At 67.0% G+C, this 101,816-nt stretch carries 90 protein-coding genes; 23 read left to right on the top strand and 67 right to left on the bottom strand.

Annotated features, from left to right (window positions below; genetic code table 11):
* Nucleotides 1–62: 62 nt before the first annotated feature.
* From ACU18_RS06465 to ACU18_RS06445, 5 genes are all read right to left on the bottom strand, one after another.
* Nucleotides 63–464, bottom strand: a complete 402-nt coding sequence (locus ACU18_RS06465) for a cytochrome c oxidase subunit 4 (RefSeq protein WP_050684712.1) — start codon at nucleotides 462–464, stop codon at nucleotides 63–65.
* Entirely contained in the window at nucleotides 461–2,188 is a 1,728-nt protein-coding gene (ctaD, locus tag ACU18_RS06460) for an aa3-type cytochrome oxidase subunit I (protein WP_050684711.1), read from the bottom strand. Before ctaD ends, ACU18_RS06465 begins: the two co-directional genes overlap by 4 nt.
* A 10-nt stretch (nucleotides 2,189–2,198) precedes the next feature.
* Nucleotides 2,199–3,071, bottom strand: coding sequence for an aa3-type cytochrome oxidase subunit II (gene ctaC / locus ACU18_RS06455; protein ID WP_050684710.1), 873 nt, complete (start codon nucleotides 3,069–3,071; stop codon nucleotides 2,199–2,201).
* Nucleotides 3,072–3,257: 186 nt separating this feature from the next.
* Complete coding sequence (locus ACU18_RS06450; protein ID WP_050684709.1) at nucleotides 3,258–3,647, bottom strand: HesB/IscA family protein; 390 nt, start codon at nucleotides 3,645–3,647, stop codon at nucleotides 3,258–3,260.
* A gap of 171 nt (nucleotides 3,648–3,818) precedes the next feature.
* Nucleotides 3,819–5,264 carry a dipeptidase gene (locus ACU18_RS06445; RefSeq protein ID WP_050684708.1) on the bottom strand — a complete coding sequence of 482 codons (1,446 nt, stop codon included), beginning with the start codon at nucleotides 5,262–5,264 and terminating at the stop codon, nucleotides 3,819–3,821.
* A gap of 88 nt (nucleotides 5,265–5,352) precedes the next feature.
* On the opposite strand from ACU18_RS06445, the gene ACU18_RS06440 reads away from it, so the two are divergent.
* Nucleotides 5,353–5,955, top strand: coding sequence for a DUF3043 domain-containing protein (locus tag ACU18_RS06440; protein ID WP_050684717.1), 603 nt, complete (start codon nucleotides 5,353–5,355; stop codon nucleotides 5,953–5,955).
* Between the two features lie 105 nt (nucleotides 5,956–6,060).
* On the opposite strand, the gene ACU18_RS06435 is transcribed toward ACU18_RS06440, so the two are convergent.
* Nucleotides 6,061–7,131 carry a quinone-dependent dihydroorotate dehydrogenase gene (locus tag ACU18_RS06435; protein ID WP_050684707.1) on the bottom strand — a complete coding sequence of 357 codons (1,071 nt, stop codon included), beginning with the start codon at nucleotides 7,129–7,131 and terminating at the stop codon, nucleotides 6,061–6,063.
* A 60-nt stretch (nucleotides 7,132–7,191) separates the two neighbouring features.
* On the opposite strand from ACU18_RS06435, the gene ACU18_RS06430 reads away from it, so the two are divergent.
* Nucleotides 7,192–8,160 (top strand): alpha/beta hydrolase, encoded by a 969-nt coding sequence (locus ACU18_RS06430; RefSeq protein ID WP_050684706.1) that lies wholly within the window; start codon nucleotides 7,192–7,194, stop codon nucleotides 8,158–8,160.
* A gap of 20 nt (nucleotides 8,161–8,180) precedes the next feature.
* Here the strand turns inward: ACU18_RS06430 and ACU18_RS06425 are convergent, their stop codons facing one another.
* From ACU18_RS06425 to leuA, 3 genes are all read right to left on the bottom strand, one after another.
* Nucleotides 8,181–9,011: an isoprenyl transferase gene (locus ACU18_RS06425; RefSeq protein ID WP_050684705.1), complete on the bottom strand. Its 831-nt coding sequence runs from the start codon at nucleotides 9,009–9,011 to the stop codon at nucleotides 8,181–8,183.
* A gap of 2 nt (nucleotides 9,012–9,013) precedes the next feature.
* Nucleotides 9,014–9,766: a DNA repair protein RecO gene (gene recO, locus ACU18_RS06420; RefSeq protein ID WP_050684704.1), complete on the bottom strand. Its 753-nt coding sequence runs from the start codon at nucleotides 9,764–9,766 to the stop codon at nucleotides 9,014–9,016.
* 109 nt (nucleotides 9,767–9,875) lie between these two features.
* Nucleotides 9,876–11,615, bottom strand: a complete 1,740-nt coding sequence (leuA, locus tag ACU18_RS06415; RefSeq protein WP_050684703.1) for a 2-isopropylmalate synthase — start codon at nucleotides 11,613–11,615, stop codon at nucleotides 9,876–9,878.
* Nucleotides 11,616–11,862: 247 nt separating this feature from the next.
* Between leuA and ACU18_RS06410 the strand changes: the two genes are divergently transcribed.
* Nucleotides 11,863–13,815: a M13 family metallopeptidase gene (locus ACU18_RS06410; RefSeq protein WP_050684702.1), complete on the top strand. Its 1,953-nt coding sequence runs from the start codon at nucleotides 11,863–11,865 to the stop codon at nucleotides 13,813–13,815.
* A 183-nt stretch (nucleotides 13,816–13,998) separates the two neighbouring features.
* Nucleotides 13,999–14,199, top strand: coding sequence for a hypothetical protein (locus ACU18_RS06405; RefSeq protein ID WP_050684701.1), 201 nt, complete (start codon nucleotides 13,999–14,001; stop codon nucleotides 14,197–14,199).
* A gap of 84 nt (nucleotides 14,200–14,283) precedes the next feature.
* Here the strand turns inward: ACU18_RS06405 and ACU18_RS06400 are convergent, their stop codons facing one another.
* From ACU18_RS06400 to ACU18_RS06380, 5 genes are all read right to left on the bottom strand, one after another.
* Nucleotides 14,284–15,864 (bottom strand): LCP family protein, encoded by a 1,581-nt coding sequence (locus ACU18_RS06400; RefSeq protein WP_050684700.1) that lies wholly within the window; start codon nucleotides 15,862–15,864, stop codon nucleotides 14,284–14,286.
* 97 nt (nucleotides 15,865–15,961) lie between these two features.
* Entirely contained in the window at nucleotides 15,962–16,921 is a 960-nt protein-coding gene (era, locus tag ACU18_RS06395; protein ID WP_050684699.1) for a GTPase Era, read from the bottom strand.
* Complete coding sequence (locus ACU18_RS06390; RefSeq protein WP_050684698.1) at nucleotides 16,905–18,236, bottom strand: hemolysin family protein; 1,332 nt, start codon at nucleotides 18,234–18,236, stop codon at nucleotides 16,905–16,907. Before ACU18_RS06390 ends, era begins: the two co-directional genes overlap by 17 nt.
* On the bottom strand, nucleotides 18,233–18,706 hold the full coding sequence (gene ybeY / locus ACU18_RS06385) for an rRNA maturation RNase YbeY (protein ID WP_050684697.1): 474 nt from the start codon (nucleotides 18,704–18,706) through the stop codon (nucleotides 18,233–18,235). The genes ACU18_RS06390 and ybeY overlap by 4 nt, the downstream gene beginning before the upstream one ends.
* The gene (locus tag ACU18_RS06380; protein WP_050684696.1) at nucleotides 18,703–19,791 is read right to left on the bottom strand and encodes a PhoH family protein; all 1,089 of its coding nucleotides are present in this window, start codon (nucleotides 19,789–19,791) and stop codon (nucleotides 18,703–18,705) included. The genes ybeY and ACU18_RS06380 overlap by 4 nt, the downstream gene beginning before the upstream one ends.
* Nucleotides 19,792–20,153: 362 nt before the next feature.
* On the opposite strand from ACU18_RS06380, the gene ACU18_RS06375 reads away from it, so the two are divergent.
* Complete coding sequence (locus tag ACU18_RS06375) at nucleotides 20,154–21,104, top strand: GerMN domain-containing protein (RefSeq protein WP_050684695.1); 951 nt, start codon at nucleotides 20,154–20,156, stop codon at nucleotides 21,102–21,104.
* Here ACU18_RS06375 and ACU18_RS06370 read toward each other — a convergent pair.
* The 3 genes from ACU18_RS06370 to hrcA all read right to left on the bottom strand — a co-directional run bounded on the left by ACU18_RS06370 (nucleotide 21,091) and on the right by hrcA (nucleotide 24,107).
* A complete protein-coding gene (locus ACU18_RS06370; RefSeq protein WP_050684694.1) occupies nucleotides 21,091–21,870 on the bottom strand; it encodes a 16S rRNA (uracil(1498)-N(3))-methyltransferase in 780 nt (259 codons plus the stop codon). The genes ACU18_RS06375 and ACU18_RS06370 overlap by 14 nt on opposite strands.
* Before the next feature lie 2 nt (nucleotides 21,871–21,872).
* A complete protein-coding gene (gene dnaJ, locus ACU18_RS06365) occupies nucleotides 21,873–23,000 on the bottom strand; it encodes a molecular chaperone DnaJ (RefSeq protein ID WP_050684693.1) in 1,128 nt (375 codons plus the stop codon).
* A gap of 93 nt (nucleotides 23,001–23,093) precedes the next feature.
* Nucleotides 23,094–24,107, bottom strand: coding sequence for a heat-inducible transcriptional repressor HrcA (hrcA, locus tag ACU18_RS06360; RefSeq protein WP_050684692.1), 1,014 nt, complete (start codon nucleotides 24,105–24,107; stop codon nucleotides 23,094–23,096).
* A 175-nt stretch (nucleotides 24,108–24,282) separates the two neighbouring features.
* Here hrcA and ACU18_RS06355 point away from each other — a divergent pair, with 175 nt between their 5' ends.
* From ACU18_RS06355 to ACU18_RS06345, 3 genes are all read left to right on the top strand, one after another.
* Nucleotides 24,283–25,131, top strand: coding sequence for a DUF3097 domain-containing protein (locus tag ACU18_RS06355; RefSeq protein WP_050684691.1), 849 nt, complete (start codon nucleotides 24,283–24,285; stop codon nucleotides 25,129–25,131).
* Nucleotides 25,132–25,247: 116 nt separating this feature from the next.
* Complete coding sequence (locus ACU18_RS06350; RefSeq protein WP_050684690.1) at nucleotides 25,248–25,667, top strand: DUF4870 domain-containing protein; 420 nt, start codon at nucleotides 25,248–25,250, stop codon at nucleotides 25,665–25,667.
* A gap of 22 nt (nucleotides 25,668–25,689) precedes the next feature.
* Nucleotides 25,690–26,202, top strand: a complete 513-nt coding sequence (locus ACU18_RS06345) for a 2'-5' RNA ligase family protein (protein WP_050684689.1) — start codon at nucleotides 25,690–25,692, stop codon at nucleotides 26,200–26,202.
* Nucleotides 26,203–26,230: 28 nt separating this feature from the next.
* Here ACU18_RS06345 and hemW read toward each other — a convergent pair whose 3' ends face one another.
* Nucleotides 26,231–27,460 (bottom strand): radical SAM family heme chaperone HemW, encoded by a 1,230-nt coding sequence (gene hemW, locus ACU18_RS06340; RefSeq protein ID WP_050684688.1) that lies wholly within the window; start codon nucleotides 27,458–27,460, stop codon nucleotides 26,231–26,233.
* 25 nt (nucleotides 27,461–27,485) lie between these two features.
* Nucleotides 27,486–29,342 (bottom strand): translation elongation factor 4, encoded by a 1,857-nt coding sequence (gene lepA / locus ACU18_RS06335; RefSeq protein WP_050684687.1) that lies wholly within the window; start codon nucleotides 29,340–29,342, stop codon nucleotides 27,486–27,488.
* A gap of 175 nt (nucleotides 29,343–29,517) precedes the next feature.
* Here lepA and ACU18_RS06330 point away from each other — a divergent pair, with 175 nt between their 5' ends.
* Complete coding sequence (locus ACU18_RS06330) at nucleotides 29,518–30,093, top strand: type II toxin-antitoxin system PemK/MazF family toxin (protein WP_050684686.1); 576 nt, start codon at nucleotides 29,518–29,520, stop codon at nucleotides 30,091–30,093.
* A 168-nt stretch (nucleotides 30,094–30,261) separates the two neighbouring features.
* On the top strand, nucleotides 30,262–30,522 hold the full coding sequence (gene rpsT, locus ACU18_RS06325; protein ID WP_050684685.1) for a 30S ribosomal protein S20: 261 nt from the start codon (nucleotides 30,262–30,264) through the stop codon (nucleotides 30,520–30,522).
* A gap of 92 nt (nucleotides 30,523–30,614) precedes the next feature.
* On the opposite strand, the gene holA is transcribed toward rpsT, so the two are convergent.
* The 8 genes from holA to ACU18_RS06285 form a co-directional block, all read right to left on the bottom strand.
* Nucleotides 30,615–31,631 (bottom strand): DNA polymerase III subunit delta, encoded by a 1,017-nt coding sequence (gene holA / locus ACU18_RS06320; RefSeq protein WP_050684684.1) that lies wholly within the window; start codon nucleotides 31,629–31,631, stop codon nucleotides 30,615–30,617.
* Nucleotides 31,565–33,430, bottom strand: a complete 1,866-nt coding sequence (locus ACU18_RS06315) for a ComEC/Rec2 family competence protein (RefSeq protein WP_231686016.1) — start codon at nucleotides 33,428–33,430, stop codon at nucleotides 31,565–31,567. Before ACU18_RS06315 ends, holA begins: the two co-directional genes overlap by 67 nt.
* Nucleotides 33,431–33,574: 144 nt before the next feature.
* Nucleotides 33,575–34,444, bottom strand: coding sequence for a ComEA family DNA-binding protein (locus tag ACU18_RS06310; protein ID WP_050684683.1), 870 nt, complete (start codon nucleotides 34,442–34,444; stop codon nucleotides 33,575–33,577).
* A gap of 209 nt (nucleotides 34,445–34,653) precedes the next feature.
* Nucleotides 34,654–35,676, bottom strand: coding sequence for a DegV family protein (locus ACU18_RS06305; protein WP_050684682.1), 1,023 nt, complete (start codon nucleotides 35,674–35,676; stop codon nucleotides 34,654–34,656).
* Nucleotides 35,677–35,729: 53 nt separating this feature from the next.
* On the bottom strand, nucleotides 35,730–38,255 hold the full coding sequence (leuS, locus tag ACU18_RS06300) for a leucine--tRNA ligase (RefSeq protein WP_050684681.1): 2,526 nt from the start codon (nucleotides 38,253–38,255) through the stop codon (nucleotides 35,730–35,732).
* A 332-nt stretch (nucleotides 38,256–38,587) separates the two neighbouring features.
* A complete protein-coding gene (gene glpK / locus ACU18_RS06295; protein WP_050684680.1) occupies nucleotides 38,588–40,102 on the bottom strand; it encodes a glycerol kinase GlpK in 1,515 nt (504 codons plus the stop codon).
* 77 nt (nucleotides 40,103–40,179) lie between these two features.
* A complete protein-coding gene (locus ACU18_RS06290; protein WP_050684679.1) occupies nucleotides 40,180–40,929 on the bottom strand; it encodes an MIP/aquaporin family protein in 750 nt (249 codons plus the stop codon).
* Between the two features lie 89 nt (nucleotides 40,930–41,018).
* Entirely contained in the window at nucleotides 41,019–42,833 is a 1,815-nt protein-coding gene (locus tag ACU18_RS06285; protein ID WP_050684678.1) for a glycerol-3-phosphate dehydrogenase/oxidase, read from the bottom strand.
* A gap of 122 nt (nucleotides 42,834–42,955) precedes the next feature.
* Here ACU18_RS06285 and ACU18_RS06280 point away from each other — a divergent pair, with 122 nt between their 5' ends.
* Genes ACU18_RS06280 through ACU18_RS06265 form a run of 4 tightly spaced genes read left to right on the top strand, consistent with a single transcriptional unit; the run spans nucleotide 42,956 to nucleotide 46,815 of the window.
* Nucleotides 42,956–43,930, top strand: a complete 975-nt coding sequence (locus tag ACU18_RS06280; RefSeq protein ID WP_050684677.1) for a sugar-binding transcriptional regulator — start codon at nucleotides 42,956–42,958, stop codon at nucleotides 43,928–43,930.
* Nucleotides 43,931–43,940: 10 nt separating this feature from the next.
* Nucleotides 43,941–44,810: an aldo/keto reductase gene (locus tag ACU18_RS06275; RefSeq protein WP_050684676.1), complete on the top strand. Its 870-nt coding sequence runs from the start codon at nucleotides 43,941–43,943 to the stop codon at nucleotides 44,808–44,810.
* Nucleotides 44,811–44,821: 11 nt separating this feature from the next.
* Nucleotides 44,822–45,742 carry an alpha/beta fold hydrolase gene (locus tag ACU18_RS06270; RefSeq protein WP_050684675.1) on the top strand — a complete coding sequence of 307 codons (921 nt, stop codon included), beginning with the start codon at nucleotides 44,822–44,824 and terminating at the stop codon, nucleotides 45,740–45,742.
* A complete protein-coding gene (locus tag ACU18_RS06265; protein ID WP_050684674.1) occupies nucleotides 45,739–46,815 on the top strand; it encodes a glycosyltransferase family 4 protein in 1,077 nt (358 codons plus the stop codon). The genes ACU18_RS06270 and ACU18_RS06265 overlap by 4 nt, the downstream gene beginning before the upstream one ends.
* On the opposite strand, the gene ACU18_RS06260 is transcribed toward ACU18_RS06265, so the two are convergent.
* The 13 genes from ACU18_RS06260 to pyrR all read right to left on the bottom strand — a co-directional run bounded on the left by ACU18_RS06260 (nucleotide 46,812) and on the right by pyrR (nucleotide 61,862).
* Nucleotides 46,812–48,923: a primosomal protein N' gene (locus ACU18_RS06260; RefSeq protein WP_050684673.1), complete on the bottom strand. Its 2,112-nt coding sequence runs from the start codon at nucleotides 48,921–48,923 to the stop codon at nucleotides 46,812–46,814. The genes ACU18_RS06265 and ACU18_RS06260 overlap by 4 nt on opposite strands.
* An 89-nt stretch (nucleotides 48,924–49,012) precedes the next feature.
* On the bottom strand, nucleotides 49,013–50,248 hold the full coding sequence (metK, locus tag ACU18_RS06255; RefSeq protein WP_050684672.1) for a methionine adenosyltransferase: 1,236 nt from the start codon (nucleotides 50,246–50,248) through the stop codon (nucleotides 49,013–49,015).
* A 77-nt stretch (nucleotides 50,249–50,325) separates the two neighbouring features.
* Nucleotides 50,326–51,564: a bifunctional phosphopantothenoylcysteine decarboxylase/phosphopantothenate--cysteine ligase CoaBC gene (coaBC, locus tag ACU18_RS06250; RefSeq protein WP_050684671.1), complete on the bottom strand. Its 1,239-nt coding sequence runs from the start codon at nucleotides 51,562–51,564 to the stop codon at nucleotides 50,326–50,328.
* A 39-nt stretch (nucleotides 51,565–51,603) separates the two neighbouring features.
* On the bottom strand, nucleotides 51,604–51,864 hold the full coding sequence (rpoZ, locus tag ACU18_RS06245) for a DNA-directed RNA polymerase subunit omega (RefSeq protein ID WP_003800778.1): 261 nt from the start codon (nucleotides 51,862–51,864) through the stop codon (nucleotides 51,604–51,606).
* Nucleotides 51,865–51,899: 35 nt separating this feature from the next.
* On the bottom strand, nucleotides 51,900–52,472 hold the full coding sequence (gene gmk / locus ACU18_RS06240) for a guanylate kinase (protein WP_050684670.1): 573 nt from the start codon (nucleotides 52,470–52,472) through the stop codon (nucleotides 51,900–51,902).
* A 44-nt stretch (nucleotides 52,473–52,516) separates the two neighbouring features.
* The gene (gene mihF, locus ACU18_RS06235) at nucleotides 52,517–52,834 is read right to left on the bottom strand and encodes an integration host factor, actinobacterial type (protein ID WP_050684669.1); all 318 of its coding nucleotides are present in this window, start codon (nucleotides 52,832–52,834) and stop codon (nucleotides 52,517–52,519) included.
* 112 nt (nucleotides 52,835–52,946) lie between these two features.
* On the bottom strand, nucleotides 52,947–53,801 hold the full coding sequence (gene pyrF / locus ACU18_RS06230; RefSeq protein ID WP_050684668.1) for an orotidine-5'-phosphate decarboxylase: 855 nt from the start codon (nucleotides 53,799–53,801) through the stop codon (nucleotides 52,947–52,949).
* Nucleotides 53,794–57,108 (bottom strand): carbamoyl-phosphate synthase large subunit, encoded by a 3,315-nt coding sequence (gene carB, locus ACU18_RS06225; RefSeq protein ID WP_050684667.1) that lies wholly within the window; start codon nucleotides 57,106–57,108, stop codon nucleotides 53,794–53,796. Before carB ends, pyrF begins: the two co-directional genes overlap by 8 nt.
* Entirely contained in the window at nucleotides 57,108–58,337 is a 1,230-nt protein-coding gene (gene carA / locus ACU18_RS06220) for a glutamine-hydrolyzing carbamoyl-phosphate synthase small subunit (RefSeq protein WP_157370950.1), read from the bottom strand. The genes carB and carA overlap by 1 nt, the downstream gene beginning before the upstream one ends.
* 54 nt (nucleotides 58,338–58,391) lie before the next feature.
* A complete protein-coding gene (locus ACU18_RS06215; RefSeq protein ID WP_050684665.1) occupies nucleotides 58,392–58,910 on the bottom strand; it encodes a PH-like domain-containing protein in 519 nt (172 codons plus the stop codon).
* Entirely contained in the window at nucleotides 58,910–60,247 is a 1,338-nt protein-coding gene (locus ACU18_RS06210) for a dihydroorotase (protein WP_050684664.1), read from the bottom strand. The genes ACU18_RS06215 and ACU18_RS06210 overlap by 1 nt, the downstream gene beginning before the upstream one ends.
* Nucleotides 60,247–61,278, bottom strand: a complete 1,032-nt coding sequence (locus tag ACU18_RS06205) for an aspartate carbamoyltransferase catalytic subunit (protein ID WP_050684663.1) — start codon at nucleotides 61,276–61,278, stop codon at nucleotides 60,247–60,249. Before ACU18_RS06205 ends, ACU18_RS06210 begins: the two co-directional genes overlap by 1 nt.
* Entirely contained in the window at nucleotides 61,275–61,862 is a 588-nt protein-coding gene (gene pyrR, locus ACU18_RS06200; RefSeq protein WP_050684662.1) for a bifunctional pyr operon transcriptional regulator/uracil phosphoribosyltransferase PyrR, read from the bottom strand. Before pyrR ends, ACU18_RS06205 begins: the two co-directional genes overlap by 4 nt.
* 176 nt (nucleotides 61,863–62,038) lie before the next feature.
* Between pyrR and ACU18_RS06195 the strand changes: the two genes are divergently transcribed.
* Complete coding sequence (locus ACU18_RS06195; protein WP_050684661.1) at nucleotides 62,039–63,304, top strand: PrsW family intramembrane metalloprotease; 1,266 nt, start codon at nucleotides 62,039–62,041, stop codon at nucleotides 63,302–63,304.
* A gap of 64 nt (nucleotides 63,305–63,368) precedes the next feature.
* Here the strand turns inward: ACU18_RS06195 and nusB are convergent, their stop codons facing one another.
* The 14 genes from nusB to ACU18_RS06125 all read right to left on the bottom strand — a co-directional run bounded on the left by nusB (nucleotide 63,369) and on the right by ACU18_RS06125 (nucleotide 76,681).
* The gene (gene nusB / locus ACU18_RS06190; RefSeq protein ID WP_050684660.1) at nucleotides 63,369–63,779 is read right to left on the bottom strand and encodes a transcription antitermination factor NusB; all 411 of its coding nucleotides are present in this window, start codon (nucleotides 63,777–63,779) and stop codon (nucleotides 63,369–63,371) included.
* The gene (gene efp, locus ACU18_RS06185; protein WP_050684659.1) at nucleotides 63,779–64,342 is read right to left on the bottom strand and encodes an elongation factor P; all 564 of its coding nucleotides are present in this window, start codon (nucleotides 64,340–64,342) and stop codon (nucleotides 63,779–63,781) included. The genes nusB and efp overlap by 1 nt, the downstream gene beginning before the upstream one ends.
* Nucleotides 64,343–64,493: 151 nt before the next feature.
* Nucleotides 64,494–65,012 (bottom strand): tetratricopeptide repeat protein, encoded by a 519-nt coding sequence (locus ACU18_RS06180; RefSeq protein ID WP_050684658.1) that lies wholly within the window; start codon nucleotides 65,010–65,012, stop codon nucleotides 64,494–64,496.
* Nucleotides 65,012–66,103: a 3-dehydroquinate synthase gene (gene aroB / locus ACU18_RS06175; protein WP_050684657.1), complete on the bottom strand. Its 1,092-nt coding sequence runs from the start codon at nucleotides 66,101–66,103 to the stop codon at nucleotides 65,012–65,014. Before aroB ends, ACU18_RS06180 begins: the two co-directional genes overlap by 1 nt.
* Nucleotides 66,100–66,669 (bottom strand): shikimate kinase, encoded by a 570-nt coding sequence (locus ACU18_RS06170; RefSeq protein ID WP_050684656.1) that lies wholly within the window; start codon nucleotides 66,667–66,669, stop codon nucleotides 66,100–66,102. Before ACU18_RS06170 ends, aroB begins: the two co-directional genes overlap by 4 nt.
* On the bottom strand, nucleotides 66,669–67,868 hold the full coding sequence (gene aroC / locus ACU18_RS06165) for a chorismate synthase (protein ID WP_050684715.1): 1,200 nt from the start codon (nucleotides 67,866–67,868) through the stop codon (nucleotides 66,669–66,671). Before aroC ends, ACU18_RS06170 begins: the two co-directional genes overlap by 1 nt.
* 23 nt (nucleotides 67,869–67,891) lie before the next feature.
* Nucleotides 67,892–68,752: a shikimate dehydrogenase gene (locus tag ACU18_RS06160; RefSeq protein WP_050684655.1), complete on the bottom strand. Its 861-nt coding sequence runs from the start codon at nucleotides 68,750–68,752 to the stop codon at nucleotides 67,892–67,894.
* Nucleotides 68,749–70,305, bottom strand: coding sequence for an endolytic transglycosylase MltG (mltG, locus tag ACU18_RS06155; protein ID WP_050684654.1), 1,557 nt, complete (start codon nucleotides 70,303–70,305; stop codon nucleotides 68,749–68,751). The genes ACU18_RS06160 and mltG overlap by 4 nt, the downstream gene beginning before the upstream one ends.
* Nucleotides 70,302–70,901 (bottom strand): Holliday junction resolvase RuvX, encoded by a 600-nt coding sequence (ruvX, locus tag ACU18_RS06150; RefSeq protein ID WP_050684653.1) that lies wholly within the window; start codon nucleotides 70,899–70,901, stop codon nucleotides 70,302–70,304. The genes mltG and ruvX overlap by 4 nt, the downstream gene beginning before the upstream one ends.
* A 7-nt stretch (nucleotides 70,902–70,908) precedes the next feature.
* Nucleotides 70,909–73,587, bottom strand: coding sequence for an alanine--tRNA ligase (gene alaS, locus ACU18_RS06145; RefSeq protein ID WP_050684652.1), 2,679 nt, complete (start codon nucleotides 73,585–73,587; stop codon nucleotides 70,909–70,911).
* Between the two features lie 123 nt (nucleotides 73,588–73,710).
* Complete coding sequence (locus ACU18_RS06140; protein WP_231686015.1) at nucleotides 73,711–73,941, bottom strand: DUF6167 family protein; 231 nt, start codon at nucleotides 73,939–73,941, stop codon at nucleotides 73,711–73,713.
* 19 nt (nucleotides 73,942–73,960) lie between these two features.
* Nucleotides 73,961–74,335 (bottom strand): DUF948 domain-containing protein, encoded by a 375-nt coding sequence (locus ACU18_RS06135; protein ID WP_050684651.1) that lies wholly within the window; start codon nucleotides 74,333–74,335, stop codon nucleotides 73,961–73,963.
* A gap of 147 nt (nucleotides 74,336–74,482) precedes the next feature.
* A complete protein-coding gene (gene rpsD, locus ACU18_RS06130) occupies nucleotides 74,483–75,109 on the bottom strand; it encodes a 30S ribosomal protein S4 (RefSeq protein ID WP_050684650.1) in 627 nt (208 codons plus the stop codon).
* Nucleotides 75,110–75,280: 171 nt separating this feature from the next.
* Nucleotides 75,281–76,681, bottom strand: coding sequence for a replication-associated recombination protein A (locus ACU18_RS06125; RefSeq protein WP_050684649.1), 1,401 nt, complete (start codon nucleotides 76,679–76,681; stop codon nucleotides 75,281–75,283).
* Between the two features lie 62 nt (nucleotides 76,682–76,743).
* Here ACU18_RS06125 and ACU18_RS06120 point away from each other — a divergent pair, with 62 nt between their 5' ends.
* Nucleotides 76,744–77,403 (top strand): acVLRF1 family peptidyl-tRNA hydrolase, encoded by a 660-nt coding sequence (locus tag ACU18_RS06120; protein ID WP_050684648.1) that lies wholly within the window; start codon nucleotides 76,744–76,746, stop codon nucleotides 77,401–77,403.
* A 19-nt stretch (nucleotides 77,404–77,422) separates the two neighbouring features.
* Here ACU18_RS06120 and ACU18_RS06115 read toward each other — a convergent pair whose 3' ends face one another.
* Both ACU18_RS06115 and aspS read right to left on the bottom strand, forming a co-directional pair.
* On the bottom strand, nucleotides 77,423–78,169 hold the full coding sequence (locus ACU18_RS06115; RefSeq protein ID WP_050684713.1) for a GNAT family N-acetyltransferase: 747 nt from the start codon (nucleotides 78,167–78,169) through the stop codon (nucleotides 77,423–77,425).
* 136 nt (nucleotides 78,170–78,305) lie between these two features.
* Nucleotides 78,306–80,102, bottom strand: a complete 1,797-nt coding sequence (aspS, locus tag ACU18_RS06110; RefSeq protein WP_050684647.1) for an aspartate--tRNA ligase — start codon at nucleotides 80,100–80,102, stop codon at nucleotides 78,306–78,308.
* 96 nt (nucleotides 80,103–80,198) lie between these two features.
* On the opposite strand from aspS, the gene ACU18_RS06105 reads away from it, so the two are divergent.
* On the top strand, nucleotides 80,199–81,440 hold the full coding sequence (locus ACU18_RS06105; protein WP_050684646.1) for an APC family permease: 1,242 nt from the start codon (nucleotides 80,199–80,201) through the stop codon (nucleotides 81,438–81,440).
* 28 nt (nucleotides 81,441–81,468) lie between these two features.
* On the opposite strand, the gene hisS is transcribed toward ACU18_RS06105, so the two are convergent.
* Nucleotides 81,469–82,812: a histidine--tRNA ligase gene (gene hisS / locus ACU18_RS06100; protein ID WP_050684645.1), complete on the bottom strand. Its 1,344-nt coding sequence runs from the start codon at nucleotides 82,810–82,812 to the stop codon at nucleotides 81,469–81,471.
* Between the two features lie 227 nt (nucleotides 82,813–83,039).
* On the opposite strand from hisS, the gene ACU18_RS06095 reads away from it, so the two are divergent.
* The 3 genes from ACU18_RS06095 (at nucleotide 83,040) to ACU18_RS19255 (ending at nucleotide 86,369) form a co-directional block, all read left to right on the top strand.
* The gene (locus tag ACU18_RS06095; RefSeq protein ID WP_050684644.1) at nucleotides 83,040–83,855 is read left to right on the top strand and encodes a peptidylprolyl isomerase; all 816 of its coding nucleotides are present in this window, start codon (nucleotides 83,040–83,042) and stop codon (nucleotides 83,853–83,855) included.
* A 65-nt stretch (nucleotides 83,856–83,920) separates the two neighbouring features.
* The gene (locus ACU18_RS06090) at nucleotides 83,921–85,540 is read left to right on the top strand and encodes a DUF349 domain-containing protein (protein ID WP_050684643.1); all 1,620 of its coding nucleotides are present in this window, start codon (nucleotides 83,921–83,923) and stop codon (nucleotides 85,538–85,540) included.
* Nucleotides 85,541–85,664: 124 nt separating this feature from the next.
* The gene (locus ACU18_RS19255) at nucleotides 85,665–86,369 is read left to right on the top strand and encodes a type IV toxin-antitoxin system AbiEi family antitoxin (protein WP_157407599.1); all 705 of its coding nucleotides are present in this window, start codon (nucleotides 85,665–85,667) and stop codon (nucleotides 86,367–86,369) included.
* Here ACU18_RS19255 and ACU18_RS06080 read toward each other — a convergent pair.
* From ACU18_RS06080 to pdxT, 9 genes are all read right to left on the bottom strand, one after another.
* Nucleotides 86,250–88,637 (bottom strand): RelA/SpoT family protein, encoded by a 2,388-nt coding sequence (locus ACU18_RS06080; RefSeq protein WP_050684641.1) that lies wholly within the window; start codon nucleotides 88,635–88,637, stop codon nucleotides 86,250–86,252. The genes ACU18_RS19255 and ACU18_RS06080 overlap by 120 nt on opposite strands.
* A 141-nt stretch (nucleotides 88,638–88,778) precedes the next feature.
* Complete coding sequence (secF, locus tag ACU18_RS06075; protein ID WP_050684640.1) at nucleotides 88,779–89,795, bottom strand: protein translocase subunit SecF; 1,017 nt, start codon at nucleotides 89,793–89,795, stop codon at nucleotides 88,779–88,781.
* Nucleotides 89,795–91,552: a protein translocase subunit SecD gene (gene secD, locus ACU18_RS06070; protein ID WP_050684639.1), complete on the bottom strand. Its 1,758-nt coding sequence runs from the start codon at nucleotides 91,550–91,552 to the stop codon at nucleotides 89,795–89,797. The genes secF and secD overlap by 1 nt, the downstream gene beginning before the upstream one ends.
* A gap of 94 nt (nucleotides 91,553–91,646) precedes the next feature.
* Nucleotides 91,647–92,042, bottom strand: a complete 396-nt coding sequence (gene yajC, locus ACU18_RS06065) for a preprotein translocase subunit YajC (protein ID WP_050684638.1) — start codon at nucleotides 92,040–92,042, stop codon at nucleotides 91,647–91,649.
* A 205-nt stretch (nucleotides 92,043–92,247) separates the two neighbouring features.
* Nucleotides 92,248–93,336 carry a Holliday junction branch migration DNA helicase RuvB gene (gene ruvB, locus ACU18_RS06060; protein ID WP_050684637.1) on the bottom strand — a complete coding sequence of 363 codons (1,089 nt, stop codon included), beginning with the start codon at nucleotides 93,334–93,336 and terminating at the stop codon, nucleotides 92,248–92,250.
* Nucleotides 93,329–93,973 (bottom strand): Holliday junction branch migration protein RuvA, encoded by a 645-nt coding sequence (gene ruvA / locus ACU18_RS06055; protein WP_050684636.1) that lies wholly within the window; start codon nucleotides 93,971–93,973, stop codon nucleotides 93,329–93,331. The genes ruvB and ruvA overlap by 8 nt, the downstream gene beginning before the upstream one ends.
* Nucleotides 93,974–94,062: 89 nt before the next feature.
* Nucleotides 94,063–94,641, bottom strand: coding sequence for a crossover junction endodeoxyribonuclease RuvC (gene ruvC / locus ACU18_RS06050; protein WP_050684635.1), 579 nt, complete (start codon nucleotides 94,639–94,641; stop codon nucleotides 94,063–94,065).
* A gap of 31 nt (nucleotides 94,642–94,672) precedes the next feature.
* Nucleotides 94,673–95,428, bottom strand: a complete 756-nt coding sequence (locus ACU18_RS06045; protein WP_050684634.1) for a YebC/PmpR family DNA-binding transcriptional regulator — start codon at nucleotides 95,426–95,428, stop codon at nucleotides 94,673–94,675.
* A 3-nt stretch (nucleotides 95,429–95,431) separates the two neighbouring features.
* Complete coding sequence (gene pdxT / locus ACU18_RS06040) at nucleotides 95,432–96,142, bottom strand: pyridoxal 5'-phosphate synthase glutaminase subunit PdxT (protein ID WP_050684633.1); 711 nt, start codon at nucleotides 96,140–96,142, stop codon at nucleotides 95,432–95,434.
* 89 nt (nucleotides 96,143–96,231) lie between these two features.
* On the opposite strand from pdxT, the gene ACU18_RS06035 reads away from it, so the two are divergent.
* Both ACU18_RS06035 and ACU18_RS06030 read left to right on the top strand, forming a co-directional pair.
* Nucleotides 96,232–97,524, top strand: a complete 1,293-nt coding sequence (locus ACU18_RS06035; protein ID WP_197273528.1) for a Mur ligase family protein — start codon at nucleotides 96,232–96,234, stop codon at nucleotides 97,522–97,524.
* Entirely contained in the window at nucleotides 97,521–98,258 is a 738-nt protein-coding gene (locus ACU18_RS06030) for a type 1 glutamine amidotransferase (protein WP_050684631.1), read from the top strand. Before ACU18_RS06035 ends, ACU18_RS06030 begins: the two co-directional genes overlap by 4 nt.
* Before the next feature lie 7 nt (nucleotides 98,259–98,265).
* Here ACU18_RS06030 and ACU18_RS06025 read toward each other — a convergent pair whose 3' ends face one another.
* Nucleotides 98,266–99,510 (bottom strand): CapA family protein, encoded by a 1,245-nt coding sequence (locus ACU18_RS06025; protein ID WP_050684630.1) that lies wholly within the window; start codon nucleotides 99,508–99,510, stop codon nucleotides 98,266–98,268.
* An 84-nt stretch (nucleotides 99,511–99,594) separates the two neighbouring features.
* On the opposite strand from ACU18_RS06025, the gene ACU18_RS06020 reads away from it, so the two are divergent.
* Nucleotides 99,595–101,607 carry a M3 family metallopeptidase gene (locus ACU18_RS06020; protein WP_050684629.1) on the top strand — a complete coding sequence of 671 codons (2,013 nt, stop codon included), beginning with the start codon at nucleotides 99,595–99,597 and terminating at the stop codon, nucleotides 101,605–101,607.
* Nucleotides 101,608–101,816 lie beyond the last annotated feature (209 nt).

Below are 101,816 nucleotides of genomic sequence, written 5' to 3'. Positions count from 1 at the left end.
AGATGTGTATAAGAGACAGCACCAAATTTGGTGGGGCCCGCCGTCGTACGTCTGATATGCAGTTAGTGCGCGTGGTCGCCGCGGCTGTATTCGTAAACCCAGCCAACGAGTGCAACTACAGCAAGGCCGGCGGCGATGAATACGATCCACCAGCCAAGTGCCAGGCCAAGGAACCCGGTGGCGCAGGCGATGCCGAGGACCAGTGGCCACCAGCTCCAGGGGCTGAAGTGGCCCTGCTCGCCGGCGCCTTCGTGGATCTCAGCGTCGCTTCGGTCCTCGGGGCGCATGCCTACCCGCTTGCCGGTGAAGCCGAGGTAGCCGCCGATCATGCCGGACAGCCCACCCACGAGAAGGATTCCCAGGGTGCCGACCCATTCGTGCCAGTTGGTCAGGAAGCCGTAAACAATCGATACGGGAATGAAGAAGAAAACACCCGCACCAAAGATCCAAGATTCGATTTTCACTGTGCGGTGTCCTTCTGGTCGGCGTTACCCAGCGTTTTTGCAGCAGGCGCGGGTGAGTCAACGGTGTGGACCTGACGGAGTTCCGGGTGGTGCAGGTCCAGTGCGGGGCGCTCGGAACGGATCCGGGGCAACGAGGTGAAGTTGTGGCGCGGCGGCGGGCAGGACGTGGCCCACTCCAGCGAAGCACCGAAGCCCCAGGGATCATCCACGGTGACCCGCTCAGCGCTGCGCCAGGTGATGTACACGTTCCAGAAGAACGGGATCAGTGACGCGCCCAGGACGAACGAGGCGATGGTGGAGAACTGGTTCATCCAGGTGAAGTTGTCCTCCACCAGGTAGTCCGCGTAGCGGCGGGGCATGCCCTCGACGCCCAGCCAGTGCTGGATCAGGAAGGTGCCGTGGAAGCCAAGGAACAGGAGCCAGAAGTGGATCTTGCCCAGGCGTTCGTTGAGCATCTTGCCGGTCCACTTGGGCCACCAGAAGTAGAAGCCGGCGAACATGGCGAACACGACGGTGCCGAAGACCACGTAGTGGAAGTGCGCCACCACGAAGTAGGAGTCCGAGACGTGGAAGTCCAGGGGCGGCGAAGCCAGGATGATGCCGGTCAGGCCACCGAAGAGGAACGTGATGAGGAAGCCGATGCTCCAGAGCATGGGCGTCTCGAACGTAATGGAACCGCGCCACATGGTGCCGATCCAGTTGAAGAACTTCACACCCGTGGGTACCGCGATCAGCATGGTCATAAAGGCGAAGAACGGCAGCAGGACCGAGCCCGTGACGTACATGTGGTGGGCCCACACGGTGACGGAGAGGGCAGCAATGGCGATGGTGGCGTACACCAGGCCCTTGTAGCCGAAGATCGGCTTGCGGCTGAAGACCGGGAAGATCTCGGAGACGATGCCGAAGAACGGCAGCGCGATGATGTACACCTCGGGGTGGCCGAAGAACCAGAACAGGTGCTGCCAGAGGACGGCACCGCCGTTTTCGGGGTCGAAGATGTGTGCACCGAACCGGCGGTCGGCACCGAGGGCGAACAGGGCGGCAGCCAGTGGCGGGAAGGCCATGAGCACCAGGATGGCGGTGACCAGGGTGTTCCAGGTGAAGATGGGCATCCGCCACATGGTCATGCCCGGGGCGCGCATGCAGATGATGGTGGTGATGAAGTTGACCGCACCGAGGATGGTGCCGAAGCCTGACAGCGCCAGGCCAAACACCCACAGGTCGCCACCGATTCCGGGGCTGAACGTGGTGTTGGACAGCGGCGCATAGGCGAACCAGCCGAACGAGGCAGCACCCTGCGGGGTGATGAAGCCTGACACGGCGATGGTGGAGCCGAACAGGAAGAACCAGAAGGCCAGTGCGTTCAGCCGCGGGAAGGCGACATCGGGGGCACCGATCTGCAGCGGCATGATGACGTTTGCGAAGCCGGCAAAGAGCGGTGTTGCAAACATCAGCAGCATCACGGTGCCGTGCATGGTGAACAGCTGGTTGTACTGCTCTTTGGTCTGCAGGATCTGCATGCCGGGCTCGAAGAGCTCGGCGCGGATCAGCAAGGCCATAACGCCGCCGAAGCAGAAGAACACGAAGGACGCGATCAGGTACATGTACCCGATGGTCTTGTGGTCGGTGGAAGTGATCCAGTTGACGACGATGCGCCCCTTGGACTTCGGAACCACGGGAGCCGACAAGGCTTCGGTGGGTGCGGATTGAGTGTACGTAGCCACGTCGCTCCCCTTACTTAATTTCGTTCAGGTTCGGGTTGCGGTCGTATTCCGCACCCAGGAGGCCTGTGTTGCCTGCCGCCCGGAGCCCGTCCATGTGGGTCTGGAATTCTGCTTCCGAGACCACCTTGACGCGGAACAGCATTTCGGAGTGGTACTCGCCGCAAAGTTCGGCGCACTTACCGTCATAGGTTCCCTCCTTGGTGGGGGTGAACCGGATGTAGTTGGTCTTGCCAGGGATCATGTCGCGCTTCTGCAGGAAGGCGGGAACCCAGAAGGAGTGGATGACGTCGCGGGCGTTGAGCTCGAGGTCCACGGACTTGTTGACGGGCAGGTACAGCGTGGGAAGCAGTTCCTTGTCAATGGTGTTGCCGGTGAGGTGCGCCTGGACGCCGGCCTCGTGCAGGTCTTCTTCGATGACGCTGCCAGACTTGTAGTTGAAGTCCCAGGCCCACTGCTTGCCGCGGACATCAACAACGACGTCGGCGGGCTGGGAGCGGTCATCGATGGCCGCCTGGTCCCGGTCGGTGAAGTAGAAGAACACCAGCACCATGAACAGCGGGATGGTCAGGTAAAAGACTTCCAGCGGGAGGTTGAAGCTGGTCTGCCGGGGGAACCCTACGGTGCCCTTGCGTCGGCGGTAGGCCACCAGGCACCAGACGATCAGGCCCCACGTGATGATGCCCACAACCAGGGCTGCAATCCATGAGTTGACCCAGAGGTCCATGATGCGATCGGTGTTGCTGGTGGTGCCACGTTCAGTGGGCAGCCACCCTCTCTCTACCTCTGGCGAACATCCGGTCAAAACCAACGCGCCGGCAATTGCCAAGCCAGTGATCGATGAGATCGTTTTGCGTCGGCTGCCGGTTCGGTTCTGCGAACTCACAGACGGCCCTTCCTACTTGATGCTGTTGTCCGGCCAGCCTTAGGCTCCCCGGGCACACTAAAAGTTTTACTACTCGGTGTAGAGCTTACCGCTCCGCCGGGCGTTTCGCCCACATGTCGGCGCCGCGTCCCCCTGCCGTTTTCCACGGCAGAGGGCACGGCGCCGGCATCAGGCGAAAGAACCGGCTTAGTGGAACGAATCGCCGCAGGCGCATGAGCCGCCTGCGTTCGGATTGTCAATGGTGAAGCCCTGTTTGGCGATGGTGTCCTCGAAGTCGATGCTGGCACCGGAGAGGTAAGGGACGCTCATCTTGTCCACTACCACCTCGACACCGTCGTAATCGCGGACTGCGTCCCCGTCAAGGAGCCGCTCATCGAAGTAGAGCTGGTAAATCAAGCCGGAACAGCCGCCGGGCTGCACGGCAACCCGGAGGCGCAGGTCGGTGCGGCCTTCCTGTTCGAGAAGGCTGCGTACCTTGCCCGCGGCGACGTCGGTCAGCTTGACCTCGTGGACGGCCAGTTCATCGCTGGCTGCGCTGGTGGTTTCGGTGCTGTTCTCATTGGTTGCGGTGCTCATTGGCCTACCTTCTTAGGACGGTCCTGGCAGCGCCGCCTCAGCGGCGCCTGCCCCTACGGATTCGGTATGGGCTATAGCTACATGCTACGTCGGACAGACGTATAGCTCTAACTCCTTGCGTAACCGTGGAAGGGCTCTGCTTGTTCCCTGGAAACGCGGCTGGATGCCCGGCTACTGCAGCCCGTCACGGTTCAGCCGCGCCAGCAGGAGGGACTCTGCCAGGATGGCGTTCCGGAAGTCGGCCAGGTGCAACGATTCGTTGGCGCTGTGCGCCCGCGAATCCGGGTCTTCCACACCCGTCACCAGGATCTGGACGTCCGGATAAAGTTCCGTGAGGTCGGCAATGAAGGGGATGGAGCCGCCAATTCCAGTTTCGACGGCGGGGACTCCCCAGGCTTCCCCCAGCGCCCACATGGCCAGGGACGCGGCGGCGGAGGATGTGTCGGTCTGGAAGGGGTTGCCGCTCTCCCCCGGGGTGAACACCACTTTCGCCCCGAACGGCGCGTTGGCCTCCACGTGGGCCTTGACAGCGGTCATCGCCGCGGCCGGGTCCTGGCCGGGAGCCAGCCGCAGGCTGAACTTTGCCCTGGCGCGCGGGATCAGGGTGTTGGAGGCGACGTCCACGGCCGGTGCGTCGAAACCGATGATCGACAGCGCGGGCTTGGTCCACAGGCGGGACGCGAGGCTGCCGGAACCGGCCAGCCGGACGCCGTCGAGCACCGAAGCGTCGGCACGGTAGTCGGCTTCCGCCATGTCCACCGTGGCGTTGTCCGTGGCGACCAGGCCCTTGATGGCCACGGAGCCGTCGTCGTTATGCAGGGTGGCGATCAGGCGGGACAGAAGGGTCGGCGCGTCCAGAACCGGTCCGCCGAACATGCCGGAGTGCACGGCGTGGTCCAGGACCTGGACCTCAACTACGCCATCCACGAGGCCACGGAGGCTGGTGGTCAGGGCCGGGATGCCCACTTTCCAGTTGCTGGAGTCCGCCACCACAATGACGTCGGCGCGGAGCAGTTCGCGGTGCGTCTCGAGGAACGCGCGGAACGTGGGCGAGCCGGCTTCCTCCTCCCCCTCAAAGAAGAAGGTCACGCCGAGGCCCAGTTCGTCGCCGAGGACTTCGGTGACCGCGGCGTAAGCGGCCACGTGCGCCATGATGCCGGCCTTGTCATCCGCGGCGCCCCTGCCGTAAAGGCGGCCGTCCTTTTCCACCGCAGTAAAGGGATCGGTTTCCCAGAGCGCTTCGTCGCCGGGGGGCTGCACGTCGTGGTGGGCGTAGAGCAGGATGGTCGGCTTGCCGGGCGCAGCCGGGCGGCGGCCGACGACGGCGGGACCTCCGGGGGTGCCGTCCGGTTTGTTGCAGGCGAGGATCTGGACATCGGACACTCCGGCGGTGTGCAGGAGAGCGGCAACAGCCCCGGCGCTGGTTTCCAGCGGCGCCCTGTCGAAACTGGGCCACGCGATGCCCGGAATGGCCACGAGCTCCTTGAGGTGGGTGAGGGTCCGCCCGAACGCATTGCCGATCGAGGTACGGAGGTCTTCCGTCCAGGGGGTGCCGGCAGGGCCCGAAGGTGTGGGGCCGGGGGCGTTGTGCGGGGTGGCAGCAGGTGAAGAAGTCATGGCCAAAACATTACCCCCGTCACATCGGCCGCCAGGGCAGGCCCGGCCGCCAGCAGCCCGGCGGGCTCCCGCAAGGTATTCTGTTGTGGTGTTCGGACGTAAAAAGGAAGCGCCCTCGGCGCAGGAGACAGTAGACCAGCAGGCCGCGGAAGCGGCGGCGCAGCGCAACGGCGCCATCGGCAAAGGGGCACCGACTCCCACCCGCAGGGCGCAGGAAGCTGCGCGCAAGCGCCCGCTGGTGCCTGAGGACCGCAAGGCGTCCAAAGCCGCCGAGCGCCAGGTCATTGCCGATCAGCGGCAGAAGATGCGGCACGCACTGGACACGGGTGACGAGAAGTTCCTGCCCCTGCGCGACAAGGGCCCGCAGAAGAGGTTTGCCCGCGATTACGTGGATGCCCGCTTCAGCCTTGGCGAGTTCCTGATGTTCGGCGCGCTGGTCTTTGTGCTCGTTTCCTTGCTGGTGCCGGCCAGCAGCGAGCTGATGATCTACGTCCTGGGCGCGTTCTGGGTGATGTTCCTGGCCGTGTTTGTGGACGTGTACCTGATTTCCCGCAAGCTGAAGAAGCTGCTGGCCCAGAAGTTCGGCGAGGTGGAACGCGGCACCGTCTGGTACGGGTCCATGCGGTCCCTGCAGTTCCGCAAGCTGCGCCTGCCCAAGCCGCAGGTCCGGCGCGGCCAGTTCCCTTCCTGACCCACCGAACCCAGCAGCGCAAACCCGAAAGGTGGGCCCCGGCGGAAAAATCCGCCGGGGCCCACCTTTTGTCTTTTTAAGCCGGACCCGGGCTGGGGCCGGGAATCAGCGGCGGCGGTTCCTGGCCAGGTGCCGGTTGACGCCGGCAGCCCAGAAGGGCCCCTCGTAGAGGAACGCGGTGTAGCCCTGGACCAGAGTTGCGCCGGCATCGAGCCTGTCCTGGACGTCCTGGCCTGTTTCGACGCCGCCGACGGCGACCAGGGTCAGTGCATCACCGGTGGCAGCCTTGAGCCGGCGAAGGACTTCCAGGGAGCGCTGCTTGAGCGGAGCGCCAGACAGTCCGCCCGCCCCGCGGGCCTCCACCTGGTCCGCCGGGGTGCTGAGCCCGGACCGGGCGATCGTGGTGTTGGTGGCGATGATGCCGTCGAGCTTCAGGTCCAGCGCCAGCCGGGCGACGTCATCGATGTCCTCGTTGCTCAGGTCCGGGGCGATCTTCACCAGCAGCGGAACGTGCCGCCCGGCTGCCCTGTCTGCTTCGTCGCCCACAGCCGTCAGCAGCGGGCGCAGGGTTTCCACGTCCTGGAGGAGCCTGAGGCCGGGAGTGTTGGGAGAACTGACGTTGACCACCAGGTAGTCGGCTACCGGCGCCAACGTCCGGGCGCTGACCAGGTAGTCGTCCACGGCCTCCGCGAGTTCCACGGTTTTGGTCTTGCCGATGTTGACGCCGATGACCGGGCGCACCGAAGGATGCCGGCGCTGCAAAGCAGCCCGTGCCGCCTTGAGCCGGGGAGCCACGGCGGCGGCGCCGTCGTTGTTGAAGCCCATCCGGTTGATCACCGCGCGGTCCTGAACCAGGCGGAAGAGCCTGGGCTTCTCGTTGCCGGGCTGCGCCTGGCCGGTGATGGTTCCCACCTCGACGTGGCCGAAACCGAGTTCAGCCAGGGCCTCGATGCCGTGGCCTTCCTTATCAAACCCGGCAGCCAGGCCGAACGGGGACGGGAACGTCAGGCCGAACGCGGTGGTCTGGAGTGAAGCCGCGGGGGCCGTGAACTTCTGCAGGACCTTCCCGGCACCGGTGGTGTGCGCGAGCCTGATGGCTTTGAAGCCGATCGTGTGGGCGCGCTCGGCGTCCATCCAGGAAAATGCCAGCTTGAAGAATGTGGGATAAACGCGCATGCCTCTAGTTTTCCGTCTCCGGCGGCCCAGACCAAACGGGTGACGCAATAGCATGGGCCCATGGCATGGCAACAGGACTTCCTGGGACCGGAATTCACCTCCCGGCCCTTTTCCGCCGCCGGACCGGACGGCGTGGCACGCACCGCCACGCTCATCAGGTACCGGCCGGCCACGCCCGCTCCGGGTCGGAACCCGAAGGCTGCGGTGCTGTTCCTGCACGGCTGGAGCGACTACTTCTTTAATACGGACCTGGCCCGCTTCTGGGAATCGGCCGGGTACGCGTTTTACGCACTGGACATGCACAACCACGGCCGGAGCCTGCAACCGGGAAGCCCCGGCGGCTACGTCGCCGACCTGGCCGACTACGACCCCGAAATAAGCCGGGCGTGGGACCTGATCCGGGCGGACGGGGCGGCCGGGCCGTTGACCCTGATGGGCCACTCCACCGGCGGCCTGGTGGCATCATTGTGGGCCAGCCGGAATCCCGAAGCACTTTCCGGTCTTGTCCTCAACAGCCCCTGGCTGGAAATGCACGGCAGCCACCTGGTCCGGCGCGCCGCATCGGGCCTGGTGGGGCCGCTGGCCCGGCGCCGGCCGGAAACAGTCCTGCGGCTGCCGGAGCGTGGGTTTTACTGGCGGACCATCAGCAGCTCGGCCGAAGGCGAATGGGACCTTGACGACGCTTACCGGCCGCCCATGGCCTTCCCTGTGAGGGCCGGCTGGTTGAGCGCCATCCTTGCCGGGCAAGCCCGTGTGGCAAAGGGCCTGCGGCTTGATGTTCCGGTGCTGGTGCTGTTATCGCAGGGCAGCGCCAACGGGATGGTCTGGTCGGAGGAAATGCGGCGCACTGACGCTGTCCTGGATGTGCATGCCATCGGCGCCCGCGCTTTCGGCTTGGGCACCACGGTGACGGTGGAGAAGATTGGGGGCGCACTGCATGATGTCTTCCTGTCACCCGAGAAGGTCCGCGCGGACGCCTATGCGAGGCTGGCCCGCTGGCTCCGCGCCTATGGGTCAGCCGGCATTTAAGCCGCTGCTGCTATCTGCTGCTATGGATGGCCGGCCGGCTTCGCGGCATCCACCGCGCCGCCGTAGCGGCGGTCGCGCCGGGCGTATTCCTCGACGGCGGTCCACAGGGTGCGGCGGTCCACGTCCGGCCAGAGGGTGTCCATAAAAACAAACTCGGCATACGCGGATTGCCACAGCAGGAAGTTGGAGAGCCGCTGCTCCCCCGAGCTGCGCAGGAATAGGTCCACGTCGGGGAGGTCCGGTTCGTCCAGGTACTTCTGGATGGTGCGCTCAGTGATGGCACCGGGTTTCAGCCGGCCGGCGGCAACCTCGGCGGCAATCGCGGACACGGCGTCCGTGATTTCGGCCCGGCCACCGTAATTAACACACATGTTCAACGTACAGGTGCTGTTGCCGGCGGTGAACTCCTCGGCATCCTCGAGTTCGCGGATCACGGAGCCCCACAGCCGGGGGCGGCGGCCGGACCAGCGCACCCTTACGCCCCACTCATCCAGCTGGTTCCGCTGCCTGCGTAGCACGTCCTTGTTAAATCCCATCAGGAAACGCACTTCCTCCGGGGAACGGCGCCAGTTCTCTGTGGAGAACGCGTAGACACTGACGTATTCGATGCCCAGTTCAATGGCACCGGCCATAACGTCCAGCAGGGCGGGTTCGCCCGCCTTGTGCCCTTCTATCCGGGGCAGCCCGCGCTGGTTTGCCCAGCGCCCGTTGCCGTCCATAACAATGGCCACATGGCGGGGCACAAATTCGGCGGGGATCGCCGGGGCCACCGCCCCTGAGGGGTGCGGGTACGGGGCGATGACCGGTTGGGTCCGCCGGCGGGTGGTGGGGTGCTTTTTGCCCAGGGCCACTGTCAGGTACGCTCCACATGCTTGAGGGATTTCAGGACTCGTTCAAGGTGCCACTGCAGGTAGGCGGCCACCAGGCCGGCGGCTTCGCGGCGGTGCACGGCGGCGGAACCGTCCGCGGTGGGCCAGTCACCGGTGAGCAGGGCGCCCAGCAGGATCACGGTCTCCGCAGCCGGCGCGGGGGAACCGGGCGGCCTGCAGTCGGCGCAGACCATGCCGCCAAGCGGTGCCGAGAATGCCGTGTGGGGTCCCGGCCTGCCGCAGCGTGCGCAGACGGTAAAGCTCGGCGCCCAGCCGCCGGTGGCCAGGGCCCGGAGCAGGTAGGAGTCCAGGATCAGGCCGGCGGCGTGGTCCTCCCGGCTCAGGGATGCCAGTGCGCCCACCAGGAGGTTGTACTGCGCAGTCCCGGCTTCGCCGTCCACATCAGTGAGTTTTTCGGCGGTCTCGGTCATGGCCGCCGCCACCGTATACCGGCCGTAGTCGGCGGCGATGTTCCCGCCGTAGGCCCCCTTGGCCACGGCCTGGGTGACGATGTCCAGGGTGCGGCCCGCGACCAGCTGAAGGTCTGCGACCATAAAGGGTTCCAGCCGCGCGCCGAAACGGCTGCTGGTGCGGCGGACGCCCTTGGCCACGGCACGGACCTGGCCGTGGTGTTTGGTCAGGAGAGTGATGATGCGGTCCGCTTCGCCCAGCTTGTGGGTACGGAGCACCACTGCTTCATCCCGGTACGCCCGGGAAGCGAAAGACTGTTGGGCCACACTCCATCTTCCCATCCCCCGCGTGCCCCGCGTGTACGGGGCGCGGGCACCCTGCGTTTAAGGGGGTGCGGCTGTGCCGCCGGACGGATCCGGCGGCACAGCTTCAGGATCAGGCCCGGGCGTCCCGCACGGCGCGGTTGACGGCGGAGATGACGGCCTTCAGCGAGGACATGCTGGTGTTGGCGTCGATGCCAACACCCCAGAGGACCCGCTCCCCCACGGCGGCTTCGACATACGCCGCGGCCATGGCGTTGCCGCCTTCGGAGAGCGCGTGCTCGCTGTAGTCCAGGACCCGGACGTCCACGCCGTCTTCCCGGAGGATGGACAGCAGCGCGGCGATGGGCCCGTTCCCGGTGCCCGTCCGGCTGACTTCCACGCCGTCAACGGTGAGTGAGGCGTGCAGGGTCATGCCGCCGTCGGCGTCCGTTTCCGTGCTGACCTTGCCCAACGAGTACTGGCCCCACTGGCCGTCGGACTGCCCGGACGGCAGGTACTCGTCCTGGAAGACCTTCCAGAGCTGGGCGCCACTGACCTCGCCGCCAACGGTGTCGGTCTGGCGCTGGATGACGCCGGAGAACTCGATCTGGGCGCGCCGGGGCAGATCCAGGCTGTGCTCGTTCTTCAGCAGGTACGCCACGCCGCCTTTACCGGACTGGGAGTTCACGCGGATGACTGCCTCGTAGCTGCGGCCCAGGTCCTTGGGATCAACGGGCAGGTACGGAACCTGCCAGGAGTAGTCCGCCACGGCCTTGCCGGCAGCAGCGGCGTCACGTTCCAGGGCTTCGAAGCCCTTCTTGATGGCGTCCTGGTGCGAGCCGGAGAACGCGGTGAAGACCAGGTCACCGCCGTACGGGGAACGCTCGGGGACGGGCAGTTGGTTGCAGTATTCCACGGTGCGGCGGACGTCGTCGATGTTGGAAAAGTCGATCATGGGATCGATGCCCTGCACAAACAGGTTCAGGCCCAGGGTGACCAGGTCCACGTTGCCGGTCCGCTCGCCATTGCCGAACAGGCAGCCCTCGATCCGGTCCGCGCCGGCCATGTAACCCAGCTCGGCGGCGGCCACGCCGGTTCCCCGGTCATTGTGCGGGTGCAGGGACAGGATGATGCCCTCCCGCGGATGCAGGTGGCGGCTCATCCACTCGATTGAATCCGCGTAAACGTTGGGCGTGGCCATTTCCACCGTGGCAGGCAGGTTAATGATGACCTGGCTGTCAGCGGAAGCCTCAAAGACGTCGGCGACGGCGTTGCACACCCGGACGGCGTACTCCAGCTCGGTGCCGGTGAAGGATTCCGGTGAGTATTCGTAAGTGATGTGCGTGTCCACGAGGGTTTCCTCGTACTTCTTGCACAGTCGCGCGCCCTGCAGCGCGATGTCCAGGATGCCGTCCTCGTCCTGGTTGAACACCACACGGCGCTGCAGCACGGAGGTGGAGTTGTAGAGGTGCACGATTGCCTGCTTGGCGCCGACCAGTGACTCGTAGGTCCGCTCGATCAGGTGTTCGCGGGCCTGCGTCAGGACCTGGATGGTCACATCCTCCGGGATGTGGTTGCCCTCGATCAGCTGGCGGACAAAGTCGAAGTCCGTCTGCGACGCGGACGGGAAACCGACTTCGATTTCCTTGTAGCCCATCCGGACCAGCAGATCGAACATCTTCATCTTGCGGGCAGGGCTCATGGGATCGATCAGGGCCTGGTTACCATCTCGCAGGTCCACGGCGCACCAGCGCGGTGCTGCCGTGATGACCTTGTCCGGCCAGGTGCGGTCGGGCAGTTCAACGGTAATGAGGTCCTGGAACGGGGCGTAGCGGTGGGCCGGCATTCCTGAGGTTTTTTGTGCGTTATGCATTACGATCGGGCCTTTTCTGTGGTCTTTTCAAAAGGACGGCCGGACAACACAGACTCCGCGGCGAGGATGGGCCTTGCGCTAGACAGCGTCTGAGGCCTCGCCGCGGCAGCTAAGAAGGAGGAGCTCTGCACGCACCATTTGAGCGTAACACGGGTGCGTAAGATGAAAGAGCACCACCGTCCGTAACGTCCAGCATGCAGACGCCCGCCGGTGTCCGGCTGCGGCGCTTTCGTCAAAAGGAGTTTCAGTGCCCACATCGGGGATCGACCTTTCCACCATTGATCACACAGTCCGGCCGCAGGATGACCTGTACCAGCATGTGAACGGCACCTGGCTCAAGGCAACGGAAATCCCGGACGACCGTCCGCTGGAAGGCACCTTCACCGCATTGCGGGACGGTTCAGAGCTCGCCGTCCGCGCCATCATTGAGGAAGCGCCAGGTAAGGGCGCCGCCGCCAGTGGCATCGAGCGGAAGATCGGGGACCTCTACACCAGCTTCATGGATGAGGCCGCGGCAGAAGCCAAGGGCATCGGACCCATCCGCCAGCGGCTCGCCGATGTGTATGCCACGGACTCCGCAGCCGACCTGATCGCCCTGGCGGGGCGCCTGTTCCGCGCGGACGTCGGAGGCCTGTTCTACATTTATCCGGCACCCGACGCCGGCAACCCGGACCGCGTCCTGCTTTACACCGGCCAGGGCGGGCTGGGCCTGCCGGACGAATCGTATTACCGCGAGGAAAAATTCGCGCCCATGGTGGCCGCCTACACGGACCATGTGCAGGCCATGCTGGCACTGGCCGGAGTGGCGGACGCAGCAACTGCCGCGGGACGCGTGGTGCAACTGGAAACCCTCCTCGCTTCGCACCACTGGGACAACGTCACGCTGCGGGACCCGCAGAAAACATACAACCTGAAGACCGCCGGTGAATCCGCTGCCCTCTTCCCACACCTGGCCACCTGGTTTGACGCTGCAGGCATCGACGCCGCCAAACGGGAAGAGATTGTGGTCAGCACCCCTGACTTTTTTGTGGGCGCAGCGGCGCTGCTGGAATCCGAGCCGCTGCAGGCGTGGCAGGACTGGCTCGCGATGCGTGTGGTCAGCGCCGCCGCACCGTATCTCTCCAGTACTTTTGTGGACACAAACTTCGCCTTCTACGGCACCACCATCAGTGGGACGCCGCGCAACAAGGACCGCTGGAAGCGCGGCGTGGGTGTTGTGGAAGGTGCGCTCGGCGAAGCCGTGGGCCAGATCTATGTGGCCCGGCATTTCCCGGAAAGCCATAAGGCCAGGATGCAGACCCTCGTGGCCAACCTGATCGAGGCGTACCGCCGCAGCATTCAGGATGTGGGATGGATGGGTGCCGAAACAAAGGAAGAGGCCCTGCGGAAGCTTGAAGGCTTCCGGGCCAAGATCGGCTTCCCTGACGAGTGGATCGACTACTCCGCTGTGGAGATTGATCCGGCGGACCTGCTGGGCAACGTGGAGCGTGCGCACAACGCCGACGTCGACAGGCACCTGGACGAGGTGGGCAAGCCCGTGGACCGCACCAAATGGCTGATGACACCGCAGACGGTGAATGCCTACTACCACCCGATGATGAACGAAATCGTCTTCCCGGCCGCCATCCTCCAGCCGCCGTTCTTTACCGCCGACGCCGATGATGCCGTGAACTACGGCGGCATCGGGGCCGTCATCGGCCATGAGATCGGCCACGGCTTTGATGATCAGGGTTCGCAGTTTGACGGCGGCGGCGCGTTGCGGAACTGGTGGACGGACGCGGACCGGAAGGCGTTCGAAGCCCTCACCGCCAAACTCGTGGCCCAGTATGACGAGCTGTCCCCGACGGCTGCGCCGGGTCACAACGTCAACGGCCGGCTCACCCTGGGCGAAAACATCGGCGACCTCGCCGGCCTTGCCATCGCCTACAAGGCCTACCACATCAGCCTGGACGGCCAGGAGCCCGAAGAGCTGGACGGGTTGACCGGGCAGCAGCGTTTCTTTGCGTCCTGGGCTGCCGGTTGGCGGCAGGTCATCCGGACCGAGGAGGCCGTCCGGCGCCTGGCCACGGACCCGCACTCCCCCAACGAGTTCCGGACCAACGCTATCGCCAGGAACCTCGACGCCTTCCATGACGCGTTCACCGTCACCGAAGCCGACGGCATGTGGATGCCGCCGGCCGAGCGCGTCAACATCTGGTAGCTCTCCACGGAAGGTCCCGTCCCCCTTGGGACGGGACCTTCCGCTCTTAAACCCGCTTGCATCTGCTTTGCCAGGCTCTGACGTATCGCGGCAGCATCCCAATGCCCATCGCCGTTCTTCCTTATCCTCACCGATCAAACAGACAAGGCTGCCGAGGCCCTCCATATCGCCATGGAACGGTGCATGCACATCGACTACTTTACGTCTCACGGACCGCTGGCATATCTGGACACCAAAGGTGAACTCCCCCGGGCCATGGGAGAGACAATGCTTCGCGTTGTTGTGGATGAACTTGAGGCACAAGGAGTCACCGCCCTTGTGACGACGCCGCCCCTGGGCGCCGACTTAACAGACGGCACCCCAGAGTGGGAGCCGGCAAGGTAGGGAGCATGCTTCGGAAGACGTAGAGCTGATTTACGGGTGAACGGCACCGTCGGAGGCGTTCGCCGCCGGAAGCCGGGACCGCTGTCAGCGGACGATCAGCTCCGGGTTTGCCTGCTGGCACACGGCGTCACCGGCGGTCTGGCTGACGATGTCGTCCGGGAGGGCGGTGCCGGCACCGTAGGTCACGCCGGAGGGGAAGTCGCTGCCGAGGGCCACCTGCACGCCGTAGACGTTGGCTGACGGGACGAGCTGTGTAGCGGGGATGCCCAGCAGGGCCGCCGTATCAGCGGCCACGTCGGCGAAGTCCGCCCCGTAGTAAACCACGGTCTGGCCGGTCACTGCTGCGTCAAAGAAGGTCGACTGGGCGAATCCGCCGGCGACCAGGGCCTGCACAATTTCCTGCGCCCGGCCAGGGACGCCGGTGCCGTTGGCCACCGCGACGGGTTGCAGGGCCTTGTCGTACGGCGCCACAGCAGGGGCTGTTTCCGTCGGGGCCGTGCTGGGCTCCGCGGACGGACTGGCCGACGGCGACGTGGGCGCGGTGGGATCCGTCAGGTCCACGTCCTTGCGCAATGCGGCGAAGAGTTGCGAAGCCGCGGGTTCAGCCACTTCGAGCCGGTTCGGATCAGCCGCGGCAGGCCCCGTGGGGACCGCCACAAAGGCGACCTTTCCGACGTCGATGTCCTTGAGCCGGTTGCCGATGGTGAGCAGGGTGGGAACTGATCCCAGGCCCTGGTCGACCGTCAGGTTCTGGGTGACGACGTCGGCGATCTTCAGCATCCGCACGGGGTCCGTCAGAGTGCCTTCGTCCTTGATCTTCCGGGTGAGGGAGGAGAGGAAACCCTGCTGGGCCTTGATCCGGCCGAGGTCCCCGCCGTCGGCAAACGCGTGGCGGGTCCGGAGGAATGCAAGGGCCTGCTCGCCCTCTACGGAGGAGGTGCCCGCAGGCAGCCGCAGCCGGGAGTCCGGATCGTAGACGGCGTCGCTGATGCAGACATCGACGCCGCCCACGGCGTTGGAGAGTTCCTTCACCGCGTTGAAGTCGGCCATCATGAAGTGGTCCACTTCCATGCCGGTGAGTTTGTTGACGGTGTCCACCGCGCAGCCGATCCCGGCTTCAGCCATGGCTTCGTTGATCATCACGCCGCTGCGGGCCGGATACGTCTGTTTGGTGTCCTCGTCAGTGCATTCCGGGATGTCCACCAGGAGGTCGCGGGGGAAACTGATCACGCTGACGCGCTTATTGTCCTCGGAGATGTCCATCAACATCATCACATCGGAGTTCCCGTATCCGGTGGACTGGTCCGCTGTCCCGTAGTCGGCGTTTTTCCCGTCGCGGGTATCCGAACCGAGGATCAGGATCTGCATCCTGCCCTTGGCGTCATCAACCTGGCCTTCGGTGCTGCCGCCGCCGGCGTTCAGGGGCGCCTTGGAGATGTTGTTCTGCAGCCGGAAGAACCAGAACCCGGCGAAGGCCAGGCCACCTACGAGCACAACCGCCAGCACGGCAGTGACCGCCTTCAGCCAGATGGGCATCCGGCGGATGGGTCCCAGGTGCCGGGCAGCGCCAGCGCCAGCGGCCGAAGCATCTGAGTGGCGGGACACAGGTCCAGCTCCGGCAGCACTGTCAGCGCCGTTGTCCTGCTTGTCGCGGCCTCGCCCCACGTGATGAACCTTCCTCTAAAAACAAAATCCGGCCCATTTTAGTGGCCCAGTCTGGGAAAACGCCGGACCGCCCCGCGGCGGCACCGGTCCTGCCGGCTCAGAAGCCCAGCTTGACCAGCTGCTTCGGGTCCCGCTGCCAGTCCTTGGCCACCTTCACGTGCAGGTCAAGATAGATGCGCGTGCCCAGCAGGGCTTCGATTCCCTTGCGGGCGTTTGTGCCCACTTCGCGGAGCCGGGCGCCGCCCTTGCCGATGATGATGGCCTTCTGCGAGGGACGCTCCACGTACACGTTGACCCTGACGTCAAGGAACGGGCTGTCCTCGGAACGGCCTTCCCGGGGAACGATCTCCTCCACCACAACGGCCAGGGAGTGCGGCAGTTCGTCGCGGACACCCTCCAGCGCTGCCTCACGGATGAGTTCAGCCACCATAACGGCCTCGGGCTCGTCAGTCAGGTGCCCGTCCGGGTACAGCGGGGGCGAGGGCGGCATGTGGCCGATCAGCACGTCGGCCACGGTTTCCACCTGGAAGCCGTCAGTTGCCGACACCGGGACGATGTCCTTCCAGCCGTCCTCGCCGAGAACTTCACGTCCCAGGGCCGCGACGGCCAGGAGCTGCTCCGTGAGGGCCTGCCGGTCGACGGTGTCGGCCTTGGTCACGATCGCGATGATCGGTTTGTTGCCCAGGGCAGCGAGCTGCGCGGCAATGAATTTATCGCCGGGACCGATCTTCTCGTTGGCGGGCAGGCAGAACCCGATGGCGTCCACCTCGGACAGGGTGTCCGCGACGAGGTCGTTCAGCCGCTTCCCCAGCAGGGTCCGGGGCCGGTGGAGGCCCGGGGTGTCCACCAGGATCAGCTGGGCATCCTCCCGGTGGACGATGCCGCGGATGGTGTGCCGTGTGGTCTGCGGTTTGGCGGAGGTGATGGCCACCTTCTTGCCTACCAGGGCGTTGGTCAGGGTGGACTTTCCGGCGTTGGGCCGGCCCACCAGGACGGAAAAACCGGCCCGAAAGCCGCCGAATTCCTCGTCGCCGCCGGCTTTAATCTTCTTGCTCACGTGGAACTCCCTGCTGGGTTGCTTCCGCCTCTTCGAGGAGGTCTTCAAGGTCAGTGTCTATCTTTGGTACCGGTGCCGCAATGATGTGGCTGACCCGGTTCCGCCGGCCCTCAAGCCGGTCTGCGCGTAAGGCGACGCCGTGGACTTCCACGGCGCTGCCCACGATGGGCACGCGGCCCAGTGCTTTGGCCAGCAAACCGCCGACGGTGTCCACTTCATCGTCATCGAGTTCGATGTCGAACAGTTCGCCAAGGTCATCAATGCTCATCCGGGCGCTGACCCGGTAGGAGCCGTCACCCAGTTCCACCGCTTCAGCACTTTCAGTGTCGTACTCGTCAACGATCTCGCCGACGATTTCCTCAATCAGGTCCTCCAGCGTGACCAGCCCGGCAGTGCCGCCGTATTCGTCGATGACGATGGCCACGTGGGTGGATTCCTTCTGCAGTTCACTCAGCAGGTCGCTGACCGGCTTGGACTCGGGAACGTACCGTACCTCCCGGGTCAGCGAATCCACCAGCGGTGGTTCCTCACCCGGGGCGAGTTCGTGCAGGACGGCGGCCACGTCCTTGAGGTAGATGATGCCCAGGATGTCGTCGTTGTTTTCGCCGATCACCGGCATCCGGGAGTACCCGGAGCGCAGGAAGAGGGACATGGCGTGGCGGAGTGTGGATCCGGCGTCGACACTCAGGATGTCCGTGCGGGGAACCATAACGGCCCGCACCAACGTGTCGCCGAAGTCGAAGACCGATTGGATCATGGTGGCCTCCGTGTCCTCGATCATGTCGGATTCGCTGGCCCGGTCCACGAGTTCGCGGAATTCCTGTTCGCTGAAGAAGGCTTCGTCCCCGCCCGGGGCGCCGGGTGCTGCGGCGCTTCCCAGGGCCACCAGCCAACCGGGAATGGGTCCCAGGACCCAGGTGAGTAAGCGGATCATCGGGGCGGTGAACCTGACCACGGCGCCTGAGTGGAGCCGGCCCAGTTGGCGGGGCGAAACACCGACAATCACAAAGCCCACCAGGGCCATGATGCCCGTGGCTGCCAGGCCGGCCAGCCAGACGTTGTCGAGGACGCTGTACAGCAGCACCGCCACAGCGACGGCGGAGGCCATCTCGAACCAGATCCGCCAGAAGCGCAGGGCCCGGATGTGGGCCACGGGCTCGGCGAGGATTTTCCGCATGGCGTTGCTGCGGCTCCGCACCAGGGCTTCCTCGGCGTCGTGGCGCGGCAGGAAGTTGAAGGCCGCCTCGGCTGCCGTCAGCACGGCGGCGACGCCCAGGAATACCAGGGCCATCACCACCAGGAGCAGTGGCGTCACTGGGTGGTCTCGGCGGGTGCTTCTCTACCGGTGAAGCCGGTCAGGAGTTCACGCTGGAGCCCGAACATTTCCGTCTTTTCCTCAGGCTCCGCGTGATCGTAGCCCAGCAGGTGCAGGATGCCGTGGGTGGTCAGCAGCAGCATCTCGTCTGCAAGCCCGTGGCCGGCGTTCTTGGCCTGCACCGTGGCGACCTGCGGGCAGATGGCAATGTCGCCGAGCATCCCCTGTGGCGTGGGCCGGCCCGGGGTGCCGGGGGTCAACTCGTCCATGGGGACGGAAAGGACATCGGTTGAACCGGGCTCGTCCATCAGTTCGATGTGCAGCTTTTCCATGGCGGGCTCGTCCACCAGCAGGATGGAAAGCTCCGCCTGGGGGTGGATGTACAGCTGCTCAAAAATATAGCGGGACAGCGCCACCAGGCTGGCTTCGTCCACCTGGATGCCGGATTCGTTGTTCACTTCGATGCTCATGCGCTGTCCCCCCGCCGCTGGCTGCCGGCCGGTTGCTTGACCCGGCTGCGCTGGATGTCGTCCCAGTTGCTGTAGGCGTTGACGATGTCCCCCACCAGTTTGTGCCGGACCACGTCCGTGGCGTCCAGGACCGAGAAGTTGACGTCGTCGATGCCCTTAAGGATTTCTTCAACGATCCGCAGGCCAGAGCGGGTGCCGAAGGGCAGGTCCACCTGGGTGACGTCGCCCGTGACCACCATCTTGGAACCGAAGCCCAGGCGGGTCAGGAACATCTTCATCTGTTCGGGAGTGGTGTTTTGTGCCTCGTCCAGGATGATGAAGGCGTCATTGAGGGTCCTGCCGCGCATGTAGGCCAGCGGGGCAACCTCGATGGTCCCGGCCGCCATCAGGCGGGGAATGGATTCGGGATCCATCATGTCGTGCAGGGCGTCGTAGAGCGGCCGCAGGTAGGGGTCGATCTTGTCGCTGAGGGTGCCTGGCAGGAAGCCCAGCCGCTCCCCCGCCTCAACAGCCGGCCGGGTCAGGATGATCCGGCTGACTTCCTTCTGCTGCAGCGCCTGGACGGCTTTGGCCATGGCCAGGTACGTCTTGCCGGTACCGGCGGGGCCGATCCCGAAGATCACGGTGTTGGCATCAATGGCATCAACATAGTTCTTCTGGTTCAGCGTCTTGGGCCGGATGGTCCGGCCGCGGCTGGAGAGGATGTCGTGGGTGAGGACATCCACGGGGTTCTGCGTGGACTGGCTCCGGAGCAGGGCCGCCAGCTGCTGCAGCACGGCGGGGCTGATCACGCTGCCACGGGCCACCAGGCCACGGACCTCGTGCAGGAGCCGCATGATGCGGGGCACGTCGCGGACTGGTCCGCTGATGGAAAGCTCGTTGCCGCGGACGTGGAAATTGACGTCGGGGAACTGTTCCTCAATGAACCTCAGGGCCTCATCGTGGCTGCCGAGGGATTGGACCATTTGGTCGGAGTTGTCGAAAACAACAACTTCTGTCCGGATCCCGGGGAGTGAATGGGGGAATTCGGCCGCCATGCCCTCTCCTGTGGTGAGCCGGCGCTTTCCATTCGCTGATTCAGTCATGGTGCTGGCCCGCAGGCCCGTGGTCCCCTCAAGGTCGAAGTGCTTTCCGTCTGGCCGGGCGGGACTTCCGGTACGTGCTGGTCCCGGCCCAGTGATCCCTCCATCTTACGCCAGCACACACCGCCGCCCGCGATCAGGACCCTGGTAGCCACCGGCTGCCGGTGCGGCTGGTGGGTGCCGTGCTCCCCCGTTAGGTATCAACTTCATATCGTCCTCATATCGTTCCCGTTGCAGTTCCGGCATGACCCGGATCCGGAGCACTTCCCGGCTGCACCCTGTGTAATGCTGGAAACCCAGCTACTGCTGGACAGCGGGCCGCCCGGGGATCGGCCCTCCACACCAGGAAAGGACAGGCAACAACAGTGCCCGAAACCGCTGCGCCCTTCGGGGCCGGACAAAGTGCACGCCGCGCGCGGGCACTGGTTCTTGCGGGCCTTCTTGTTGTTCCCGCCCTGTCCGGCTGCATCGCCGATCCCGGCGCTTCGGAGTCCAGCACCCTGACAGCCAGCCCTTCGGTGACAGGCACACCCGACATTCCGGCCACCAGCTCCCCACTGGAAACAACCCAGTCCTCCAACAAGGCCCCCGTCTATTGGCTGGGCCGGACCAACAACAATGTCTTCCTTTACCGCGAGTTCCGCGACGTCCCGGACCAGGAAAACCCTGTCACACGCGCCCTGCGGGCCATGATGGACGAGAAACCCCTCGACGCGGATTTCTTTACGCCCTGGCAAAATCCTTCCAAGCTGGCCACGTCCATTTCGGGCAAGGATGTCATCACGGTGGATGTTTCGGAGGACGCCTTCAACAGCAACCTCGACGCCGACACCGCCAACCGGGCCATCCAGCAGCTCGTTTATACGGCCACAGCCGCCGGGGCCAGTTCGGGCCTGATCGACACCGGCCAGCAGATCCGGGTCCGGATCCTGGTGGACGGGCACACCGATTACATGGCGTTCGGGCATGTCCAGCTCGGCGCCCTGATGACCCGCGCCACCGGGCTGCTGGCTCCGGTCTGGATCATCGACCCGCAGGAAGGCACCGAACTGCGGTCCGGCAGCGTCAAAATCGGCGGCCGCAGTTCGGTCTCGGGCGGCAAGCTCCGCTGGCAGATCCTGCGGTCCGAGAAGAACGGCACCAAGGAGCCCTTCCTGACCGGCGAGACCACCACGGCCCCCGAACCCGGGAGTGCCGGGCTGTTTACGCTTGCCCTGACGCTGCCGGCCGGGGACTACGAGGCAAAGGTGGCCCAGTTGGGTGCCGACGACCAGGTGGACCGCAACGAGGACACCCGCTCGTTCACTGTGCGGTAGCGTCCCAGCGGCCCAGCACATCGCTGGCGAGCACGACGGCGGCCGGTCCGGCCGTGGAGGAGCGCAGGACGTGGTGCCCCAGCAGGGCAGTCACGGCACCCTGATCGCACAGGCGCGTCACTTCGCGGGGGCTGATCCCGCCTTCGGGGCCGACGATCAGCAGCACCTCGCGCACTGCGGCCGTAGACTCCCCGGCCCACGCCGACAGGACGGAGCGGAGCGGCCGGACAGCGTTTTCGTGCAGGATGATGGCCAGGTCCGCGGCTTCCACAGCGCCGGCGAGGGCGGCAGTGTCGACGGCGGCCCGCACCTCAGGCACCCAGGCCCGGCGGGCCTGTTTGGCGGCTGCAGTCACCGTGGACTGCCACTTGGCGTGCGCCTTCGCGGCACGGTCACCCTTCCAGCGGACGATGGCCCGTTCGGACTGCCACGGGATGACTGCGTCGATTCCCAGTTCCGTGGCCGTCTCGATGGCGAGCTCGTCCCGGTCGCCTTTCGCCAGGGCCTGGACCAGGACAAGGCGGATGTCAGGCCGGTCCTCCCGGGCCACGGATATGCACTCAACTTCCAGTGCCGCGGACGAGGCAGCCACCACAACTCCGCTGAGCCTGGTGCCTGCACCGTCCACGATGTCCACGGGCTCACCGGGCGCCAGCCGTTTCACGGCCACGGCGTGCCGGGCTTCAGGGCCCTCCAGGACAAACCTGCCCTGGGGGTGCACCTGGTCCAGCGCGCCGGCGGTGGTGAAAAAGACGGGGTTGCTCACCGCTACAGGTTACCGAGCCGGTCCCGCAGCTTGGCGAACATACCGCCGCTGGCCGCGAGCTTGCCTTCGGTGATCTGCTCCCCGCGCAGCTTGGCCAGCTGCCGCAGCAGGTCCTCCTGGGCCTGGTCCAGCCTCGCGGGCGTCTCCACCTGGAGGTGCACCTTAAGGTCGCCGCGGCCGTAGCCGCGCAGGTGCGTGACGCCGAGGCCGCGCAGGGTGATGATCTCTCCGGACTGGGTACCGGGCTTGACGTCGATGTCCTGGCTGCCGTCGAAGGTTTCCAGGCTGACGTCGGTTCCCAGCGCAGCCGCCGTCATGGGAATGTTCAGTGTGGCGTGCAGGTCGTCGCCGTCCCGGACGTAGGTGGCGTCGTTGTTGACGCGGATCTCCACGTACAGGTCGCCGGCAGGGCCACCCGCAGGGCCGGCTTCACCCTGGCCGGAAAGCTGGATCCGGGTGCCCGTGGCAACGCCTGCGGGGACCTTGATGGTCAACGAACGGCGGCTGCGGATGCGTCCCTGCCCGCTGCACTCGTTGCAGGGGTCCTTGATGACCGTGCCGAAGCCTTCGCAGGTACCGCACGGCGCCGCCGTCATGACCTGGCCCAGGATGGACCGGACGGCCCGCTGGACCTGGCCGCTGCCACCGCAGATGTCGCAGCGTTCCGGCGAGGTGCCGGGCTGGCAGCAGGAGCCGTCGCAGGTGGGGCACGTGACGGCGGTATCCACCTCCAGCTTCCGGTTGACACCGAAAACGGCGTCCTTAAGTTCGATCCGAACGCTGATCAGGGCGTCCTGGCCGCGCCGGACGCGGGAGGCCGGGCCGGCCGAGCCGCCTGCGCCGAAAAAGGTGTCGAAGATGTCCTGGAACGCGAAGCCCTGGCCGGCATAGCTGCCGCCGCCAAAGCCGTTGTCAGTGCCGTTTTCGTTGCCGGTGGTGTCGTAGACCCGCCGTTTCTGCGGATCCGACAGGACCTCGTAGGCATGCGTGACGGCCTTGAAACGGTCGGACGCGTCGTCCCCGGGGTTGACGTCCGGGTGCAGGGTGCGGGCCAGTTTGCGGTAGGCCTTTTTGATCTCTTCGCCCGTAGCCTCCGGTGAGACTCCAAGGACGTCGTAGTGGCTGCTCAAAGTTCGTGTCTCTTCCTTGTTGTACTGCCGGCAGTTCGACTGCCGGTGTTGCTCTTGGTGCCTGTCGGCGCGCGGCCGGCCGGGCAGGCCTGTTCAGGGACCCAGGATCCGGGACAGGTATCGGGCTACAGCCCTGACGGCGGCCATGGTGGTGGGGTAATCCATGCGGGTTGGTCCAAGGATGCCGATTTTCGCGGTGCTGTCCGGACCGTAGGCGGTGGCCACCACCGATGCCTCGGTCAGCCCGTCGTAGGGGTTTTCCCGGCCGATACTGACCGCAACACCGCGGGGGTCCTGCGCCATTTCGCTGAGCAGGCGGAGCATCACCACCTGCTCCTCCAGGGCTTCCAGGACGGGTCCGATGCTGAGCGGGAAATCCACATTGGAGCGGGCCAGGTTGGCGGTCCCCGCCATCACCATACGTTCCTCGCGGCTGTTCTGCCCCAGGATCTCCAGCCCGTTGGCCAAGGCCTGTGCGGCCTGGCGGTGGACAGGCGCCACGGCGGACACCACCGCGGGCAGCACCATGCTGAGCCGGCCCAGCGGCGTCCCGGCAAGGGTCGCCAGGAACCGGGTCCGCAGGCCGGCGAGGGCGTCGTCAGCAAGGTCGTGGCCAACGTCAATGACCCGCTGCTCCACCTTGCCGCTGTCGGCAATCAGCACAACCAGCACTTTCCGGGGGGCGAGCAGGACAAATTCGATGTGCCGGATCTGGGCCCGGCTCAGGTGCGGGTACTGGACCACTGCCACCTGGTTGGTCAGCTGGGAGAGCATCCGGACCGTGCGGTCCAGGACATCGTCCAGGTCATCGGAGCCTTCCAGCAGCGACTGGATGGCCCGCCGTTCCGGCGGCGACAACGGTTTGACCGCGGAAATCTGGTCCACAAACAGGCGGTAGCCCTTGTCCGTGGGGATCCGGCCGGCGCTGGTGTGCGGTGCCGTGATGAGGCCCTCGTCCTCCAGGGCCGCCATGTCGTTACGGATCGTGGCGCTGGAGACGCCAAGATGGTGCCGCTCCACGAGGGCTTTGGAGCCCACGGGTTCGCGGGAATGGACGTAGTCCTCCACGATGGCCCGCAGGACTTCCAGCTTGCGTGGCTCGCTCATAGTCCACCTCCATCCGGGATTGGGGCCGCCGCGCCGCCTGGGCAACGCGGCCCCGTCAGTTAGCACTCGGCATGCCTTAGTGCCAACAGTCTATTACGCCCCGCCCCGTTGTTAGCATTGGTACCGCTCCGGGCGAAATTCCGGGCCACAAACCAACTGCGAGGCGGAGTCAACCATGGATTACCAGAACTGGGGGCCGGCAGACATGTCCGCCCCGGCCCGCACCACCCTGCCCGAGGTCCCGGTGGAGCGCGGCATGGTTTTGGAGGACGTCCAGTCCGGCTGGGTCGGTGCCGTAACCCGGGTGGAGAAGTCCGGCGGCATGCATGTGGTGGCCTTGGAGGACCGGCGGGGAAAGTCCCGGTCCTTCCGGTTGGGGTTCGGCTTCCTCCTGGAGGGCCGGCCCATCAATCTGGTTCCGCCTGCGCCGCGTGCCGCTCCCACCACTGCGGCGGGCCGGACCGCCTCCGGTTCCGTTCGGGTGGCCGGCCAGCGCGCCCAGGTGGCGAAGGCAAGCCGCATCTGGGTGGAGGGCAAGCACGACGCCGAGCTGGTGGAAAAGGTGTGGGGCGATGACCTCAGGGTGGAAGGCATCGTCGTCGAGCCTCTCCACGGCATCGATGACCTGGCCGGTGCGGTGGCGGCCTTCAACCCCGGTCCGGGCCGGCGGCTGGGCGTCCTGGTGGACCATCTGGTACCCAACTCGAAGGAATCGCGCATTGCCGATGCCGTAATGGCCTCCCCCGGCGCGGCCGGGAACGTCCTGATTGTGGGCCATCCGTATGTGGACGTGTGGCAGGCCATCCGGCCCTCCGTGCTGGGCATCGCGAAGTGGCCTGCCGTGCCGCGCGGGCAGGACTGGAAAACCGGGATCCTGGCCGCGTTCGGCTGGCCGCACCAGACCAAGGAGGACGTGGGGCTGGGGTGGCAGAAACTCCTGGGTGCGGTGCATACCTATGCGGACCTCGAGGCCTCGCTTCTGGGCCGGGTGGAGGAAGTCATCGACTTCCTCACGGTTCCCTAGGGCAGTCTTCCGGCCAACACCCAGTATTCTGGGTAGACCAGCACCTGCCACTCCCGGCGGGGGCGGCCGGCGCCTCAGCGCCGAACGCACTATTGCATCTTCGAAGGAACACAACTGTGGCAGACAACGCACGCGGGCACGGGGACCCGCAGGGCCGCCAAAGCCGGTCCGAATACCACGGCGTCCCGGCCAACGCGCTGCCCCTGACGGCCAGCGAAGACCGGCAATGGGCCACGCTGGCGCACTTCGGCGGCATCCTGGGCTGCATCCCGTCGCTGCTCGTCTACCTCATTTTCCGTGATCGTGGACCATTCACGGCCCAGGAATCCAAGGAAGCCCTCAACTTCAGCCTGCCTCCCACCATCGCTGCGGTGGTGGCGAACATCCTGGTCTTCATCCCGGTGATCGGAAACATCTTCGCCGTCGCGGCGGCCCTCATCTGGATTGCCCTGACCTGCTACTCCGTGGCAGCAGGCATCCGCGTCAACCGCGGCCAGCCCTACCGCTACCAGTTCAACCTCCGCTGGATCAAGTAACACCGCCTGACGGCCGGGTCCCGTGCGAAGCATCGAGCTGACCTTCGACGGTACCGCCGAGGCGTGCATCCGGGCGGACTGGGCCCGGCTGGCCGCGGCGGGCCTGCCCAGCCTGGGCTCCCATACCGCCCCCAGCAACAGGCCCCACATCACGCTCGCAGCGGGCAACAGCCTGGCTGTTGCGGCCGAAGCGGCCGGGCTCTGGGCGGGCCTTCCACTGGACGTCCGCCTGGGCGGGCTGGTCCTCTTCCCTGCAGGGAAAGGCAAATACGTCCTGGCCCGGCTGGTGGTGGGATCAAGGGAACTGCTGGCCCTCCACGCCGGCCTGCACCGGCAGGCCAATGACGCCTTGCCCCTCACCCGCCCCGGCGCCTGGACCCCGCACGTCACGCTCGCCCGCCGGATTCCGGCAGAGCTGCTGGGCGCGGCAGTGGGGACCCTGGACGCCACCCTCGAGGCCCGGTGCACCGACGCGCGGCTGTGGGACAGCACCACCCGGACCGTTACGGCACTGAACAGTCCGCCAACGGCCTGAGCCGTTAACCGCGCCGGCTGCGGGTCAGTCAGTCCGGGAGGATCCGCCGCACCACGGCGTCCGCCAGCAGCCTGCCCTTGAGGGTGAGCACGAGTGTTCCGCGGAACGCCGCAGTGGGTTCCACCAGGGAATCGGCGATCAGGCCCGCCACCTGCCGGCGGCCGGCATCGCCCAATGAGTCAATCCGGAGGCCGCTGCTGAGCCTGGCCGCCAGCATGACCCGCTCCACGTTGCGCGTTTCCGCATCCAGCGTCTCCCGCCCGGCAGCGGGCGAGACGCCCCGGCCCAGCCGCCCCGCGTAGGCAGTGGGGTGCTTGACGTTCCACCAGCGGACCCCGCCAACATGCGAGTGGGCGCCCGGCCCGATGCCCCACCAGTCGTCCCCCCGCCAGTACGCCAGGTTGTGGCGGCAGGCCTGCTCCGGAGTCCGTGCCCAGTTGCTGACCTCATACCAGCCAAGCCCGGCTGCGGTGATCAACTGGTCGGCGAGTTCGTACTTGGCCGCGTGGTCGTCGTCGTCAATTCCAGGCACTTCCCCGCGCCGGATCTGGGCTGCGAGCTTGGTGCCGTCCTCCACAATCAGGGCGTAGGCGCTGATGTGGTCCGGTTCGTACGAAAGAGCGGTCTCCAGGGAGAGGCGCCAGTCGTCCAATGATTCGCCGGGGGTGCCGTAAATGAGGTCGAGGCTGACCGCCAGGCCTGCCTCGCGGGCCCACCGGACCACCTGCGGAACCCGGGCCGGGCTGTGCGTGCGGTCCAGGACCTTCAGGACGTGCGGCACCGCCGACTGCATGCCGAAGGACACGCGCGTGAAACCGGCTGCCTTCAGCACGGCAAGGGATTCCGGTGTCACCGAATCGGGGTTGGCCTCGGTGGTGACCTCGGCACCGTCCTCAATCCCCCACGTGCTGATGGCGGCGCGGAGGATCAGCCCAAGGTCCTCCGCAGGGAGCAGCGTGGGAGTGCCGCCGCCGAAGAACACCGTGCTGAGCGGACGGTCCGGCAGCCCGGACGCGGTGAGTACCCGGGCAGCCAGGTCCACCTCGGACACGGCGGTGCCGGCATACGCGTCCTGGGAGGCGCCGCCGCCCAGTTCCGTTGCTGTGTAGGTGTTGAAGTCGCAGTACCCGCACCGCACGGCGCAGAACGGGATGTGGACGTACAGGCCAAAGGCCCGGTCCGCCGCGCCGGCCGCCGCCTGGGCAGGCAGCAGGCCGTCCGACGGCGCCGGGTCGCCCAGGGGAAGGACGCTGGGCATCAGCGGGTCCCCGGCTGCGCGGTGGTCACTTCTTTTTGGCCTTGTCCTTCGACTCATCGGTGGTGAGGGCGGCGATGAACGCTTCCTGCGGCACTTCCACGGTGCCCACCATCTTCATGCGCTTTTTGCCTTCTTTTTGCTTCTCCAGCAGTTTGCGCTTTCGGGTGATGTCACCGCCGTAGCACTTGGCCAGCACGTCCTTGCGGATGGCGCGGATGCTTTCGCGGGCGATGATGCGGGAGCCGATCGCGGCCTGGATGGGCACCTCGAACTGCTGGCGCGGGATCAGTTCGCGGAGCTTGCCGGTCATCATAACGCCGTAGGCGTAGGCCTTGTCGCGGTGCGTGATGGCACTGAAGGCATCCACCTGCTCGCCCTGGAGCATGATGTCGACCTTGACCAGGTCGGCGGCCTGTTCGCCGTCTGCCTTCCAGTCGAGGGAACCGTAGCCGCGGGTCTTGGATTTGAGGATGTCGAAGAAGTCGAACACAATCTCGGCCAGCGGCAAGCGGTACCGGATTTCCACCCGGTCCTCGGAAAGGTAGTCCATGCCGCCCAGCACGCCACGGCGGCTCTGGCACAGTTCCATGATGGCGCCCACGAATTCATTGGGGGCCAGGATGGTGGCGGACACCATGGGTTCGCGGACCTCGGCAACCTTCCCTGTGGGGTATTCGCTGGGGTTGGTCACCTGGACAACCTTTTTGTCCTCCAGCGTCACCTCGTACTCAACGTTCGGTGCCGTGGAGATCAGGGCGAGGTTGTATTCCCGTTCCAGCCGTTCGCGGGTGATTTCCAGGTGGAGCAGGCCCAGGAAACCCACCCGGAAGCCGAAGCCCAGCGCCGCTGAGGTCTCCGGTTCGTAAACGAGGGCTGCGTCATTGAGCATGAGCTTTTCGAGGGCGTCGCGCAGCACCGGGTAATCGGCGCCGTCCAGCGGGTACAGGCCGGAGAACACCATGGGCTTGGCGTCCGCATAGCCGGGCAGCGATTCCGAGGCGGGCTTGGCCAGGTTGGTGACGGTGTCACCCACCTTGGACTGGCGCACGTCCTTCACGCCGGTGATCAGGTAGCCCACCTCACCGACGCCGAGCCCCTTGGACGGGGTGGGCTCCGGGGAGCTCACGCCGATTTCGAGGAGTTCGTGGGTGGCGCGGGTGGACATCATCTGGATGCGCTCGCGGGGGTGCAGCATGCCGTCAACCACACGGACGTAGGTGACCACGCCGCGGTAGGTGTCGTACACCGAGTCGAAGATCATGGCGCGGGCCGGGGCGTTGGGATCGCCCTGGGGAGCAGGCAGGTCGTGCACGATCTTGTCCAGGAGGGCCTCGACGCCGGCGCCGGTCTTGCCGGAGACCCGCAGGACGTCCTCGGGATCGCCGCCGATCAGGCTCGCCAGTTCAGCGGCGTACTTCTCGGGCTGCGCGGCCGGCAGGTCGATCTTGTTCAGGACCGGGATGATGGTGAGGTTGTTCTCCATGGCCAGGTACAGGTTGGCCAGGGTCTGGGCCTCGATGCCTTGTGCCGCGTCCACGAGCAGAACGGCGCCTTCGCAGGCCGCCAGCGACCGGGAAACCTCGTAGGTGAAGTCAACGTGGCCGGGGGTGTCGATCATGTTCAGGGCATAGCTGACGCCATCGCGTTCCCAGGGCATGCGGACGGCCTGGGACTTGATGGTGATGCCGCGCTCACGCTCGATGTCCATCCGGTCCAGGTACTGGGCCTTCATATCGCGCGACTGGACCACTCCGGTGTACTGCAGCATGCGGTCGGCGAGGGTGGATTTACCGTGGTCGATGTGCGCGATGATGCAGAAGTTCCGAATAATGGCCGGATCTGTCGCGGCGGGCACCGGGGCGGTGCGGGCCATGGGAGACACGCAGGGTCCTTACTGTTGGCTTCACGTGGCGGGGCCGGAGGGCACACAAACGTGCCCGGGCCGGAGGACCGCCCATCTTCAACCTCCAGTGTCCCACGTCCGGGGCGCCGTGCACGCATTCCTGCCGCCACGGTGCGCATTCCCCGGGCCCGGCGCCCGGCGCTAGTGTTGCGGAATGGCTATCAATCTTCGAACCGTGGTGAACGCCGTCCGCACGGGCCTCCGGATCCTGCAGAAGGCCGGCGCGGTCCCACCGTCCGGCACGCGCCGGCAACCCCCCGTTCCCCCGATACGGCGCCCTGCCCCGCGTGCGGGGACTGCACAGTCCGGACCGCAGCAGTCCGGCGCCGCCGGCTACCCGGGCGACTTCCGCGGCCGCAGCACCGTCCAGTATTCCCCCGCGCCCGACGGAGATCCGGATCCGGGCGAGGTGGTGTGGGCGTGGGTTCCGTATGAGGAGGACTACAGCCGGGGGAAGGACCGCCCCGTCCTGCTGGTGGGCAACAGCGGCGCATACCTCCTGGGCCTGATGCTCACCAGCAAGGACCACGTTCCTGCATCCCGCTCCGACGGGGCTTACATCGACTTGGGAGCCGGGCCATGGGACACGCAGGGCAGGCCCAGCGAAGCACTCCTGGACAGGGTCCTGCAGATCCGGCCGGACGCGATCCGCCGCGAGGGCGCCGTTCTGGACCGTGCCCGCTTCGAGAAGGTGGCCGCCGGGCTGCGGAAGCGACACGGCTGGACCTGACCGTCAAATGGCCAGCCCGGCAGCTGACCTGCTATTCTTTATAGCTGTGTGTCCGTGCAGGTCGACGGCCACAGATGGTTGGCCGCCATAGGTATCCCCACGCCGCTCAGTCAATGGCCAATCTGAAAGCCCTCTAGACCATTTCCGCATTAAAAAGAGAGTTCACACGTGGCGAATATCAAGTCCCAGAAGAAGCGCATCCTCACCAACGAGAAGGCACGCCTGCGCAACAACGCAGTCAAGTCCGAGCTGAAGACGGCCATCCGCGCCGTCAACACCGCCGTTGATTCCACCGACAAGGATGCAGCTGCTGCTGCCCTGGCCACTGCCAGCCGCAAGCTGGACAAGGCTGTCAGCAAGGGTGTTCTGCACAAGAACAACGCAGCGAACCGCAAGTCGGCGATCTCCAAGAAGGTCAACGCACTGTAAGGTTTCCAGTTCACTGAACTGATGGTTGTGGCCGGTACCGTGAGGTGCCGGCCACACATCTTTAACGTGCTGGGCCGTTCCTCGCTGAAGGGTCAGCGGCCCTGGACCGACATGGCGATAACCGTCACGGCGTGCTCCACGGCATAAACGGGATCCCTGGACAGTCCCTTCACCTGGGCGTCGGCCTCAGCTGTGGCCTGGATGGACCGGACCAGGCCGTCCGGGGTCCAGCGCCGGACATCCCGCTGGGCCTGTTCCACCAGCCAGGGCTGCATGCCCAGTTCGGCGGCGATCTGGGCCGACGAGCCTGACGCCCCGGCCACGCGTGCCACGGTCCGCAGCTTTGCAGCAAGCGCGGCAACCAACGGGACGGGATCCGCGCCGGTGGCGAGGGCGTGCCGAAGGGTGGACAGCGCGAGTGGTCCGTTCCCGGCCATGGCGGCGTCGGCCACCTTGAAGGCGGTGGCCTCGATGCGTCCGCCGTAGTAGCGGTCCACAAGCTCCGAGGTCACGGTGGTGCCGGCGTCCGCAATCAGCTGGCTGCAGGCCGCGGCAAGCTCAGAAAGGCTGGCCCCCACTGCGTTGACCAGCGCCTGGACTGCTTCCTGCTCGATCCGGCGGCCGCCCGCCTTGAACTCCGAGACAACAAAAGCGGCTTTTTCAGCGTCCTTCTTCAGGGGCTGGCAGTCCACCACGGGCCAGCCGCCCTTGCGGATCGCGTCCAGCAGCTTTTTGCCGCGTGCTCCCCCACCGTGCCGGAGCACTAGGACCGCGTCCTCCTCCGGCCTGCCAAGATAGGCCAGGGCATCGGTCAGGAACGCTTCGTTCATGGACTCAACGGCTTCGACCTCGATGAGCTTGCTCTCGCCGAAGAGCGAGGGGCTGACCTGCATAAGAAGGGTGCCTGGTTCGTAGGCTGCAGCGTTGATGCGGCTCACTTCAACATCCGGGGCAGCCACGCGGACCTGCGCCCGGACCCTGTCCATGGCACGGATCCCCAGGTACTCCTCAGGCCCGCCTACCAGCACGATCGCGGCAGGGCTTACGTCCCGCCACGTGGCCATGTTGGCTGCCGGTGAGCTGGGTGCCCGTTTTTGCGCAGCGGCCATCGGGGGTTCCTTCCGGAGAGTTTTGTGGAGTTTCCAACCCTGCCATGTCCTGGCCGTCCGGCCAAGCGGCGGCGCCCGGGGAAGCGGGCCGGGCCAGTCCGTCCCCACGTTTCCAGTTGTGCCAGCAGCCGTTCGGTGTGCCGGTGGCAGGCCAGGACCATACGCGCCGTCCTGCGCGGCCGGACTGAGGCCCACACAGCTCCGAAGGTCAGGGCGGAGAGCAGGGCCATGGACAGCACGCCGGGGATCCCCTCGGCCCACGGCACCGTGGCCGCAGGCAGCGCGGCCGCGAGGCGTGCAATGGCGGCCACGCCTGCGCTGAACAAGCCGGCACCGGCAATAAGGGGAACAGCCCACCACTCCGCCACCGCCAGCATCGGAACCGCCGCAGTCCCCAGCAGCGTCACCGGCGCCACCAGTGGGGCGGCCAGCACGTTGGCCAGGAGCGAGTACGTCGAAAATCCGGGCTGCAGCAGGACCGTGACCGGACCGCACAGCAGTTGGGCGGACAGCGGCACCGCAACAGCAGCGGCCATCCAGCGCGGAACTGCCGCGGGCGTCCATTCAATGAGCCGCCTGCCCAGCACGATGATGCCCAATGTTGCCAGGACGGACAGGAGGAACCCGAAACTGCCGCCCAGCCCCGGATCAACCAGTAGCAGCCCGATCACGGCCAGGCACAGGAAGCTCAGGCCGCGCCCGGACCGCCCACAGGCCAGCGCTGCCACGGCAACGCCGCCCATCACGGCCGCGCGGAGGACGCTTGCCTCCGGGCCCACCAGCACCACAAACAATCCAAGGCCACCAAGCGCGACGCCGGCCGCCGGCACCCGCGGCAGCCGGAACCTTCGGGCCGCCACCAGCAGTCCGCCCAGGACCAGGCTGCAATTCGCCCCGGATACTGCGGTCAGGTGGGTCATGCCCACCGATTTCATGGCAACCACGAGGTCTTCGTCCAGAGCACTGGTATCGCCGGTGACCAGGCCCGGCAGCAGCCCGCTGGCATCCGGGCCCAGGAACCGGCAGGCAGCCACAAAGCGGGCCCGCAGGTCCGCGGCCGCTGCGTTCAGCCCGGCCCCGTCGGACATGGTGGCGGGTGCTGCGGAAGCAGCAAGGATGCCGGTTTCCAGACTTCCCGGACCCGGCGCGCGGAGTTTGCCTGCGGCCCGTAGCTGCTGGCCCGGTACGGCGGCTCCCCAGGCCCCGCCGCCCATCACCAGCAGTTGCGCCCTGGTGCGCACGATGACACCGCCGGTGCTGATCTCCACCGTCCAGACGGGCACCGCCCATCGCTGGGGTCCGGAAGAATGGCCCGCCAGGTTGAGGGCTTTGGGCGTTGCCGCCACTTCCACCAACGCCACCACCGACTTTCCGGCAGCGACCGCGTCAGCCAGCGGACCGTCAGTGCGTTGGCCCGCAGCCACCGCCGCGTGGGCGGCAACGGTGGCGGCCAGGGCCAGCGCGACGGCGGCGGTGGCGGGGAACGAACGGCCGCCACGCCCCACCGGGCGCACGGTGCGCCGACCGTAACGGTGGCCGGCCAGGAGGGCAGCCGAGGCTGCGAGCAGCAGGCAACACGCGAAACCGAGGGCCAGCGGCGGCAGCCAGAGCCCCGCGACTGCTGCGCCCCAAGCGGCCAGTGCGGGGAGCACCAGCCGGAGATCGGTCCGCCTCCGGGTGCCGGGGCCGGCAGGCTTTGCCTTGCCGTCATCCAGCGACGCCGCCGCTGCTGCCGGCAGTACCCGCCGGCGGAGGTCCAGGAAGGCGTCGTAACGGCGCTGGCGTGCCGAGGTGGACACGGCACCGGGCCTCCCGACCTGGCTACCGTCCGGCGCGGGCCGCGGTCCCTGGACCGCCGAGTCCACATACCGGCTCCACGGGCTTTTACGGCCGGACCGGCCAGTGCCGGTCACGGGCACCCCCGATGGATCCGCGGCCGCATGTCAGACCGTGACCAAAGGCAGAAGCGCCTCGAGCAGCTTGGGTCCTACACCGTCCACGGCATCGAGTTCCGCCGTGGTCCTGAACGGCCCGTGCTCCTTGCGCCACAGCACGATCCGCTGCGCCAGTACAGGACCCACCTTGGGCAGCGTCGCCAGCGTTTCGGCGTTCGCCGTGTTCAGGTTGACCTTCAGGACGGGCGGGGCCGGGCCGTCGGGTAGGCCGCTGTCCCCGCCGGCGCCGCCACCGGCGGCCGGCAACGGCTCCCCCGCCACCGGCACCAGGATTTTCTGCCCGTCCACCAGGACCAGCGCCAGGTTGAGCAGGTCCAGATCCGCGCCGGGCACGCTTCCGCCTGCCGCGGTGACTGCGTCCTGGACCCGGCTGCCGGCGGGCAACCGGACAACTCCCGGCCGGCCAACGGCCCCGGCCACGTGCACCACAACGTCCACAGCTGCCGCGGCGCCGGGCACTGACGGTTCCGGACCGGCGTCCGGCGTGTTTTCCCGGTCCGGATCCCCGCCGTCTGCGGCAGGGCTGGGTCCTGCCGCCGACTCCGCTCCCAGCGGAAGGATCCCGGGCTGCCCGGCAGCCGCAAGCCACCAAAACCAGGCACCGGCTAGGAGCGAAAGGACTCCGAGCAGCACAGCCAGGCGCAGGCCAAGCCGCCACCGGAGCCTCGCGCCCCGCAGGCCGCCGGCCGAGGGCACTTCCGCGTTTTCTTTCCCACCGGCAGAACCGGCGTTCCGGTATTCGAACGGGTCCCCTGCCACATCGGCCAGCAGCCCCGGAGACTTTCCCACGGTGGCTTCCAGCCGGGCCGGCGCGTGGCGCGCCGGCGGGCGCGCTGCACGAGATTCCCGGCCTGACATGGTTCCACGCTAGGAAGCCGGCCCGCCCGGCAACAGGGGGCCGTGATCCTATGTGGACACTGCGGCAGGAAAGGGTCCGGCAGTGACCGGCTTACGAACGATACTGCCTGGAATCAGCCACCGGCATATTCTCCTGCAGGCAACGTAAATCACGCAGAACCAAAAGCAATACCAAGGGTATTTGGGTCATCCCGGCTCTGCACCTTCGTTCAAAGCGACAGTGGTAACCCCGCTCCAGTGGGCCAGGATCCACCGGATTGATCGCCAGGTGCGTCATGCGCCACAATAACGGCAAGAACGCCCAACCCCGCATGCGCGGCAAGCACAGCAGGCAGTGAGCTGATCTGCGCCGGGGCGCACTGCGGCAAGGCCACGGCAAGCCGCTCAGCCAGTGCCTCGGCTTCGGCGGGATTGCCGAAGTGGTGCAGCGCCAGCCGTGGCACCGGCAGTGGGTGCGCCGCAACTTCGGCCGCGACCAGTTCCTCCAGCCGGGCCACGGCCCTTGCAGCCGAGCGGACCTTCTCCAGCGGCACGATCTTCCCGCCGTCCACGGCCAGGAGCGGTTTGATGGCCAGCATGGTCCCCACCAGGGACGCCGCGGCGCCGATGCGGCCGCCCCGGCGCAGTTGCTCAAGGCTGGGGACATAGAAGCGGACAGACGTCCGGCCGGCCTGGTCGGCTGCTGCTGCCGCTACCGCGGCAGCCTCCGCCCCCGCAGACGCGGCGTGGACAGCGGCCTGGACGGCGATGCCCTGCGCCATGCCCACCGTCCGGGAGTCCACTACCTCCACGGGGATCTGCACCCTGGTGGCCGCAAGCCGGGCCGCATCAGCGGTGCCGGACAGGTCACCTGAGAGATGGATCGAGACCACCGACTCGAATCCGAGCCGCTCGGCCGTGCGGTACGCCTGTTCGAATTGTCCGGGTGAAGGCCGGGACGTTTTGACGGCTTTTCCGGCGGCCAGGGCAAGGGCGATGGTTTCGAGGATGTCGTCTTCACCCTCGCCATAGATATCAGCGCCAACCATGACCGGCATGGGAATGACCGTGAGGGCGCCGTCCGGGGCGTTGGTGGCCGCCCAGTCCACCGGCAACGCGGCTGCAGAGTCAGTGACGACGGCGGTCCGCACCCGCGGCGCCCCGGGGGCGACCGGTGCGGGCCGGGGCGCCGGGCGAAGTCCCGCCAGGCGCGCCCGGAACCAGGGCCACGCAACCGGATTGCTCTCGGGCAAGGGGGCCTCCTGGTCTGGTGGCCGGCCGCCCGGGAAGGGCGGCCGGTTCCCGGTCAGGCCGGGACGATGTTGACCAGTTTAGGGGCCCGGACGATTACGGTGCGGATGCCGCGGCCGTCGAGGGCACGCTGGACGTTGTCCGATGCCAGCGCCAGTTCACGCAGCTCGTCTTCGGAGACGTCCGGGGACACCTCGAGGCGGTCACGGACCTTCCCCTGGACCTGGACGACTGCCGTGACCGTGTCCTGGACCAAGAGGGCCGGATCATGCTCGGGCCAGCCGGCGTTCGCGACCGAGGCGGGGTGCCCCAGGACGTTCCACATGTCCTCGGCCGTGTAAGGGGCGAAGAGGCTGAGGATCACAGCAACGGCCTCGGTGGCTTCCCGGACGGCCGGGTCAGCGCCGCCGGCGCCGGAGTCGATGGCCTTGCGGGTGGCGTTGACCAGTTCCATCAGCTTGGCCACCACCACGTTGAACTTGTTGGCGTCCAGCAGTTCCGCAGCGTCCGCGATGGTCCTGTGGGTCACGGAGCGCAGGGCCCGGTCACCTGATGCGGCATCGGTGCCCGCTCCGCTGGTGACGTCCTGGGCCAGGCGCCAGGCCCGGGCCAGGAACTTGGCGGACCCGGACGGGGAAACATCGGCCCAGTCCACGTCGTCCTCGGGCGGGGAGGCGAACACCATGGTCAGGCGGACGGCGTCAACACCGTACTTGTCCAGCTGCTCGCCGAGGTCCACACCGTTGCCCAGGGACTTGCTCATGGCTTTGCCGCCGTTAAGCACCTGCCCCTGGTTCAGGAGCGCACTGAACGGCTCGTTGGCTTCGATCAGGCCGAGGTCGTTGATGACCTTGGTGAAGAACCGGGCGTACAGCAGGTGCAGGATGGCGTGCTCAACGCCGCCCACGTACTGCCCCACCGGCATCCAGTCGTTGATCTTCGCCGGATCAAACGGGCCCTCGGTGAAGTCCGGGGACACAAACCGGAGGAAGTACCAGGACGAGTCCACAAACGTATCCATGGTGTCCGTATCGCGCTTTGCCGGGCCGTGGCAGGAGGGGCAGTCAACGTTGACCCACGCTTCGGCGGCGGCCAGCGGGGAGGTGCCCTTCGGGGACAGATCCTCGCCGCGCAGGTCAGCGGGCAGGGTTACGGGCAGTTGGTCGTCCGGGACCGGGACTTCGCCGCAGGACGGGCAGTGGATGATGGGGATGGGGGTGCCCCAGAACCGCTGCCGGCTCAGCAGCCAGTCGCGGAGCCTGAAGTTCACGAACTTCTCACCGGTACCCTGGCGCTCCAGCATGGCGATCGCGGCGGGGATCGCCTCAGCCTTGGGCAGGCCGTCCAGTTCGCCGGAGTTGACCAGGGTGCCCTCCCCTGCCGTTGCGGTGCCGGACACGGAGGGGTCCTCCTCGCCGGTGTCCAGGACGGTCCGGACGGGCAGGTCGAAGGTCCGGGCGAAGTCGAGGTCGCGCTGGTCGTGGGCAGGGACGGCCATGATGGCACCGGTGCCGTAGTCCGCCAGGACATAGTCGGCGGCCCAGACGGGCAGCTTCTCGCCGTTGAGCGGGTTGACCGCGTAGCGGCCGGTGAAGACGCCGGTTTTGTCCCGTTCCGTGGACTGGCGTTCGATGTCGGAGAGTGCCTTGACCTGTTCGCGGTAGGCGTCCAGGGCGTCGGCGTGCTCTTCGGTGACGAGTTCGACGGCGATCGGCGCGTCAGCAGCCACCACAAAGAACGTTGCGCCGTACAGGGTGTCCGGGCGGGTGGTGAAGACGGTGACGTCCTTGGCGGGTTTCCCGCCGTCGGCCTCGATCACAAACGTGACGTGGGCACCTTCGGAGCGGCCGATCCAGTTTTTCTGCATGGCCAGGACCCGCTCGGGCCAGTGGCCGCGGAGCTGCTCCATGTCATCGAGCAGCCGGTCGGCATAGTCGGTGATCTTGAAGTACCACTGGTTCAGGGACTTTTTGGTGACGATGGTGCCGCAGCGTTCGCAGGCCCCGTTGACCACCTGTTCGTTGGCCAGCACCGTCTGGTCCTTGGGGCACCAGTTGACCGGGGAATCCTTGCGGTAGGCCAGTCCACGCTGGTAGAAGCGCTTGAACAGCCACTGGGTCCAGCGGTAGTAGCCGGGGTCCGAGGTGTGCAGGCGGCGGGACCAGTCAGCGGAAATCGCGTACCGCTTGAAGGACGCGGCCTGGGTGTCGATGTTGGCGTAGGTCCACTCGCTGGGGTGGGCGTTGCGCTTGATGGCGGCGTTTTCCGCGGGCAGGCCGAAGGAGTCCCAGCCGATGGGGTGCAGCACGTCGAAGCCCTGCTGGCGGAGGTAGCGGGCCACGACATCGCCCATGGCGAACGCTTCGGCGTGGCCCATGTGCAGGTCGCCGGACGGGTACGGGAACATGTCCAGCACGTAGCGGCGTTCCTTCGAGCCGTCATCCACAGGAGTGAAGACCTGGAGGTCATCCCACACCTTGGGCCATCTGGCCTCCATGGCGGTAAAGCTGTAGGCGCCTTCTTCGGGCGCCTCCGCTGCTGATGCTGCTGTTCCGGTCTTGGTCTCCGGCTGAACGCCCACTGCTGCCCTCTTCTGTTCTGTCACGGCATCTGTACTGCCATAACGGCCTGATCCTCCTGCTGCCGGCCCGGAAAGTACCCCGGACACACAAAAGCCCCTCTCCATGGAGGGGCTGCCGCTCAGCTATCCGATGTTTCGGACACCCGGCGGCTGACTAAGCAAGAGGATCGCACGCATGAATCCACTTTAGCGCACCTAATTAGCTCCGGCCGCATGAACATCAGCCGCTTCAGCGAAGATACGAAAAGAGGGCCGGTGACTCCCCGCCATGGTGTGGTGGGCACCGCGAAGCGGGCGGGCGGGAGTCACCGGCCCCTCTCTCTAAGCCGGAGCTACTTCACGTCCTCGTCGACCCAGTCCATGGACTTGGTGACGGCTTTCTTCCAGAGCCGCAGCTGGCGGTCCTGCTCGGCCTGGTCCAGCTGGGGTTCCCACCGCTTGTCTTCGGACCAGTTGGCAGACAGCTCGCCGAGGTCCTTCCAGAAGTCCACGGCGAGGCCCGCAGCGTACGCGGCGCCCAGGGCTGTGGTTTCCACGACCTTGGGCCGGATGACGGGAACGCCGAGGATGTCCGCCTGGAACTGCATCAGGGCATCGTTGGCGACCATGCCGCCGTCGACCTTCAGTTCGGTCAGCGGCACGCCGGAGTCGGCGTTGACTGCGTCGAGGACCTCGCGGGTCTGGAACGCCGTGGATTCCAGCGCGGCCCGGGCGATGTGGTTTTTGTTGACGTACCGGGTGAGCCCCACAATGGCGCCGCGGGCATCGGAGCGCCAGTAGGGGGCGAAGAGGCCGGAGAAGGCCGGCACGATGTACACGCCGCCGTTGTCCTCGACGGCGGCGGCAAGCGTTTCCACCTCCGGTGCGCTGCTGATCAGGCCGAGATTGTCGCGCAGCCACTGGATCAGTGAACCGGTGACGGCGATGGAGCCTTCCAGGGCGTAGTGCGGCGCAGCGTCGCCAAGCTTGTAGCCGACCGTGGTGAGCAGGCCGTTTTTGGAGTGGACGATTTCCTCACCGGTGTTGAAGATGAGGAAGCAGCCGGTGCCGTAGGTGTTTTTGGCTTCGCCGGTCTGGAACGCTGCCTGCCCGAACGTGGCGGCCTGCTGGTCGCCCAGGATACCGGCGACGGGCGTTTCGCGGAGCAGCTGGGAGCCGTGGACCTGGCCGTAGACCTCGGAGGAGGAGCGGATCTCGGGCATCATGCTGAGCGGGACGCCGAAGATGCCGAGGATTTCCTCGTCCCACTGAAGGGTTTCGAGGTCCATAAACAGGGTGCGGGAGGCGTTGGTGACGTCCGTGACGTGGACGCCGCCGTCTACGCCGCCGGTGAGGTTCCACAGGACCCAGGCATCGGTGTTGCCGAACACCAGGTCGCCGGCCTCGGCCTTTTCGCGGGCGCCGGCCACGTTGTCCAGGATCCACTTGATTTTGGTGCCGGAGAAGTAGGTGGCCAGGGGCAGGCCGACTTTTGGCTTGAACCGGTCCCCGCCGCCGTCCTTGGACAGTTCATCGACGATGTCCTGCGTGCGGGTGTCCTGCCAGACGATGGCGTTGTACACGGGCTCGCCGGTGGTTTTGTCCCACACGACGGCGGTTTCGCGCTGGTTGGTGATCCCGACGGCGGCGATGTCGTGGCGGGTCAGGTTCGCCTTGGACAGGGCGGAGGCAATGACCTCCCGGGTGTTGTTCCAGATTTCGGCAGCGTTGTGTTCCACCCACCCGGCCTGCGGGAAGATCTGCTCGTGTTCCATCTGGCCGGAGGAGACGATCGCCCCGCTGTGGTCAAAAATGATGGCGCGCGTGCTGGTGGTGCCCTGGTCGATGGCGATTACGTACTGGTTCATGGTGACGTCCTTGTCTTGTCAGTGAGTGACGGTTCATGGCTGGTGGAGCGGTTGGGCTGAAGCGCCCGTGGGTCAGGTCAGGCAGCGGCGATAAAAATGATCGGCACAATCTTGGCCACGAGGCCGGCCAGGGCCCCGCCCGCCAGGGGGCCTGCCACCGGGATCCAGGCGTAGCTCCAGTCGCTGGAACCCTTGCCTTTGATGGGGAGCAGGGCGTGGGCGATGCGGGGACCGAGGTCACGGGCCGGGTTGATGGCGTAGCCGGTGGGGCCGCCGAGGGAGATGCCGATGCCGACGACGAGCAGCGCCACGGCGAGGGGGCCAAGGCCTGAGGGGGTCCCGCCGAAGGCGAGGATAACGAAGACCAGGACGAAGGTGGCGATGATTTCCGTGGCCAGGTTCCACGGGGTGGCCCGGATCGCGGGGCCTGTGGAAAACACACCAAGCTTGGCTGCGGGCTCGGGTTCGGCGTCGAAGTGCTGCTTATAGGCGAGCCAGCAGACCACGGCGCCGATGAAGGCACCCAGCAGTTCGGCGCCCAGGTAGGTCACCGTGGAGGCGAACGAAATGGGAACGTCCGGGGCGTAGGTGGCGCCGCCGTTGGTGAGCTTGCCCAGGGTGACGGCCGGGTTCAGGTGCGCGCCGGACTTGGCGGCGACAAACACACCGGCGAAGACTGCAATTCCCCAGCCCCAGGTGACCATCAGGAACCCGCCGTTATTTCCTTTCGTCCCCCGAAGGGCGACGTTTGCGACGACGCCACAACCCAGGAGGGTGACCATCGCCGTTCCGAAGAGCTCGGAAAGGAACACAATTCCAAGAGACATCTTTGACTCCTATTATCTCTGTTGTTGGCCCCTGCGGGTGGGGGGCCGTTGGGCCGGGGCGGTTTGCCGCCCCGGCGGTCAGTCCGGCCTCAGGCGACCAGGCTGTGGATTTCCACGCGGTGGAACCGCTGCAGCACCTCTTGGGCGTGCCGCACTTCGGCGGCCCTGGCGGCGGCATCCCAGTGCAGCGGGGCGCCCAGGACATCGGCCATTTCGTTGAGCAGTTCGCCGGTCACCAGGCCCCGGAAGGCCAGGGAGGTGCGGCGGACCAGGATGTCCACGAGGTGGCCCACCTGCTCGTTGGCGGCCATGAACTCCAGTTCCCGGACACTCAGTTCGCGGGTGGAGTGCAGGGCACGGTCCGGCGCGGCGTCAAGGAACTCCATGACGGCTTCGGCGCGGGTACCGTAGCGGGTCAGGAGCCCCGCCGTGCGGTCAGCGTCCCGGTCTGCTGTCATGTGCGCCTTGATCCAGGCCTGCACCCCGGCCTCGTCGGCAGGGAAGCCGGCGCCGCCGCCGATGGCCAGTTGCGCCGTCGACACCTTGCGCTGCTCGCCCAGTTCGGCCAGGACATCGTTGGTGAGGTGCTCGGCCAGGGCCCGGAACGTGGTCCATTTGCCGCCCACCAGGCTGAGGACGGGCGCCGCCTGCGGGGCGCCGGCACCGGGGCCGCGGCGTTCAATCCGGTAATCGCGGGAGACGAAGCCGGGCTGGGTTGCATCGTGCCGGGGCAGCGGGCGGACGCCGGAGAAGGTGTAGACAATCTGCTCCCGCGAGACGGGGATGTCCGGGAAGACGTGGCCCACCAGTTCGAAGAAGTAGTCGATCTCCTCGTCGGTGCAGACGGCGTCCTGTGCCATGTCCGCGTCCACGTCGGTGGTGCCCACCAGGACGCGGTCGCCCATGGGGTAGATCAGGACGATCCGGCCGTCGGTGTGCTCGAAGAAGATTTCCCGGCCCTGGCAGGCGTCCAACAGGGCGGGATGGTCCAGCACAATGTGCGAGCCCTTGGTGCCGCCCATAAAGGTCGACGCCGATCCCATGGCCCCGTTGGTCTGATCCACCCAGGCGCCGGTGGTGTTGACGATGACGTCGGCGGTGAAGTCGAACTCCTCCCCCGTCAGTTCGTCGCGGAGCCGGACCGTGCTGCCGCGGCCGGTGCCGGCGTTGGGCTGCTCCGTCGTTGATACCAGGGACAGGTAGTTGCTGGCCCGGGCGGTGTCGCCCTGGGCCGCGGCGGAGCCGGACTGGCCGGCTTTTTCGCCGTCCTGGAGGACGTCGAGGGTGAGCCGTTCGGGGTTGTGCACCGAGGCATCGAAGTAGGTGGCCGCGTACTTGACGTCCTGCCGCAGGCGGGGCAGCTCGGCCAGGGCACGCTTCCGGCCGCGGAACTGGTGCCGGGGAACGGTGCCGCCGTCGCGGGAAAAGGAATCGTAGAGGCTCAGGCCCACTTTGATGAGGAACGCGCCGCGTTCCTTGGGCTTGCCCTGCTTGTGGGTCAGGAACCGGGCCGGTGCGGACAGGATGCCGGAGAACGTGCTGAAGATGGGGATGGTGGTCTGCAGCGGCTTCACGTAGTGGGGGGCAATGCGGAGCAGCCGGTTGCGTTCCACCACCGACTCCTGAACGAGCCGGAACTCACCGTTTTCCAGGTAGCGGATGCCGCCGTGGATCATGTGCGAGGAGGCTCCGCTGGCGCCCTGGCAGTAGTCGCCGCGTTCCACGAGCGCAACGTCCACGCCCTGCAGCGCCAGGTCGCGGAACGTTCCCACACCGTTGATGCCGCCGCCCACCACCAGCACCTTGGCGTGCGGCCGCCGGCGGAGGTTGTGCACTGAGGTGCGTTCAGCGCCCGGCTGCGGTGCCGCGGCTGCTGGTTCTGCGGGTGTTTCCTTCGGTCCCAAAACGACTCCCTTGGGCTTGGTGCGGTGCGGCCGCCCGGAGGTGTGCCGCCTTTACAACTATTCTTTTGAATAATGGAAAATGGCGTCAAGCTCTATGCACAAACGTGCAGAACGGACCTGCAATGGACCCCTCCCGGCATTCCGACGCGCTTCGGGCTGCGCAGATGTATTACCTCCAGGACCTCACAATGGATGCCATCGCCCGCGAGCTCAGGACGTCCCGCTCCACCGTTTCCCGGCTGCTTTCCTCTGCCCGGGACTCAGGCCTGGTGCAGATCCAGATCCGCAATCCCCTGGACACCGGACCCGAGCTGGAAGGCATGATCCGCCGCCACTACAACGTGGACGTGCACGTGGTTCCGGTCCTGGAAACGCTCAACGAGGCCGAAACCCTTGACCGGGTGGCGATGCAGGCGGCCCGGACCATCGGGCCCATCGTGGACTCGAACGCCATCATCGGCGTGGCCTGGGGCTCCACCCTGAGCGCCGTCAGCAGGCACCTCACCCGGAAGATCACGCACGACAGCGTGATCGTCCAGCTGAACGGCGCGGGCAACATGCACACCACGGGAATCACGTACGCCAGCGACATCATGCGCCGCTTCGGCAGTGCCTACGGTGCACGGGTGGAGCAGTTCCCGGTGCCCGCGTTCTTCGACCACGCCGGAACCAAAACGGCCATGTGGAATGAGCGCAGCGTGCAGCGGATCCTCGAACTGCAGGCCAAGATGAGCATCGCCATTTTCGGTGTCGGTTCCGTGGACGCCGACTACCCCAGCCACGTCTACGCCGGCGGTTACCTGGACGAAAGCGACCTGAATATCCTGGCCACCTCGGACGTGGTGGGCGACGTTGCAACGGTGTTTTTCCGCGGCGACGGCTCCTCGGACGGCATTGTGCTCAACGAGCGTTCCACCGGCCCCTCCCTGGCACAGCTGAGGCAGGTCCGGCGGAGGATCTGCGTGGTCTCCGGGGAATCGAAGATCAACGGCCTCCGCGGCGCACTCACAGCAGGCCTGGCCACGGACCTCATCCTGGACGAGGCCACTGCGCGGCGGCTGGTGGACTTTGAGGGGCTCGCGGCGGCAAGTGGGTAGAGTCGTGGACATGAGAACCTCACCCCGGCTTGGCCTGAACAACGGCGTGCTGATTGACCAGCTCGGTTTCGGGCTCTACAAGGTTCCGGCGGCAGGGACCGCGGATCTCGTGGCAGCAGCCCTGGATGCCGGCTACCGGCACTTCGACACGGCAGCCATGTACGGCAACGAGACCGGCGTGGCCCGCGGGCTGTCGCCCCTGCTGGGCGGTCCGGCAGGCAGCGGCGGTTCCGGCGAGCTCAGCAACTCCCTGGCCCGCGGGGACCTGTTCATCACCACCAAGCTCTGGAACGACCACCATGGCTACGACGCCGCCCTGCGGGCCTTCGACACGTCCATGGTCAACCTGGGCCTGGACTACATCGACCTGTACCTGATCCACTGGCCGTGCCCGGCCAAGGACCTGTACCGGGAGACCTACCGCGCCCTGGAAACCCTCTACCGGGAAGGCAGGGTCCGCGCGATCGGCGTCAGCAACTTCCAGCCCGCCCACCTGGACCGGCTCCTGGAAACCGCAGAGGTGGTCCCCGCCGTCAACCAGGTCGAACTGCACCCCTGGCTGCAGCAGGAGGAGCTCCGGGCCAAACACGCCACCCTGGGGATCCGGACCGAGGCGTGGAGTCCGCTGGGCCGCGGCCAGGTCCTCACGGATCCCGGCATCGCCGGCATTGCGGCCGCCCACCACCGGACGCCCGCGCAGGTAATCCTCCGCTGGCACATGCAACTGGGCAACATCGCCATCCCCAAGGCATCCTCAGAACCGCGCCTCCGCGAAAACCTGGATGTTTTCGGCTTTGACCTGTCCGCGGCGGACATGGCCGCGCTCGCAGGCCTCGACCGGAACCAGCGCACCGGCTCCCACCCCGACACCGTCAACTAGGACCAGCACTTATGCAGACTGCAGACCCGGGCGCACCCACATACCTCAGCGCAGGACTGGCCGCGCGGACGACGGCCGGCGTGGTCCAGCTGGCGGGGGCTCCGGTGGCTTACTGGACCTACGAACCGCAGCACGCGGCCCCGGAAACCAGGACCATGCTGGTCATCCACGGCTTCCGCGGCGACCACCACGGCCTGCTGCGCGTGGCCGATCTCCTACCGGACATGCGGATCATCATGCCGGACCTCCCCGGCTTCGGCAGCTCGGCCGCTTTCGCCGACGGCGACCACTCCGTGGCGCACTACGGCCGCTTCATCACCGGGTTCATGGCGGAACTGGGACTGGGGCCGGAGACCGTGCTGCTGGGCCATTCCTTCGGTTCCATCATCGCCGCGCACTTCGTGGCAGCCAACCCCGGCACCGTCACTCCGCTGATCCTGGTCAATCCGATCGCCGCACCCGCGCTGGAAGGGCCCAAGGGTGTCATGACGCGGCTGGCCGTGCTGTATTACCGGCTCGCGGCCCGCCTCCCCCGCCGCGCAGGGCTTGCCCTGCTCCGCAGCCCGTTGATTGTCCGGATCATGAGCGAGGCCATGGCAAAGACCAGGGACCCGGGACTGCGGGGGTTCATCCACGGCCAGCACCATGCCTATTTCAGCGCCTTCGCCGACCGGGACAGCCTGCTCGAATCGTTCACGGCGTCCGTCAGCGGCAACGTCACCGAGGTGGCCGCCCGGCTTACCCTGCCCGTCCTGCTGATCGCCGGCGAAAAGGATGAGATCGCCGCCCTGCCTGACCAGCACACCCTCCTGGCGCAGCTGCCGGACGGCGAGCTGAAGGTGATTCCCGGCGTCGGACACCTGATCCACTACGAAACGCCGGAACCGGCCGCCCACCACATCCGCAGCTTCCTGAAGGACCATCCCGCGTGAAGATCGTCATCGATGCCCGGTTCACCCGCACCGACCACCACGACGGCATCAGCCGCTACGGTGCCAGCCTGATCGCGGCGACCGCCAGGATCGCCGACGTCGAGATGCTGGTGTCCGATCCACGGCAGCTGGCCCTGCTGCCGGACGTGCCGTACACCCTGATCAGCAGCCCGTTATCGCCAAAAGAGCTGTTCGTGGCACGCCAGGTCAACAGGCTCGGCGCTGACGTGGTGGTCTGCCCGATGCAGACCATGGGCACGTGGGGCCGGAAGTACGGCCTGGTGCTGACCCTGCACGACCTGATCTACTACGAGCACCCCGCCCCGCCCGGATTCCTGCCGGCCCCTGTCCGGGTGCTGTGGCGGCTTTACCACAAGGCGTTCTGGCCGCAGCGGCTGCTGCTGGACCGCGCGGACACGGTGGCCACCATCAGCCGGACCACCGAGGCGCTGATGGCAAAGTACCGCTTGACCAAGCGTCCGGTGGAAATCATCAGCAACGCACCCCAGCCGGACCAGGTGCCCCGCGACGCCGCTGCCGGCGCGGACCACTCACTGGTGTACATGGGCTCGTTCATGCCTTACAAAAACGTGGAAACCATGGTGGCGGGCATGGCCGGCCTGTCCGGGTTCACGCTGCACCTGCTCAGCAGGATCACACCCGCGCGGCGGGCGGAGCTGGAACGCCTGGTTCCTGCGGGCGCGCAGGTGGTGTTCCACAACGGGGTGACCGATGCGGAGTACGACGCGCTGCTCCGGAAGGCCACGGCGCTGGTCAGCCTGTCCCGGGCTGAGGGATATGGCCTGCCGCTGGTGGAGGCCATGGCCGTGGGCACGCCGGTGATTGCCAGTGACATTCCCATTTTCCGAGAAGTGGGCGGGGACGTTGCGGCGTACGTGGATCCGGCCTCGCCCGTCGGGTTCGCCGCGGCGGTGGCGGACCTGGCGGACCGGGAGCACTGGGAACAGGTGTCCCGCCGCTCCGTGGCCAGGGCCGCCCAGTTCAGCTGGGAGGACTCGGCCCGCCAGCTGGTGGCCGTCGCCGAGGGAATTGTCCGCCGGCGGCAGCTCTAGAGGACGTCCACGCCGTCCAGCCGCAGCTGCACCGGTTCCACGGTGCGCTTCGCGGCGGCCGCGGCCCGGGTGGCCCGGAGTACGCGGACCACGCCCGCGGCCTGGGCATAGGAGAAGAAGAGCAGTGTCCGCACGTCCTCAGCCGGCCGGCGTGCCGATGCCGGCCCGTTGAGGAGCACCGGCGCCGGCCCGGCGGTCCGCAGTGTTGTTCCTGCCGTGTCGAGTGCCGCGGCCACAGTGCTGGTGAAATGGTCGACGGCGGCGCGCGGCCCCGTCACGGAGGCGACCCGGACGGACGGCGGCAGCTGCAGTTCGGTCCGCAGGGCCAGTTCCCGGTAGGCGTGGCCGGCCGGATCCCAGCGCAGCAGGGCGCCCACCGCCGTGGTGTCTGCAGCGGTGACCACCACCAGGCCGCCGTCCGCTGCGGGGCGGACCAGTGCGGCAGCGTTGAACCAGCGCCGCACGGTGTCCTCGCCGGCGCGGAGGCTTTCCCGGCGCAGCAGCGAGTCGCCGTCCAGCAGCAGCGCGGCCGCGTAGCCGCCCTCGGCCACAGGTTCGGCGCCAACCGTGGCCACCACCAGCGCCTTCCCGGAGCCTACGGTGGCCTTCACCTGGTCGCCGGCTGAGGTGATAACTGTTTTGCCGGGAAAGGCCCGGCCCAGTTCCTCGGCGGTCCGCAGCACCCCGGTGGCGCCCTTGCGCAAATGCCGGCCACCGCAGTGCGTGCAACGCCAGTCCGGGGCGGGCGTGGAGCACCACCGGCATTGGGCCATGCCCGACCCCGCCCCGGCGATCGCCAGGGGGCCCTGGCAGGTTCCGCAGCGCGCCGGCTCCCGGCAGGTTTCACAGGCCAGCGACGGCGCGTAGCCGGCCCGGGCCACCTGCACCAGCACGGGGCCGCGCTCCAACCCGTCCTTCGCGGCACGCCAGGCTGCGCCGGGAAGCCGTGCGATGGAGGCAAGGGGGTCGCGGTCCTGCTCAAAGCTGTCGGCGGTATTCACCACCCGCGGTACCGTGCGCCGCATTTCGGTGCGGCCCGATTCCACCGGGAAGGCCCACCCTGCAGCCACCAGGCGCTGGACCTCGGTACTTCGGGCGTGCCCTGCCAGAAGGCACGCGGTGCCCTCCTGTTCGGCGCGCAGCAGCAGGACCTCGCGGGCATGGGCGTAGGGTGCGCGCTGTTCGATGTGGAGGTCGTCGCCGTCGTCCCAGCAGGCAACAAGCCCCAGGTTGCGGACCGGGGCAAACGCAGCGGACCTGGTGCCGATGGCCACCGTGGCGGTTCCGGCGAGCAGGCGCAGGAAATTCCGGTAGCGGGGGGTGGGCCCGTCATCGGCAGTCAGCCGGGCCACTGCTTTGGCCGGTATAAGCGCCAGGACTGCGGCCTCGAGGCGGTCCAGGTCGCGGTAATCGGGGACCACCACCACGGCTCCCCTGCCCGCTGCGTGGGTGGCGGCGATGGCCTCGGCCATCAGCTGCGGCCAGCCCGCGGCGCCATAGCCCTGCAGCGGATGGAGCACGGCCCGGGGGGAACCGCCCTGGCCCAGGTGCCGCAGGTAGGCGGGCCCGTTATGGTAGGTATCCCAGGCGGAGCCGGCATCCGGCGCAGCTGCGGGCGGATCCTGCTCCGCCCCGGATTCGGTTAGCGGGTAGTCCTTGTCCAGTTTGGCCACCCGCGGCGGAATGGCCACGCGGATGACGTCGCTGACAGTGCCGGCGTAACGGGCTGCGACGGCGTTCACCAGGTCGCGGATGGCCGGGGTGAGGACCGGGACCGGTGACACGACTTTGGCCAGCAGCACAAGCGTGTGGCCGGCGTCCGACTCCGCTGTGCGTTCCAGGAGGAAACCGCTGAGGTCCTGGCCGTTGAAGCTGACCTTGACCCGCACGCCTGGTTGGGCGGCCTGGTCGAGGGATTCCGGGACGGCGTAGTCGAAGGGCCGGTCCAGGTGCGGCAGCGTCGATTCCACCAGCACCCTGGCCACCGGCAGCTCCCGTGCCAGGGGTACGCCGGTGGGCAGCCGCTTGGCCGGGAAACCCTGCAGCAGTGTGGGCTGCAGGGCGCCCGGAAGCTCCAGTGCCGGTTGGGCGGGGGTGTCAGCAACCACTGCGGCTACCTCCGATCGGCCTGGTGGTGGATGGGTCCAGCCAATCACCAGGCACCGACAATCGGCCGGGAGCCCGGCGGCTGCGGACCCTAGGCGTTGAAGTAGGCCTTGAGGTCGTCCACGCGGTCGAGGCGTTCCCAGGTGAAGTCCGGATCGTCGCGGCCGAAGTGGCCGTGCGCTGCGGTCTTGGCGTAGATGGGCCGCTTCAGGTCCAGGGCGTCGATGATGGCCCGGGGCCGCAGGTCGAAGATCTCGGCTATCGCGGCGCTGATCCGGGCAGGATCGACAGTCTCGGTGCCGAAGGTTTCCACGTAGGTGCCAACGGGCCGGGCCTGGCCGATGGCGTAGGCGATCTGGATTTCCGCGCGCTTTGCCAGGCCGGCGGCCACCACGTTTTTAGCCACCCAGCGCATGGCGTACGCGGCGGACCGGTCCACCTTGGACGGGTCCTTGCCCGAGAACGCGCCGCCGCCGTGGCGGGCCATGCCGCCGTACGTGTCAACGATGATCTTCCGGCCGGTCAGGCCGGCGTCGCCCACCGGGCCGCCGATGACGAACTCGCCTGCCGGGTTAAGGATGTTCGCGGCGCGGGAGATGTCCAGGTTGGCGCCGGCCAGGACGGGTTCGATCACGATCGAGGCAAGGTCCGCGCGCAGCTGCGCGAGGCTGGTGCCTTCGGCGTGCTGGCTGGAGATGACCACCGTTTCGACGGACACGGGCACATCGCCGTCGTATCCCACGGTGACCTGGGTCTTGCCGTCCGGGCGCAGGTAGGCCAGTTCGCCGGACTTGCGCACCTGGGTGAGCCGTTCGGAGAGGCGGTGGGCCAACCAGATGGGGGTGGGCATAAAGGAGGGGGTCTCGTCGCTGGCGTAGCCAAACATCAGGCCCTGGTCGCCGGCGCCCTGAAGGTCGTAGTCGTCCTCCTGGCGGCCTTCCCGGGCTTCCAGGGAGTTGAAGACGCCGCCGGCGATGTCGTTGGACTGCTGGCCGATGGAGACGGACACTCCGCACCGGGCACCGTCGAACCCGTTCGCTGAAGAGTCGTAGCCGATGCCGAGGATGGTCTCCCGGACGATCTGGGGAATCTCGACGTATGCGTCGGTGGTGACCTCGCCTGCCACGTGGACCAGGCCGGTGGTGGCCATGGTTTCCACGGCAACCCTGGATTCAGGGTCCTTGGACAGCAATGCGTCCAGGATGGCGTCACTGATCTGGTCACAGATCTTGTCCGGGTGGCCTTCCGTCACGGACTCTGAGGTGAAGAGCCGGAGGGCGGCGGGCGTAGCCCGGGAGGTCTGGGGAAGGTGCAGCGGTAAAGTCACTCAACTACCTTACTGGTTGGAGGCGGCGCGCCCGCCGGGACATGACCCCGCGCTAAGCGGGGGTGGCCCGGATCACGTCAGGCGCGGTGCGGTACGTGGTTCAGTTCACAGCCGATCCTGCGGATGACTGCCGCCGCAACCTCGGTCTTGGTTCCGGCGGCCTCCTGTGGTTCGGAGCCGGAGCGGGACAGGATGACCACGGCGTTGGTGTCCTGGCCAAAAACCTTGTCCGCGCCCACGTGGTTGACCACCAGAAGGTCGCAGCCTTTGCGTTGCAGTTTGGCCTGCGCGTAAGCCAGCACACCGCCCTGTTCATCCCCGGTTTCGGCGGCGAAACCGACAATAAGCTGGTCTTCGCGCTCCGGGCCCTGGTTCCGGAGCTCCACCAGCTCCTGGAGGATGTCCGGATTGCGGACCAGGCTGATGACGGGGTCGGCGGTGTCGTCCCGCTTTTTGATTTTGGTGCCGGAGATTTCCGCCGGCCGGAAGTCGGCCACGGCGGCGGACATGATTACGACGTCGGAATCAGCTGCGGCGGCAAGGGCGGCTTCGCGAAGCTGCAGGGCAGTCTCCACGGACACCGTCTCGACGCCGGGAGGCGCAGGGACTTCCATGTGGGCGGCGAGCAGCCGGACTGTGGCGCCGGCGTTCCGGGCGGCCACGGCGAGGGCCACGCCCTGCTTGCCGGAGGACCGGTTGCCCAGGAACCGGACCGGATCCAGGGGTTCCCGGGTGCCGCCGGCGCTGATGGTGACGGTGCGGCCGGCCAGCGGCAGCGCGATGTCGGTGTCGCCGTGCATCAGGGCCATCGCGGCGGCGAAGATGTCTGCGGGCTCGGGCAGGCGGCCGGATCCGGAGTCGGAGCCTGTCAGCCTGCCGCTGGCGGGTTCCAGGACCGCCACTCCCCTGCTGCGCAGGGTTTCCACGTTGGCGCGGGTTGCGGCGTGCTGCCACATCTCGGTGTGCATGGCGGGGGCGAAGAGCACGGGCCCGGAGGCCATCAGCAGCGTGTTGGTGAGCAGGTCACCGGCCTGGCCGGCTGCCGCTTTGGACAGAAGGTCCGCGGTGGCCGGGGCCACCACAACGAGGTCCGCCTCGTGGCCCAACCGGACGTGGTTGACCTGGTGGACGTCGTCGAAAACGCTGTTGCTCACCGGGTTGCCGGAGAGGGCTTCCCAGGTGGCAGTGCCGACAAACCGGGTGGACGCCTCGGTGGGGATCACCGTGACGTGATGGCCGGCTTCAGTAAAAAGCCGGAGGAGCGATGCCACCTTGTAGGCGGCAATCCCTCCCCCGACTCCGAGGACTATGCGCACGTGACCTCCGTCAACAGCAAGTCAGGCTCGGCTGCAGGACTACTCTGCGGCTTCGATCGGTGTGGACACCAGTTTGCCTTCGTTGATCTCGCGGAGCGCGATCGAGAGGGACTTTTCGTTCAACTTGGTGTCGACCAGCGGGCCAACGTACTCGAAGAGACCCTCGTGCAGCTGGGCGTAGTAAGCGTTGATCTGGCGAGCACGCTTGGCACCGAAGATCACCAGGCCGTACTTGGAATCGGCTGCCTCAAGCAGCGAATCGATCGGCGGGTTGATGATGCCTTCAAGGTTCGTGGACACGAATTCTCCAAATTACTAGCGGGCTGACGAAGCGGTCAATGTGGATGCGGGGTCAGCCCCATGAGTGAAACAAGCTCGTCCGCTGCCCGGCGGACGTCATCATTGATGACTGTGTGGTCGAACTCCGGTTCAGCAGCAAGTTCCACTTTACCGGTTTCCAGCCGTCGCTGCTGCTCCTCGGCGGATTCCGTGCCGCGGCCCACAAGCCGGCGGACCAGTTCTTCCCAGCTGGGCGGGGCCAGGAAGACGAACTGCGCCTCCGGGAGGGCCTCCTTGACCTGGCGCGCGCCCTGCAGGTCGATCTCCAGGAGGACCGACTTGCCGTCGGCGATGGCCTGGTTCACCGTGCTCTTCAGCGTGCCGTACGTGTTCTGCCCGTGCACCACCGCCCACTCAAGGAATTCACCCTCGGCAATGAGCCGTTCGAACTCGTCCTTGGATTTGAAGAAGTAGTGCACCCCGTCAACCTCGCCCGGGCGGGGCGCCCTGGTGGTGGCGGACACTGACAGCCACACTTCGGGGTAGTTGTCGCGGATGTAGGTGGACACGGTGCCTTTGCCAACAGCCGTCGGACCAGCGAGGACTGTCAGTCCAGGTAACTTGTGCACGTATTCCTTTTGCCGGGGGTGGGGATGCGGCCCGATGCGGCCCGCTAACTCTCGTCTATAAAATCTACCAGCGCCTGGCGCTGGTGCACGCCGAGGCCCCGGACCCGCCGGGACGCGGCGATGCCGAGCTGCTCCATGATGGCGGCGGCACGGACCTTTCCGATGCCGGGCAGCGATTCGAGCAGTTCGGACACGCGCATCCTGGCCAGGGCGTCGTCCTCCCCCGCCGAACTGATGATGTCCGCCGCGGAGCGCTTGCCGTTCTTCAGGCTCTCCTTGGCGTCCGCCCGGGTAGCCCTGGCGGCTGCCGCCTTGTGAAGTGCGTCAGCGCGTTCCGCAGCAGATAAAGGTCGCAGGACCATAAGAGGACACCCCCGGATTCGGCGGATGGTCCAGGGCGGCCGCCCTTGAACCTGTCCTGAAACTACTCTTCAGGACTGCGTGAATCAATGGATCGGCCTAAACGGCGCCCTATTACCCGCACAGCCCGTCCAGGGTCCGGGCCGCAGCTGCCCGGAGCCGGACCGGATCGGGGCCGGCGGACAGGATGTCGCGGCTGGATGTGCCCAGCACCTGCGGATACGCCGCGCCGAACGTGGCGCGCAGATCCGCGGGGGTGGCCCCCTGTGCTCCCAGTCCCGGAGCCAGGATGGGGCCGCGGACGGCCGCCAGATCAAGGTCCAGGCTTGCCAGAGCGGAGCCCACGGTGGCGCCGACCACCAGGCCCACCGAGCCCAGGTCCCCGGCGTAGCGGGTGTTCTCCGCTGCCGCCGCTTCGACGATCCGCCGGGCCACGGAGTCCGCACCGCCAACGTGCTGGACGGAAGCTCCTTCCGGGTTGGACGTCAGTGCCAGGACAAATACGCCCCGGCCCGTTTCCGCGGCCAGGTCCAGCGCCGGGCGCAGCGACTCAAAGCCCAGGTAGGGGCTGAGGGTCACGGAGTCCGCGGCGAGCGGCGAACCGTCCCGCAGCCAGGCGTCCGCGTAGGCGGCCATGGTGGAGCCGATGTCGCCGCGTTTGGCGTCCGCGATGGTCAGCACGCCTGTCTCGGTGGCAGCTGCGAGCAGTTCCTCGAGCACCGCCATGCCGGCCGAGCCGTGGCGTTCGTACAGGGCCACCTGCGGCTTGATCGCGGCAGCGAGGGAACCTACGGCGTCCAGGACGGTGCGGGAAAACGTCCGCAGTCCTTCGGCGTCGTCGTTCAACCCCCACGCGGACAGCAGGCCCGGGTGCGGGTCAATGCCCACGCACAGCGGGCCGCGGCTGGCCATGGCCGCGCCGAGCCGGGAACCGAAAGGCTCCCGGCCGGCGGATTCCTGCTCAGGCATTCCGGCGGGCCGCTTCCTGCGAGGCGGCCAGCGCGGCAGCGTGTTCCTGCAGGCTGGTGACGGACCATTCGTAGGTGCGCATGGCCTCGATGGCCTGGACCGCCGCGTTGAACTCAGCCACCGTGGTGATGCAGGGAATCCCGATCGAGGTTGCCGCTGCCCGCAGTTCGTAGCCGTCGCTTCGGGCTTCGCCGCCGGAGGGGGTGTTGAAGACCATGTCGATCTCCCCGGCGATGACCAGGTCCGCGATGGTGCCTTCCCCGTCGGCGCTGGATCCCTCGGCCACCTTGCGGACCGGGGTGGCCTGGATGCCGTTGCGGCGCAGGACGTCGGCGGTACCGCCGGTGGAGACGATCTCGAAGCCCAGATCGGAGAGCCGCTTGACGCCCATAATCACGGAGCGCTTGTCCCGGTTGGCCACGGAGACAAAGATCTTGCCTTCAGTGGGCAGGGCGTTGTTGGCTGCGGCCTGGCTCTTGGCGAAGGCGGTGTCGAAGTGCTTGTCGATGCCCATGACCTCACCGGTGGACCGCATTTCGGGGCCAAGCAGGGAGTCAACCACCTTGCCCTCCACGGTGCGGAAGCGGCTGAACGGCAGCACGGCCTCCTTGACGGACACGGGGGCGTCCAGCGGGAGCGTGGAACCGTCGCCGGTTTCCGGCAGCATCTTGTAATCGCTGCGGAGCTGGCCAATGGTGACGCCGGTGCCGATCAGGGCAGCGGCCTTGGCCATCTGCACGCCCGTGGCCTTGGACACAAACGGTACGGTGCGGGACGCCCGCGGGTTGGCTTCGAGGACGTAAAGGACGTCAGAGGCCAGCGCGAACTGGATGTTGATCAGGCCCCGGACGCCGACGCCTTCGGCGATGGCGCGGGTTGCCGTGCGGACCCGTTCGAGCACGTTGGTGCCCAGGGTGATGGGCGGCAGGACACAGGCGGAGTCGCCGGAGTGGATGCCGGCTTCCTCGATGTGCTCCATGATGCCGCCCAGGTACATGTCGGTGCCGTCAAAGAGGGCGTCGACGTCGATTTCGACGGCGTCCTCAAGGAACCGGTCGATCAGCACCGGGTGGTCCGGGGTGATTTCCGTGGCGTTGGCGATGTAGCGGGACAGGTTGGGCTCGTCGTAAACGATTTCCATGCCGCGGCCGCCCAGCACGTAGGACGGGCGGACCAGGACGGGGTAGCCGATTTCGTCGGCGATCTTCTTGGCGTCCTCGAAGGACACGGCGGTGCCGTTCTTCGGGGCGATCAGGCCGGCCTGGTCCAGGACGCGGGAGAACATGCCGCGGTGCTCGGCGAGGTCGATCGCTTCCGGTGAGGTGCCCAGGATGGGCACGCCGGCGTCGGCGAGCTGCTGCGCCAGCTTCAGCGGCGTCTGGCCGCCCAGCTGGACGAAGACACCCATCACGCCGCCGGTGCGCTCTTCAGCGGCAATGACTTCGAGGACGTCCTCGAGGGTGAGTGGCTCGAAGTACAGCCGGGTGGAGACGTCGTAGTCGGTGGACACCGTTTCCGGGTTGCAGTTGACCATGACCGTTTCGTAGCCGGCCTTGCGCAGCGCCATGGAGGCGTGGACGCAGGAGTAGTCGAATTCGATGCCCTGGCCGATCCGGTTGGGCCCGGAGCCCAGGATCAGGATCGACGGCTTGGCGTGCATCGCCACCTCGTCCTCTTCGTCGTAGGACGAGTAGTGGTACGGGGTGTAGGCGGCGAATTCGGCGGCGCAGGTGTCCACCGTTTTGTAGACCGGGCGGATCCCCAGGGCCTGGCGGACGCCGCGGACCACAGCTTCGGAGTTGTGTGTCAGCGCGCCGATCTGCTCGTCGGAGAAGCCGTGGCGTTTGGCCCGCTCCAGCATTTCCTTGGTCAGGGCGGAGGCCTGGCGGATTTCGTGCGAGATCTCGTTGAGCAGCTGCAGCTGGTCCAGGTACCAGGGGTCGATCTTGGTGGCCTCGAACAGCTGTTCCACGGTGGCGCCGCCCAGGAGGGCGCGCTGGACCTGGTGCAGGCGGTCAGTGGTGGGGCGCTTGGACTTCTCGATCAGCTCAGCGACTTCCCATTCCGGGACGCTGCTGAAGTCCAGCTGCGAGCCCTTCTGCTCCAGGGAGCGCAGCGCCTTCTGCAGGGCCTCGGTGAAGTTGCGGCCCATCGCCATGGCCTCGCCCACGGACTTCATGGTGGTGGTGAGGGTGTTGTCGGCGGCGGGGAACTTCTCGAACGCGAACCGGGGAACCTTGACCACCACGTAGTCCAGCGTCGGCTCGAAGGACGCCGGGGTCTTCTGCGTGATGTCGTTGGGGATCTCGTCCAGGGTGTAGCCCAGGGACAGTTTCGTGGCGATCTTGGCGATCGCGAAGCCTGTGGCCTTGGAGGCCAGGGCGGAGGACCGGGAGACGCGCGGGTTCATCTCGATCACAACAACGCGTCCCGTGTCAGGCTCCACGGCGAACTGGATGTTGCAGCCGCCGGTGTCGACGCCGACTTCGCGGATGACGGCGATGGAAATGTCACGCAGCCGCTGGTACTCGCGGTCGGTGAGGGTCAGCGCCGGGGCCACGGTGATGGAGTCGCCGGTGTGGACGCCTACGGGGTCGAAGTTCTCGATGGAGCAGACCACCACAACGTTGTCGTTTTTGTCGCGCATCATCTCAAGCTCGTACTCCTTCCAGCCCAGGATGCTCTCTTCAAGGAGCACCTCGGATGTAGGGCTGTACTGCAGGCCCTGGCCGACGATGCGGCGCAGGTCGCTTTCGTCGTACGCGAGGCCGGAGCCCAGGCCGCCCATGGTGAAGGAGGGACGGACCACCATGGGGTACCCCAGGTCCTCGGCGGCCTTGAGGGCCTCCTCGATGGTGTGGATGATGTGGCTGCGGGCCGATTCGGCGCCGCAGCGCTCCACCACGCCCTTGAACTTTTCGCGGTCCTCGCCGAGTTCGATCGCGGCGATGTTGGCGCCGATCAGCTCCACGTTGTACTTCTCCAGCACACCGTTCTTGTCCAGGGCGATGGCCGTGTTCAGGGCCGTCTGCCCGCCGAGGGTGGGGAGGACAGCGTCAGGCCGTTCCTTGGCGATGATCTTCTCCACCACCTCGGGGGTGATGGGTTCGATGTAGGTGGCGTCGGCGAACTCGGGGTCCGTCATGATGGTGGCCGGGTTCGAGTTCACCAGGATGACCCGCAGGCCCTCCTCCTTGAGGACACGCAGTGCCTGGGTGCCGGAGTAGTCGAATTCGGCGGCCTGGCCGATGACGATCGGGCCGGAACCGATGACCAGGACGCTTTTGAGGTCAGTTCTCTTGGGCATTACTTGGTGTCCTCAGTGTTGTCGTTGGTGTTCTGGGCGCCGTTTTTGGTGCTTTCCATCAGGTCGATGAACCTGTCGAAGAGGTAGGCGGCGTCGTGCGGGCCGGCTGCGGCTTCGGGGTGGTACTGGACCGAAAACGCGGGGATGTCGAGGCAGGCGAGGCCTTCGACGACGTCATCGTTGAGGCTGACGTGGCTGACCTCAACACGGCCGAAGCGCTCCTCGGGGGCCAACGTGGCGCCGTCGAGCGGAGCGTCCACGGCGAAACCGTGGTTCTGCGAGGTGATTTCCACCTTGCCGGTGCGGCGGTCCATGACGGGCTGGTTGATGCCCCGGTGGCCGTAGCGCAGCTTGTAGGTGCCGAATCCGAGGGCGCGGCCCAGGATCTGGTTGCCGAAGCAGATGCCGAAGTACGGCAGCTTCTCGTCCAGGACGGAGCGGAGGAGGTTGACCTGGGCGTCGGCGGTGGCGGGGTCGCCTGGCCCGTTGGACATAAAGAAACCGTCCGGGTTGACGGCCTGGACGTCTGCCAGGGTGGCGGTGGCGGGCAGGACGTGGACCCGGACACCGCGTTCGGCGAAGCGGACGGGCGTCATGGTCTTGATGCCGAGGTCGATCGCGGCGATGCTGAAGCGGGCGTCGCCGTCCCAGCCGTGGTCAGCGGGCTCCACGACGTAGGCTTCGTCAACGCTGACTTCCTCCGCGAGCCGGGACCCTTCCATCGGTGAGCTCGCCAGGACGGCGGAGACCAGTTCCTTATCCGTGGCGTTGGCCGCGTCGCCCGAGAAGATCCCGGCGCGCATGGTTTTGTTTTCCCGCAGGTGGCGGGTGATGGCGCGGGTGTCGACGCCCTGGATGCCTACAACGCCCTGTTCGATGAGTTCCTCGTCCAGGGAACGCTCGGAACGCCAGTTTGAGGGGCGGCGGGCGGCGTCGCGGACCACGTAGCCGGCCACCCAGATCCGCCGGGACTCGGCGTCGTCCTTGTTCACACCGGTGTTGCCGATATGCGGGGCGGTCTGCACCACCAGCTGGCGGGCGTAGGAAGGATCCGTGATGGTTTCCTGGTAGCCCGTCATGCCGGTGGCGAACACTGCCTCGCCCAGGGCCGTTCCGGTGGCGCCGTAGCTGCGGCCGCGGAAGATGCGGCCGTCCTCGAGGACCAGTGCTGCCGGGGCGGACGGGGTGCCGTGGTTGGCGGCACTTCGGGGTGTGGCGGTTGCTGTCACTGTTTTCGCTTTCACTGCTGGGTCTGTGGCGTTGCGGGTTTCGGTCACTGGGTCCTACTTTCCACTGGTGGTGCCAGCCGCGGGGGCTGGGGAGATCAGGTCCGTAAGGGCGGCGTGCAGGACGTCCTTGTCGGCGGCCCGGCGGGTCCGGAAACCGGTGTCCAGTTCCCGGCTGCCAAGCAGCCAGGTGAGCACCAGCAGGCCGTCCTTTTCGACGAACTTGCCTGCCATGCCGCTGTCCTGCCGGACCCCGGTGAGGGACGCGGCAGGGATGTAGAGGGCGGGAGCGCCGGTCCGCTCGAAGAGCACCCCGTGCGGGTGGACGGCGAGGGTGGCGTTGGTGCGGATGCCGAGACTCTGCACGGCGATCCGGTCCAGCCAGTCGCCGCCGGTGGTGGTGGCAACGTACTGGCCCTCGGCAGAGGTGATGGGCTCGCCAGGTGCGGCGGGCACGGCGGGGAGCTGTTCGACGTCGGACTGGCGCTTGAGCCGGTTCCGCCAGCCCACCCAGATCAGGACAAACACAACGGCGATGACCGCCAGCATCAGGAGTCCGGGGAGGATTCTGTCCATCAGGCGGCCCCTTCCGTGGTTCCGGCGCCGCGGTAGGGGGTGTTCAGGGCGCCGTTGAGGACTGTGGGGTGGCCCTTGAAGAACGTGGCCACCACCTTGCCGGGAAGCTCCAGGCCCTTGAACGGCGAGTTGCGGCCCATGGTGGCCATGGCCGAGGGGTCCACGGTCCAGCGCGCGGCGGGATCCACGAGCACCACGTTGGCTGGCTCACCGGCTTCCAGCGGCCGGCCCTGGTCTGTTACCCGGCCGATCACGGCGGGCACGGTGGAGGTGACCCGGGCGAAGTCCGCCCAGCTGAAGAGCCCGGTTTCGATCATGGTTTCCTGCACCACCGACAAGGCTGTTTCGAGGCCCGTCATGCCCATGGCCGCCTGAGCCCATTCGCATTCCTTGTGCTCGCTGGGGTGCGGTGCGTGGTCCGTGCCGATCACGTCGATGGTGCCGTCGGCCAGCGCCGCGCGGAGGGCCTGGACGTCGGCGTCGGTGCGCAGCGGCGGGTTGACCTTGAAGACGGGGTCGTAGCTGCGCACCAGGTCATCGGTGAGCAGGAGGTGGTGCGGGGTGACTTCGGCGGTGACGTTGATGCCGCGTTCCTTGGCCCAGCGGATGATTTCCACCGATCCGGCGGTGGAGACGTGGCAAACGTGCAGGCGGGAACCGACGTGCTGGGCGAGCAGGACATCGCGGGCGATGATGCTTTCCTCAGCGACGGCGGGCCAGCCGGCAAGCCCCAGGACGGAGGAGACCTCCCCCTCGTTCATCTGGGCGCCCTCGGTGAGGCGCGGTTCCTGCGCGTGCTGGGCCACCACGCCGTCGAAGGCCTTGACGTATTCCAGCGCCCGGCGCATCAGCACGGGGTCGTGGACGCAGATGCCGTCGTCTGAGAAGACCCGTACGCCGGCGCGGGAGTCCGCCATGGCGCCGAGTTCCGCGAGCTGCTTGCCGGCCAGGCCCACCGTGACGGCGCCTACGGGGCGGACGTCCACCCAGCCGGCGGCCTTGCCGAGGCTGTGGACCTGTTCCACAACGCCGGCGGTGTCGGCGACGGGGTTGGAGTTGGCCATGGCGTGCACGGCCGTGTAACCGCCCAGGGCGGCCGCGCGGGTGCCGGTTTCCACGGTTTCGGCGTCTTCACGGCCGGGTTCGCGGAGGTGCGTGTGGATGTCCACCATGCCGGGCAGCGCCACCAGGCCGGCTGCCTCGATGACGGTGGCGTCCCCGGCTGCCAGGCCGGTGCCGGTTTCGGCGATGACGCCGTCGCGGATCAGCAGGTCTGCAGGGGCGCCGCCCAGCACGGAGGCGCCGCGGATCAGGTAGGTTCCGGTGTTCGCTGCCATCAGATGCTCTCCTTGGTGGAAGGGGCGGCGCCGGCGAAGTGGCCCGCTCCCGGGGTGGCGGCTGGTTCGCGGGTGTCCCCGGAAAGCAGCAGGTACAGTGCGGCCATCCGGACGGACACGCCGTTGCGGACCTGGGCCAGGACGGTGGAACGCGGTGAGTCGGCGGCCGCGGAACTGATTTCGAGGCCGCGGTTCATGGGCCCGGGGTGCATGATGATGGTGTCCTTCATGCCCAGGGTGTCCAGGGACCGCAGCCGGTTGTCATCAAATCCCCAGCGGCGGGAGAATTCGCGGGTGCTGGGGAAGAACGAGGCGTTCATGCGTTCGCCCTGGACCCGGAGCATCATGACGGCGTCGACACCCTGCTCGAGGGTACGGTCCATGTCATAGCTGACCTTGCACGGCCACTGTTCGACGCCGATGGGCAGCAGGGTGGGCGGGGCCACCAGGGTGACGTCGGCGCCCAGGGTGCGCAGGAGCCACACGTTGGAGCGGGCCACCCGGGAGTGCAGGACGTCGCCGGCGATGGCCACCCGCATGCCGGACAGGTCGGCGCCCTGGGAACCGGTGCCTGCCAGCCGCGACCAGTGGCGGCGCATGGTGAAGGCATCCAGCAGGGCCTGGGTTGGGTGTTCGTGGGTGCCGTCGCCGGCGTTGATGACGGCGGCGTCGATCCAGTCGGTGGAAGCGAGGCGGTGCGGCGCGCCGGAGGCCCAGTGCCGGATGACCACGGCGTCCGCACCCATGGCGGCCAGCGTCTGCGCGGTGTCCTTCAGCGATTCGCCCTTGGAGACCGAGGATCCCTTGGCTGCGAAGTTGATGACGTCGGCGGAGAGGCGCTTGGCGGCGGCTTCGAAGGAGATGCGGGTCCTGGTGGAGTCCTCGAAGAAGAGGTTCACTACGGTGCGGCCGCGCAGGGCGGGCAGCTTTTTGACTTCGCGGTCCCCCACGGCGGCCATTTCCTCGGCGGTGTCCAGGATGCGGATGGCGTCGCCGCGGCTGAGGTCCTGGGTGGAGAGCAGGTGCCTCATGCGCCGCCCTCGATCACTACTTCGTTGACGGGGTCGCCGCCGGGCGCGGTGTCGGTCTCTTCGAGCCGGACCCGGACTTTCTCGGACGACGACGTGGGAAGGTTTTTGCCCACGTGGTCTGCGCGGATGGGCAGTTCGCGGTGGCCGCGGTCGATCAGCACGGCCAGCCGGACGATCCGGGGGCGGCCAAGGTCGATCAGGGCGTCCAGGGCGGCGCGGATGGTCCGCCCCGAGTACAGGACGTCGTCGATCAGCACCACCACTTTGTTGTCGATGCCGGTGCGGGGAAGCCTTGTGGGGTACACGGGGCGGGTGCCCTGGTGGGAGAGGTCGTCGCGGAACATGGTGACGTCCAGCTGGCCAACGATCGTGGCGGCGTCAACGGTGGGGTCTGCGGCGGCGATTTTTTCGGCCAGCCGCACTGCCAGCGGGTAGCCGCGGCGTGGAATGCCAAGCAGGACCAGGTCCTTCGAGCCTTTGTTGGCTTCGAGGATCTCATGGGCGATACGAGTGAGTGCCCGGTCAATGTCCGCCGGGCTGAGGACAACCCTGGCTGGAACCGGCGCGCTGGTGACAGATGTCAACGCTCGTCTCCCCTTTCCCCGCCTCACTGGACGGAATTAAAAAAGGATCATGTGCGGTTCAAAATTACCATACGGGCGGCCGGTAATCCGGCCTGTGACGGGCGGCGCTGGTCACATCCGCGGGTGCCGGGCCGGGGTCCTTGGAGCCATGGCCGGGCCCGCCTAGGCTGGCCGTTATGTCGATGCCCCCGCACCAGCCATCCGGTGACCCTTCCGCCGGCCCCGGCCGGCCGTTTCCCGCCCAGGCCAATCCCAGCTGGATGGGCCAGGTCCGGCAGCAGGACTACCGCCCGGCGCCCGGCCACCAGGGCAGGGCGCTGGCCCCCGTGATGCCGGGCCCGGCGCAGGACTCCCTGCAGCGCTCACCGGGGAGGCGTGGCGGGTTGCTTGGGCTGACCATTGGCGGCAGTGTCCTGGCGTTCCTGAGCCTGTTCCTTGTGGTGCCGTTCCTGTTCGCCAATACCGGGCCCGGCGGGCTGGTGATCGGCTTCGTGGCCTCGTTGGTTCCGTTGTCCATTGTGCTGCTGGCTGTCCAGGCGATCGACAAATGGGAACCGGAGCCCAAGCGGCTGTTGTTTTTCGCCTTCACCTGGGGCGCGGCAGTGTCCATCGCCGTGACCCTGCTGATCCAGCCGCTGTTTGTGGTGACGTTCCAGTTCTCCGACGAGCCGGACCTGCGGACCTACCTGGCCACGGTCCAGGCGCCCATTGTGGAGGAGTTCGCCAAATCGCTGGGTCTGCTGGTCATCCTGCTGCTGGCGCGCCGCCATTTTGACGGACCGGTGGACGGGGTGGTGTTTGCCTTCACCATCGCGGGTGGCTTCGCTTTTACGGAAAACATCCTGTATTTCGGCCGGGCCATCGCGGAATCCACGGACCCCGCGGGCGACTTTGCCCAGGTGTTTTTCCTCCGGGGCATCATGTCGCCTTTTGCGCATGCCTTATTCACCGGCACCACCGGCCTGGTCATGGGCTTCGCAGCCCGGCGCTGGCATGCCGGCGCCTCGGTGGCCGCGTTTTTTGTGGGGCTGCTCCCGGCCATGCTCCTGCACAACCGCTGGAACAGCATGGGCCAGGGCTTCCTGCTTGATTACGCGCTGGTCCAGGTGCCCATCTTCCTGCTCGCCGTGGCCGGCATCATCCTGCTGCGCGTTGCCGAGAAGCGGCTGACCCGGCAGCGGCTGCTGGAGTATTCGGCTGCCGGCTGGTTCACTGCCCAGGAGGTGCAGTTGCTGGCCACCCTGGCCGGCCGCCGGGCGGCCCTGGCATGGGCGGCAGGCTACGGCCGGAAACGGCAGATGAAGGACTTCATCAGAGCCGCCACCCGGTTGGCCAACATCCGCCAGCGCATCCTCAGCGGCAGGGACGTCCCGCTGCACCAGGCGGAGGAGCGGCAGCAGCTGCAACGGGTCCTGGCGCTCCGGGCCTCCGTGGCGGGCTGAGCCGGATGCACAAAAGGCCCCGCTCAGAGGAGCGGGGCCTTCCGTAACCAGTAGATGGCCCGGGTTAGGCCAGCAGTGAGGGTTTCAACTGCTGCAGCCGGCCCAGGAGGCCGTTGATGAACTGCGGCGACTCGTCAGTGGACAGCGTCTTGGCCAGCGCTACTGCTTCGCTGACCGCAACACCGTCGGGGACGTCGTCGTTGTAGAGCAGTTCCCAGGTGCCGATCCGCAGGATGATGCGGTCAACCGAGGGCATCCGCTCCAGCGTCCAACCCTGGGAGTACGTTTCGAGGAACTCGTCGATGGTGGGCTGCTGGGAGACCACACCCTCAACGATTTCCAGGGTGTAAGGGTTGATGATCTGGTCAGTCTTTTCCCGACGGGCGCGGAGGACATCAAAGGCAGACACTGAACGCTGCTCGGCCTCAAAAAGTACGTCCAGCGCCTTGGTCCGGGCTTTACCGCGTGCGCTCACTACTCGGAAACCCGGCCGAGGTAGCTGCCATCACGGGTGTCCACCTTGACCTTGGTGTTGTTCTCCACGAAGAGCGGGACCTGGATCTCGTAGCCGGTTTCCAGGGTGGCCGGCTTGGTACCGGCGGACGAACGGTCGCCCTGCAGGCCCGGTTCGGTGTAGGTGATTTCGAGTACAACGCTGGGCGGCAGCTCGATGTAGAGCGGGTTGCCTTCGTGGATCGCGATGTTGACCATCTGGTTCTCAAGCATGAAGTTGGTGGCGTCGCCTACGGTGGCGGCGGACACGGTGATCTGGTCGTAGTCCGAGGTGTCCATAAACACGTAGTCCGCACCGTCCTGGTACAGGTACTGGTAGTCGCGGCGGTCAACGGTGGCGGTCTCGATCTTGAGCCCGGCGTTGAACGTCTTGTCGACAACCTTGCCGGACATCACGTTGCGCATCTTGGTGCGGACGAAGGCGCCACCCTTGCCGGGCTTGACGTGCTGGAATTCAATGATGTTCCAGAGCTGGCCCTCAAGCTTCAGGACCGTACCGTTCTTGATGTCGTTAGTGGTTGCCACTGTTTCCTCAGGTTTCCGTATCGGGTTGCGTGCAGACGCTGTATGCCGGGCGGGCACGCCAAACGGCTTGCCGGCGCGTGTTTGTCAAAAATCCAAGAACCATTCTACCGGTAATTGGACCGGTCCTGCCGTCCGGTCCCGCGACCGGCCCTCAGCAGGCCAGATCCAGGACGTCGCGGGCCCGTCGGAGCGCCACGGTGGAGGAGTAGATCAGGGCGGCATCAGCGGATGCGGCGACGCGGAGGTCAAGGGCCCGGGCGAAGGACTCGACGGCGGCTGAGGTCTGCCCGGCGGTGTATTGGGTTTTGCCCAGGAACTGCAGCGCCATGGCTTCCCGGGGGGTGCCCTGCACCTCCGCCAGGAGCTGCCGGAACAGGTCCACGGCCACGTCCAGGCGGTTGGAGACCCGCAGCACCTCGGCTTCGAACGCCCGGAGCTTGAAGGACTCAGGGTCGCGGAAGCGGGCGTCAGCCAAAAGCTCGGCGGCCTCGGACGAGTGTCCTTCCACCAGCAGGACAAAAATGGCGTCCGCGGGATCCACCGACGCTTCCAGGGCCGCACGGCACGTCTCAGGGTTGATCACCTGCGGCAGCAGGGTTTCGGGGTTGATCCTGACGCCGGGGAAGCCGGCTTCGGGCCAGTCGGCCGTTCCTGCCAGGTCGCCCTGCATCAGGAAGCTATTTCCTGGTAGGCGGCGAACAACAGGGACGTGTCCGGAACGTCCAGGATCCCTGGTTTGGCGACGCCGTCGAGCACTACGAACCGCAGCAGGTCACCGCGGGACTTCTTGTCCCGGCGCATGCCGTCCAGCAGGCCCTGCCAGCGGTCCCGCCGGTAGGTGACGGGCAGCCCCAGCCCTTCCAGGATGCTCCGGTGCCTGTCGGCGTCGACGTCGCTGAGCCGGCCCACACTGCGGGCAAGTTCAGCGGCGAACATCATGCCGACGGAGACCGCGGCGCCGTGCCGCCAGGAGTAGCGTTCCACCAGTTCGATCGCGTGGCCCAAGGTGTGGCCGTAGTTCAGGTATTCCCGCAGGCCGGCTTCCTTGAGGTCCTCGGAGACCACCTTGGCCTTGACGGAGATGGCCCGTTCGATCAGTTCGCGGAGCACCGCAGACTGCGGGTCCACCACGGCGGCGGCGTCCTTTTCCAGCAGGTCCAGGATGGCGGGGTCGGCGATGAACCCGCACTTGATGACCTCGGCCAGGCCCGAGATGATTTCGTTTTTAGGCAGTGTGGCCAGCGTGTCCAGGTCAACCAGGACACCGGCGGGCGGGTGGAAGGAGCCCACCAGGTTTTTTCCTTCGGCCGTATTAATGCCCGTTTTGCCGCCCACGGACGCGTCCACCATGCCCAGCAGGCTGGTGGGCATGTGGATGACCTTGACCCCGCGCAGCCAGGTGGCGGCCACAAAACCGGCCAGGTCCGTCACGGCTCCGCCGCCCACTGCCACAATCGCGTCGGAGCGGGTGAAGTCGTTCTGGCCCAGGACCTGCCAGCAGAACGCGGCCACCTGGATGTGTTTGCCTTCTTCCGCGTCGGGGATTTCGGCGGTCAGGGAAGTGAACCCGGCGGCCGCCAGCTCATCGCGGACGGTATCGCCGGTGAGGCGGAGCGCGCGCGGATGGATCACCAGTACCCGCCGGACCCGTTCACCGAGCAACGCCGGCAGTTCACCGAGCAGGCCGCGTCCCACCACCACGTCGTAGTTGCTGGCAGCGGCGTCGCCGGTGACTTTGATGACTGTTGATTCGGTGCTCACTTCTCAACTTCCTGTCGGGCAGCTGCGTAGCTCCGCAGTGCTGCTTCCAGCCGTCCGCCAAGCTCGGAAACCGAGCCGTGCCGCACGTCCAGGGTGATGTCAGCCAGCCGTTCATAGACGGGCTGGCGGGTGGCAAACATGGTGGTCCAGCGGCCCATGGCGTCGCCTGCCAGCAACGGCCGGCTGGAATTCCTGGCGATCCGGCCGGCGACGGTGGACGCGTCGCATTCGAGGTACACCACCGTGCAGTTGCCGATGACCTGCTGGGTGCCGGAGTCAAGGACCGCTCCCCCACCCAGGGAGATGACGGTGCCCGTCCCGGCGGCTGCATCCACTACACCGGCCACAGTGCGCGCCTCGATTTCACGGAAGGCGTGTTCGCCGCGGCAGGCGAAAATGTCCGCGATGCTGCCGTGGCCGGCCACAATAACGGCGTCCGTGTCCACAAACGGGGCACCGAGCTGCTGGGCAAGCTGGTGGCCGATGGCGGACTTGCCCACGGCCATGGGGCCGATCAGGACGATTGGCCGCTGGTCCGCAGGACCGGAGTGGCTGCGGTGCTGCACTAGTGGCCGATCGAGTCCAGGGCTGCCGGAATATTGTCCAGGTAACCCTTGATGTTCCGTGCGGTTTCCGCCACGGAGTCGCCACCGAACTTCTCGATGACTGCCTCTGCCAGGACCAGGGCCACCATGGCCTCGGCCACAACCCCGGCAGCGGGGACGGCACAGACGTCCGATCGCTGGTGGTGGGCCTTGGCGGCCTCGCCGGTGCTGACGTCGATGGTTTTCAGCGCCCGGGGCACCGTGGCGATGGGCTTCATCGCGGCGCGGACCCGCAGTACGTCGCCGATGCTCATGCCGCCTTCGATGCCGCCTGCGCGGTTGCTGGTGCGGCTGATCCGGCCGTCGGAGTCGCGGACAATCTCGTCGTGCGCGGCGGAACCGCGGCGGGCGGCGGTCAGGAAACCGTCACCCACTTCGACGCCCTTGATGGCCTGGATGCCCATCAGCGCCGCGGCGAGCCGGGAATCCAGCCGCCGGTCCCAGTGCACGTAGCTGCCAAGTCCCGGCGGGAGCCCGTAGGCGAGGACCTCGACAACGCCGCCGAGTGTTTCGCCTTCCTTGTGCGCCGCGTCCACTTCGGCCACCATGGCGTCGGAAGTTTCCCGGTCAAAGCACCGCAGCGGGTCCGCGTCCAGGGCGATGACGTCCCGGGGAACGGGCAGCGGCCGGCCTTCGGGCACGGTGACGCTGGCAATGGAGACGGTATGGCTGACCAGTTCGATGCCCAGGTGCTTGAGGAACGAACCGGCAACGGCACCCATGGCCACGCGGGTGGCGGTTTCGCGGGCGCTGGCCCGTTCCAGCACGGGACGGGCCTCGTCGAAGCCGTACTTCTGCATGCCGGTGAAGTCGGCGTGGCCGGGCCGCGGCCGGGTCAGGGGCGCGTTCCGGGCCTGGTCGGCGAGGATTTCGGGCGCAACGGGGTCGGAGGCCATGATCTGTTCCCATTTGGGCCACTCGGTGTTGGCCACCTGGATGGCCACCGGGCCGCCCTGGGTGAGGCCGTGCCGGACGCCACCAAGAATGGTGACAACATCCTGCTCAAACTTCATCCGCGCGCCGCGCCCGTAGCCCAGGCGGCGGCGTGCCAAAGAGTCCGCGATGTGCCCGCTGGTGATTTCCACACCGGCGGGGACGCCTTCAATAATTCCCATCAGAGCCGGGCCATGGGATTCACCGGCAGTCAACCAACGCATAATTTCCATCCTGCCACGTAGGGCGGTTAGAACGCCCGTCGGGCAAGGCCGACTGCGTCACACATCACATCTATGACAGCTCCATTAACGTCCGCACCCCGGCCGGTGAACAGGCGGACCTGCTCCACCGCCTGGTACAGGAGCATCTCCAGCCCGGGCACCACGGCACCGCCGCCGGTCTCCCAAACGGATGCCAGGAGACTGGGCCATGGGTCGTAGGCCACATCCAGCAAAACGCCCGGGGTGGCGGTTTTCAGGGCAGCGACCTGCGCAGCCAGCCCGTCCGCGGCGCGGGGCGGCAGGGTGGAAATTACGACGTCGGCAGCAGCCAGGACGGAAGCGGCGCCGGCCATGTCACGGATATCCAAGGCCACGCCCAGGCTGTCCGCGGCGGCGCGCACCTCAGCGGTCCGGGCGGGGTCGCGGACGATGACCGTCACGGTTGCTGCGCCAAGATCCCGCAGTGCAGCCACGGCGGCGGCGGCCGTACCGCCGCCGCCCAGCACCACGCCAGCCGGCGTGGCGCCGGCGCCGGCATACCGCAGCGCGTTGACGATTCCGGCCACGTCGGTGTTGGACCCGACGGTCCGGAATCCGCCAGCATGGACCTCGAAGGAGACGGTGTTCACCACGCCGAGGGTCTGCGCAACGCCCCGGACCTGGTCCACCTGCCGCAGCATGGCGGTTTTCAGCGGCATGGTCACGGAGAGCCCGCACCAGCCGGCCTGCCCGCGGACCTGGCGCATTAGCGCCGGCAGGAGTTCCTCGGTGACGTCGATGGCCGTGTAGCCGATCTCCACGCCGAGCTTGGCGTACGCGGCAAGGTGCAGCGCCGGTGATTTCGAATGGCTGATCGGGTGGCCCAGGACGGCAGCCCTTAGGCTCATGTGCAACGTCCCGCGTTGGCCATGCACCAGGTGTTGTACTGCTCCACAAACACGTTGTGCTCAGCCAGCGTCCGGGAGAACTTGGTCTCCTTGGTATCGAGGTTGACGGTGACCCAGTACAGGTAGTCGTTCGCCTTCGGCTTGGCCGCCGCGTCGATGGCTGTTTTGCCCGGCGAGCCGATGGGGCCCGGCGGAAGGCCGGGGTTGGCGTAGGTGTTGTACAGGTTGGACTTGTCCTTGCGCTCTTCATCGGTGAAGTTGAAGCTCTTGGTGCCCAGCCCGTACGTGACGGCGGAGTCGACCTGGAGGAAGCCGCCGGTCTGGTCGTTGGGCTTGAGCCTGTTGTAGATGGCACCGGCCACATCGCCGTACTCGGCCTGGCCGCCTTCAGCCTGGACGATGCTGGCCACCGTCACGGCTTCGTATTGCTTGGCGGGGTCGGTGATGCCCTGGGATTTAAGCTCGTCAACGGTGGTGCTGACAAGTTTCTGCAGGATCTCCTTGGCCGGGGTGCCCAGGGGGAACCGGTACTCGCCCGGTGCCAGGTATCCTTCGAGGTTTTTCGCCGTGGCCGGCAGCCCGAACTGGGCCGGCGCATTGTTGAAAGCCTGGAGTTGCTGGACGGTGACGCCGGAGCCGTCGGCGATTGCCTGCAGCGATTCGCCGACGCGCAGCCCGGCGCTCAGGGCGATGTAGATGACCTTCGCCTGGCTCTTTCCGAGCAGCACGTCCACGGCGTCGGTGTTCTTCATTTCAGCCTTGAAGGTGTAGTCCCCAGGGGCAAGGACTCCCCCGGAGGCTGCGAACGCCTGCAGGAAGGTGTCGGCGTTGGCCACCACGCGCTTGCTTTCAAGATCCGCAGCCACCGAGCGGGTGCCTTCGCCGTTGTCCACTGTCACCTGCACCTCACCACTTCCCGGGCCCGGGAAGTCGGCGGCCTGGTCGCTGCCCAGGAGGGGTTTGAGGAATTGGGCACCGACGGCCACGGCCGCCACAAAAACGGCGAGGGTGATCAACAGGGCGAGGAAGCGGCGCCGCCGCCGGACCTTCCGGGAGGGCTTCGCCACTACCTGGACCGCCGCCGAACCGGGCAGCAATTCGTGGTGCTCGTCAGCGTGCTGGGCATCAGCAAGGTGGTGGGCATCGTGGTGGTCCCCGCTGTGTTGGCTGCCGGCACCGTGGTGCGCGCCGTCGTCGTATGTGCCGTCCGGGTGCGCATCTGCCTGCTGTTGGTGATGCACGGCGTACGCGGGTTCCCGGTCGGCCGGGTCCGCGTAGGCCGGGTCGGGCTGGCCGTACTGGTCCGAGTGGGCGGCGTCGTCATGGTGCGCATCCTGGATGGAAGGCAGCGCGTCGGGAACGGCGGGAATGCCTGCCGTTGCGGGCGGCGCTGAGGGTTGCGGCGGAACGGCGGGGCCGGCGCCCTCTTGCAGCTCCGGGCCGGGGCCGTCGTTGAGGTGCTTCTCGCGTTCCCGGATTTCCTTGCGGGTCAGCGGCCGGGCCGCGCCGGCATCGTGGGCACCGGAAGCATCGTCACTGTTGGCAGGACTCACTGTTGCCTTCCATTATCTGAAGATCGGGCCGCGTTTCCCGGCGGAGCAGGGAATGGCTCCCCAGCCCCGCTGACCCCCAAGTCCACGGAAAGGGAAGGAGCGCTCACACGTGAGCCGACATCCGTTCCCCTGGCTTTTTGCATGTCTATGGCGTGCTGGAGTATGCCCGCAGCAGCGACCTGATCCACTACTTTACGGTGATCCCGGCTGCTCATGCCAGCTTCGCGCAGGCTCCGGTGCGCCGAAACGCTGCTGAGCCGCTCATCCACGAGCGTCACCGGCACGTCCAGCGACCGGTTCGACAGCTCTGTGGCGAGCAGCAGGGCATAGTCGGTGGCCATCCGTGCGGACGCGTGTTCCTCGCCCTTCATGGTGCGCGGCAGCCCCACAATGACCTGCACGGCGCCCAGTTCGGCCACCAGGTTGGCGATGACCCTGATGTCGGAGTTCTTTTTCGCGTTGCGGTCCAGCGTTTTGTACGGCGTAGCCAGGATGGAGTCACGGTCGCAGATGGCAATCCCCACCCGCACGGTACCAACGTCCACCCCCAGTTTCACGCCCTGGGGGTAGCCGCCGGATGTTGCAGGATTGTCCATGAAGCGGTTATCGCCGCGCGATCGAGTCGGTCACCGCGGCCAGGGCCTCGCCAACCTTGGCTGCGTCCGTGCCGCCGCCCTGGGCGACGTCGTCCTTGCCGCCACCGCCGCCGCCAAGGATCCCGGCGGCGAGCCGGACCAGGGCACCGGCCTTAACGCCGGCTTCCCGGGCAGCTTCGTTGGTGGCAACCAGGATGACCGGCCGCCCGTTGGCAACACCGGCGACGGCCACGGCGGCTGCCGCGGATCCGAGCCGGGTCCGCAGGTCCAGGGCCAGGCCCCGGAGGTCGTCCGCGCCGCTGACAGTGCCGGCGTCGTGGGCCACAACGCTGACGCCACCGGCGTCGCGGGCACTGCTGACGAGCTGGCCTGCCGCGGCTGCCAGTTGCTCCTTGCGGAGGCGGTCCAGTTCCTTCTCGGTCGCCTTGAGCTTCGCCAGTGTTGTGGCGATCCGGTCGGCCAGTTGGCCCGACGGGACCTTCAGCAGGTCGGTCAGCTCCGTCACCAGGGCGCGTTCCGCGGCGAGGTGCCGGAAGGCCTCCATGCCCACAAACGCCTCGACGCGGCGGTTTCCTGAACCAACGGATTGCTCGCCCAGGAGCGACAGGCTGCCGATCAGCGAGGTGTTGGCAACGTGGGTGCCGCCGCAAAGCTCACGGGACCAGGCGCCATCGATCTCCACAACCCGTACTTCGCTGCCGTAGTTCTCGCCGAACAGTGCCATGGCGCCGAGCGCCTTGGCTTCGGCGAGGCCCATGACGTTGGTCCGGACCGCGTAGTTGTTGCGGATCGCCAGGTTGGAAACCTCTTCGATCTCGGACCTTGTGGCGGTGCTCAGGCCTTCGCCCCAGGCGAAGTCGAAGCGAAGGTAGCCGGCCTTGTTGAAGGAGCCTCGCTGGGTGGCTTCCGGGCCGAGGATCTGGTGCAGCGCGGCGTGCACGATGTGCGTGCCGGTGTGTGCCTGCTCGGCGGCGTGCCGGCGTTCACGGTCCACGGCTGCACGGACCAGCGAGTCCGCACCGATTTCGCCCTCGCGGACGATTGCCTTGTGGACGCTGAGGCCCTTCAGTGGGCGCTGGACGTCCAGGACCTCAACGACGAACCCGTCGCCGGTGATGAGGCCCGTGTCGGCTGACTGGCCGCCGGCCTCGGCGTAGAACGGCGTCTCGGCCAGGACCAGTTCGATCTCATCGCCCGTGGAAGCCTGCTGAACCGGGCGCCCTGCGGCGAGCAGGCCGCGGACCCGGGATTCGCCGTCGAGCTCGGTGTAGCCGGTGAAGACCGTCTCGCCCTGGGTGAGGATCTCCTGGAAGGCGCTGAGGTCGGCGTGGCCGCCCTTTTTGCCCTTGGCGTCGGCCTGGGCGCGCTGGCGCTGTTCCAGCATCAGGGCCCGGAAGGCGGGCTCGTCCACCTTGAGTCCGGCCTCTTCGGCCATTTCCAGGGTGAGGTCGATGGGGAAGCCATAGGTGTCGTGCAGGGCGAAGGCGTCCGCGCCGGAGAGCTGCGTGTTGGCGGCCTTGGATTCCTTGACGGCATCCTCCAGCCGGGCCGTTCCGGAGGCGATGGTGCGCAGGAAGGCCTTTTCTTCGGCGTAGGCGATCCGGCTGATCCGGGCGAAGTCGGTGTCCACCACGGGGTAGACACCCTTCATGGCGTCCCGGGAGGCCGGCAGCAGGCTGGGCAGGCAGGCCGCTTCAACGCCGAGGAGGCGCATGGACCTGACGGCGCGGCGGATGAGCCGGCGCAGGACGTAGCCGCGGCCTTCGTTGGAGGGGGTGACGCCGTCCGAAATCAGCATCAGGGCGGACCGGATGTGGTCGCCAACAACGCGCATCCGGACATCGTCCGTGTGGTGGGGGTCATCCGGGGTTTCGGCGGAGGTATATTCCCTGCCGGAGAGCTCGGCGGCCTTGTCGATCACGGGACGGACCTGGTCGGTCTCGTACATGTTTTCGACACCCTGGAGGATCATGGCCAGCCGCTCCATGCCCAGGCCGGTGTCGATGTTCTTCTTGGGCAGCTCACCGACGATGTCGAAGTCGTCCTTGGAGCGGACGTTGTCGATCTGGTACTGCATAAACACGAGGTTCCAGATTTCAATGTACCGGGTCTCGTCAGCGAGCGGGCCGCCCTCGATGCCGTAGGCAGGCCCACGGTCGTAGTAGATTTCGGAGCAGGGGCCGGCCGGGCCCGGCTGGCCGGTGTTCCAGTAGTTGTCGGCTTTGCCCATCTTCTGGATGCGTTCCGCCGGAACTCCGGTGTTCTTCAGCCACAGTTCCTTGGCTTCATCGTCTTCCTCATAAACCGTCACCCAAAGGCGCTCGGGCGGCAGGCCGTAGCCGCCGTCGGCCACGCTGGTGGTGAGCAGCTCCCAGGCGTACCTGATGGCGTCTTCCTTGAAGTAGTCGCCGAAGGAGAAGTTGCCGCACATCTGGAAGAAGGTGCCGTGCCGGGCGGTCTTGCCCACTTCCTCGATGTCGCCGGTGCGGATGCATTTCTGCACGCTGGTGGCGCGGGCGTAGGGGGCCTCTTCGCGGGCCGTCAGGTACGGGATGAACGGCACCATGCCGGCCACCGTGAACAGCAGCGAGGGATCGCTGGAAACCAGCGAGGCGGACGGCACCGCGGTGTGGCCCTTGCTGACAAAAAAGTCCACCCAGCGCTTCGTGATCTCCTGCGACTTCATGAGCTGTTTTATACCCTTCTTGGTCCGCGCGGCTGTTGGCGCGGAGGAAATTCGTTGTGCGGCAGGGACGTTTCGGGTGGTCGCTGCCGGTTCATTGCGGGTGGAAAGCGTGGGCGCCGCGGCTCAGCGGCGTGCCACCTCCGCCGATTCGATGCCGAGCGCGGCGCGGAGGTCGGTTTCCCGTTCGCGCATACCGGCGCGGACGGTGTCGGCGAAGTCGTAGACCCCGTCCGCCAGCCGTCCAACGGCCCGGTTGAGGCCCTCCGGGCCCAGCGTGGCCTGGGCTTCGGTTACTTTGCGGAACGCGATGACGCCGATGGCCACGCCGATTCCCATCCAGACAAGTCGTTTCATGTGATGTCCTTTCCGGAACTCAGCGGCTGCGGCGGCCGGCGGCGGGTTTCCGGCGGTTGGCCAGCGCGGTGCGCACGCCGTAACTGAAGGCGGCCACCTTGATCAGCGGCGAACCGACGGTTGCTGCCACCAGGGAGGACAATGCCGAAAGGTTGGCGGTGGCGTCCGAGACGTTGGACGAGATGCCATCCACCTTCTTCAGCTGTTGGTTGGTGGTGGACACCGTGGCGGTGACCTCATCCATGAGGGGCGTGGCCCCGTCGCTCAGGGACCGGATGGAGGTACGGACCTCATCAAACACCCGCCCCAGCTTGAGGATGGGCACCGCGAGCAGCAGCACCAGGAGCGCAAACACCCCGGCAGCGATCAGGCCGGCAATATCGCCACCAGACATAAACGATTCAACTCCTTGTAATTCTGTGGTTCGGTTCGACGTCCGCGGGCCCGCGCCTTGCGCGTCCTGCAGATGTCCCCCAAGTACCTTACATACAAAGAAGCCCGTGGCGCTTGCCACGGGCTTCTTTGGATACGCTGCTGGAATTTAGCGTGCGTAGAATTCGACGACGAGCTGCTCTTCGCAGGTCACGGGGACCTCGGAGCGCTTGGGGCGACGGACCAGGCGGGCCTGGAGTGCCTCGAGCTTGACGTCAAGGTAAGCCGGAACGTTGGGCAGAACGTCGCGGTGTGCGCCGGCTGCTGCAACCTGGAGCGGGACCATGGTCTCGCTGCGGCTGTGGACGTGGACGAGCTGGCCTTCGCCGACGCGGAACGACGGGCGGTCAACGCGGATACCGTCAACCAGGATGTGGCGGTGCACAACCAGCTGGCGGGCCTGGGCGATGGTGCGGGCGAAGCCGGCACGCAGGACCAGGGCGTCAAGACGCATTTCGAGCAGCTCGATGAGGTTCTCACCGGTCAGGCCCTTGGTGCGGCGGGCTTCTTCGAAGGCACGGGTCATCTGTGCTTCGCGGATGCCGTACTGGGCGCGCAGACGCTGCTTTTCGCGGAGGCGTACGGCGTAGTCCGAGTCCTGCTTCTTGCGGGCACGGCCATGCTCACCGGGGCCGTACGGACGGCGCTCCATGTACTTGGCGGCCTTGGGGGTCAGAGCGATGCCGAGTGCACGCGACAGGCGTGCGGTACGGCGAGCACGAGTGTTGTTAGCCACTTGTGTCCTTCCAATATCTGCGGTGTGTCAGTGTTACTGGCCTCCATAATGGAGAGCATCGGCCAACCGCTGCCTTTTGCTACTGGGCGCAGGGCACAACCGGATCGAAAAAATTTTTCGGTGATTGGGCGCCCGAACCTTGCCAGACAAACATCAATCCTAGCATGTGGCCTACCTGCCCCTGACAATCTTCCGCAGCCGCTCCAGCCGGACGGCGATGTCCCGTTCGGCGCCGTTGGCGGTGGGCTGGTAGTAGTCCTTGCCCACGATGTCATCGGGCGGATACTGCTGGGTGGCCACGCCATGCGGGGCGTCGTGCGCGTACTTGTATCCCTGGCCGTGGCCCAGCTGTTTCGAGCCGGGGTAGTGCGCGTCGCGCAGGTGCGCCGGGATGCCAATGCCCAGGCCGGCGCGGACATCGGCGATGGCCTTGTTGATGCCCATGTACGCGGCGTTGGACTTGGGGGCCGTGGCCAGGTGCACCACCGCTTCGGCCAGGATGATCCGACCCTCCGGCATGCCGATCAGCTGGACGGCCTGGGCTGCGGCCACAGCGGTCTGCAACGCGGTGGGATCCGCCATGCCAACGTCCTCCGCGGCGGAGATCACAATCCGACGGGCCACAAAGCGGGGGTCCTCCCCCGCCTCGAGCATGCGGGCCAGGTAGTGCAGGGCTGCGTCGACGTCGGAGCCGCGGATGGATTTGATGAAGGCGCTGGCCACGTCGTAGTGCTGGTCCCCCGCCCGGTCGTAGCGGACGGCTGCCACGTCCAGCGCCCGCTCGGTGTGCTTCAGTTCCACGGCGATAATGCCGGCGCCGGCGTCATCCGAGTCGCCGAAGGCAACACCGGCGGCGGCTTCCAGGGCGGTCAGCGCGCGGCGGGCATCCCCGCCGGAGAGCCGCACCAGGTGCGCCAGAGCGTCCGGGGACAGCTCCACCTTGCCGTCGAGGCCGCGGTGGTCTGCCACGGCCCGGCCCAGGAGGCCCTCCACGTCCGCGTCGGTCAGCGGCTTCAGCGTGAGCAGCAGGGAGCGGGACAACAGCGGTGACACCACGGAGAAGGACGGGTTTTCGGTGGTGGCGGCCACCAGCACCACCCACCGGTTTTCCACTCCCGGCAGGAGGGCGTCCTGTTGGGCCTTGTTGAACCGGTGGATCTCGTCCAGGAACAGCACGGTGGTGGTTTTGTAGAGGTCCCGCGCGGTGAGGGCCTCGTCCATGACCCGCCGCACGTCTTTGACGCCGGCAGTGATGGCGGACAGTTCAACGAATTTCCGGCCCGGGCCGCGGGCGATCACGTGCGCCAGCGTGGTTTTTCCGGTTCCGGGCGGGCCCCAGAGAATCAGTGAACTGGGCCCGGCGGGACCGGCCGCGTTGGCGCCGGCGGCAAGCTGGCGCAGGGGTGAGCCGGAGCCCAGCAGGTGCTGCTGGCCCACCACTTCGTCCAGGTTTTTTGGCCGCATCCGTACGGCGAGTGGGCTGCGCGGCGAGGCCTTCGCGCCGGTTCCCCGTGCAGCGGCGGGGGCATCGTCGTCGTCGTTGTCCGGTCCTTGCCCAAAGAGATCTTCCACATGGATAGGCTACTTCCAGTTCACCGTGCGTTTTCGCCGCCCTGCCGCCAAAGGATTCCCCCATGCCGTCCCCCGCCACCGGCCAGCCGTCCGTCCGGACCGCTTTTGTCCCAGGCCACCGGCTCCAGGGCTGGGCCGAACGGTTTGGCGCGTCACATGGCGGCTACCGGCTCCATGATGACGACGACGGGCTGCGGCTTCGCGCCGGGGACGGCACCGGAGCGCTGCTGCAGGCGCCATGGCCCGTGGACGGCAGGCCCGGCCGCGGTTCCGACGGGCTGGAACGGCTCGCGTCGCTGGCGGCCCAGCCGCGGCGGCTGGGGCTGCTGCTGGTGCGCCGCGGCGGGTACGCGGCCGGTGTCGCCACCGAGGGCCGGCTGCTGGCGTCCAAGGCAGGCACCCGGTACGTCCAGTCACGGACGGCCGCCGGTGGCCAGTCCCAGCAACGTTTCGCCCGGCGGCGCGCCAACCAGGCGGATGCCCTGGTGGACGCCGTGGCGGCCCAGGCGGAACCCATCTTTGCCGCAGCCGGCTTTGAATACCTGGTTCCCGGCGGCGACCGGAGCCTTGCGGAGCTGGTCCTGGCCCACCCCTCGCTCCGGCCCTACGCCACCTTGCCGAGGTTGGCGTACCTGGATGTGCCGGAACCGCGTGCCGCCGTCCTGAAAAAAGCCGCGGCCGATGCCTGCTCCGTCCGGATCCAGGTGACAGAACCCGCGTAGGCCGTCTCCGTGAAGCCGGTCAGCAGCCGGTCCGGGCCCGCTGCGGCCGTTCCTGCCGGTACTCGTAGCGCCCCGTTTCGACGAAACCGGCTGCCGCGTAGAGCTGTTGCGCACCGGTGTTGGCCGCCGTCACCAGCAACCAGTAGTTGTCCAGCCCGCGGGCAGCGCCGGCATCCAGCAGGGCCTCCAGGACCTGGCTGGCGTACCCGCGGCGGCGGGCGTCCGGGTGGGTGGCCATGCTGTAGATCCCGCCCCAACCGGGCTGCTGCGCAGGCAGGGCAAGGCGGCCGACGGCGGCAGGCTGGCCGCCGGGATCGCGCACCAGGGCGTACAGGGCGGGGCAGCCCGTCAGGATGGTGCGGGCTGTCGCCATGGCGGCGTCACCGCCGCGGCCGTCCACCTGCCACCACAGCCGCAGCCACTCCGCGGACGGTTCATCGGCGATGTTGACTTCGGGGTCTGGGCCCGCGGCCGCTTGCCAGGGCCCCCGGGCCATAACAAGGGTTTCGGACTGCCGGGTAAAACCCTCGGTATCCAGGAACTGATGGAGCGCCGTGCCGGCCGGGCCTGCCATCAGCTGGAAGATGACGGGCAGCCGCCGGCTGCGGTACCAGGCCCGGGCCTGCCGCAGGAGCACGGCCGGGTCGCTGCCGGCCGGTTCCGGCCGGGGCCAGATGGAGTTGGCCCGCTGCGTGACGCCGTCGGCGGCCCGCAGGACCCAGCTGCCAACGTTTTCCCGGTCCGGCGCGGGCCAGGCGGCGTCCATGGCGCCCTCCAGCCCGGCGAGGGGGTCCGGCGTGGTTCCGGCGGCTGGTGTGGTCACTGGTATTCCTTCGTTAACGGCAGGAGGCTCCCGGCTGGCGCGGGGAGCCTCCTGCAGCGCCGTGCGCCGGGTTGCGGGCCTAGTTGGCTGCGGTGGCCTTGGCGGCCCCGGCCGGTTTGGCTTCGGGCTTGAAGTCCACGCCGGCTTCCTTGCGCTGCTGGGCCGTGATGGGCGCCGGCGCGGCGGTCAGCGGGTCGTAGCCGTTGCCCGTCTTGGGGAAGGCGATGACATCGCGGATGGACTCCACACCGGAGAGCAGTGCCACAACGCGGTCCCAGCCGAAGGCGATGCCGCCGTGCGGCGGGGCGCCGTACTTAAAGCCCTCCAGCAGGAAGCCGAACTTCTCCTGGGCGTCTTCCTTCGAGAGTCCCATGACCTCGAAGACACGTTCCTGGACGTCGCTCTGGTGGATACGGATGGAGCCGCCGCCGATTTCGTTGCCGTTGCAGACGATGTCGTAGGCGTAGGCCAGTGCCGGCTCGGGGTCGGTGTCGAAGGTGGCCAGGAACTCGGGCTTCGGCGAGGTGAACGCGTGGTGCACGGCGGTCCACTTGCCGGCGCCCACTGCCACGTCACCGGAGGCGACGGCGGCGGCGGCAGGTTCAAACATCGGCGCGTCCACCACCCAGCAGAAGGCCCAGTCGGCCGGGTTGATCAGGCCGGTGCGGTGGCCGATCTCCACGCGGGCAGCGCCCAGGAGGGCGCGGGCCGCTGACTTCTCACCAGCGGCGAAGAAGATGCAGTCGCCGGGCTGTGCGCCCACGGCGCCGGCCAGGCCTTCGCGCTCGGCAGCCGTGAGGTTCTTGGCCACGGGGCCGGCCAGTTCGCCGTCCTCCTTGAACAGGACGTACGCCAGGCCCTTGTGGCCGCGCTGCTTGGCGAATTCCTGCCAGCCGTCCAGGGTGCGGCGTGGCTGCGAGGCGCCGCCCGGCATCACCACGGCCCCCACGTAGGGTGCCTTGAAGACGCCGAAGTTGGTGTCCTTGAAGAATTCGGTGAGTTCCGTAAGCTCCACACCAAAACGCAGGTCCGGCTTGTCCGATCCGAACCGCGCCATGGCGTCGTGGTACGTGATGCGCTGGATGGGCGTGGGGATCTCCACGTCGATCAGCTTCCACAGCGCGCTGACGATGCCTTCGCCCAGGGCGATGATGTCGTCCTGCTCCACGAAGCTGGCTTCGATGTCCAGCTGGGTGAATTCCGGCTGGCGGTCCGCACGGAAGTCCTCATCGCGGTAGCAGCGGGCGATCTGGTAGTACTTCTCGAAGCCGCCCACCTGCAGCAGCTGTTTGAAAAGCTGCGGCGACTGCGGCAGGGCGTACCAGGAACCCGGCGCCAGGCGTGCCGGAACCACAAAGTCGCGGGCGCCTTCCGGCGTCGAACGCGTCAGCGTGGGCGTCTCGATCTCAACGAAGCCGTCCTGGTGGAGCAGGTCGCGCGCCACCCGGTTGGCTTCGGAGCGGAGCCGCAGGTTGCGGGCGGGGCCGGGGCGGCGCAGGTCCAGGTAGCGGTGCTTCAGCCGCGCTTCCTCGCCCACTTCGACGTGCTCATCGATCTGGAACGGCAACGGGTCAGAGGTGTTGAGGATGGTGACGTCCTCGGCGATGACCTCGACGGTGCCGGTGGCCAGCGCGGGGTTTTCGTTGCCGTCGGGACGCTTGGAGACGGTGCCGGTGACCTGCAGGACGTACTCGTTGCGCAGCCCGTGGAACACTTCTTCTTCACGGACCACAACCTGGGCCACGCCGGATGCATCGCGGAGATCCACGAAGGCCACACCACCGTGGTCACGACGGCGGCCCACCCAGCCGGCCAGGGTTACGGTTTGTCCAATGTGCTCGGAACGAAGGGATCCGAGGTCATGTGTGCGCAGCACAGCACGCCTTTCTGCGGGAAAACAGTGGGAAGTCAATAGGATCGCTGCGGGAGCAATCCCGATCGAGTTTACCCGCTGGAAGGACACCCGTACCCCATGGACGCACACCGGCAGCTTGAGCGGCGGCTCACCACCGCCGATGCCACCGCGATCGGACTCGGCTCGATGCTGGGCGCCGGCGTGTTTGTGGTGTTTGGCCCGGCCGCCGCCCTGGCTGGAACGCTGCTGCCCGCCGCGGTGGCCATTGCCGGCGCCGTGGCGTACTGCAATGCGGTGGCTTCGGCTGCCTTGGCCGCCCGGTATCCCACCAGCGGCGGCACCTACGTTTACGGTCGGAAGCAGCTGGGCGAGTGGGCCGGGTTCCTGGCCGGCTGGGGCTTTGTGACGGGAAAAACGGCGTCGTGCGCGGCGATGGCCCTGACGTTCGGCAGCTACGTTGGCGGCGGCTACGCCATCCCCGTTGCCGTGGCAGCGGTGGTGGCACTCACCGGCGTGAACCTCCTTGGCATCACCCGCACGGCGCTGCTGACGCGCATCCTCCTCGGTGTGGTTCTTGCGGTCCTCGCATTTGTGGCCGTTGCCGCCGTGGCCGGTCCGCATCCGGCAGCTGCCGCTTCGCCGGACATCGCCGGCGGGGCTGCGGGTGTGCTGCCAGCGGCGGGGTTGATGTTTTTTGCGTTTGCCGGTTACGCCCGGATTGCCACTTTGGGCGAGGAGGTCAAAAATCCGGCCCGGACCATCCCCCGCGCCATCCTGGCCGCCCTGGCCGGGGCCTTTGCCATCTACCTGCTGCTGGCAGTACTGCTGCTGAACCATCTTTCGGCCGGGCGGCTCGCAGCGTCCAGCACTCCCCTGCTGGACGCCGTGCTTGCCTCAGGCCTGGCCGGAGGCGCACCGATCGTGCAGGCAGGCGCTGCTGCCGCGTGCCTGGGCGCGCTGCTGGCGCTCATTACGGGTGTGGGCCGCACGGGCCTGGCGATGGCCCGTGCGGGCGACCTGCCGCGCTTCCTGGCGAAGGTAAGCGGCAAACGGACGGTACCGGTGGCCGCCGAACTCAGCGTGGCCGCCGTCGTGATCCTGCTCCTGCTCACCAGCGACGTGATGACGGTGGTGGGCTTCTCCAGTTTCGGGGTGCTGGTGTACTACGCCGTCGCCAACGCCGCTGCGTTCACCCTTCCCGCGCATCCCAGGTACGCCCCGCGGTGGCTTAATGCCGTGGGCGTAGTGGCCTGCGTCGGGCTGGCACTGACCCTCCCGCCGGCACCGGTGCTGGCCATGGTGGCAGTCCTGGCGGCGGGCGCGGCGGGCCGGTGGCTGGTCCTGCGGCGCCGCCGCTGAGTCCGTGGAGTGTCTTTAAGCCGGCGGATCAAGCCGTGGTGCTCACCTGGACGGAAAGGTCGGCAGCGGGCGGCGCCCACGTTCCGGGCTCCGCCGGCACCTGCTCGCCGGTGCGGATGTCCTTGACCTGGTGCGCGCCGTCGTCGTCCGTGAACCAGACGAACGGGATGCCGCGGCGGTCCGCGAACTTGATCTGCTTGCCGAACTTGTCCGCTTTGGCCGCCACTTCGGTGGCGATCCCCCGGCTGCGCAGCTGGGCAGCAACGTCCTGCGCCGCGCCCCAGCTGTCATCGTGGGAGAGTGCCACCAGGACGGCCGTGGGGACAGAACGGGAGGCCTTGGCCAGGTCCTGGCTGAGGATCCGGGACACGAGGCGCGTGACCCCGATGGACAGTCCTACACCGGGGAACTTGCGGTTGCCCTTGGACGCCAGGGCGTCGTACCGGCCGCCGGAGCAGATGGAGCCCAGCTGTTCATGGCCCACCAGGACGGTTTCCACCACGGTGCCCGTGTAGTAGTCCAGGCCGCGGGCGATGCTCAGGTCCGCCACCACCTTGCCGGGAGCGCGCTGGACGGCCGCCTCGATGACCTGTTCCAGCTCGCTCAGGCCTTCATCCAACAGCTCATTGCTGACCCCCAGCGCCTTGACCTGCGCCACGAAGGACGTGTCCTCGGTGCGGATCCCGGCCAGCTGCAGCGCCTTCCGCGCCTGCCCCTCCGTGGCGCCCAGTTCGGACTGGAGGAGGCCGGCCACTTTGTCGGCGCCGATTTTCTCCAGCTTGTCGATGCTCCGCAGGACTCCAGCGGTATCGTCAAGGCCGATCCCCCGGTAGAAGCCCTCCGCCAGCTTGCGGTTGTTGATCCGGAGCCGGAAGTCCGGGATGGGCAGGGCGCTGAGGGCTTCGGCGATGACCAGGGCAATCTCCACGTCGTAGCGGAACGGCAGCTCGCCGTCGCCCACCACGTCGATGTCCGCCTGGGTGAACTCGCGGGCACGGCCTTCCTGGGGCCGTTCGCCGCGCCACACCTTCTGGATCTGGTAGCGCCGGAACGGGAAAGCCAGGTGGCCGGCGTTCTCAACCACGTAGCGGGCAAAAGGCACGGTGAGGTCGAAGTGCAGCGCCAGCGCCTGTGGGTCGGCTTTGCCTTTTGCGTCGCCTTCGTCGTCCTGGAGCCGGCTCAGTCCGTAGACTTCCTTGTCGATTTCGCCCTTGCGCAGCAGCTGGCCCACCGTTTCCACGGCCCGGGTCTCGATCGAGGAGAAGCCGTGCAGTTCGAAAACGCGGCGCAGCGTGTCCAGGACATGCAGCTCCACCAGCCGCTCCTCGGGAAGCCACTCGGGGAATCCGGACAGGGAGGCGTTGCGTGCCATGGTGGAAGATCTCCTCATCGTGTACGGCTGCCGGGCACGCCATGCGGCCCGAAACGGGCGGCTATGGGCGGCTGTCCAGCCAGTCATGCATAAACTGTGTGCGGCAGTCAGTTTATGCGCCATCCTTGTGCATCTCTAATGCGGCGGGCGGTGCGGCCCGGCCGCCACATCCCTGCATCACGGGCCGGAAGGCTCCGGTGCGGCAGCCCGACTCACGAGGAGGACCCTTGGCGGCCAGTTCCCGCAACGCCCGCGAAACCAAACGGCGCATCCAGCAGATGGAAGCCAAACGTGAGCTCCGGCGTGTGCAGGAGGGCCGCCGCAAGCGCGACAACCTTGTGGCCGCCGGTGCCGGCGCCACCGCCGTGGTCCTCGCCGTCGTCCTCCAGCTCACCGCGTTTTCCGGGAACCCTACCGAGGACGAATACGCGGCCGCGCAGGCCGGCCTGACGAACCCGTCGGCGTCCGCGGAACCCACCCCCAGCCCCGCCCAGACCGCCAACGGACCCGATATCCCTGCTCCGGACACCGCCGCCGGGAAGACCTTCACGGGTGACCTGGTGCTTAACGGCAGCCCGCTGGGCGTTGAGATTGACGGCACCAAGGCACCGCAGGCCGCAGCCGTCCTGTCAGCGCTGAGCACCGAGGGCTACTACAACGGAAAAGGCTGCCACCGCCTGACCACCGGCGAATCGTTCGGGCTCCTGCAGTGCGGTTCAACGGACGGCACCGGGAACGCCGATGCCGCGTTCACGTGGGGTCCGCTGGAAAACACGCCCACGGACAACGTCTATCCGGCGGGCAGCATCGCCGTGGCCAGGAGCGCGAACAACGCTTACGGCAACGGCCGGCAGTTCTTCATTGTGTACAAGGACACGGCAATTCCCGCGGACACTGCGGGTGGCTACACGGTGGTGGGCAAGGTGACGTCCGGCCTTGAAACGGTGGCCAATCTTGCGGCCGCAGGCATCACGCCGGTCACCAGCGACACGGACGGCTCGCCACGGGAACCAGTCACGATAGACTCGTTCTCTCTGAAGTAGGCGCCCTGGCCTCCGGCCCGGGCGCAGTACGTGAGTATTTTCCTCCAAGCGAAAGACTTTTAGCGGTGACAGACAGTCAGAAATCCGACGAAACAGCAACAGACCTGACCGAGGAGGCCCCCGTGGCCGAGGCCCCAGGCGCTGATGCAACCACCACAACTGCGGCTCCCGCTGAGGAGGCTCCCGTTGCGGACGCCCCTGCTGAGGAGGCTCCGGCTCAGGAGGCTCCTGCTGAGGAGACCCCGGCGGCTGCCGCTCCCGCAGAGGAGGCTCCTGCTGAGGAGGCTCCCGCTGAGGAGGCCCCTCCAGCGGAAGCGCCCGCGGCACCGGCCGCGCGGCCTGCTGCCCCGTCGCCCGCCGCTTTTGCGTCCCGGCCCAAGCCCGCTGCTGCCGCACCGGCTGCCGCGTCGGTCCAGGCTCCTTCCGCAACCTCACTGGCCGAGGCCGCAAAGTGGGGCCGCGTTGAGGGTGACGGCCACGTATTCCTGACCATCGACGGCGGCGAACACCCCGTGGGCCAGTACCCGGATGTCAGCAACGACGAGGCCCTGGCCTACTTCGCGCGCAAATTCGACGATGTCCTTGCCCAGGTTGTCCTGCTGGAGCAGCGGGTGGCTTCCAAGGCCCCCAGCACCGACATGCAGAAGACCGTGACGCACTTGCGCGAGCAGCTTGCCGAGCGCAACATGGTGGGCGACCTCCGCTCAGCAGAGGCCCGCCTGGACAGCCTCGCGGGCCAGATCACCGAGCTGGAGAAGACAGAAAAGGCGGAGCACGACGCCGTCCGCACCGCCGAGCTCGCCGCCCGGGAAGCCATCGTGGCCGAGGCCGAACAGATTTCCGGCCAGGACCCCGCGCAGACGCAGTGGAAGACCTCCTCCGCCCGGATGAACGACCTCTTCGAAAGCTGGAAGACCGCGCAGAAGAGCGGCGTCCGCCTGGGCCGCAGCAATGAGGACCAGCTGTGGAAGCGGTTCCGTGCCGCCCGCACGGTGTTCGACAGGCACCGTCGGGCCTACTTCTCGCAGCTGGACAGCAACAACTCCGCGGCAAAGTCCGCCAAGGAAAAGCTGATCGCCGAAGCCGAGGAACTGTCGGGCTCAACCGACTGGGGTTACGCAGCCGGCGAGTACCGCCGCCTGATGGACCAGTGGAAAGCTTCCCCGCGCGCCAGCCGCAAGGACGACGACGCGCTGTGGGCCCGGTTCCGTGCCGCCCAGGACGTCTTCTTCACCTCACGCCAGGCTGCCAACGATGAGATCGACCAGGAGTACTCGGTCAACCTCACCGCCAAGGAAGCCCTGCTCAGCGAAGCCACTGCCATCCTCCCGATCAAGGACCTCGGCGCCGCGAAGAAGGCCCTGCAGTCCGTCCGGGACCGCTGGGAAGAAGCCGGCAAGGTGCCCCGTGCCGATATGGGACGCATCGAAGCCGGTCTCCGCAAGGTTGAGGACGCAGTGCGCCACGCCGAGGAAGAGCAGTGGCAGCGCTCCAACCCGGAGCGTAAGGCCCGCACCAACAGCGCCCTGTCCCAGCTGGAATCCGCTATCGCGGGCCTGCAGGATGACCTGGCCAAGGCCGAGAAGACCGGCGACCAGCGCAAAATCAAGGCAGCCCAGGAGGCCCTCGAGGCGCGCCAGGCCTGGCTTGACCAGATCCAGCGCTCGGCCAGCGAACTGAGCTGACCCCCGGTGGCGGATCTCCGGCGCTGACTGCTGCGCCACCAACAGACCACAGGTCCGGGCCCGGTTATCCACATGACCGGGACCGGGCCTGTGTCAGTTAACGCTGCCGGGGCAGGATTGACGGATGGCATCCCCTCCAGCCCCGCCCGGCAGTCCCGGGCACCAGTTTCCCGACTTGTATGTCCCCGGGTTGCCCTTTGCGTGGCCGGAACTCCAGGCGCTGGCAGCTGACGGGCTGCTGGCCAGAATCCACCAGCATGGCTATGTCCTGCCGGAAGTCCAGGTATCGAGCCAGCTGCGGGCCCGGGCGGCAGCGGGTGCTGTCCCCTTACAGGTCCGCCGCAGGGTGGTGGCAGGCCGCATGACCGCTGCCTGGATTTACGGCTGCGCGGCTGAACCGGACCGGCTGGCGCTGCTGGTGGACGCCAAGCGCCGCGTCTCCAGCCTGCGCAACACCAGGGGCTGCACCCTGCACGAGGTGAGGCTCGGGCCTTTCGATGTGGTCAGCCTGGGCGGCCTGATGGTCTCCAGCCCGCTGCGGACAGCCGTGGACGTGGCCCTCCACGTGGAGGAGGGCCGCGCCGTCCCTGCACTGGCGAACCTCCTGGCCAGGCCGCAGAATGACGTCAGGCTCAGGTTGCTGGTGCTGGCCATCGAGGCGTCACCGCGGGTGCCCCACAAACGCGCTGCCCTGGCCAAACTGGCCAGGTTAGCTCCGGCGCTTGTTCCCGGTGGTGCGGTACACGTCGAAGACCCCGTCGATCCTGCGGACGGCGCTCAGGACGTGGCTGAGGTACTTGGGGTCCCCCATCTCGAAGGCGAACTTTGAGATGGCCACGCGGTCGGTGGAGGTGTGCACACTTGCAGCCAGGATGTTGACGTGGTTCTCGGACAGGATCCGGGTGACGTCGGACAGCAGGGATTTCCGGTCCAGGGCTTCCACCTGGATTTCCACAAGGAAAACGCTGGATTGGGTGGGTGCCCAGTCCACGTCGACAATCCGGTCCGGCTGGTCTTTCAGGTCCGATATGTTGGTGCAGTCGGTACGGTGCACGGAAACGCCAGAGCCCCGGGTGACGAAGCCCAGAATGGGGTCGGGCGGGACCGGCGTGCAGCACCGGGCGAGCTTGACCCACACGTCGCCTACACCGCGGACCACCACGCCCGAGTCCGAGAAACGTGCCTTGGTCACCTGGGTCGGAATGCTGACTTCGGTGATGTCGTCGTCGGCGTTCTCGTTGCCGCCCAGGCTCTCCACGAGCTTTTCCATCACGGACTGCGCGGACGTATGACCGTCGCCCACCCCGGCGTAGAGGCCGGAAATGTCCACGTACTTGAACTCTTCGGCCACCGCGGCAAGTGCCTCGTGGGTCATCAGGCGCTGCAACGGCAGGTTCTGCTTCCGCATGGCACGGGTCAGCAGTTCCTTGCCCCTGTCGATGGCTTCTTCGCGGCGTTCCTTGCTGAACCACTGCCGGATCTTGTTCCGGGCCCGGGCGCTCTTGACGAAGTGCTGCCAGTCCTGGCTGGGGCCGGCGCCTTCGGCTTTCGAGGTGAAGATCTCCACCCAGTCGCCATGGTTCAGTTCGCTGTTGAGCGGCACCAGTTTGCCGTTGACGCGGGCGCCGATGGTCCGGTGCCCCACCTCTGTGTGCACCGAGTAGGCGAAGTCCACGGGGGTGGACCCGGCCGGAAGGGCCATCACCTCACCCTTGGGCGTGAAGACAAACACTTCGCGGGCGTTGATTTCAAACCGCAGCGAATCGAGGAACTCGCCGGGATCGGAGGTCTCCTGCTGCCAGTCCACCAGGGAACGCAGCCACCCCATGTCACCGTCGCGCGGGCTCCCCGGCCCCACCGCGGTCCTGTTGGGCTGGTCCTTGTACTTCCAGTGCGCCGCCACGCCGTATTCAGCCCGGCGGTGCATTTCGTGGGTCCTGATCTGGATTTCCACGGGTTTGCCGCCGGGACCAATCACCGTGGTGTGCAGCGACTGGTACATGTTGAACTTGGGCATCGCGATGTAATCCTTGAACCTGCCCGGCAAGGGGTTCCAGCGCGAATGCATGGTGCCCAGGGCCGCGTAGCAGTCCCGGACGGAGTCCACCAGGACACGGACGCCCATCAGGTCGTTGATATCGTCAAAGTCCTTGTCGCGGACAATCATCTTCTGGTAGATGGAGTAGTAGTGCTTGGGCCGGCCGGTGATGGTCGCCTTGATCCGTGCCGTGCGGAGGTCATCCGTGATCTGGTCCCGGATCACCCCGAGGCTCTTTTCCCGTTCGGGGGTGCGGTCCCCCACCATCCGGACAATCTCTTCGTACACCTTGGGATACAGGGCGGCGAACGACAGATCCTCGAGCTCCCACTTGATGGTGTTCATACCCAGCCGGTGGGCCAGCGGGGCGAAGATTTCGAGGGTTTCGCGCGCCTTGCGGGCCGAGGACTCAGCGGAGACAAAACGCCACGTGCGGGCGTTGTGCAGGCGGTCGGCCAACTTGATCATCAGCACGCGGATGTCCTTGGCCATGGCCACAACCATTTTGCGGACGGTCTCGGACTGGGCCGCCTCGCCGAAGCTGACCTTGTCCAGCTTGGTGACGCCGTCCACCAGCATGGCCACTTCCGGACCGAAGTCGCGTTTCAGGTCCGCCAGTGTGTATGGGGTGTCCTCCACGGTGTCGTGCAGGAGCGCCGCGGCCAGGGTGGTGCCGCTGAGGCCCAGTTCGGCGAGGATGGTGGCCACCGCAACGGGGTGAGTGATGTAGGGATCGCCGCTCTTGCGCTTTTGCCCGCGGTGGCTTTGTTCAGCAACGTCGAAGGCGCGTTGGATGAGGTCGAAGTCCTCTTTGGGGTTGTTGGCGCGGACAGTCCGCAGCAGGGGTTCCAGGATGGGCGAGTAACTCGCCGCGCCGCGGCCGGTCAGCCGTGCCAGCCGGGACCGGGTCCGTTCCCGGCGGCCCGGAAAGGTGGGTCGCGAGCCGGAGTTGTCAACCGGTACCAGGGAACCCGGGCGCGCCGCAGGCGCAGTCCCTGCCTGCACGTCGGCAGGGACTTTACCCTGTGCCGCAGTAGCCGACGCCGAACGTTCTTCCAATGAAGTACCCCTCACCACCGTTTAATTACCTCAGTCTATTCCTCAGCGCGTCGAGTTCTCTAACCGGCCCCAAATAACGGATGGGCCGCACGGCGCAATGAATACGCTGTACGGCCCATCCGTGGACGTGCGGTGCCGGCCTTAGGCTGTGGCAGCCTCTGCAGCCGGCGTGTTCCCGGCCGACGCGGCGCGCCGCTGCTCCACCCGCTTCTCCTGTTTGAGCAGGTCGGGTTCCTTCTGGCGCAGCAGTGCGTACATGGGGGCTGCCACAAAAATGGTGGCAGCCGTGCCGATCAGGATGCCAACGAACAGTGCCAGCGACAGGTCACGCAAGGTGCCCGCCCCCAGCAGGCCGGCACCGATGAACAGGATGGCGCCCACGGGCAGGATCGCAACCATCATCGTGTTGATGGACCGGACCAGGGTCTGGTTGACCGCCAGGTTGACCTCCTCGGCGAAGGTACGCCGGGTGGAGGCGTCCAGCTCGGAGGTGTTTTCCCGGATCTTGTCGAACACCACCACCGTGTCGTACAGCGAGTAGCTGAGCACGGTCAGGAAGCCGATGATGGCGGACGGTGTGACCTCAAAGTCGCTGAGGGCATAGACCCCGGCCGTGATGAACATGGTCACCACCATGCCGGCTATCGCGGACAGCGACATTTTCCAGGTCCGGAAGTACAGCGCCATCAGCACCGCAGCCAGCAGCACAAAGACCACCAGGCCGATCAGCGCCTGCTTTGTCACGTCAGCACCCCAGGTGGGGCCCACGAACGTGGACGTCACCTCGTCGACGGTGACCCCGTAGGCCGTGGTGAGGCCTTCCTTGATCCGGAGGGTCTCGTCATCGGTGAGTTTGTCCGTTTGGATCCGCATGGTGGTTCCGGCCACGTTGGCGACGCGCGGAACACTGCCCGCAACGACGTCCGTGACAACCTGCTCGCCCAGGGCGGCGTCCGTGCTCTGGACGTTGGAGACCGTGAATTCAGAGCCGCCCCGGAACTCGATGCCCAGGTTGAACCCGCCCTTGGCCACCGGAATGATGATGGACAGGGCCACCCCCACGGCCGCGATGATGAACCAGATCTTTTTGGCGCCCACGAAGTTGTAGGACCGCTTGCCGGTGTAAAGCTCGTTACCGAAATTGGCGAAGCTTGGCATTACTTGTTCTCCTTCGCTGCGTTCTTCGACGAGCCCGCAAGCTGCTCCTGCTTTTCGGCCAGGCGGCGTTCGGCGATGGTCATCCGGCGTTCTGCCTCTGCGGCCGCACCGGTGTTCTTCGCCCGGACCACGCCCGGTTTGTCCTCAGGGGTACGCACTCGGCCGGCACCACGGTACAGCGGCACGGCTCCGAGCTTCTTGGGGTCAAGGCCGGAGAACCGGTGGCCCTCGCCGAAGAACTTGGTGCGCGCCAGCAGCTGCAGGGTCGGGTGGGTGAACATAAACACCACAAGGAGGTCCGCCAGGGCCGTCAGGCCCAGGGTGAACGCGAAGCCGCGGACGTTGCCCACCGCTACGAAGTACAGGACCAGGGCGGCGAGGAGGTTGACGGCCTTGGAGGCCAGGACCGTGCGCTTGGCACGCTTCCAGCCGTTTTCGACGGCGGATACCAGGCCGCGGCCTTCGCGCAGTTCATCGCGGATGCGTTCGAAGTAGACGATGAACGAGTCCGCTGTCTGGCCGATGGCAACGATGATGCCTGCCACGCCGGCCAGCGACAGCCGGTAGTTCTCAGTCCAGCCGAGGATGGCGATGGCAAGGTAGGTCAAAGCGCCTGCCACCACCAGGGAGGCGATGGTGACCAAACCGAGCGCGCGGTACTGGAACAGCGAGTAGACCACCACCAGGAGCAGACCGATGATGCCGGCCAGGAGGCCCATGCGCAGCTGCTCACCACCCAGGGTGGCGGAAATCTGCTGGTCGCTCTGGATCTCGAAGCTGATGGGAAGCGCACCGAACTTCAGCTGGTCCGAGAGGGCCTTGGCGGACGCTTCGGTGAAGCCGCCGGTGATCTGCGGCCGGCCGTCGGTGATGACTGCCAGGGACCGGGGGGCGGAGATGACCTGGTCGTCCAGGACAATGGCGAACTGGGCCTTGGGGTCGCTGCCCGACTCGCCGCCGGCCGCCACGTAGAACTGGTTCAGGCGTTCGGTGACCTCTTTGAACTTGGCCGTACCCTCGTCGTCGAACTGGATGTTCACTGCCCAGTCATTGGTGACCGCGCCCTGCGCACCCTGCTGGAGCTGGAAGGAGGACGTGACGATGCTGCTGCCCTTGACCTCCACCGGACCCAGGATGTACTTGATGGCAGGTGCGGTCTCGGTGGCGGGCTCGCAGGTGACCAGCGGCTTGGCCGGATCGGAGCGTTCCAGCTCCTCCTGTGCCGGGTTGTCGCAGTCCAGCGCCTCGAACTCGCGGTAGATCTCGGGGGTGATCCAGTTGACGTCGCTGCTGTTGGCCGGCTCCGCAGTGGGCTTCGGCAGCTGGTCCTCGGGCGCCCGGGACTCTTCGGGAACCACCGCGCCGGCACCGTTGAGCAGCACGGGGCGGAAGTTCATGTCTGCGGAGACCTGGATCAGGTCGCGGGTTTCCTTGGACGGCACGCCCGGGAGGCTCACCACTACGTTGCGCCCGGACTGCGTGCTGATTTCAGCTTCGGAGACGCCGGAGCCGTCGACGCGCTGCCGGATGATCGAGACGGCCTGGTTGAGCTGCTCTTCGTTAATGTCCGAACCGCCCTCCACCTTGGGCGCCAGGATCATCTGGGTGCCGCCTTCAAGGTCCAGTGCCAGTTTCGGCGCCCAGCTTGCCTGCCCGGCGAGGGTCCCGCCGGCCAGGACCGCAGTCAGGACGGCGAGGATAACGCCGAGCCAGACCAGGACCCTGAGGCCTGATTTCTTAGGGCCAGTTCGTGCCATTGTCGATCTTTCTCTTATTCACGGTGGAACCGCCGGTGCATGTTTGCACCGGCGGTTGTCCGCAGCGGTAGAGGTGTGTGGGGCGGCAGCGGAACTAGCTGTCCTTTTTGCCTTCGTCGTTGAGGCGCTTCATCGTCTCGTCCGGGGTCTCCAGCGGTGCCGCGGTGGTTCCGGCCTCCTGGCCGGTGAGTGAGGAGGCATCATCCGGTACGGCCGGGGCTTCGTCTTCCGGCACTGCCGTTGGCTCAACGACCTTGGTGACGGCCTGGCGGTGGACGGTGGCCAGGTTGCCCGGGGAGAGTTCCAGGGTGACCTTGTTCTCGGCGTCGTCGATCTCGACGATGCGGCCGAAGAGGCCGAAGCTGGTCATCACTTCAACGCCGGGAGCGAACTGCGATTGGAGTTGCGCCTGCTGCTGCTGCGTCTTCTTGTTGCGGCGGAACATCATGAAGATGAAAACGCCAAGCATGACGAAGAGGAGAATTGACATTAAATCCAAGGGAAAAATCCGTTCTTTACTTACCTAGCCGGTTTTCCGGCACCGTCGGCTTGTTCCCTCCGCCGGCCGTGCGCACGGAAACCCTGACGGATTTCCCAACAGCCCGGGGCAGCCGGAATCACAGTGGCCGCAGGAACAAAGACCCGAACGTGCCGGGCGTCATACCAGTCTAGAGGGAAAAGCTGAACGGAGCCTGCTATTGGCTCTCCGGATCCCAGCCGGACGACGGCCAGACAGGTTCAACGGCAGGTTCAAACAGGTCCAGCTGCTCCTGGCCGAAGGCTCCGGCGGGAACGGCGTACCCCAAGTGGGTCCAGGCCGGAGCCATCGCGATCCTGCCCCGGGGGGTGCGGCCCAGCAGCCCCTCCCGGACCAGGAATGGCTCGGCCACCGTTTCCACGGTTTCCGTTTCCTCGCCCACGGCGATGGCCAGTGTGGACAGGCCCACAGGCCCGCCGCCGAATTTGGTGATAAGCGCCTCAAGCACGGCACGGTCAAGCCGGTCAAGGCCCTTTTTATCCACTTCGTACATGTCCAGGGCCGCGGAGGCTGCCCTGGCGTCGATTTGTTCGATGCCGTGGACCAGGGCCCAGTCGCGTACCCGGCGCAGCAGCCTGTTGGCGATACGCGGGGTTCCCCGGGACCGGCCGGCGATTTCGCTGAACCCTGCAGAGTTGACCTTGAGGTCCAGCAGCCCCGCCGAGCGGCGCAAAACGAGTTCCAGTTCGGAAACCGAGTAGAACTCCAGATGGCCGGTGAACCCGAACCGGTCCCGCAGGGGTCCGGGGAGCAGACCCGCGCGGGTCGTTGCACCCACCAGGGTGAACGGCGGCAGTTCCAGCGGAATGGCAGTGGCACCGGCCCCCTTGCCCACCACAATGTCCACCCGGAAATCCTCCATGGCCATGTACAGCATTTCCTCGGCCGGCCGTGACATCCGGTGGATTTCGTCGAGGAACAGGACCTCCCCCTCGGAGAGGGAAGACAGGATGGCCGCGAGATCACCGGCGTGCTGGATGGCCGGGCCGCTGCTGATGCGCAGCGGGGCGTTCATTTCGGCGGCCACGATCATGGCCAGGGTGGTTTTGCCCAACCCGGGCGGACCCGAGAACAGGACGTGATCTGCGCTGCGGCCGCGCATCCTGGACGCCTGCAGCACCAGGGAGAGCTGTTTGCGTACCCGGTGCTGGCCAACGAAGTCGTCCAGGTTCTTGGGCCGGAGGGCGGCTTCAATGGCCCGCTCCTCGGGCTCCTCCCCCGCTGCCACCAGTGACGGTTCAGCCACGGCTGCCTATGCGGTTGCCGGCCCGCGCGCCGTCCTGGCCCAGCCAGCGGAGCGTGGTGCGCAGGATTTCCGCGACGTTGCCCCGGAACGAGACTTCGGGATCGTCGGCGAGGGCCTTGTCGATGCTGGCGGAGGCGTCCTTCTCGGACCAGCCCAGGCTGGTCATGGCGGCCACCACCTGCGGCTTCCAGGCAGCTTCGGCGGCCGTGGGCACCCCTGCGGCGCCGGCCGTTCCGTGCGGCACCAGCTTTCCGGCCAGTTCCAGGACAATCCGGGCGCCAACCTTGGGGCCGATACCCGGCACCTTGGTGAAGGTTTTGCTGTCGCCACTGTGCGCAGCCACCCGGATGGCCTCCGGCTCGTGGACCGCCAGGACTGCCAGCGCCAGCCGGGGACCCACACCGCTGACGCTCAGCAGGATGTCGAAAACTTCCCGCTCGTCATCCGAGGCGAACCCGAAAAGCGTCAGTGAATCTTCACGCACTATCAGTGACGTGAACAGCTTGCCTTCCTCACCGACGTGCAGTCGGCTGAGGGTCTGCGGTGTGGCGTTGACGCTCATGCCGGCGCCGTTGAGGTCGATGACGGCCGTGGACAGGCCTACGTGGGCTACTGTTCCGCGAAGAAAACTGATCAAGGCCGTACTCCTGGTGTACTGCCGGCCGTTGTGGTCAACGCCGGCTATCCGAACATATCTACGAATACCCTAGCAAGCGGCCGGGGCAATCAGCGTCCGCGCCGCGCTTTTGCTTCCGCCTCGGCCCACGCCCGTTGGGCCGCCGTAAGCGATGAGCTGCCGGGACCCGTGGTGGCCACAGCCGCCCCGCTGCCGGCCCGCCACGCATGCGTGATGGCGAGGGCCAATGCGTCGGCGGCGTCCGCCGGGCGGGGAGGAGCGTCCAGCCGCAGGATCTTGGTCACCAGCTTGGTCACCGCATCCTTATTGGACGTGCCGCTCCCGGTCACCGCGGCCTTGACCTCGGACGGCGTGTGCATGGCCACCGGGATGCCGCGCCGCGCCGCCGCAGCAATCACCACGCCAGAGGCCTGGGCCACGCCCATCACGGTACTGACGTTCAGCTGGGAGAAGACCCGTTCCACTGCGACCACGTGCGGTTCGTAGCGGTCCAGCCAGTCATCGATGGCCAGGGCGATCACCAGCAGCCGCTGGTCCAGGGACTGCTCCGGCGAGGTGCCCACCACACCCACACCCACCATCGTGGCGCGGCGGTTGCGTTCAACATCCACCACGCCGATCCCGCAACGGGTGAGGCCCGGATCAACCCCCAGTACCCTGAGGGTCAAGTCCGGGCCTCCGCGGCGGGGTACCGGCAGGTCACTCGGATTCCAGTGCGGCCTGCACTTCGCTGCTCAGGTCAGCGTTGCTATAGACGTTCTGGACGTCGTCGAGTTCCTCCAGCGCGTCCGCGAGCTTCAGGAACTTCCGGGCGCCGTCGACGTCGAGTTCCACCTGCATGGACGGGACAAACTCGGCCTCATCGGTGTCGTACTCGATGCCGGCTTCCTTGAGCGCGTCGCGGATGGCCTGGAGGTCGGTGGGCTCGGAGTGGATCTCGAACGTCTCGCCGTTGTCCTTGACTTCCTCGGCGCCGGCATCGAGGACGGCCATCAGCACGTCATCCTCGGTGAGACCGTTCTTGGGCAGGTTCACCACGCCTTTGCGGGTAAAGAGGTAGCTGACGGAGCCGGGGTCGGCGATGGTGCCCCCGTTGCGGGAGATCGCGAGCCGGACCTCGGATGCGGCACGGTTTTTGTTGTCCGTGAGGCACTCGATCAGGAGGGCTGAGCCCTGCGGGCCGCGGGCCTCGTACATGATCTCGGTGTAGTCCACCACTTCGCCGGTGAGGCCGGCGCCGCGCTTGATGGCGCGGTCGATGTTGTCCGCGGGGACCGAGGTCTTTTTGGCCTTGGTGACAGCCAGTTCCAGGCCCGGGTTGCCGGAGAGGTCCGGGCCGCCCATGCGGGCAGCAACTTCGATGTTCTTGATCAGCTTGGCGAAGGATTTGGCGCGTCGGCTGTCAAGGATGGCTTTTTTGTGCTTGGTGGTTGCCCATTTGGAGTGGCCTGACATGCTTTACGCTTCTCCTCTGATCATGCGGATAAAAAGTTCGTGGATGCGCTTTTCGCCCGTCACTTCCGGGTGGAAGGAGGTGGCCAGCAGCTGGCCGGAACGCACTGCAACAATTCTAGCGGCCCCCGGCAATGCGGCGGCGTGGGACGCGTGGCCGGCGTCGGCCGGTTCCACCTGGGCCAGGACCTCCACGCCGGGACCAACCCGCTCAACCCAGGGGCCGCGGATGAATACTGCGTGCACCGGGGCGACGCCGGTTTCCGTGGCGCTGAAGTCCAGCCCCTTGAACTCAAGGTCCGTTTCGAAGGACTCACGCTGCCGGCCAAAGGCGTTGCGCCGGACGGTGATGTCCAGGCCGCCGAAAGTCTGCTGGGGCGCACCGGCCAGGTCGGTGGCGGGATCGGCGATGTCCTGGGCCAGGAGGATCATGCCTGCGCAGGAGCCATAAACGGGCAGGCCGCCGGCAATGCGTTCGCGCAACGGATCAGCCAGCTCAAAGGCGCGGGCCAGCTTGTCGATCGCGGTGGACTCGCCGCCGGGAATGATCAGGCCGTCCAGTCCGTCCAGCTCCGCTGGCCGGCGCACGCTGACGCCGTGGGCGCCTGTCGCCTCGGCGGCGCGGAGATGTTCCCGGAAGTCGCCCTGCAGGGCGAGCACCCCGATCCGCATGCCGGAACCCGGGCGCGCGGGAGCAACAGGTAGGGAATTTGTCATCCATCCAGCATACGGTGCGGCGGTTGCCGGGCCCGCGGACAGGGGAAGCCTGCGGCGGTTCCATGCCGCTGCTGGGATATATTCGAACCATGTTCTACATCAGTGTTCCGCTCGGCAAGCTCGTCCGCCGGGTGTCCCGGCTCCGGGGCGGCGGCTCCGCCCTTCCCGGCCTGGTGGTCGAGAAAATCGATCCTGGCTTTATGCGGCGCACGCTGACCACCCTCCCCCATGGCGTGGCGGTGGTCAGCGGCACAAACGGCAAAACCACCACCACCAAAATGGTCGTGGAACTGCTCGAAAGCCAGGGCCTGACCGTGTTCACCAACCGGACGGGCAGCAACTTCACCCGCGGCGTGGCCGCTGCACTGTTGGGTGCCGTGGATTGGCGCGGCCGGCTCAAGGCGGATGTGGCGGTCCTGGAACTGGATGAAGCCCACGCCGTGCACTTCGTTAACAGTGTTCCGCCGCGGTACAGCCTGCTGCTGAACGTCCTGCGGGACCAGCTTGACCGGTTCGGCGAAATCGATAAAACTGCCCAGCTGCTCCAGCACATTGCGGACAAAACCACCGGCACCGTGGTGCTGAACCGCGAGGACCCGCGCGTGGCGCGGATCGCGGAGACCCTGACGGGGCAGGACGTCCGCTACTTCGGCCTCGACGATTCCCTGCTCAGTACGTTCCCCAACGACGACGACATGCGCACCGCTCCCGGCAGCCCCGCCCCGGCGGCCCTGCCGCAGAAGCCGGCTGCCGACGTCGTGCTCCGCACAGTGGGGGCGGACTCCGCTGCCTTTGAGTACGACGGCGGCACCGTCACCACCGGGATGAAGCTGCGAGGTGTGTACAACATCTTCAACGCTGCCGCCGCGCTGACGCTGGCCCGCAGCATCTGCGGCGGGGGCGCCGCCACCGCGGACCACGACGCCCTGCTCGTTGCGCTGGGCAAAGTGGAACCCGCGTTCGGGCGCGGCGAAAGCCTCACCGTGGACGGCCAGCCCCTGGACCTGGTCCTGGTGAAAAACCCCAGCGGTTTCCGGCTTGGCCTGAAGTCGTTCCCCGCAGAGGGGTACGCCACCATGATCGCCATCAACGACAACTACGCGGACGGCCGGGACATGTCCTGGCTGTGGGACGTCGGGTTCGACTCGCTGCAGCCCGGCGGGGTGGACCAGCTCACCGGGTCCAGGGCCTATGACATGGCCCTCCGGCTGCAGTACGACGACGTCCGGATCGGCGCCGTCCAGCCCGAGATCGCACCCGCCCTGGCGGCATTTATCCGGGAAGCTGCCGGCAAGCCGAAACGCATTTTCTGCACCTATACGGCAATGCTGGCCATCCGCCGCGAGCTGTCCAAGATCACCACCGTGGAGGTTGTCTCATGAGCACCGGACACCAGGACAAGGGCACCCTCCGGGTCCTCCAGCTGTATCCGCGGGACATGAACATCTACGGCGACTGGGGCAACGCCCTGGTGCTGCAGCAGCGCATCGGCTGGCACGGCTACACGCCCGAGCTGCTCGAATACAACGTGGGCGATGAGTTCCCGGCCAACGTGGACATCATTGTTGGCGGCGGCGGGCAGGACAGCGGCCAGCTGGTGATCCAGGACGACCTGCAGGCCCGGGCCGTCGAATTGACGGACCTGGCCGAGGACGGCGCCCCCATGCTGGTCATCTGCGGGCTGTACCAGCTTTTTGGCAAGTCCTTCAAGACCCGGACCGGCACTGTCATCCCGGGTATCGGCATCCTGGATGTGGAGACGCTGGGCACCGATGAGCGGCTGATCGGCAACGTCAAGGTGGCCACCACCGAATTCGGCGAGGTGCTGGGCTACGAGAACCACAGCGGCCAAACCACCCTGGGCAACGGCGTCCGTCCGCTGGGCACGGCGGCGAAGGGCACCGGGAACAACAGCGCCGACGGCCATGAGGGCGCCCGCTACCGCAACATCGTGGCGAGCTACCTGCACGGCTCGCTGCTGCCCAAGAACCCTGCCATCGCCGATTTCCTGATCAGGACGGCGGCGGAACGGAAGTTCGGCAGCTTCGAACCGGGCACCCCGGACGACTCCTACGCGGTACTGGCCCGCGAACACGCCGCCCGGCGGCCCCGCTAGGAATCCCTCAGGGCTGCCGGGTCACCAGCAGCTCATGGGCGCCCGCGGCGGCTGCGCCCATGGACTCCACCACTTCGGTGGTGCGCGCCCTGGTGGCGGCGTCCTCTTCCGGGCCGGCGCAGGTCCCCTGCGGGGCGTCCGACGCCACGGAGCACCACCGGTAAGGGTCCCGGACAATGACCGACGGCGCCCAGGCCAGGTCCGTGGGCGCCCATTTCCCTGCAGCGTCCTGGGCGAACTGGGCCCGGACCAGCAGGCCCTCGTTGTTGACCACATACCAGGGCGATAGCTCGGTGACCCCGTTGCCCAGGCCGTACACAATCCAGGTGCCCTTGTAATTTTCGATGGGCAGCACCGAGTGGGTGTGGTGGCCGTAGACCATGCTGAACTGTCCGCTGTCCACCAGGGCGTGGGCTACGTCCTGTTGCTGGCCGTTCGGGACGCTGGCATATTCGTCGCCGGCGTGCATCACGCCCAGGACGATGTCCGCGCCCAGGGCCCGGGCCTTAACGGCCTTAGCAATCATGGCCGGGGCGTCCAGCATGTCCACCTGCCACGGGTATTCGGCGATCTGGCCGTTCAGCCCGTAGCTGGCCTGGATGATGGCCACCTTGGCGGCCGGCGTCTGCATGATGAGGATGCCCTGGGATTCAGTTGCGGTCCGGTAGGAGCCGGTGTGCTTGAGCCCCGCGGCGTCCAGCTGGTCAAGGGTCCGGAGCAGGCCGTCCGTACCGCGGTCGATGGTGTGGTTGCTGGCGGTGGTGCAGGCCTGGTAGCCGACATTTTTCGCGGCAGTGATGATCTGGGGTGGAACGTTGAACGACGGGTACGCGGAGAAAGGCCCATCAGGTCCTGCTACCGGCGTTTCCTGATGGCAGATGGCCAGGTCACTGCTGTCGATGTAGCGGCGCTGGCCTTCCAGCAGCGGCACGAAGTCCAGGCCGGGCTTACCGGCGGCCACGGCGTCCTGCTGCGCCTGCTGCCACAGCTGGGTGTGGACCAGCATGTCCCCCGTCACCAGGACGGTGGTGCAGCGGAGGACGGGGCAGTCGGGCCCCTGGCCCGGGGTGGGGACCGGCGCCGGAACGGTGGCTGTGGGTGTGGCCTTGGACGTGGCCGCGTTGGTTTGCGGGTCCGCCGTCGCCCGGTTCTGCTCGGCCACCAGGCCGCAGCCGGCCAGCGCCGTCAGCAGCGCTCCGGCCGAGGCTGCTGCCAGCCAGCGCCGGGAAGTTATGCCTGATGTGATCCCCATAACGCCATTCTAGGGACGGCCAGGACCCGCCGCAGGCATTTGGCCGCGTTGAGAAGCGTGCCCGGGCTGTGAAAGGTTTACCTCATGACGAACCCCCTCCTCCACCCCAGTCCCCTGCCCTATGAGCTTCCTCCGTTCGCCCAGCTTGGGCCCTCGGACTATGCGGAGGCCATCGGGGCCGGCTTGGCCAGCCAGCTCGCTGAAATCCAGGCCATCGTGGTGGACCCGGCGCCGGCCACGTTCGAAAACACCGCATTGGCCATGGAAAGGTCCGGCAGGCTGCTCCACCGCGCGGCGTCGGCGTTTTTCACCCTGGTATCCGCGGATGCATCAGAAGAGATCCGCGCCCTCGAAACCGAGCTGTCCCCGCGGTTCTCCGCGCACCAGGATGAGGTTTACCTGAACCGGGACCTCTACGAACGGTTTGCCGCCATCAGCACGGCGGACTGCGGCCCCGAGGCGGTCCGGTTGGTGGCCGAGTACCTGAAGGAGTTCCGGCAGTCAGGCATCGCACTCGACGCGGCCGGCCAGAAGCGGTTGAAGGAGATCAATGCAGAACTCGCCGCCCTGGGCACGGAATTCGGGCAGCGGGTCAAGGCCGGCATGAAGGCCGCGGCACTGCTGGTGGACGACGCCGGCGACCTCGCCGGACTGCCGGCAGACGACGTTGCCGCCGCCGCGGAGGCAGCCAACACAGCAGGGCACAACGGAAAGTACCTGCTGACCCTGATCCAGCCGGGCAACCAGCCGGCCCTCGCCGCGCTCCAAAACCGGGACGTCCGCCGTCGGCTGTTCGAAGCGTCCGTGGCCCGCGGCAGCAGCGGCGGCGCCCTGGACGTGCTGGACATTGCCCGGGCCACCGCAGCGCTCCGTGCGGAAAAGGCAAACCTCCTGGGTTTCGAGAATTACGCAGAGCTGGTGGTGGACCGGCAGACCGCCCCGGACTTCGAAGCCGTGCAGGCCATGCTGAACCGGATGGCCCCCGCCGCTGTGCGCAACGCGGACGCGGAGGCTGCCGCACTGGCGGAACAGGCAGGGCATCCGCTGGAGGCCTGGGACTGGGCGTTCTACTCGGCGAAGGTCCGCAAAGACCGCTACGAGGTGGACGAGCAGGCCCTGCGGCCCTACTTCGAGCTGGACCGGGTCCTGACGGACGGCGTCTTCTTCGCCGCCACCTCCCTGTACGGCATCACGTTCCACGAACGCGGCGACCTGTCCGGCTACCACCCGGACGTGCGGGTGTGGGAGGTCCGGAACGAGGACGGCAGCGAACTGGGCCTTTTCCTGGGCGACTATTACACCCGTGAGTCCAAGCGCGGCGGGGCCTGGATGAACTCGCTGGTGGATCAGTCGGAGCTGCTGGGCACCAAACCCGTGGTCATCAATACCCTGAACATCTCCAAGCCGCCGGCCGGGGAACCCACCCTGCTGACGCTCGACGAGGTGCGCACCACGTTCCACGAGTTCGGCCATGCCCTGCACGGGCTGTTCTCGGACGTTACCTACCCGCGGTTCTCGGGGACTTCGGTTCCCCGGGACTTTGTGGAGTACCCGTCCCAGGTCAACGAGATGTGGATCATGTGGCCCGAGGTCCTGGCCAACTACGCCCGCCACCACGCCACCGGCGAGCCGCTGCCGCAGTCCGTGGTGGACAAGCTGAACGCTTCGCTGCTGTGGGGCGAAGGGTTCGGCACCACCGAGTACCTGGGTGCTGCCCTGCTGGACCTCGCCTGGCATGTGCTGGAGCAGGCCGCCGTCCCGGACGACGCCCTGGCCTTCGAGGACAAGTCACTCGCCGCCGCAGGGATCGCGCACCCGCTGATTCCGCCGCGGTACCGGACCGGCTACTTCCAGCACATCTTCGCGGGTGCCGGCTACGCGGCCGGCTACTACTCCTACATCTGGAGCGAGGTCCTGGACGCGGAGACGGTGGACTGGTTCACCGAAAGCGGCGGTATGACCCGTGCCAACGGGGAACGGTTCCGCCGGGAACTGCTGGGCCGGGGCAACAGCCGCGACCCGCTCGATTCGTTCCGCAGCATCCGCGGCCGCGATGCCACACTCGAACCCCTGCTGAAGCGCCGCGGCCTGGAGTAACCTCTCGCCTCCCCCCCTCCCCCCTCCCAACTGACTCGCAGTTGTTGTCGTTTTGAGCCCTCAAAACGACAACAACTGCGAGTCAGTTGGGAAAGCACGACGCCGGTCCCCCACCTCTGGAAGGCGGGGAACCGGCGTCGGGGGTACAGCAGTTGCGGGAGTTACCAGCCGCGTTCTGCGAGGCGGTGTGGCTGCGGGATCTCGTCGAC

The sequence above is a fragment of the Arthrobacter sp. ZBG10 genome, from assembly GCF_001238605.1.
Taxonomy (GTDB): domain Bacteria; phylum Actinomycetota; class Actinomycetes; order Actinomycetales; family Micrococcaceae; genus Arthrobacter.
Note: the sequence above shows the minus strand (reverse complement) of the source record. Positions and strands in the feature narration are given on the sequence as shown.

Bases quoted from the DNA above. Each gene is read 5' to 3' on its own strand.
- ACU18_RS06430 (WP_050684706.1), top strand. From the start codon at position 7,192: ATGGCATGGCAACAGGACTTCCTGGGACCGGAATTCACCTCCCGGCCC.
- ACU18_RS06435 (WP_050684707.1), bottom strand. From the start codon at position 7,131: ATGCGCGTTTATCCCACATTCTTCAAGCTGGCATTTTCCTGGATGGAC.
- ACU18_RS06115 (WP_050684713.1), bottom strand. From the start codon at position 78,169: ATGGACGCCGCCTGGCCCGCGCCGGACCGGGAAAACGTTGGCAGCTGG.
- ACU18_RS06445 (WP_050684708.1), bottom strand. From the start codon at position 5,264: ATGACTTCTTCACCTGCTGCCACCCCGCACAACGCCCCCGGCCCCACA.
- ACU18_RS06135 (WP_050684651.1), bottom strand. From the start codon at position 74,335: ATGTCTGGTGGCGATATTGCCGGCCTGATCGCTGCCGGGGTGTTTGCG.
- ACU18_RS06140 (WP_231686015.1), bottom strand. From the start codon at position 73,941: ATGAAACGACTTGTCTGGATGGGAATCGGCGTGGCCATCGGCGTCATC.
- ACU18_RS06280 (WP_050684677.1), top strand. From the start codon at position 42,956: ATGGACCCCTCCCGGCATTCCGACGCGCTTCGGGCTGCGCAGATGTAT.
- ACU18_RS06405 (WP_050684701.1), top strand. From the start codon at position 13,999: ATGCACATCGACTACTTTACGTCTCACGGACCGCTGGCATATCTGGAC.
- ACU18_RS06020 (WP_050684629.1), top strand. From the start codon at position 99,595: ATGACGAACCCCCTCCTCCACCCCAGTCCCCTGCCCTATGAGCTTCCT.
- ACU18_RS06195 (WP_050684661.1), top strand. From the start codon at position 62,039: ATGTCGATGCCCCCGCACCAGCCATCCGGTGACCCTTCCGCCGGCCCC.
- hemW (WP_050684688.1), bottom strand. From the start codon at position 27,460: ATGCCCAGCGTCCTTCCCCTGGGCGACCCGGCGCCGTCGGACGGCCTG.
- ACU18_RS06270 (WP_050684675.1), top strand. From the start codon at position 44,822: ATGCAGACTGCAGACCCGGGCGCACCCACATACCTCAGCGCAGGACTG.
- ybeY (WP_050684697.1), bottom strand. From the start codon at position 18,706: ATGAGCATCGAAGTGAACAACGAATCCGGCATCCAGGTGGACGAAGCC.
- pdxT (WP_050684633.1), bottom strand. From the start codon at position 96,142: ATGACAAATTCCCTACCTGTTGCTCCCGCGCGCCCGGGTTCCGGCATG.
- ACU18_RS06310 (WP_050684683.1), bottom strand. From the start codon at position 34,444: ATGTCAGGCCGGGAATCTCGTGCAGCGCGCCCGCCGGCGCGCCACGCG.
- yajC (WP_050684638.1), bottom strand. From the start codon at position 92,042: ATGTCAATTCTCCTCTTCGTCATGCTTGGCGTTTTCATCTTCATGATG.
- ACU18_RS06025 (WP_050684630.1), bottom strand. From the start codon at position 99,510: ATGGGGATCACATCAGGCATAACTTCCCGGCGCTGGCTGGCAGCAGCC.
- ACU18_RS06105 (WP_050684646.1), top strand. From the start codon at position 80,199: ATGGACGCACACCGGCAGCTTGAGCGGCGGCTCACCACCGCCGATGCC.
- hrcA (WP_050684692.1), bottom strand. From the start codon at position 24,107: ATGAGCGAGCCACGCAAGCTGGAAGTCCTGCGGGCCATCGTGGAGGAC.
- ACU18_RS06120 (WP_050684648.1), top strand. From the start codon at position 76,744: ATGCCGTCCCCCGCCACCGGCCAGCCGTCCGTCCGGACCGCTTTTGTC.
- ACU18_RS06380 (WP_050684696.1), bottom strand. From the start codon at position 19,791: ATGACTGAATCAGCGAATGGAAAGCGCCGGCTCACCACAGGAGAGGGC.
- leuA (WP_050684703.1), bottom strand. From the start codon at position 11,615: ATGCATAACGCACAAAAAACCTCAGGAATGCCGGCCCACCGCTACGCC.
- ACU18_RS06205 (WP_050684663.1), bottom strand. From the start codon at position 61,278: ATGAGGCACCTGCTCTCCACCCAGGACCTCAGCCGCGGCGACGCCATC.
- ACU18_RS06275 (WP_050684676.1), top strand. From the start codon at position 43,941: ATGAGAACCTCACCCCGGCTTGGCCTGAACAACGGCGTGCTGATTGAC.
- ACU18_RS06355 (WP_050684691.1), top strand. From the start codon at position 24,283: ATGGATTACCAGAACTGGGGGCCGGCAGACATGTCCGCCCCGGCCCGC.
- pyrF (WP_050684668.1), bottom strand. From the start codon at position 53,801: ATGCCTGAGCAGGAATCCGCCGGCCGGGAGCCTTTCGGTTCCCGGCTC.
- hisS (WP_050684645.1), bottom strand. From the start codon at position 82,812: ATGGCACGCAACGCCTCCCTGTCCGGATTCCCCGAGTGGCTTCCCGAG.
- alaS (WP_050684652.1), bottom strand. From the start codon at position 73,587: ATGAAGTCGCAGGAGATCACGAAGCGCTGGGTGGACTTTTTTGTCAGC.
- glpK (WP_050684680.1), bottom strand. From the start codon at position 40,102: ATGAACCAGTACGTAATCGCCATCGACCAGGGCACCACCAGCACGCGC.
- ACU18_RS06215 (WP_050684665.1), bottom strand. From the start codon at position 58,910: ATGGACAGAATCCTCCCCGGACTCCTGATGCTGGCGGTCATCGCCGTT.
- ACU18_RS06030 (WP_050684631.1), top strand. From the start codon at position 97,521: ATGAGCACCGGACACCAGGACAAGGGCACCCTCCGGGTCCTCCAGCTG.
- ACU18_RS06210 (WP_050684664.1), bottom strand. From the start codon at position 60,247: ATGGCAGCGAACACCGGAACCTACCTGATCCGCGGCGCCTCCGTGCTG.
- ACU18_RS06290 (WP_050684679.1), bottom strand. From the start codon at position 40,929: ATGTCTCTTGGAATTGTGTTCCTTTCCGAGCTCTTCGGAACGGCGATG.
- secD (WP_050684639.1), bottom strand. From the start codon at position 91,552: ATGGCACGAACTGGCCCTAAGAAATCAGGCCTCAGGGTCCTGGTCTGG.
- ACU18_RS06180 (WP_050684658.1), bottom strand. From the start codon at position 65,012: ATGCAGGGCGACCTGGCAGGAACGGCCGACTGGCCCGAAGCCGGCTTC.
- carB (WP_050684667.1), bottom strand. From the start codon at position 57,108: ATGCCCAAGAGAACTGACCTCAAAAGCGTCCTGGTCATCGGTTCCGGC.
- mihF (WP_050684669.1), bottom strand. From the start codon at position 52,834: ATGGTCCTGCGACCTTTATCTGCTGCGGAACGCGCTGACGCACTTCAC.
- holA (WP_050684684.1), bottom strand. From the start codon at position 31,631: ATGGCCGCTGCGCAAAAACGGGCACCCAGCTCACCGGCAGCCAACATG.
- ACU18_RS06160 (WP_050684655.1), bottom strand. From the start codon at position 68,752: ATGAGCCTAAGGGCTGCCGTCCTGGGCCACCCGATCAGCCATTCGAAA.
- ACU18_RS06035 (WP_197273528.1), top strand. From the start codon at position 96,232: ATGTTCTACATCAGTGTTCCGCTCGGCAAGCTCGTCCGCCGGGTGTCC.
- ACU18_RS06045 (WP_050684634.1), bottom strand. From the start codon at position 95,428: ATGTCAGGCCACTCCAAATGGGCAACCACCAAGCACAAAAAAGCCATC.
- secF (WP_050684640.1), bottom strand. From the start codon at position 89,795: ATGCCAAGCTTCGCCAATTTCGGTAACGAGCTTTACACCGGCAAGCGG.
- ACU18_RS06450 (WP_050684709.1), bottom strand. From the start codon at position 3,647: ATGAGCACCGCAACCAATGAGAACAGCACCGAAACCACCAGCGCAGCC.
- ACU18_RS06330 (WP_050684686.1), top strand. From the start codon at position 29,518: ATGGCTATCAATCTTCGAACCGTGGTGAACGCCGTCCGCACGGGCCTC.
- ruvX (WP_050684653.1), bottom strand. From the start codon at position 70,901: ATGGACAATCCTGCAACATCCGGCGGCTACCCCCAGGGCGTGAAACTG.
- ACU18_RS19255 (WP_157407599.1), top strand. From the start codon at position 85,665: ATGGCATCCCCTCCAGCCCCGCCCGGCAGTCCCGGGCACCAGTTTCCC.